This window comes from Roseateles hydrophilus (assembly GCF_026712245.1).
Taxonomy (GTDB): Bacteria; Pseudomonadota; Gammaproteobacteria; order Burkholderiales; family Burkholderiaceae_C; genus Pelomonas; species Pelomonas hydrophilus.
Genome location: NZ_JAPPUY010000006.1, coordinates 1 through 110244 on the forward strand (window position 1 = coordinate 1; position 110244 = coordinate 110244).

111 protein-coding genes, 2 tRNA genes, 1 rRNA gene and 1 pseudogene (1 of these 115 only partly in view) are annotated in these 110244 nt (G+C 68.4%); 74 read left to right on the plus strand and 41 right to left on the minus strand.

The features are described from left to right. Positions 1-92: ribosomal RNA gene (gene rrf / locus NYO99_RS21420) — 5S ribosomal RNA — on the plus strand; the annotation flags it as partial. 241 nt (positions 93-333) lie between these two features. Here rrf and NYO99_RS19595 read toward each other — a convergent pair. From NYO99_RS19595 to NYO99_RS19605, 3 genes are all read right to left on the minus strand, one after another. Further along, positions 334-1463 (minus strand): IS3 family transposase gene (locus NYO99_RS19595; protein ID WP_268168987.1). Its coding sequence is split into 2 segments (ribosomal slippage): positions 334-1202 and positions 1202-1463, totalling 1131 coding nucleotides; the frame shifts between segments, so codons are not numbered across the junction. A 100-nt stretch (positions 1464-1563) separates the two neighbouring features. Continuing rightward, positions 1564-2355, minus strand: a complete 792-nt coding sequence (locus NYO99_RS19600; protein WP_268168988.1) for a PEP-CTERM/exosortase system-associated acyltransferase — start codon at positions 2353-2355, stop codon at positions 1564-1566. 50 nt (positions 2356-2405) lie between these two features. Then, positions 2406-3320 carry a YicC/YloC family endoribonuclease gene (locus tag NYO99_RS19605; RefSeq protein WP_268168989.1) on the minus strand — a complete coding sequence of 305 codons (915 nt, stop codon included), beginning with the start codon at positions 3318-3320 and terminating at the stop codon, positions 2406-2408. 32 nt (positions 3321-3352) lie between these two features. Between NYO99_RS19605 and NYO99_RS19610 the strand changes: the two genes are divergently transcribed. From NYO99_RS19610 to hemW, 5 genes are read left to right on the plus strand one after another with little or no spacing between them, the layout of a single operon-like run. After that, the gene (locus NYO99_RS19610) at positions 3353-4321 is read left to right on the plus strand and encodes a serine/threonine protein kinase (protein WP_268168990.1); all 969 of its coding nucleotides are present in this window, start codon (positions 3353-3355) and stop codon (positions 4319-4321) included. Then, a complete protein-coding gene (locus NYO99_RS19615; RefSeq protein WP_268168991.1) occupies positions 4318-5226 on the plus strand; it encodes a PP2C family protein-serine/threonine phosphatase in 909 nt (302 codons plus the stop codon). Before NYO99_RS19610 ends, NYO99_RS19615 begins: the two co-directional genes overlap by 4 nt. A 16-nt stretch (positions 5227-5242) precedes the next feature. Then, on the plus strand, positions 5243-5965 hold the full coding sequence (gene rph / locus NYO99_RS19620) for a ribonuclease PH (protein ID WP_268168992.1): 723 nt from the start codon (positions 5243-5245) through the stop codon (positions 5963-5965). Further along, positions 5962-6567 carry a non-canonical purine NTP pyrophosphatase gene (locus NYO99_RS19625; RefSeq protein ID WP_268168993.1) on the plus strand — a complete coding sequence of 202 codons (606 nt, stop codon included), beginning with the start codon at positions 5962-5964 and terminating at the stop codon, positions 6565-6567. Before rph ends, NYO99_RS19625 begins: the two co-directional genes overlap by 4 nt. Before the next feature lie 4 nt (positions 6568-6571). Next, positions 6572-7756, plus strand: coding sequence for a radical SAM family heme chaperone HemW (gene hemW / locus NYO99_RS19630; RefSeq protein WP_268168994.1), 1185 nt, complete (start codon positions 6572-6574; stop codon positions 7754-7756). A gap of 27 nt (positions 7757-7783) precedes the next feature. On the opposite strand, the gene NYO99_RS19635 is transcribed toward hemW, so the two are convergent. From NYO99_RS19635 to NYO99_RS19650, 4 genes are all read right to left on the minus strand, one after another. Next, positions 7784-8446 carry a VPLPA-CTERM sorting domain-containing protein gene (locus NYO99_RS19635; protein ID WP_268168995.1) on the minus strand — a complete coding sequence of 221 codons (663 nt, stop codon included), beginning with the start codon at positions 8444-8446 and terminating at the stop codon, positions 7784-7786. Between the two features lie 70 nt (positions 8447-8516). Further along, entirely contained in the window at positions 8517-9605 is a 1089-nt protein-coding gene (locus NYO99_RS19640; protein ID WP_268168996.1) for a protein-glutamate methylesterase/protein-glutamine glutaminase, read from the minus strand. A gap of 12 nt (positions 9606-9617) precedes the next feature. Then, positions 9618-10277, minus strand: coding sequence for a chemoreceptor glutamine deamidase CheD (cheD, locus tag NYO99_RS19645; RefSeq protein ID WP_268168997.1), 660 nt, complete (start codon positions 10275-10277; stop codon positions 9618-9620). A gap of 3 nt (positions 10278-10280) precedes the next feature. Beyond that, complete coding sequence (locus NYO99_RS19650) at positions 10281-11117, minus strand: CheR family methyltransferase (protein WP_268168998.1); 837 nt, start codon at positions 11115-11117, stop codon at positions 10281-10283. A gap of 101 nt (positions 11118-11218) precedes the next feature. Between NYO99_RS19650 and NYO99_RS19655 the strand changes: the two genes are divergently transcribed. Genes NYO99_RS19655 through NYO99_RS19665 form a run of 3 tightly spaced genes read left to right on the plus strand, consistent with a single transcriptional unit; the run spans position 11219 to position 13246 of the window. Further along, positions 11219-12064 (plus strand): GGDEF domain-containing protein, encoded by an 846-nt coding sequence (locus NYO99_RS19655; protein ID WP_268168999.1) that lies wholly within the window; start codon positions 11219-11221, stop codon positions 12062-12064. Next, positions 12061-12858, plus strand: coding sequence for a MinD/ParA family protein (locus NYO99_RS19660; RefSeq protein ID WP_268169000.1), 798 nt, complete (start codon positions 12061-12063; stop codon positions 12856-12858). Before NYO99_RS19655 ends, NYO99_RS19660 begins: the two co-directional genes overlap by 4 nt. After that, positions 12851-13246, plus strand: coding sequence for a group II truncated hemoglobin (locus tag NYO99_RS19665; protein WP_268169001.1), 396 nt, complete (start codon positions 12851-12853; stop codon positions 13244-13246). The genes NYO99_RS19660 and NYO99_RS19665 overlap by 8 nt, the downstream gene beginning before the upstream one ends. Positions 13247-13285: 39 nt before the next feature. On the opposite strand, the gene NYO99_RS19670 is transcribed toward NYO99_RS19665, so the two are convergent. The 3 genes from NYO99_RS19670 to radC all read right to left on the minus strand — a co-directional run bounded on the left by NYO99_RS19670 (position 13286) and on the right by radC (position 15408). Next, positions 13286-13942 carry a hypothetical protein gene (locus NYO99_RS19670; protein ID WP_268169002.1) on the minus strand — a complete coding sequence of 219 codons (657 nt, stop codon included), beginning with the start codon at positions 13940-13942 and terminating at the stop codon, positions 13286-13288. 150 nt (positions 13943-14092) lie between these two features. Continuing rightward, complete coding sequence (locus NYO99_RS19675) at positions 14093-14737, minus strand: Smr/MutS family protein (protein ID WP_268169003.1); 645 nt, start codon at positions 14735-14737, stop codon at positions 14093-14095. Continuing rightward, positions 14734-15408, minus strand: a complete 675-nt coding sequence (gene radC, locus NYO99_RS19680; protein ID WP_268169004.1) for a RadC family protein — start codon at positions 15406-15408, stop codon at positions 14734-14736. Before radC ends, NYO99_RS19675 begins: the two co-directional genes overlap by 4 nt. Positions 15409-15447: 39 nt before the next feature. On the opposite strand from radC, the gene NYO99_RS19685 reads away from it, so the two are divergent. The 4 genes from NYO99_RS19685 (at position 15448) to NYO99_RS19700 (ending at position 18386) form a co-directional block, all read left to right on the plus strand. After that, positions 15448-15891 (plus strand): FKBP-type peptidyl-prolyl cis-trans isomerase, encoded by a 444-nt coding sequence (locus NYO99_RS19685; protein WP_268169005.1) that lies wholly within the window; start codon positions 15448-15450, stop codon positions 15889-15891. After that, on the plus strand, positions 15891-16868 hold the full coding sequence (ispH, locus tag NYO99_RS19690) for a 4-hydroxy-3-methylbut-2-enyl diphosphate reductase (RefSeq protein WP_268169006.1): 978 nt from the start codon (positions 15891-15893) through the stop codon (positions 16866-16868). Before NYO99_RS19685 ends, ispH begins: the two co-directional genes overlap by 1 nt. Before the next feature lie 71 nt (positions 16869-16939). Beyond that, positions 16940-18235: a serine--tRNA ligase gene (gene serS / locus NYO99_RS19695; protein ID WP_268169007.1), complete on the plus strand. Its 1296-nt coding sequence runs from the start codon at positions 16940-16942 to the stop codon at positions 18233-18235. A gap of 62 nt (positions 18236-18297) precedes the next feature. Continuing rightward, positions 18298-18386: transfer RNA gene (locus NYO99_RS19700), tRNA-Ser, on the plus strand. A 47-nt stretch (positions 18387-18433) separates the two neighbouring features. Here NYO99_RS19700 and NYO99_RS19705 read toward each other — a convergent pair. The 8 genes from NYO99_RS19705 to NYO99_RS19740 all read right to left on the minus strand — a co-directional run bounded on the left by NYO99_RS19705 (position 18434) and on the right by NYO99_RS19740 (position 23963). After that, a complete protein-coding gene (locus tag NYO99_RS19705) occupies positions 18434-18805 on the minus strand; it encodes a hypothetical protein (protein WP_268169008.1) in 372 nt (123 codons plus the stop codon). A 5-nt stretch (positions 18806-18810) separates the two neighbouring features. Next, entirely contained in the window at positions 18811-19134 is a 324-nt protein-coding gene (locus NYO99_RS19710) for a copper-binding protein (RefSeq protein WP_268169009.1), read from the minus strand. Between the two features lie 20 nt (positions 19135-19154). Continuing rightward, complete coding sequence (locus tag NYO99_RS19715) at positions 19155-19637, minus strand: cupredoxin domain-containing protein (protein ID WP_268169010.1); 483 nt, start codon at positions 19635-19637, stop codon at positions 19155-19157. A 7-nt stretch (positions 19638-19644) separates the two neighbouring features. Continuing rightward, positions 19645-21018, minus strand: a complete 1374-nt coding sequence (locus NYO99_RS19720; protein WP_268169011.1) for a multicopper oxidase family protein — start codon at positions 21016-21018, stop codon at positions 19645-19647. A 16-nt stretch (positions 21019-21034) separates the two neighbouring features. Then, positions 21035-22408, minus strand: coding sequence for a TolC family protein (locus NYO99_RS19725; RefSeq protein WP_268169012.1), 1374 nt, complete (start codon positions 22406-22408; stop codon positions 21035-21037). After that, a complete protein-coding gene (locus tag NYO99_RS19730) occupies positions 22405-22662 on the minus strand; it encodes a hypothetical protein (RefSeq protein WP_268169013.1) in 258 nt (85 codons plus the stop codon). Before NYO99_RS19730 ends, NYO99_RS19725 begins: the two co-directional genes overlap by 4 nt. A gap of 76 nt (positions 22663-22738) precedes the next feature. Further along, on the minus strand, positions 22739-23086 hold the full coding sequence (locus NYO99_RS19735) for a hypothetical protein (RefSeq protein WP_268169014.1): 348 nt from the start codon (positions 23084-23086) through the stop codon (positions 22739-22741). Between the two features lie 10 nt (positions 23087-23096). Then, the gene (locus tag NYO99_RS19740; RefSeq protein WP_422395522.1) at positions 23097-23963 is read right to left on the minus strand and encodes an AraC family transcriptional regulator; all 867 of its coding nucleotides are present in this window, start codon (positions 23961-23963) and stop codon (positions 23097-23099) included. Between the two features lie 94 nt (positions 23964-24057). Between NYO99_RS19740 and NYO99_RS19745 the strand changes: the two genes are divergently transcribed. After that, the gene (locus NYO99_RS19745) at positions 24058-24612 is read left to right on the plus strand and encodes a carboxymuconolactone decarboxylase family protein (protein ID WP_268169016.1); all 555 of its coding nucleotides are present in this window, start codon (positions 24058-24060) and stop codon (positions 24610-24612) included. A 69-nt stretch (positions 24613-24681) separates the two neighbouring features. On the opposite strand, the gene NYO99_RS19750 is transcribed toward NYO99_RS19745, so the two are convergent. Both NYO99_RS19750 and NYO99_RS19755 read right to left on the minus strand, forming a co-directional pair. Then, positions 24682-25428, minus strand: coding sequence for a LuxR C-terminal-related transcriptional regulator (locus NYO99_RS19750; protein ID WP_268169017.1), 747 nt, complete (start codon positions 25426-25428; stop codon positions 24682-24684). Between the two features lie 100 nt (positions 25429-25528). Continuing rightward, a complete protein-coding gene (locus NYO99_RS19755) occupies positions 25529-26506 on the minus strand; it encodes an NADPH:quinone oxidoreductase family protein (protein WP_268169018.1) in 978 nt (325 codons plus the stop codon). Positions 26507-26599: 93 nt separating this feature from the next. Between NYO99_RS19755 and surE the strand changes: the two genes are divergently transcribed. The 6 genes from surE (at position 26600) to NYO99_RS19785 (ending at position 33241) form a co-directional block, all read left to right on the plus strand. Continuing rightward, the gene (gene surE, locus NYO99_RS19760) at positions 26600-27343 is read left to right on the plus strand and encodes a 5'/3'-nucleotidase SurE (protein WP_268169019.1); all 744 of its coding nucleotides are present in this window, start codon (positions 26600-26602) and stop codon (positions 27341-27343) included. Between the two features lie 4 nt (positions 27344-27347). Further along, entirely contained in the window at positions 27348-28151 is an 804-nt protein-coding gene (locus NYO99_RS19765; protein ID WP_268169020.1) for a protein-L-isoaspartate O-methyltransferase family protein, read from the plus strand. Between the two features lie 58 nt (positions 28152-28209). Continuing rightward, entirely contained in the window at positions 28210-29106 is an 897-nt protein-coding gene (locus tag NYO99_RS19770) for a peptidoglycan DD-metalloendopeptidase family protein (protein WP_268169021.1), read from the plus strand. 44 nt (positions 29107-29150) lie between these two features. Further along, a complete protein-coding gene (rpoS, locus tag NYO99_RS19775) occupies positions 29151-30164 on the plus strand; it encodes an RNA polymerase sigma factor RpoS (protein ID WP_268169022.1) in 1014 nt (337 codons plus the stop codon). 34 nt (positions 30165-30198) lie between these two features. Further along, on the plus strand, positions 30199-31551 hold the full coding sequence (gene rlmD, locus NYO99_RS19780) for a 23S rRNA (uracil(1939)-C(5))-methyltransferase RlmD (protein ID WP_268169023.1): 1353 nt from the start codon (positions 30199-30201) through the stop codon (positions 31549-31551). A gap of 175 nt (positions 31552-31726) precedes the next feature. Then, entirely contained in the window at positions 31727-33241 is a 1515-nt protein-coding gene (locus tag NYO99_RS19785) for a glycoside hydrolase family 5 protein (RefSeq protein WP_268169024.1), read from the plus strand. Positions 33242-33348: 107 nt separating this feature from the next. Here NYO99_RS19785 and NYO99_RS19790 read toward each other — a convergent pair whose 3' ends face one another. Next, on the minus strand, positions 33349-34041 hold the full coding sequence (locus NYO99_RS19790) for a Bax inhibitor-1/YccA family protein (RefSeq protein ID WP_268169025.1): 693 nt from the start codon (positions 34039-34041) through the stop codon (positions 33349-33351). 92 nt (positions 34042-34133) lie between these two features. Between NYO99_RS19790 and NYO99_RS19795 the strand changes: the two genes are divergently transcribed. The 6 genes from NYO99_RS19795 (at position 34134) to NYO99_RS19820 (ending at position 40837) form a co-directional block, all read left to right on the plus strand. After that, the gene (locus NYO99_RS19795; RefSeq protein WP_268169026.1) at positions 34134-34535 is read left to right on the plus strand and encodes a GlcG/HbpS family heme-binding protein; all 402 of its coding nucleotides are present in this window, start codon (positions 34134-34136) and stop codon (positions 34533-34535) included. Positions 34536-34715: 180 nt separating this feature from the next. After that, complete coding sequence (carA, locus tag NYO99_RS19800; RefSeq protein WP_268169027.1) at positions 34716-35876, plus strand: glutamine-hydrolyzing carbamoyl-phosphate synthase small subunit; 1161 nt, start codon at positions 34716-34718, stop codon at positions 35874-35876. A gap of 10 nt (positions 35877-35886) precedes the next feature. Then, the gene (leuE, locus tag NYO99_RS19805) at positions 35887-36528 is read left to right on the plus strand and encodes a leucine efflux protein LeuE (protein ID WP_268169028.1); all 642 of its coding nucleotides are present in this window, start codon (positions 35887-35889) and stop codon (positions 36526-36528) included. Between the two features lie 24 nt (positions 36529-36552). Continuing rightward, positions 36553-39828, plus strand: coding sequence for a carbamoyl-phosphate synthase large subunit (carB, locus tag NYO99_RS19810; protein WP_268169029.1), 3276 nt, complete (start codon positions 36553-36555; stop codon positions 39826-39828). A gap of 86 nt (positions 39829-39914) precedes the next feature. Further along, a complete protein-coding gene (gene greA, locus NYO99_RS19815; RefSeq protein WP_268169030.1) occupies positions 39915-40391 on the plus strand; it encodes a transcription elongation factor GreA in 477 nt (158 codons plus the stop codon). After that, positions 40391-40837, plus strand: coding sequence for a DUF4149 domain-containing protein (locus tag NYO99_RS19820; protein WP_268169031.1), 447 nt, complete (start codon positions 40391-40393; stop codon positions 40835-40837). Before greA ends, NYO99_RS19820 begins: the two co-directional genes overlap by 1 nt. Here the strand turns inward: NYO99_RS19820 and NYO99_RS19825 are convergent. Next, positions 40815-41288, minus strand: coding sequence for a YhbY family RNA-binding protein (locus tag NYO99_RS19825; protein WP_268169032.1), 474 nt, complete (start codon positions 41286-41288; stop codon positions 40815-40817). The two genes, NYO99_RS19820 and NYO99_RS19825, sit on opposite strands and share 23 nt — an antisense overlap. 20 nt (positions 41289-41308) lie before the next feature. On the opposite strand from NYO99_RS19825, the gene NYO99_RS19830 reads away from it, so the two are divergent. The 4 genes from NYO99_RS19830 (at position 41309) to glmM (ending at position 46217) form a co-directional block, all read left to right on the plus strand. Further along, entirely contained in the window at positions 41309-41983 is a 675-nt protein-coding gene (locus NYO99_RS19830) for an RlmE family RNA methyltransferase (protein WP_268169033.1), read from the plus strand. A gap of 85 nt (positions 41984-42068) precedes the next feature. Beyond that, positions 42069-43970, plus strand: a complete 1902-nt coding sequence (gene ftsH / locus NYO99_RS19835) for an ATP-dependent zinc metalloprotease FtsH (RefSeq protein WP_268169034.1) — start codon at positions 42069-42071, stop codon at positions 43968-43970. Between the two features lie 58 nt (positions 43971-44028). Then, positions 44029-44889 (plus strand): dihydropteroate synthase, encoded by an 861-nt coding sequence (gene folP, locus NYO99_RS19840; RefSeq protein WP_268169035.1) that lies wholly within the window; start codon positions 44029-44031, stop codon positions 44887-44889. Next, positions 44886-46217, plus strand: a complete 1332-nt coding sequence (glmM, locus tag NYO99_RS19845; RefSeq protein WP_268169036.1) for a phosphoglucosamine mutase — start codon at positions 44886-44888, stop codon at positions 46215-46217. Before folP ends, glmM begins: the two co-directional genes overlap by 4 nt. A 12-nt stretch (positions 46218-46229) precedes the next feature. On the opposite strand, the gene NYO99_RS19850 is transcribed toward glmM, so the two are convergent. Further along, positions 46230-47441 (minus strand): polyhydroxyalkanoate depolymerase, encoded by a 1212-nt coding sequence (locus NYO99_RS19850; protein ID WP_268169037.1) that lies wholly within the window; start codon positions 47439-47441, stop codon positions 46230-46232. A gap of 100 nt (positions 47442-47541) precedes the next feature. On the opposite strand from NYO99_RS19850, the gene NYO99_RS19855 reads away from it, so the two are divergent. Then, positions 47542-48264: a glutathione S-transferase family protein gene (locus tag NYO99_RS19855; RefSeq protein WP_268169038.1), complete on the plus strand. Its 723-nt coding sequence runs from the start codon at positions 47542-47544 to the stop codon at positions 48262-48264. Between the two features lie 15 nt (positions 48265-48279). On the opposite strand, the gene NYO99_RS19860 is transcribed toward NYO99_RS19855, so the two are convergent. Further along, positions 48280-48723: a cupin domain-containing protein gene (locus NYO99_RS19860; protein WP_268169039.1), complete on the minus strand. Its 444-nt coding sequence runs from the start codon at positions 48721-48723 to the stop codon at positions 48280-48282. Positions 48724-48851: 128 nt separating this feature from the next. On the opposite strand from NYO99_RS19860, the gene NYO99_RS19865 reads away from it, so the two are divergent. Genes NYO99_RS19865 through NYO99_RS19905 form a run of 9 tightly spaced genes read left to right on the plus strand, consistent with a single transcriptional unit; the run spans position 48852 to position 56405 of the window. Beyond that, positions 48852-51059: a heavy metal translocating P-type ATPase gene (locus NYO99_RS19865; RefSeq protein ID WP_268169040.1), complete on the plus strand. Its 2208-nt coding sequence runs from the start codon at positions 48852-48854 to the stop codon at positions 51057-51059. 1 nt (position 51060) lies between these two features. Further along, positions 51061-51210, plus strand: a complete 150-nt coding sequence (ccoS, locus tag NYO99_RS19870; protein WP_268169041.1) for a cbb3-type cytochrome oxidase assembly protein CcoS — start codon at positions 51061-51063, stop codon at positions 51208-51210. Between the two features lie 46 nt (positions 51211-51256). Then, on the plus strand, positions 51257-52705 hold the full coding sequence (gene ccoN, locus NYO99_RS19875) for a cytochrome-c oxidase, cbb3-type subunit I (RefSeq protein WP_268169042.1): 1449 nt from the start codon (positions 51257-51259) through the stop codon (positions 52703-52705). A gap of 10 nt (positions 52706-52715) precedes the next feature. After that, complete coding sequence (gene ccoO / locus NYO99_RS19880) at positions 52716-53339, plus strand: cytochrome-c oxidase, cbb3-type subunit II (RefSeq protein WP_268169043.1); 624 nt, start codon at positions 52716-52718, stop codon at positions 53337-53339. A gap of 12 nt (positions 53340-53351) precedes the next feature. Further along, complete coding sequence (locus tag NYO99_RS19885) at positions 53352-53483, plus strand: cbb3-type cytochrome oxidase subunit 3 (protein ID WP_268169044.1); 132 nt, start codon at positions 53352-53354, stop codon at positions 53481-53483. Next, on the plus strand, positions 53480-54397 hold the full coding sequence (gene ccoP, locus NYO99_RS19890; RefSeq protein WP_268169045.1) for a cytochrome-c oxidase, cbb3-type subunit III: 918 nt from the start codon (positions 53480-53482) through the stop codon (positions 54395-54397). Before NYO99_RS19885 ends, ccoP begins: the two co-directional genes overlap by 4 nt. Positions 54398-54401: 4 nt before the next feature. Beyond that, positions 54402-55832 carry a cytochrome c oxidase accessory protein CcoG gene (ccoG, locus tag NYO99_RS19895; RefSeq protein ID WP_268169046.1) on the plus strand — a complete coding sequence of 477 codons (1431 nt, stop codon included), beginning with the start codon at positions 54402-54404 and terminating at the stop codon, positions 55830-55832. Positions 55833-55848: 16 nt separating this feature from the next. Then, on the plus strand, positions 55849-56115 hold the full coding sequence (locus NYO99_RS19900) for a hypothetical protein (protein ID WP_268169047.1): 267 nt from the start codon (positions 55849-55851) through the stop codon (positions 56113-56115). Next, on the plus strand, positions 56112-56405 hold the full coding sequence (locus NYO99_RS19905) for a hypothetical protein (protein WP_268169048.1): 294 nt from the start codon (positions 56112-56114) through the stop codon (positions 56403-56405). The genes NYO99_RS19900 and NYO99_RS19905 overlap by 4 nt, the downstream gene beginning before the upstream one ends. On the opposite strand, the gene NYO99_RS19910 is transcribed toward NYO99_RS19905, so the two are convergent. Together NYO99_RS19910 and fnr are read right to left on the minus strand one after the other, a co-directional pair. Beyond that, the gene (locus NYO99_RS19910) at positions 56347-57711 is read right to left on the minus strand and encodes an NAD(P)/FAD-dependent oxidoreductase (protein WP_268169049.1); all 1365 of its coding nucleotides are present in this window, start codon (positions 57709-57711) and stop codon (positions 56347-56349) included. The genes NYO99_RS19905 and NYO99_RS19910 overlap by 59 nt on opposite strands. Before the next feature lie 76 nt (positions 57712-57787). Beyond that, entirely contained in the window at positions 57788-58549 is a 762-nt protein-coding gene (gene fnr / locus NYO99_RS19915) for a fumarate/nitrate reduction transcriptional regulator Fnr (RefSeq protein ID WP_268169213.1), read from the minus strand. Positions 58550-58656: 107 nt separating this feature from the next. On the opposite strand from fnr, the gene hemN reads away from it, so the two are divergent. The 3 genes from hemN (at position 58657) to icd (ending at position 61997) form a co-directional block, all read left to right on the plus strand. Then, positions 58657-60048, plus strand: coding sequence for an oxygen-independent coproporphyrinogen III oxidase (gene hemN, locus NYO99_RS19920; protein WP_268169050.1), 1392 nt, complete (start codon positions 58657-58659; stop codon positions 60046-60048). 9 nt (positions 60049-60057) lie between these two features. Beyond that, positions 60058-60678: a sulfite exporter TauE/SafE family protein gene (locus NYO99_RS19925; protein WP_268169051.1), complete on the plus strand. Its 621-nt coding sequence runs from the start codon at positions 60058-60060 to the stop codon at positions 60676-60678. Positions 60679-60740: 62 nt separating this feature from the next. After that, a complete protein-coding gene (gene icd, locus NYO99_RS19930) occupies positions 60741-61997 on the plus strand; it encodes an NADP-dependent isocitrate dehydrogenase (RefSeq protein WP_268169052.1) in 1257 nt (418 codons plus the stop codon). 104 nt (positions 61998-62101) lie between these two features. Here the strand turns inward: icd and NYO99_RS19935 are convergent, their stop codons facing one another. Beyond that, positions 62102-63121, minus strand: a complete 1020-nt coding sequence (locus tag NYO99_RS19935; RefSeq protein WP_268169053.1) for a TerC family protein — start codon at positions 63119-63121, stop codon at positions 62102-62104. A gap of 254 nt (positions 63122-63375) precedes the next feature. On the opposite strand from NYO99_RS19935, the gene NYO99_RS19940 reads away from it, so the two are divergent. After that, entirely contained in the window at positions 63376-63744 is a 369-nt protein-coding gene (locus tag NYO99_RS19940; protein WP_268169054.1) for a carboxymuconolactone decarboxylase family protein, read from the plus strand. Between the two features lie 119 nt (positions 63745-63863). Then, on the plus strand, positions 63864-65066 hold the full coding sequence (locus tag NYO99_RS19945; protein ID WP_268169055.1) for an NAD(P)H-dependent flavin oxidoreductase: 1203 nt from the start codon (positions 63864-63866) through the stop codon (positions 65064-65066). 24 nt (positions 65067-65090) lie between these two features. Here NYO99_RS19945 and NYO99_RS19950 read toward each other — a convergent pair whose 3' ends face one another. Next, complete coding sequence (locus tag NYO99_RS19950) at positions 65091-65981, minus strand: hypothetical protein (RefSeq protein WP_268169056.1); 891 nt, start codon at positions 65979-65981, stop codon at positions 65091-65093. Between the two features lie 123 nt (positions 65982-66104). On the opposite strand from NYO99_RS19950, the gene NYO99_RS19955 reads away from it, so the two are divergent. Then, positions 66105-66626: a hemerythrin domain-containing protein gene (locus NYO99_RS19955; RefSeq protein ID WP_268169057.1), complete on the plus strand. Its 522-nt coding sequence runs from the start codon at positions 66105-66107 to the stop codon at positions 66624-66626. A 96-nt stretch (positions 66627-66722) separates the two neighbouring features. Here NYO99_RS19955 and NYO99_RS19960 read toward each other — a convergent pair whose 3' ends face one another. Further along, positions 66723-68960, minus strand: coding sequence for an NADP-dependent isocitrate dehydrogenase (locus NYO99_RS19960; RefSeq protein WP_268169058.1), 2238 nt, complete (start codon positions 68958-68960; stop codon positions 66723-66725). Positions 68961-69156: 196 nt separating this feature from the next. Beyond that, positions 69157-69399 (minus strand): cold shock domain-containing protein, encoded by a 243-nt coding sequence (locus NYO99_RS19965; protein ID WP_268169059.1) that lies wholly within the window; start codon positions 69397-69399, stop codon positions 69157-69159. 182 nt (positions 69400-69581) lie between these two features. Here NYO99_RS19965 and clpS point away from each other — a divergent pair, with 182 nt between their 5' ends. Continuing rightward, positions 69582-69962, plus strand: a complete 381-nt coding sequence (clpS, locus tag NYO99_RS19970; RefSeq protein WP_268169060.1) for an ATP-dependent Clp protease adapter ClpS — start codon at positions 69582-69584, stop codon at positions 69960-69962. Continuing rightward, positions 69959-72283 (plus strand): ATP-dependent Clp protease ATP-binding subunit ClpA, encoded by a 2325-nt coding sequence (clpA, locus tag NYO99_RS19975; RefSeq protein WP_268169061.1) that lies wholly within the window; start codon positions 69959-69961, stop codon positions 72281-72283. Before clpS ends, clpA begins: the two co-directional genes overlap by 4 nt. Positions 72284-72331: 48 nt before the next feature. On the opposite strand, the gene NYO99_RS19980 is transcribed toward clpA, so the two are convergent. The 5 genes from NYO99_RS19980 to NYO99_RS20000 are packed head-to-tail and all read right to left on the minus strand — an operon-like array spanning position 72332 to position 75426. Beyond that, positions 72332-73105 carry a M90 family metallopeptidase gene (locus NYO99_RS19980; protein WP_422395523.1) on the minus strand — a complete coding sequence of 258 codons (774 nt, stop codon included), beginning with the start codon at positions 73103-73105 and terminating at the stop codon, positions 72332-72334. Next, positions 73105-73851, minus strand: a complete 747-nt coding sequence (locus tag NYO99_RS19985; protein WP_326494845.1) for a UDP-2,3-diacylglucosamine diphosphatase — start codon at positions 73849-73851, stop codon at positions 73105-73107. Before NYO99_RS19985 ends, NYO99_RS19980 begins: the two co-directional genes overlap by 1 nt. After that, positions 73848-74345, minus strand: coding sequence for a peptidylprolyl isomerase (locus NYO99_RS19990; protein ID WP_268169063.1), 498 nt, complete (start codon positions 74343-74345; stop codon positions 73848-73850). The genes NYO99_RS19985 and NYO99_RS19990 overlap by 4 nt, the downstream gene beginning before the upstream one ends. Next, positions 74342-74902 carry a peptidylprolyl isomerase gene (locus NYO99_RS19995; RefSeq protein WP_268169064.1) on the minus strand — a complete coding sequence of 187 codons (561 nt, stop codon included), beginning with the start codon at positions 74900-74902 and terminating at the stop codon, positions 74342-74344. Before NYO99_RS19995 ends, NYO99_RS19990 begins: the two co-directional genes overlap by 4 nt. 8 nt (positions 74903-74910) lie before the next feature. Further along, the gene (locus tag NYO99_RS20000) at positions 74911-75426 is read right to left on the minus strand and encodes a tetratricopeptide repeat protein (RefSeq protein WP_268169065.1); all 516 of its coding nucleotides are present in this window, start codon (positions 75424-75426) and stop codon (positions 74911-74913) included. 133 nt (positions 75427-75559) lie between these two features. Between NYO99_RS20000 and cysS the strand changes: the two genes are divergently transcribed. The 7 genes and pseudogenes from cysS (at position 75560) to NYO99_RS20035 (ending at position 81292) form a co-directional block, all read left to right on the plus strand. Next, complete coding sequence (gene cysS, locus NYO99_RS20005; RefSeq protein WP_268169066.1) at positions 75560-76933, plus strand: cysteine--tRNA ligase; 1374 nt, start codon at positions 75560-75562, stop codon at positions 76931-76933. After that, complete coding sequence (locus NYO99_RS20010) at positions 76933-77574, plus strand: DNA-3-methyladenine glycosylase family protein (protein ID WP_268169067.1); 642 nt, start codon at positions 76933-76935, stop codon at positions 77572-77574. The genes cysS and NYO99_RS20010 overlap by 1 nt, the downstream gene beginning before the upstream one ends. After that, a complete protein-coding gene (locus NYO99_RS20015; protein ID WP_268169068.1) occupies positions 77574-78545 on the plus strand; it encodes an acetyl-CoA carboxylase carboxyltransferase subunit alpha in 972 nt (323 codons plus the stop codon). Before NYO99_RS20010 ends, NYO99_RS20015 begins: the two co-directional genes overlap by 1 nt. Further along, a pseudogene (gene tilS / locus NYO99_RS20020) lies at positions 78514-79035 on the plus strand (tRNA lysidine(34) synthetase TilS); the annotation flags it as partial. The gene NYO99_RS20015 and the pseudogene tilS, both read left to right, overlap by 32 nt. A 123-nt stretch (positions 79036-79158) precedes the next feature. Next, a complete protein-coding gene (locus NYO99_RS20025) occupies positions 79159-79815 on the plus strand; it encodes a tRNA(Ile)-lysidine synthetase (RefSeq protein ID WP_268169215.1) in 657 nt (218 codons plus the stop codon). A 59-nt stretch (positions 79816-79874) separates the two neighbouring features. Further along, on the plus strand, positions 79875-81149 hold the full coding sequence (locus NYO99_RS20030; protein ID WP_268169069.1) for an aspartate kinase: 1275 nt from the start codon (positions 79875-79877) through the stop codon (positions 81147-81149). Positions 81150-81199: 50 nt separating this feature from the next. After that, positions 81200-81292: transfer RNA gene (locus NYO99_RS20035), tRNA-Ser, on the plus strand. Positions 81293-81355: 63 nt separating this feature from the next. Here the strand turns inward: NYO99_RS20035 and fdhD are convergent. Next, the gene (fdhD, locus tag NYO99_RS20040; protein ID WP_268169070.1) at positions 81356-82117 is read right to left on the minus strand and encodes a formate dehydrogenase accessory sulfurtransferase FdhD; all 762 of its coding nucleotides are present in this window, start codon (positions 82115-82117) and stop codon (positions 81356-81358) included. A 69-nt stretch (positions 82118-82186) separates the two neighbouring features. Here fdhD and NYO99_RS20045 point away from each other — a divergent pair, with 69 nt between their 5' ends. Both NYO99_RS20045 and NYO99_RS20050 read left to right on the plus strand, forming a co-directional pair. Beyond that, the gene (locus tag NYO99_RS20045; RefSeq protein ID WP_268169071.1) at positions 82187-82804 is read left to right on the plus strand and encodes an FMN-binding negative transcriptional regulator; all 618 of its coding nucleotides are present in this window, start codon (positions 82187-82189) and stop codon (positions 82802-82804) included. A 114-nt stretch (positions 82805-82918) separates the two neighbouring features. Beyond that, a complete protein-coding gene (locus NYO99_RS20050; RefSeq protein WP_268169072.1) occupies positions 82919-85798 on the plus strand; it encodes a M16 family metallopeptidase in 2880 nt (959 codons plus the stop codon). Between the two features lie 69 nt (positions 85799-85867). Here NYO99_RS20050 and NYO99_RS20055 read toward each other — a convergent pair whose 3' ends face one another. Beyond that, positions 85868-87544, minus strand: coding sequence for an electron transfer flavoprotein-ubiquinone oxidoreductase (locus NYO99_RS20055; RefSeq protein WP_268169073.1), 1677 nt, complete (start codon positions 87542-87544; stop codon positions 85868-85870). A 129-nt stretch (positions 87545-87673) separates the two neighbouring features. Between NYO99_RS20055 and NYO99_RS20060 the strand changes: the two genes are divergently transcribed. From NYO99_RS20060 to NYO99_RS20075, 4 genes are read left to right on the plus strand one after another with little or no spacing between them, the layout of a single operon-like run. Further along, a complete protein-coding gene (locus NYO99_RS20060) occupies positions 87674-88456 on the plus strand; it encodes an SDR family oxidoreductase (protein WP_268169074.1) in 783 nt (260 codons plus the stop codon). Beyond that, a complete protein-coding gene (locus NYO99_RS20065; protein WP_268169075.1) occupies positions 88456-89100 on the plus strand; it encodes a YceH family protein in 645 nt (214 codons plus the stop codon). The genes NYO99_RS20060 and NYO99_RS20065 overlap by 1 nt, the downstream gene beginning before the upstream one ends. Next, entirely contained in the window at positions 89097-89516 is a 420-nt protein-coding gene (locus tag NYO99_RS20070; protein WP_268169076.1) for an acyl-CoA thioesterase, read from the plus strand. Before NYO99_RS20065 ends, NYO99_RS20070 begins: the two co-directional genes overlap by 4 nt. Positions 89517-89523: 7 nt before the next feature. Continuing rightward, complete coding sequence (locus tag NYO99_RS20075) at positions 89524-90426, plus strand: LysR substrate-binding domain-containing protein (RefSeq protein ID WP_268169077.1); 903 nt, start codon at positions 89524-89526, stop codon at positions 90424-90426. Here NYO99_RS20075 and NYO99_RS20080 read toward each other — a convergent pair. The 3 genes from NYO99_RS20080 to NYO99_RS20090 all read right to left on the minus strand — a co-directional run bounded on the left by NYO99_RS20080 (position 90401) and on the right by NYO99_RS20090 (position 94846). Then, the gene (locus NYO99_RS20080; RefSeq protein ID WP_268169078.1) at positions 90401-91342 is read right to left on the minus strand and encodes a pyridoxamine 5'-phosphate oxidase family protein; all 942 of its coding nucleotides are present in this window, start codon (positions 91340-91342) and stop codon (positions 90401-90403) included. The two genes, NYO99_RS20075 and NYO99_RS20080, sit on opposite strands and share 26 nt — an antisense overlap. Positions 91343-91345: 3 nt before the next feature. Next, positions 91346-91963, minus strand: a complete 618-nt coding sequence (locus tag NYO99_RS20085) for a glutathione S-transferase family protein (protein ID WP_268169216.1) — start codon at positions 91961-91963, stop codon at positions 91346-91348. Between the two features lie 129 nt (positions 91964-92092). Next, complete coding sequence (locus NYO99_RS20090) at positions 92093-94846, minus strand: TonB-dependent receptor (protein WP_268169079.1); 2754 nt, start codon at positions 94844-94846, stop codon at positions 92093-92095. Between the two features lie 214 nt (positions 94847-95060). On the opposite strand from NYO99_RS20090, the gene NYO99_RS20095 reads away from it, so the two are divergent. From NYO99_RS20095 to NYO99_RS20155, 13 genes are all read left to right on the plus strand, one after another. Continuing rightward, positions 95061-96485, plus strand: coding sequence for a cyanophycinase (locus NYO99_RS20095; protein WP_268169080.1), 1425 nt, complete (start codon positions 95061-95063; stop codon positions 96483-96485). A gap of 123 nt (positions 96486-96608) precedes the next feature. Next, complete coding sequence (locus tag NYO99_RS20100; protein WP_268169081.1) at positions 96609-97838, plus strand: cyanophycinase; 1230 nt, start codon at positions 96609-96611, stop codon at positions 97836-97838. 17 nt (positions 97839-97855) lie between these two features. Then, entirely contained in the window at positions 97856-98269 is a 414-nt protein-coding gene (locus NYO99_RS20105; protein ID WP_268169082.1) for a hypothetical protein, read from the plus strand. Between the two features lie 19 nt (positions 98270-98288). Next, on the plus strand, positions 98289-98792 hold the full coding sequence (locus tag NYO99_RS20110; protein ID WP_268169083.1) for a YbaK/EbsC family protein: 504 nt from the start codon (positions 98289-98291) through the stop codon (positions 98790-98792). Beyond that, positions 98789-99016, plus strand: a complete 228-nt coding sequence (locus NYO99_RS20115; RefSeq protein ID WP_268169084.1) for a DUF1289 domain-containing protein — start codon at positions 98789-98791, stop codon at positions 99014-99016. Before NYO99_RS20110 ends, NYO99_RS20115 begins: the two co-directional genes overlap by 4 nt. Next, the gene (locus NYO99_RS20120; RefSeq protein ID WP_268169085.1) at positions 99013-99672 is read left to right on the plus strand and encodes a 2-hydroxychromene-2-carboxylate isomerase; all 660 of its coding nucleotides are present in this window, start codon (positions 99013-99015) and stop codon (positions 99670-99672) included. The genes NYO99_RS20115 and NYO99_RS20120 overlap by 4 nt, the downstream gene beginning before the upstream one ends. Before the next feature lie 184 nt (positions 99673-99856). Then, positions 99857-101530 carry an MFS transporter gene (locus NYO99_RS20125; RefSeq protein WP_268169086.1) on the plus strand — a complete coding sequence of 558 codons (1674 nt, stop codon included), beginning with the start codon at positions 99857-99859 and terminating at the stop codon, positions 101528-101530. 128 nt (positions 101531-101658) lie between these two features. After that, positions 101659-102717, plus strand: a complete 1059-nt coding sequence (locus NYO99_RS20130) for a LacI family DNA-binding transcriptional regulator (RefSeq protein WP_268169087.1) — start codon at positions 101659-101661, stop codon at positions 102715-102717. A 240-nt stretch (positions 102718-102957) separates the two neighbouring features. Further along, the gene (locus tag NYO99_RS20135) at positions 102958-105282 is read left to right on the plus strand and encodes a TonB-dependent receptor (RefSeq protein WP_268169088.1); all 2325 of its coding nucleotides are present in this window, start codon (positions 102958-102960) and stop codon (positions 105280-105282) included. Between the two features lie 5 nt (positions 105283-105287). Continuing rightward, entirely contained in the window at positions 105288-106178 is an 891-nt protein-coding gene (locus tag NYO99_RS20140) for a PfkB family carbohydrate kinase (protein ID WP_268169089.1), read from the plus strand. Between the two features lie 2 nt (positions 106179-106180). Next, on the plus strand, positions 106181-107485 hold the full coding sequence (locus NYO99_RS20145) for an MFS transporter (RefSeq protein ID WP_268169090.1): 1305 nt from the start codon (positions 106181-106183) through the stop codon (positions 107483-107485). Beyond that, a complete protein-coding gene (gtfA, locus tag NYO99_RS20150) occupies positions 107482-108978 on the plus strand; it encodes a sucrose phosphorylase (RefSeq protein ID WP_268169091.1) in 1497 nt (498 codons plus the stop codon). The genes NYO99_RS20145 and gtfA overlap by 4 nt, the downstream gene beginning before the upstream one ends. Before the next feature lie 56 nt (positions 108979-109034). Beyond that, the gene (locus NYO99_RS20155; protein ID WP_268169092.1) at positions 109035-109247 is read left to right on the plus strand and encodes a hypothetical protein; all 213 of its coding nucleotides are present in this window, start codon (positions 109035-109037) and stop codon (positions 109245-109247) included. Here NYO99_RS20155 and NYO99_RS20160 read toward each other — a convergent pair. Continuing rightward, a protein-coding gene (locus tag NYO99_RS20160) for a sensor histidine kinase (RefSeq protein WP_268169093.1) crosses the window boundary here: on the minus strand, positions 109241-110244 show its 3' portion. 634 nt of this gene lie beyond the right edge of the window; the window shows 1004 of its 1638 coding nt (coding positions 635-1638); its start codon lies beyond the right edge, outside the window; the stop codon is at positions 109241-109243. The genes NYO99_RS20155 and NYO99_RS20160 overlap by 7 nt on opposite strands.

Here is a 110244-nt window from a genome sequence, read left to right on the forward strand (position 1 = left end):
GTCCCACTCCTTCCCATCCCGAACAGGACAGTGAAACGAGTCAGCGCCGATGATAGTGCGGATTCCCGTGTGAAAGTAGGTCATCGTCAGGCTATTATTCAAAGCCAACCCCCATCAGTGAAAGCTGGTGGGGGTTTCGCTTTTGGGGAGCAAAGCAGCAAACGCAGCAGACGCAGCAAAGGGCTGTAAATGCCAAATGCTGCGGAACTCGTTCTGGCTGTGAGCATGTTCTCGGCGTACGTGCAAGCCGCTTGTCGGGGCGTATCGCTCTCCGGTCTGACCTGCCCCCACAACCCGTGCCAGTCGATTTGAGGAATCCGCTGTTAAAGGAGATTACTCCTGGGTTTGCTGCGGCGCCGGCACGGCGCCGCCGGTTGTTTGACGATGCTGGGCCGCGAACTTCGCCGGCGGCATCCGCCCGCAGCTGCTGTGCGGTCGCACCTCGTTGTAGTCGGTCCGCCAGCGCGCGATCTCGACACGCGCCTGCTTCAGGCTCTGGAACCAGTGTTCGTTGAGGCACTCGTCGCGGAACTTGCCGTTGAAGCTCTCGATGTAGGCGTTCTGTGTGGGCTTGCCCGGCTGGTTGAGGATGTGGCGCACGCCCTTGGCCTGCGCCCAGGCCATGAAGGCGCGGCTGGTGAACTCCGGCCCCTGGTCGGTTCTCACGGCCTGCGGGTAGCCCCGGAACCGCGCCACCTGGTCCAGCACGCGCACGACGTACTCGCCACCAATGCCGTGATCGACGGCGATGTCCACGCACTCGTGGCTGAAGTCGTCGGTCACGGTCAGGCACTTGATACGCCGCCCGCTGGCCAGGCTGTCGCTGACGAAGTCCATGCTCCACACCTCGTTGATCGTCTGGCACTCGTGCAGCGGTACGCGCTCGAGCTTTAAGCGCTGCTTGCCGCGGCGCTTGCGCACTGACAGATCAGCCAGTTTGTAGAGCCGGTACACGCGTTTGTCGTTGATCTTCGTGCCTGCCGCGCGCAGCAAATCGCCGATGCGCCGATAGCCGAAGCGCCGCCGCTCGTGAGCCAGCTCGACGATGCGCTGGCTCGTCGCCTGGTCCTGCTGCACACGCTGAGGCGGATGCCGCCAGCTGTCGCGAGACAAGCCCACCAACGCGCAGGCGCGCCGTTCACTGATCGAGGTCGATTCCAACATCATGCCCACCGCGCGTCGCTTCGCCGGTGGGCTCAGCGCTTTACGCCGAAGGCCACCTTCAGCGCCTCGTTGTCCAGCACGGCCTCGGCCAGCAGCTTCTTGAGTCGGTTGTTCTCGGCTTCCAGGTCGCGCAGCCGCTTGGCGTCGCTGGCCTCCATGCCGCCGAACTTGGCACGCCACTTGTAGAAGGTTGCCGAGCTGAAGCCCTCTCGGCGGCACAGGTCCGCCACGCTCATGCCGGCATCGGCCTGCTTGATGAACCCGATGACTTGCTCGTCTGTGAATCTGCTCTTGCGCATCGCGCTTCCTCTCGGTTGCGCGGATTCTTCTCTATTGGCGTCGTACGGGTGGCGGGTTGCAGGTCAGCGTTGACTTGCCCCTCTCCGCAAGCAGTGCGATTCACGTTTCCCGGGGCCAGCCCTCGCGCTTGAGCCCATCCACGACCGTGGGATGTTTGGCGAAGCTCGCTTCGACAGACTGTTGGACGATGTCGTACAACGGTCGGATCATGGGACGAAGGTTCTCGACGACCTTGCTTGAGCTCAGCAGCGACGGTACGCGTATGCCGCGGTGCTCGATCTCACCGCCAACGGTACGTATGTCAAAGCCGATGCGCGAGAAATGACTGGCCAGCCTGGGTTCCGTCAGCACGAAGACATGCTCCACTTGCAGGTGTCTCGCTACGGCTGCTGCTGCGAGGTAGAGGCTCACAGGGATGAAAGGGAAGCGGGGCAGCGGCTGGTCTAGTGCGAAGTTCGCTTCAGACGCCGAGGTCATCGCCATGTTTTGTTCGCCCTTGCGCTGGCGAAACGCGCTGACCACAGCGAGCCGCGACACTTCCCCAATGGTGTCGCGCGGGAGTTGGCTCGGATCTACCAAGCTGCGATCCAAAACGTGTCGGCAACTGTCCTCAAAGGGCAACTCTTCCTGCCCCTTCGCGAGGATCAGTCGAGTACAGCCCACAGGTTCGCCGGTGCCTTGCTTGCGCAACAGGCAATGCACCGAGTGCCTGTCTGCTGCGTCAGTCTCCATGCCGTCAGCGCGGATGGGTTCCCAGCCAAGGTCGCGGCAGTAGACGTCATGGCGGATCCGATAAACTTCGTTGCGATCTTCGGCGGTAAGTGCCGGCGCGATGGTGAAGTACTTCTGAAAAGCTCCGGCCAGATCCCTGGTTTCCTGCGGATCAGTCATGAAGTGCCCCCTTGATTGTTGCTGCATGGTAGCAAGCCATGCTGGTGCATTCACTCGATGTTCTGCACCTGTTCGCGCATTTGTTCGATGGCGACTTTCATCTCGACGGACACGTTGGTCAGTTCGAGCGCTGCGGATTTCGAACCCAAGGTGTTGGCTTCGCGATGAAGCTCCTGAATCAGGAAGTCCAGTCGCTTCCCGAGCTCGCCGCCTTTTTTCAACAGGCGGCTGAGTTCATCGAGATGGGCGCGTAGCCGTCCCAGTTCTTCGGCGACGTCGATGCGGATGGCAAACGCTGCAGCCTCGTTCAGCGCCCGCTCTTGCAGTGCCTCTTGCGGTACGGTGCCGGCAGCGCTTGTGGCTGCCAGGGCCTCCTGCCAGCGTTCGAGGAAGCGTTGTTGCTGGCGGGCGACGACGGCCGGCAGCAGGGGCTCGGCTTCGTCAGCCAGCTCGCGCAGGCGCTTTATTCGCTCAGTCAGGATGAGCACGAGCTTTTCACCCTCGCGCTTGCGCGATTCGGCAAGGCCTTCGACGCAGGCCTTGGCGGCCTCCAGCGTCGGGCCGTCGAGTTGGGCTGTCGTGCTGCCGCCAGCCTTGCACCAGTTCAAGGCTTCGTGAACTGAAAGCGGCGCCGCTTGCGGAAGCCAGGTGCGTACCTTGGACTCCAGATTGGCCAGGCGATTCAGCTGCTCGGGGTGAGGCTGCGGCCAGCTGCCGTCTGCCTCGCGCTGCGTGTTGATCCGCAGTTCGATCTTGCCGCGTTTGAATCGTGAGGCGATGAGCTCGCGCAGTTGCGGTTCCAGCCCGCGCAACTCTTCCGGCATGCGCAGGGACAAGTCGAGGAAGCGGCCGTTCACCGAGCGCAACTCAACGCTCACGCTCGCTTGTGAAAGTGTGGTGCCGTCGTCGGCCTTAGGGGGCTGTGCCGTGGAATTGGCGTACCCGGTCATGCTGTAGACTGGCATTTCGCACTCGCATAAACAGACAAAACGCGATTATGTCCAAGCCGAAGCCGGCGCCATTGCCAGCAGGCACGGTGGTAGGGGGCTACCAGATCATCAAGCGGCTGGCGGCTGGCGGTTTCGGCGTGGTTTATCTGGCCGAAGACCCGGATCACCACCTTGTCGCGCTGAAGGAATATCTGCCCTCGTCGCTGGCCGAGCGTTCCCCTGGGGAGTTGACGCCGCGCGTCAAGCCCGAGAAGCAGCCGTTGTACCGCTTGGGGCTCAAGAGCTTCTTCGAAGAGGGGCGCTCGCTCGCGCAGATCTCGCACCCCAGCGTTGTCTCGGTACTGAATTTCCTACGCGAGAACGAGACCGTCTACATGGTCATGAACTACCTGCAGGGCGACACGCTGCAGGACTTCATCGTGACCGCGCGCGACATGAAGCGGGACAAGGTCTTCCGCGAGTCCACCATCCGCAGCCTGTTCGACGAGATCCTGCGCGGCCTGCGCATCGTGCACCAGCACAAGATGCTGCACCTGGACATCAAGCCGGCCAACATCTTCATCACCAACGACAACAAGGCCGTGCTGTTGGACTTCGGCGCCGCGCGTGAGGTGCTGAGCAAAGAGGGCAACTTCATCCGTCCGATGTACACGCCCGGCTTTGCGGCACCCGAGATGTACCGGCGCGACGGCTCGTTAGGGCCGTGGACTGACATCTATGCGATCGGCGCTTGCATCTACGCCTGCATGCAGGGCTATCCGCCCAACGATGCGCCGCAGCGCCTGGAGAAGGATCGCCTCAACCTGAGTCTGTCGCGTCTGCGCAATGTCTACTCCGACAACCTGCTCGAAGTGACCGAGTGGTGCATGTCGCTGGATCCGCTGTCGCGCCCGCAGAGTGTGTTCGCGTTGCAGAAGGAGCTCGCTCGTGAGACCGAGCGGCGCTACACCAAGCTCAGTTTCAGCGAGCGCCTGAAACTCCAACTGGAAAACTTGAAGTCCGGGGCAAAAGCTTGAGATTCAGCGTCTTCCAAGTCAGTCGTCGCGGTGGCCGCGAGACCAACGAAGACCGCATGGGCTACTGCTTCACGCGGGAGGCCGGCTTGTTCGCGCTGGCTGACGGCATGGGCGGACATCCGGAAGGCGAGGTCGCCGCGCAGATTGCGCTGCAGACGTTGGCTGCGCTGTTCCAGCAGGACGCGCGCCCGGTGCTCGACGATCCGCAGCGCTTCCTGCAGGAAACCATCGTCATCGCCCATCACCAGTTGCTCCGCTACGCGGAGAGCAAGGGGCTGACCGATACGCCGCGCACCACCGTCGTTGCCTGCATCCTGCAGGGCAATCAGGCTTGGTGGGCGCATTGCGGCGACTCGCGGCTATACCTCGTGCGCAGTGGCAAGTTGATCGCGCGCACCCGCGACCACTCGTACTCCGAATTGCAGGAGGCGCTGGGGCGTGTGGGCCGTGGCACCGAGGCGTTCAACCGCAACGTGCTGTTCACCTGCCTGGGCAGCCCGGGCAAGCCCATGGTCGACTGCCAGGGGCCGCTGATCATGGAGCCGGGCGACCGCATTCTGTTGTGCTCCGACGGCCTGTGGGGCAGCGTCGCAGACCACGAGATCGTTCGCCAGATGGCCGACCTGGCCATTTCGGAATCCGTTCCGGAGTTGGTGGAGCAGGCGTTGCGCCGTGGTGGCGAGCGCAGTGACAACGTGACCGTGCTGTCCGTGGAGTGGGAGGGCGAGGGCGATCCCGCCGGTGACACCACGCAGAACCTCGGCAACTCCGGCTTCGCGTCCACCATCCAAGGCGCGCTCGATGCCGACCTCGTCGCCGGCATGGATGACGAGGAGATCGAGCGCTCGGTGCGCGAGATCAACGAGGCCATCCGCCAGTCCGGTCGCGGCCGGCATCGGCGCTAACTCTTTTCTTCCCGTCATGACCAAGACCTTCACGCGCAGCGCTGGCCGCGCCGCCAATCAATTGCGCCCGGTGCGCATCACCCGCGGTTTCACCGTGCATGCCGAGGGCTCCGTGCTCATCGAGTTCGGCTCGACACGCGTGCTCTGCACCGCCTCGGTGGAAGAGCGCGTGCCGCCGCACAAGCGCGGCTCGGGCGAGGGCTGGGTGACGGCCGAGTACGGCATGCTGCCGCGCGCCACGCACACCCGCAGCGACCGCGAGGCCGCCAAGGGCAAGCAGAGCGGGCGCACGCAGGAGATCCAGCGCCTCATCGGCCGCTCACTGCGCGCTGTGTTCGACCTGGCCGCGCTCGGTGAGCGCACCATCACGCTGGACTGTGACGTGCTGCAGGCCGACGGCGGCACACGCACGGCGGCCATCACCGGCGCCTTCGTGGCCGCGACGGATGCCGTCAACAAGCTGATCGCGGAAAGCAAGCTGTCGCGCTCGCCGATCAAGGACTCGGTGGCGGCCATCTCGGTCGGCATCGTCGACGGCTTGCCGCTGCTGGATCTGGAGTACACCGAGGACTCGGCCTGCGACACGGACATGAATGTCGTCATGACCGGCTCCGGCGGCTTCGTCGAACTGCAGGGCACGGCCGAAGGCGTTGTGTTCACGCGCGATGAGATGAACGCCCTGCTCGACCTGGCGGACAAGGGCATCCGTGAGCTGATCGCTTTGCAGAAGTCGGCATGAAGCTCGTCCTGGCCTCCAACAACGCCAAGAAGCTCGTCGAGCTGCAGGCCTTGTTCGCACCGCTTGGCATCGAGCTGGTGAACCAGGGCAGCTTGGGCATTCCGGAGGCAGAGGAGCCCTTCGACACCTTTGCCGAAAACGCCTTGGCCAAGGCCCGCCATGCGGCCAGGCTCAGCGGCCTGCCGGCGCTGGCCGACGACTCTGGCATCAGCGTCGACGCGCTGGGCGGCGCACCGGGCGTGCGCTCGGCCCGCTATGCGCTGGATGCGGGCGGCGAGAAGAGCGATGCCGCCAACAACGAGCGCTTGCTGCGCGAGCTGAGCGGTATCGGCGACCGGCGCGCACGCTTCGTTTGTGCGCTGGTGGCGGTGCGCAGCGCCGACGACCCCGAGCCGTTGATCGCGATGGGCCGATGGATGGGAGAAATCCTGACCACGCCGAGCGGCGAGGGCGGTTTCGGCTACGACCCGTTGATGCACATTCCGGCCCTCGGGCAGACCGTGGCCAGCCTGGGCGCCGCCGTCAAAAACCAGCACAGCCATCGCGCGCTGGCCGCGGTGCAGCTCATCCAGCAGTTCCGCGAGGTCTGGTACCTCGGCTGACGACATGGCCGACCTCCAGCACCTCATGCGTCCGGGCACGCTGCAGCTGCCCGCGCTGCCGCCCTTGGCGCTCTACGTGCACCTGCCGTGGTGTCTGCGCAAGTGTCCGTACTGCGACTTCAACTCGCATGAGGTGAAGAACGGCGGGCTGACCATCGACACGGCCGAGGCTTACCTCGCAGCACTGCGCGCCGATCTCGAAGCGGCGTTGCCGCTGATCTGGGGCCGCCCCATCGTCAGCATCTTCATCGGCGGCGGCACACCGAGCCTGTTCAACCCCGAGCAGATCGCGCAGCTGATCTCCGACCTGCGCGCCCGCCTGCCGCTGGAGCCGGGCTGCGAGATCACGCTGGAGGCCAACCCTGGCACCTTTGAGCGCGAGCGCTTTGCGGGCTTTCGCCAGGCGGGCGTCACGCGCCTGTCGGTGGGTGTGCAGAGCTTCGACGACGCGCAGCTGAAGACCTTGGGCCGTGTGCACAGTGCCACGCAGGCGCGCGAGGCGCTGGCCGAGGCGGCCGGCGCGTTCGACACCTGGAACCTCGACCTGATGTATGCGCTCCCGGGCCAGACGCTGGACGAGCTGGCTCGCGAGTTGGACACGGCGCTGAGCTTCAAGCCGCCGCACCTGTCCATCTATCACCTGACCATCGAGCCCAACACGGTGTTCGCGACGCGCACGCCCGAGCACCTGCCCGATCCGGACCTGGCCAGCGACATGCTGGACCTCATCACCGCAAAGACCGGTGCGCAGGGGCTGTCGCGCTACGAGGTCTCGGCCTACGCACGCGACGGCCACCGCTGCGCGCACAACCTGAACTACTGGCAGTTCGGCGACTACCTCGGCATCGGCGCCGGGGCGCACAGCAAGCTGAGCTTCCCGAACCGCGTGCTGCGCCAGGTGCGCTGGCGTGAGCCGGCGGCCTTCATGGCCCAAGACAACAAGGTCAGCAACGAGCACGAGGTGGCCCGCAAGGACCTGCCGTTCGAGTTCATGCTGAACGCGCTGCGGCTCAAGGAGGGCGTGACCGTGACGCAGTTCCTGGAGCGCACCGGGCTGCCGCCGTCCAGCATTGGCAAGGCACTGGAGACGGCCCGTGGGCGTGGCCTGCTGGCGGCTGACCCCGCGCGCATCCAGCCCACCGAGCGCGGCTTCGATTTCCTCAGCGACCTGCAGCAGCTGTTTCTCTGAGCGGGCGCCGCCGCGCCGCTGTCGCGATCAGCGCGCGCGGCGCGACCGGGCGGCGATGCCTGCCACGCCCAGGCCGGCCAGCATCAGCCAGGCGGCGGCAGGCTCTGGCACCACGCTCACGTAGACCTTGTCCAGCCCGTAGGCCTCGTCCAGTCCGGTCACCGTCAGTGTGACCTGCGTGAACGCGACGTCCTGTGTGAAGCCGAAGAACAGCCGCTGACCTTCGCCCACCAGCGGCGGGAACTGCGCGACCAGCGCGCCGCCTGAAAAAGCCCCGGCGTTGGTTTGCAGGCGCACCTCGCCCGCCACCTCGCCGAGATCAGTCAGGTACAGGCCGAAGCTGGTGCTCGGTGTGGCCAGCGTGAAGCTGAGACTGCCTGGCGCAGCATCCGCCAAGTAGACAGAGAGGTACTGGCTGCCATCGACCGCCGCTGAGCCATAGCCGGGTGATGGCGCGTTGGCGGCCGTCTGCACGCCGATGGGGGCATTTCCCGTGCTGACGGTGAAGTGGGGGGTGACCACGGGGGCCATCGTGCGGCCGCGGCCGGCCAGCGTTTCGAAGCTCTCGATCACCGTCGCGCCGGCTGCTGCGACAAAGGCCTGCTCGGTGTTGAAGGACGTGTCGGCCGCGTGCGCGCTGAAGGCGCTGAGCAAGGCGAGCGCGGTGAAGGTGGAAAGGGGCAGCTTCATGAACGGGTCTCCGTGGCGAAGCGCGCACCCTAACCGAGCCCGCGCCCCGCGGACGCCGTTGAACTAGGGATCAGACGCGGTTCAGCGACATGCCCGACGTAGCCCGCAGTCGCTCCAGCACTTTGCCGGCGATCTGGTTGAGCGGCAGCACCTCGTCGGCCGCGCCGGCCGCGATGGCCTCGCGCGGCATGCCGAAGACGACGCAACTGGCCTCGTCCTGGCAGTAGTTGTAAGAGCCAGCGTCCTTCATCACCTTCATGGCGCGGGCGCCATCGGCGCCCATGCCGGTGAGCATGATGCCGATGGCGTTCTGGCCCACCACGCGCGCGGCGGACAGGAACAGCGCCTCGACCGATGGCTTGTGGCGGTTGATGGGGTCGCCATCCTGCACGCGGGCGATGTAGTTCGCGCCGCTGCGTTCCACCGTCAGGTGCAGGCCCCCGGGCGCGATGTAGCCGTGGCCGGGCAGGATGCGCTCGCCGTCCTGGGCTTCCTTCACGCGGATCTTGCACAGGCCGTCCAGCCGCGCCGCGTAGCTCTTGGTGAAGCCGGGCGGCATGTGCTGCGTGATGACGACGGCCGGGCTGTCGGCCGGCAGGTTGACCAGCACGTCCTTGGTGGCCTCGGTGCCGCCGGTGGAGGCGCCGATGAAGATGAGCTTCTCGGTGGACGCGCGGCCCAGGCTCGCCATCGTCACCGGCTTGGCTGCTGCAGGCGCCGCTGCTCCGGCCGCCGGTGGCGGCGGTGCGCGGCGGATGTGGGCCTTGGCGGCGATGCGGATCTTGTCGGTGATGTCCTGCGCCAGCAATCGGATGCCGTCTGCCACGCCGATTTTGGGCTTGGCGACGAAGTCCACCGCACCGAGTTCCAGGGCCTTCAGCGTGACCTCGGCGCCGCGCTCGGTCAACGTGGACACCATCACCACCGGCATGGGGCGCAGCCGCATCAGGCGCGACAGGAAGTCCAGCCCGTCCATGCGTGGCATTTCTACGTCCAGCGTGATGACGTCCGGGTTCAGGTTGCGGATCATCTCGCGCGCCAGCAGGGGGTCGGCGGCCGCGCCGATGCATTCCATGTCGGTCTGGCGGTTGATGATTTCGGTGAGGATGGAGCGCACCAGCGCCGAGTCGTCCACCACCACGACCTTGGTCTTGGCCATGGTTGTCTCTCCTTAGAACAGGTCGATGGAGCCGCCGCTGCTGGCGACCGGCTGTACCTTCTGAATGGCCGCCTTGTCCTGTTGGACCAGTGCGTCCGTGTTGGTCGGGGCCAGGCGCTTCACCATGGCCTTGCCGCTGGCCGGCAGGAAGCAGACCTTGCGCGGGTAAACATCCATCACGTCCTTGGACACGATGGGGATGCGTTCGAGCTTCAGGAAGTCGATGACGAAGTTGGTGTTGCGCTCGCCGACATTCAGCGAGTTCATGCCCGAGATCACGGCGCCACCGCCGAAGATCTTGGCCTCCATGCGTGACTTGACGGCGCCGCGCTTCATCATCTCGTTGATCAGCAGTTCCATCGCGAACGAGCCATAGCGGCCCGAGTCGCCGTTGCCCTCGGGCAGCATGAAGTGGTTCATGCCCCCCACCTTGGCGACGCGATCCCACAGACAGGCGGCGATGCAGGAGCCCAGCGTCGTCATAACCAGCAGGTCCTCCTGGTCGACGAAGTACTCGCCGGGCAGGATCTTCACGGCTGCGTTCTTGAAGTGCGCGTCGTAGAAGAAGAACGAGGCCTCGCCCTGCTTGCGCGGCTGGGTCTTGAGTTGGTTGACCTTGGCGAGTGCGGCTGGGTTGCCGAGGGTCGATGCGGTGGCGAGAGGCGTGCTCATGGATCAGACCCGTTCGTAAATCGTCTTGCCGCGCAGCTTGAACAGGTCGCGCGATTCGGTGAAGTTCTCGGAATGGCCCACAAAGAGCAGGCCGCCAGGCCGCATGACGCGGTGGATGCGCTCCAGCACCTTTCGCTGGGTGGGCGCATCGAAATAGATCATGACGTTGCGGCAGAACACCATGTGAAAGGGGTCGCCGAGCTGCCACTGCGTGTCCATCAGGTTCAGCGGCCGGAAATCCACCCAGCGCTGCAACTCGGGCTTGACGCGGATCTTGCCGGCGTTGGCACCCGTGCCGCGCATGAAGAAGTTCTTCAGCCGCGTGGCGTCCAGGCCGCGCGCGTCGGCGTTGTAGACGCCGCGCCGCGCGGTGGCCAGCACATTGGTATCGATGTCGCTGGCGACGAGCTGCACAGAGGCGCCGGCCCCCAGAGCCTCGCTGCACGTCATCAGGATGGAATAGGGCTCTTCACCGGTCGACGCCGCGCAGCACCAGATGCGCACTTGCTTGCCGACGTAGGGCTGGAGGTCATCTTTCAACGCGTGGAAGTGATGATCCTCGCGGAAGAAGGAGGTCAGGTTGGTGGTCAGGCAGTTGACGAACTCCTGCCATTCCGCCGCCGAGTTGGAGGCCTCCAGCCACTGCAGGTAGCTGGCAAAGCTGCGGTGTCCCGTCTCGCGCAGGCGCCGTGACAGTCGGCTGTAGACCATCGCATGCTTGCCGTCGTGCAGGCTGATACCGGCGTGCTTGTAGATCAGCTCGCGCACACGGTCAAAGTCGGCCTTGCTGAAGCTGAACTCGTGGTCTTCGTTGCCTTGGGCGAGGTCGGGTGCGGGCATGTCGTGGAGGAGTACTTGTGGGCGCTCGCAGCAGATGTGGCGGGTCAGGCCCATTCTGCACCGCAGCCCCGTCATCCTCGGGGTGGGTTCGGCCCAGCATAGTGCAAACAGTCCGAGGGAACGTGCCTGTTTCACGACCTGCTGATGCCAGGGCCGCTGCTAGACTGACCGAAAGCGCATCCGCGCTGTTCCTGACCGCCCGCAACGCCTTGGAAAACCGCTCGCCCGCTCCTGCATTGATCGACGCCTGTGCGCTTGATCTGGGCCTGGCCCTGCAACTGCTCCAGCAGGCCGGGGCAATGCTGCCGGATGAGGCGCCGGGCAGCGTTGCCTGGTTGCAGGCCATCGTGGACGCCCTGTGTGATCTGTCGAGCAAGGACGCGCTGAGCGGCCTCGTGAACCGCCGCAGCTTTGAGATGGCCCTGGCGCGGGAGGCGGATCGCGTGGCGCGTGCCGGCGAGCCGGCGCTGTTGCTGATGCTGGACATCGACCACTTCAAGGCGGTCAACGACAACCATGGCCACCAGGCCGGTGATCAGGTGATCCGCGCCGTCGCGCAGGCCGTCGTGCAGGCCGTGCGTCCTATGGATCTCGTGGCGCGCGTGGGCGGCGAGGAGTTCGCCATCATCCTGCCCAACTGCGCCACACATGTGGGCGTGCTCGTCGCCGAGCGGGTGCGCGAGCGGGTGTCCCAGTTGGCCATCGAGGTCAGCCCAGGCCAGGTGCTGGGCGTCACGGTCAGCCTGGGAGGGGCTTTCGCACCGCCCTGGGTGCGCTCATCCCCGCTGCTGTGGACGGAGCGGGCCGACCGCCAGCTCTACCGAGCCAAGGCTGAGGGCCGCAACCGCGCCTGCCTTGAACCCCAGGTCGATTCTCTGGTCAGTGCCGAAGAAAAGGGCATGTTGTTCGCCTCCCCCATTCTTGAAATGCAACAGGACCTGCCATGAGCACGAACACCGATCCTGCTGCTGTACGCCCGCCGCGCGCCGGCGCCCGTACGCTGGCTGTGACCAGCGGCAAGGGAGGCGTGGGCAAGACCTTCGTCACCGCCAACCTGGCGGCGGCGCTGGCCGCGCGCGGCCAGAAGGTGCTGGTGCTGGATGCCGACCTCGGCCTGGCCAACCTCGACGTGGTGCTGAACCTGCACCCCAAGCTGACGCTGCATGACGTCTTCACCGAGAAGGCCACGCTGGAGCAGGCCATCCTGCCCGCGCCTGGCGGCTTCAGTGTGTTGCTGGCCGGCTCGGGCATGGTGGAGTACTCGCGCCTCACGCCCGAGGTGCGCGACAAACTGCTGCACATCATCGACCTCGTGAAGCCGCGCTTTGACTGGGTGCTGCTCGACACCGGTGCAGGCATCTCCGATGTGGTGCTGTTCGCGATCTCGCTCGCGGCGGACGTCCTCGTGGTCGCCACGCCCGAGCCCACGTCCCTGACGGACGCATACGCCACCATCAAGGTGCTTGCCACCCAGCAGGAGCGCCGCCATGTGGGCCTGCTGGTTAACCAGGCCAACCGCGTGGGCGAGGGCAAGCTGATCTGCGGCCAGTTGCAGCAGGTGCTGCAGCGCTTTGTCGGGCCGGCGCCCGGGCAGGGGTTCAAGCTGGAATTGCTGGGCGAGGTGCGGGCCGATCCAGCCGTGCGCCAAGCAGTGCTCAAGCGCCAGCTGATGCTCGAGAACTACCCGGGCTGCGACGCTGCGCAGGCCATCAAGGCCCTGGCCACCAAGCTCCTTGGCTGACGCGCAACCGACCACGGCGTTCGAGTGGCTGGGCGGCGAGGGCCGCGTGCGCGAACTCGTCGACCGCTTCTACGATCTGATGGACCTCGAGCCTGCCTACGCGCGCTTGCGTGCGGCGCATGGCGATTCGCTGGACACAGCGCGCGACAAGCTGTTCTGGTTCCTGTGCGGCTGGCTGGGTGGGCCCGATCACTACATCAGCCGTTTTGGCCACCCGCGGCTGCGGGCCCGTCACCTGCCGTTTCGCATCGGCATTGCCGAGCGCGATGAATGGGTCGCCTGCATGAGCCAGGCCATGCAGGAGATCGACGTGGACCCGGCCTTGCGTGAGCGCTTGGCGGAGTCCTTCGCCGGCACGGCCGACTGGATGCGCAACGTCGGCGGCTGACGCGCTGGAGTGCACCGGCCGCCAACGGCTTGCGCTTGATCAGTCGACGCGGAACGCGAAGTCCTGCTGGAACATCGCGTCGCCCTGGCACGCATAGCCGGCCAGCGCTGACTCCACCGAGCGCTGCAACGCGCGCCGCGTCTTGCCGTCGAGCACGCCTTGCGTGACGCGCACATCGGCGCCGACGACGCGGCCGCCGCGAACGGTGGCGACGACCTGCAGCACCGCCTCGCCAGTCCAGCTGATCGCTGGCACCTCCGGCCTGGGCATCACGGAGCACACCGCCCCGGGCGCCTGCACCTGGGGCCGGGCAACGGCCGGCTGGGCCGGGGGCAGGCCTTGCGCAGGCATGGGGCGTGCAGGTGTCGGGGTGGCCTCGGCAGGCGCCACGACGGCGCTGGGCGCGGCCGACTCCTGCGGCGCGACGATGTCGACCACCGGCGGTTGCAGCTGGATCACGGGCACGTCGCGCAGCAGCGGCTGGTCGGCGCGCAGCGGCTCGGGCCTGGGCAGTTCGGGCGCTGCCTCGGGCGGCAGTGGCTTGAGCACGATGTTGCCGGGCGGCTTGGGCTCTGGGCGTACGAGGCCTGCGCTCAGCGCATAGATGCCGGCCAGGTGCAGCGCCAGCACCAGCCCGATGCCCAGGTAACTCCTGGGCTGCGGCGCACGGTGGGTTAGGGCGTGGGACGGGCTCATGGACTCTCCTCTCGACGGTGGGGAAACCAGTGGTCGCGCGTGGCGCCTCGTGCCCAGGCTACTGCGGCCTAACGGCGCGGGTCAATGGCGTCGCGCCCCGTGTCGGCCGCGCAACGTGAGGTGGCGGCGGGCCCGGGCGTCAGTGCTGTGTCAGGCGCTGCCCGACAGCAGCACGATGAGGGCGCCCGCGCCGCCATCGCAGGCGCGCGCCTGAACGAAGGCCAGTACCTCGTTCTTCTGCACCAGCCAGCGCCGCACGCGGCCCTTGAGCACCGGCTCGCGCCCAGGCGAGCCGTGGCCCTTGCCATGCACGACACGCACGCAGCGCAGGCCGCGACGCGCCGCGTCATGGATGAAGAGACTCAGCGCCTCGCGCGCGCCGTCGCGCCGCAGGCCGTGCAGGTCCAGCTGCGCCTGCAGCGCCCAGTGGCCGCGGCGCAGCTTGCGCACCACCTCCAGGCTGATGCCCTCGCGGCGGAAGGACAGCGTTTCGTCGGTTTCCAGCAGGCTCTCGATGTCGATCTCGTCCGACAGTGCCTGCAGCAGCACGGCGCGCTCGTCGGCTTCGCGCTGGCGCGGCTCGGGCGCGGGTTGCGCCACATCGTGCAGCACGCGGTCGACGCGGCGCAGGGGCGTTACCGGCCCGACGCTGAGTTCGAAGACGCGGCGCTCCTGCTCGGCCAGCCGCAAGGCCGCCGCCACGCGCTCGCGCTCGGCTTCCGCGGCCAGGCGCGCGGCGGCCAGTTCGCGGGCCAGCGGTTTCAGGTCGGCCAGGCTGCGGGCGACGCGGCTCACAGCAGACCCCGCTCGGCGAACGACAGTACCTCGCCCGCGCCGACGATGAAGTGGTCGACCACCCGCACATCCACCAGCGCGAGCGCCTGCGCGAGGTGGCGCGTCAGCGACTCGTCGGCGCGCGAGGGCTCCGCCACGCCGCTGGGGTGGTTGTGCGCCAGCACGACGGCGGCAGCGCCCAGCGCCAGCGCGCGCTTGACGACCTCGCGTGGATGCACCGTCGTGGCCGTCAGCGTGCCGTGGAACAGCGTCTCCATCGCAATGAGGCGCAGTTGCGCATCCAGGAACAGCACGGCGAACACCTCCTGCCCCAGGCCGCCCAGGTGCAGACGCAGGTAGGTCTTCACGGTGTCGACGTCGTTCATTGCCGGCTTCTCGGCCAGGCGCTGGTTCAGCGACCGCCGCGCAATTTCCAGCACGGCGGCGATCTCTGCCCGCTTGGCGGGCCCCAGGCCCTTGACCTTGCCCAGGTCCTGGACGCTGGCCGCCAACAGCCCCGCCCAGCCGCCGAAACGGTCCAGCAGGCTCTGCGCCAGCTGCAGCACGGGCATGCCCTTGAGCCCCGTGCGCAGCAGCAGCGCCAGCAGTTCGGCGTCTGCCAGCGCAGCCGGGCCGCGAGCGAGCAGCTTCTCGCGCGGACGGGCATCAGGGGGCAGGTGGGTCAGCGACATAAAATCGGCCGCAGTCTAGCCAAGCGTCCCTTCTCTCGCATGAACCCCATCCAGGCCGGGTCCTTTCTGACCCTGCATTACCGGCTCACGGGCCCGGACGGTGCCGACATCGTCAACACCTTTGACGACAAGCCCGCCACCTTGTCGCTCGGCGCCGGCCAGCTGGCGCCTGCCATCGAGGCGCGCCTGATCGGCCTGCCGGAGGGCGCGCACGAAACCTTCCAGCTTGCGGCTGGCGAAGCCTTCGGCGAGCGCAACCCCGAGCTGTTGCAGCGCGTGAAGCTCACGCTGCTGCGCCAGCTGGGCGACCCGGACGAGATTTACAACGTCGGCGACGTCGTGCAGTTCCCCGGCCCGGACGGGCAGGGCGGCTATGCCGGCGTCGTGCGCGAACTGGGCGACGAGTCGCTGCTGTTCGACTTCAACCATCCTCTCGCCGGTCAGTCGGTGAGCTTCGAAGTGCAAGTGATCGGCGTGCTGTGATGAACCCTGCTGTGCAACCCCAGGAAGTGCTGCTGGCCGAGCCGCGGGGCTTCTGCGCCGGCGTGGATCGGGCCATCGAGATCGTCGAGCGGGCGCTGGTCAAGTTCGGCGCGCCCATCTACGTGCGCCACGAGATCGTGCACAACACCTATGTCGTCAACGACCTGAAGTCGCGCGGCGCGATCTTCATCGAGGACCTGGCCGAGGTGCCGGCGGGCGCCACGCTGGTGTTCAGCGCGCACGGCGTCAGCCAGGAGGTGCGCCGCGAGGCCACCGCGCGCGGGTTCCAGATTTTTGACGCGACCTGTCCCTTGGTGACCAAGGTCCATGTCGAGGTGGCCAAGCTGCACCGCGAGGGCTACGAGTTCATCATGATCGGCCACAAGGGGCACCCCGAGGTCGAGGGCACGATGGGGCAACTGTCCGACGGCATCTTCCTGGTGGAAGAGGTCGAGGACGTCGCCAAGGTCGTCGTCAAGGACCAGAGCAAGCTGGCGGTGGTCACGCAAACCACGCTCAGCGTGGACGATGCGGCCGACATCCTGGCGGAGGTCAAGCGCGTGTTCCCGCAGGTGCGCGAGCCCAAGCAGCAGGACATCTGCTATGCCACGCAGAACCGCCAGGATGCCGTCAAGGTGCTGGCACCGCAGGTGGATGTGGTCATCGTGGTGGGCAGCCCGACAAGCTCCAACAGCAACCGGCTGCGTGAGTTGGCTGAACGGCTGGGCACGCCGGGCTACATGGTCGATGCCGCCGAAGACCTGCAGCCCGAATGGCTGGCGGGCCGCGCGCGCGTCGGGCTGACCGCTGGCGCCTCGGCGCCGGATGTGTTGGTGCAGGCCGTCATCGACCGCCTGCGTGCCTTGGGCGCGACAACCGTTCGCAGCCTGCCCGGTGTGGAGGAGCATGTGCGCTTCCCGCTGCCCATGGGCCTGGGCGACAAATCCATGGCCGAGGTCAGCGCGTCTCGATCTTGAAGCCGGTGCCTCACTGCATCCGGCGGCGCCTGACATCGGCGCCGCTTTCGTATTCGATTTGAAGGACACCCATGCTTGACATCACCCAACTGCGCAAGGAACTCGACACCGTCATCGAGCGCCTGAATGCGCGCAAGAACCCGCAGCCCTACCTGGATGTGGCGCGCTTCACGGCGCTGGAAGCGGAGCGCAAGGGCGTGCAGACCCGCACCGAGGAGCTGCAGGCCCGCCGCAACGCGCTGTCCAAGCAGATCGGCATGGCCAAGGGCAAGGGCGAGGATGCCTCGGCGCTGATGGCCGAGGTCGGCGGCATCGCCGACGAGCTGAAGGCCGGTGCTGAGCGGCTGGAGGCCATCCAGGTCGAGCTGAACACGCTGCTGATGAGCGTGCCCAACCTGCCCGACGCCTCGGTGCCCACCGGCGCCGACGAGACGGGCAACGTCGAAGTGCGCCGTTGGGGCACGCCGCGCACGTTCGATTTCGACGTCAAGGACCATGTCGACCTGGGCGCCCCGCTGGGCCTGGACTTCGAGACCGGCGCCAAGCTGTCGGGCTCGCGCTTCACTTTCCTGAAGGGCCCGGTGGCGCGCCTGCACCGCGCGCTCGCGCAGTTCATGCTGGACGTGCAGACCACCGAGCACGGCTACACCGAGTGCTACACGCCCTACATCGTGAACCGCGAGATCCTCGAAGGCACGGGCCAGCTGCCCAAGTTCAAGGAAGACATGTTCTGGGTGCTGCGCGGCGGTGACGACGAGCAGACCGAGCAGTACCTGATCTCCACATCGGAGATCTCGCTGACCAACACCGTGCGCGAGAGTGTGCTGAAGGCTGAGGAACTGCCGGTCAAGCTGACGGCGCACAGCCCCTGCTTCCGCTCGGAAGCCGGCTCCGCCGGCCGCGACACGCGCGGCCTGATCCGCCAGCACCAGTTCGACAAGGTGGAGATGGTGCGCATCGAGCAGCCCGAGCACAGCATGGCCGCGCTGGAGGAGATGACGCAGCATGCCGAGGCCATCCTGCAGAAGCTGGGCCTGCCGTACCGCACCATGCTGCTGTGCACCGGGGACATGGGCTTCGGCTCGACCAAGACCTACGACCTGGAGGTCTGGGTGCCGGCGCAGCAGACCTACCGCGAGATCAGCTCCTGCTCGAACATGGGCGCCTTCCAAGCCCGCCGCATGCAGGCGCGCTTCAAGAACGCGCAGGGCAAGAACGAGTTCGTGCACACGCTCAACGGCTCCGGCCTGGCCGTGGGCCGCACGCTCGTCGCGGTCCTCGAGAACTACCAGAACGCCGACGGCAGCATCACCGTGCCTGAGGCGCTGCGCTCCTACATGGGCGGCGTGGAGGTGTTGCGCGGCTGATTTGCAGCAAGGGCGAAAAAGCTGGCTATAATGGTCGGCTTCGCACCAAGCGCACCGAATCAGGAGAGGTGGCAGAGTGGTCGAATGTACCTGACTCGAAATCAGGCGTACGGTTTCCGTACCGAGGGTTCGAATCCCTCCCTCTCCGCCAAGAACAGCCCGCCGGCAAACCCGGCGGGCTTTTTCTTTTCCGGGCGTTCAGCGACGGTGCTGTTGCAGGTCGACGTCGATCTTCACCGGCTTGGTGTCGGTGTTGGTCCACATCCAGCAGTGCGCGGGCTCGGCGTCAAAGACTTGCACGCCCTGCGCCCTGGCGGCCCGCTCCAGCCTTGCCGGATACACCACGTCCTTGCCCTGGTGGACATGGATGTTGAACGGCAGCGGCGCGCCGGCCTCGAAAGTCCAGGCCACGTGGGCACCCCGCGGCAGCTTGCCGCACACCTCCAGTAATTCCCGTGGCGCCAGCGTCGCCGTGTGCGTGAAACGGCCCTCGGCCGTCCAGGCGATGTCGACGACCTGGGCGGCCGCTGCCGCGGTGCCGCAGGTGGCCAGGCACAGCAGGGCGAGCACCGCCCTCACTTGGCTGCCTCGATGGCTGTGACGATGAACTGGCCACCTTCATGCGCAGCCTTGAAGCGCACCTTGTCGCCGACCTTGAGGCCATCCAACAGCCGCTTGTCGCGGGCCTGGAACACCATCGTCATGGCGGGCATGTCCAGTGACCGGATCTCGGCGTGGCGCAGCGTGAGCTTGGCCGCGGCCAGGTCGATCTTGCGGACCTCGGCATCGGTCATCGCGTCGGCGGCGGAGGCAGGTGTCGCCGGCAAGGCGGGAGGCGGGGTCGCCTGCGACAGCAGGGGGAGCGCCAGCAGCGCGGCGCAGAGCAATAGCTTGTTCATGGCAGTTCCTTGATGGGGGTTCAGCGCGCGCGGACGATGATCTTGCCGCGCATGCCGGCCTGGAAGTGGCCGGCGATGAGGCAGGCGAAGTCGAACTCGCCCGCACGGTTGAAGGTCCAGACGATCTCGCCCTTCTGGCCCGGTTTCACATGGGCCATGTAGGGCTCGTCGTGCTCCATGCCGGGGAACTTGAGCATCAGCGCTGCGTGCGCTTGCAGTTCCTGTGGCGTGCCGATGACGAGTTCGTGCAGCACGGCGCCGGTGTTGCGCAGCACTAGCCGCACGGTCTCGCCCTGGCGCACGTCGATGCGCGACGGTGTGAAGCGCATGTCGTCGTTCATGCGGATCTCGACAGTGCGCTGCGCCTCGCGGCGGTCTCCAGCGATGCCCCAGGCTTTCTGTTCCTTCTTGACCGCAGTCGGCGCGCTGGCGGCATGGTCGCCATGCGCCTGTGCTGCCACGGCGGCGAGGGCCAGAGTGACGGTAGTGAGGAGCGTCTTCATGCAGGCCTCAGTGGTTGTGGTGGCCATGCGGCTTGCGCACCTGAACCTCGACGTCCGACGCGCTCGCAGCCGGTGTCGGCGCGCTGGTCGCGGGCGGTGCGTCGCCCACCTCGCGCGCCACGGTGCCGGGCGGATGCTGGAACCAGCCAGGGTCCGTGTAGTCGCCGCGCTTGAGCCCGCGCCGCACCTTCAGCATGCTGAACATGCCGCCCATCGCCACCGGCCCGAACGGGCCTTCGCCCGCCATCATGGGCGCCGTGTTGTCGGGCAGCGGCATGCTCATCTCGGTCATGTCGTGCATGCCGCGCTCGCCCATGACCATGTAGTCCGGCACCAGCTTGCGGATCTTGGCAGCCAGGCCGCTGTGGTCCACGCCGATCATCGTTGGCACGTTGTGGCCCATCGCGTTCATCGTGTGGTGCGCCTTGTGGCAATGGAAGGCCCAGTCGCCCTCCTCGTCGGCGATGAACTCGAGTTGCCGCATCTGGCCCACGGCGATGTCCGTCGTCACTTCGGGCCAGCGCGCGGTCTTGGGCACCGGGCCGCCGTCCGTGCCGGTCACCTCGAACTCGTGGCCGTGGAGGTGGATGGGGTGGTTGGTCATCGTCAGGTTGCCGACGCGGATGCGCACGCGGTCGCCCTGGCGGGCCACCAGCGGCGCGATGCCCGGGAACACCCGGCTGTTCCAGCTCCACAGGTTGAAGTCCAGCATCGTCATGACCTTGGGCGTCGCGCTGCCGGGCTCGATGTCGTAGGCGTTCAACAGGAAGGCGTAGTCGCGGTCGACGTCGGCGATGTGCGGATGCTTCGCCTTGGGATGCGTGATCCACAGGCCCATCATGCCCATGGCCATCTGCACCATCTCGTCGGCATGCGGGTGGTACATGAAGGTGCCGGGGCGGCGCGCGACGAACTCGTAGACCCAGGTCTTGCCCGGCGGGATGGGCGGCTGCGTCAGGCCGCTGACGCCGTCCATGCCGTTGGGCAGGCGCTGGCCGTGCCAGTGCATGCTGGTCACCTCGGGCAGCCGGTTGGTCACGTAGATGCGCACGCGGTCGCCCTCGACGACCTCGATCGTGGGCCCAGGGCTCTGGCCGTTGTAGCCCCACAGGTGGGCCTTGAAGCCGGGTGCCATCTCGCGCACGACGGGCTCGGCGACGAGGTGGAACTCCTTGACACCGTCCTTCATGTGCCAGGGCGCCGTCCAGCCGTTCAGCGTGACGACGGGGTTGTAGGGCCGCCCGTTGGGTGGAGCGAGCGGGGCTTGCGTGTCGGGCGAGGTCTGGATGACGGGCTCGGGCAGGGCGGCCATCGCCGCCTTGGAGACGGCGGCCAGCGAGGCCAGCGTCGACCCCGCCAGCAGGGAACGTCGGTTGAACATGGGGTGTCCTCGGGGTTCAGTGGGGCGCCGCAGCGGCGGCAGCCGGCGCGGCGCCGGCGGAGGGCAGGGTGGGCGCAGCGCGGCCAAGCAGGGCCTGGTCCAGGTCGGCCTGGGCCAGCCAGAAATCGCGCAGCGCGTCCTGTGCGGCGGCCACGGCGGCTACTTGTGCGCGGGCATCGGCCAGCAGCTCGAACACGCCAATCAGCATGCCGTTGTAGCGCAGCAATTGCTCGTCGGAGATGCGCTGGGCCAGCGGCAGCAACTCGTCGCGATGCTGGCGGGCGATGTCCCACGCGCCGCGGTACAGGCCGTAGGCCTCGCGCACTTCGGAGCGCGCGCGGATGGCCGTGTCGGCCGCATCGTGCGCCGCCTCGCGGGCCAGCGCCTGCGCGCGCGGCAGCGGGCCGGGGCCGAACAGCGGCAGCTCCAGCGTGACCTCCCAGCCGCGCTGCACCGGCGCCTCGTTGGACGTGTTGCGCACGACGCCCAGCTCCAGCATGGACACGAAGAGGTTGATGCGGCCGGCGTCCACCTGGCGCGCCGCCTGCTCCAGCCGCAGCCGTGCGGCCTGCACGTCCAGGCGCTGCGCGAGTGCCAGCGTCTCGATGTCGGGCTGCTCGCGGGCGGTCGTCGGCAGTGCGGGCAGCCGGTCGGGCACACGCAGCGCGGCAGCGTCGTCGCCCCACAGGCCCAGCAGGCGCACGAGGCGCTCGCGGCTCGCGAGGCGTTGGGCTTCGGCGCGGGCCAGCGCCAGCCGTGCCTCGGCCGCAAAGCCTTGCTCACGTGCACGGGCTAGCGCGTTGAAGTTGCCGACGGCCTGCATGCGCCGCGCCAGTTCGGCGCCAGCATCGGCGGCCTCCAGCACCTGGCGGCGGTAGGTCAGCGTTTCCTCGGCGGCCACGGCGGCTACCCACGCGCGGCGCGTGTCCGCGGCCAGCGCCAGCACGTCGGCGGCGGCCTGCTGCTGCTCGGCCTGCAGGCGGCGCTGCTCGGCCTGGCGCACCAGCGGCAGCGTCAGCAACCGGGCCAGGTTGACGTGCCAGCCGCGCTCCAGCTCCACCTCGTCGCCGCGCGTGAGGCGGCTGAAGCTGAAGCCGGGGTTGGGCAGCCGGCCGGCTTCATCCACCTCGGCCGCCGTCACGCCCAGGCGGGCCAGGCGGGCCTGCAGCGCGCGGCTGTTCTGCAGCGCCAGCTGTACGGCGGCGTCAGCGCTCAGCGGCTCGCGCAGGCGGGCGGCCAACGTATTGGGCGGCAGCGGCTCGGCAGCCAGCGACTGGCCCGTGTGGTGTTGGGTCAGCCGGTTGACGTCGGCGACCTCGTCGCCGGGCTTCAGGCTGGCGCAGCCGGCGAGTGCCAGCGCCAGCGTCGTCAGGGACAGCGTGCGCTTCATAGCGGTTTCTCCGACGGCAGCGTCTCGCGGGCGTACGTGCGCCAGCCGCCCACGCGTTCGACGCGGGCATTGGCGGCGCGCCAGTCGGCGGGCGGTGGATCATCGGCGGCCTGCGGTGGCGGAGCCTGGCGGGGCGCGACGCGCGGCACCTGGGCGCGCGGATCGGCGGGGTCGGGGCGGGGCGTCTGGGCAGTGGCGCTCAGCGCCAGGCCAGCGGCGAGCAGCGCCGCGACGCGGGGGAACAACAAGGGCATGACAGCCTCTCGGAACGGGTGGTCGACCCACCAGGCGCAACCAAGCGCGCGGCGGGAGGGCAGCGTTGGGAGGGGTTCAGGCCCGAGGCGGCGGGTCGGGCAGCGGCGGCACGACGCCCGTCCAGCGCTCGGCCGGCACCTGCGCTGCGCGCTGGGCCGGTGCACTCGTCACGGTCAGCGCCAACGCTGGTGGTGGCGCGGCGGCCAGGCAGCAGGGGGCGCACAGCTTGCACGCCTGGTTGTGGTGGGCGTCGGCCGGGTCATCTGCGTCCTGGTGGTCGTGATGCGCGTGCTCCGCATCGGTCATCACGACCGGCGTCGGCTGCGCCGGCCCGCAGTCCAGCTGCGTGGCCGCCAGCAGGCTGCGCAGCGGCAGCAGCACTAGCAGCAGGCAAAGGACGAGGAAGCGGCCGGGGCAACGCATGACCGGCACTTTAACCGCCTTGCTGTCGCCAGGCCCGCGCCGACAGCCCGCCGTGCCGCTGCGTGAACAGCCGGCTCAGCGTTGACGCGTTGGCGTAGCCCAGTTCGGCGGCCAGCGTCTTCAGCGACTTGCCCGCCCGCAGTTCGGCCCGGGCGATGGCCAGGCGCCAGTCGGCCACGTAGTCGGCAGGCGTCGTGCCGACGGCGTTGCGGAAGGCCTCGGCAAAGCGGCTGCGCGACATGCCGGCCTCGGCGGCCAGCCGCTCCAGCGTCCAGGCCTCGCCGGGGCGGGCATGCACGGCGGTCAGCGCGCGGGCCAGGCGAGCGTCGGCCAGGCCGTTCAGCAGGCCCACCGGCAGCGGGTTGTCGCGCTGGTCCAGCATCCAGCGCAGCAGTTGCAGCAGCAGCACCTCGAACAGCCGGTCCGCCAGCAGCCGCTGGCCACAGCGCACGCGCTCGGCCTCGCCGAACAGCAGCGTCAGCGTTTCGTTGAGGCCGTCCACGCGGGCCAGCGGCAGCACCACCAGCGGCGGCAGCGCGCGCACCAGCGGGTGGGCGTCGCCCTGGTCGAAGTCCAGCGTCGCGCAGACGAAGTCCGCGCCCTCGGTGGGCGCGTTGTGGAAGTCGTGCGCCAGCGGGCGCGGGTAGAACACCAGGCTGGGTTCGCTCACCACCAACCGCGCCACCAGCCCGCTGCCGGCCGCGTGGCGCACGGCCATCTCGCCGTTGCGCATCACGTGCAGGAAGCCCCGTCCGGGCTGCGCGTCGAAATGCGTCACGCCGCACAGCGGCCCGGCGTGGAACAGGCTGGCGCGCACGCGAAAGCGCTCCAGCAGCGGGCTGAGGCGGTCCAGCGGCAGGGCGTCGGGCACTGGGATGAATGGATATGTTGTACGGACGGAATGATACCTATCGGCCTGAGCGGGCGCGCACAGTGGAGGCCTTCCTGTACTGCAACCGAAAGGTGATTCCATGACCTCCCGCATTCCCCTCGTCTCCGCCGCCGATGCCCCCGCCGCCAGCCGTCCGCTGCTGGATGCCGTGCACAAGGCTTTCGGCGCCACGCCCGCGATGTTCCGCGCCGTTGCCAACTCGCCCGCCGCGCTGCAGGCGATGTGGGGCTTCTTCGGCGCGCTTTCGGATCAAGGCGGCGGCAGCATCCCGGCCAAGCTGGGCGAGCAGATCGCCGTCGCCGTGGCCGACCGCAACGCCTGCGAGTACTGCCTGGCCGCGCACACGGCGCTGGGCCGCAAGGCCGGCGCGTCGGCAGCAGAGATGAGCGCCGCCCAGGCCGGCGAATCGGCCGACCCGGCGACGGCCGCTGCGCTGCGTTTTGCGCTGAAGCTCGTCGAGCAGCGCGGCCAGGTCGGCGATGCCGATGTCGCGGCGCTGCGCGCGGCGGGCTTCGGCGACGGCCAGATCGTCGAGATCCTGGCGCACGTGGCGCTGAACCTGTTCACGAACTACGTGAACATCGCGTTCGCCGTGCCGGTGGACTTCCCCGGTGTGAAGCTGCGCTCGGCCTGACGCCAACAACAAGGCCTCGGGCATGCCGAGGCCTTGTGGGTGGAGATCAGCGGGCCTGTCGCAGGCGGGTCAGACCAAGCCTTGCTTGGATGCCAGCACGGCCGCTTCGGCGCGGCTGCTGACGTTGAGCTTCTTGTAGATGGACTTGATGTGGTCGTTGACCGTGAACCACTTGATGCCCATCAGGTTCGCGATCTCCTTGATCGTGAAGCCCTTGCTCAGGTAGGTCAGCACCTCGCTCTCGCGCGGCGTCAGGCGCTCCCACTCGGGCGGCGGGTCCAGCGCGACGCTGCGGCTGTTGCTGAACGGCGCATGCGACGACGAGAGCGCGCCAAAGCCGGAGTTCAGCGGCATGGTGCCGCTGTCGCCGGATGACGACGGGCGGAAGTGCGACAGCAGCCGGCGCGCGATGGCCGGCGACAGCGGTGGCTGGCCGCGCACGATGCGCTGCAACTCTTCCACCAGGACCTCAAAGCGGTCTTCCTTGAGCAGGTAGCCGTCGGCGCCGCACTGAAGCGCGGGGAAGAGGTGGTCGTCGTCGGAATACAGCGTCGTGACGATCTTCAGTGCCGGCGACCCGGAGAGCTCCGTCAGGAACTCCATGCCGTTGCCGTCAGGCAGTTCCAGGTCGACCAGGATGAGCTTGAAGCCGGCATCGGGCGAAGTTCCGGCGAGCTTGGCGACCTGGCGGCGCGCGTTCTCCAGATCGCCGACTTCGGTGATTTCCATCGCATCGCTGAAGCTCTCGCGCACCACGCGGCACAGGAAGCTGCGGGCAACGGGGTTGTCTTCGATGATGAGGACTTTGACGGTCATGGCGGAGCAACAGCGGCTGTCGTGTCGACTGGGCAATGTAGCGCAGCCCTCTGGTCACAACGGGCCGAGACTGCGGGGGGCAACGCCCCCGGTTCAGGCTTCAAGCGTGGGTAAGAACCAACTTGCCGACCACCTCGCGCGCCGCCATGCGCGCGAAGGCGGCGGGCAGTTGCTCCAGCGGCATCACGCGGTCCAGCACGGGCTTGATCTTGCCGGTTGCATACCAGGCTGCCAGCTCACCCAGCATCTTGGCGTTGCGGCCCGGCTCGCGCTTGGCGAACTCGCCCCAGAACACACCGACCAACGATGCGCCCTTGAGCAGCGCGAGGTTCAGCGGCAGGGCCGGAATGGCGCCCTGCGCAAAGCCGATGACGAGGTAGCGTCCCCGCCAACCGATGGAGCGGAAGGCAGCCTCGGCCATGTCTCCGCCGACCGGGTCGTAGATGACGTCCGGGCCCTTGCCCTCGGTGAGCGCCTTGAGCTCGTCGCGCAGGTTCTGCGTGCTGTAGTTGATGGTGGCGTCGGCGCCCAATGCCTGGCAGGCGGCGCACTTGGCATCGCTGCTGGCGGCGGCGATGACCCGGGCGCCTGCAGCCTTGGCGATCTGGATGGCCGCTGTGCCGACGCCGCCCGCCGCGCCGAGGACGAGCACGGTCTCGCCGGCCTGCAGCGTGCCGCGGTCCAGCAGCGCATGGTGGCTGGTGCCGTAGGTGCAGATGAAGGCGGCGGCGTCCTCGAAGCTGAACGCGTCGGGCAGCGGCATGGCCAGCATGGCCGGGATGCAGACCTCGGTCGCAAAGCCGCCCAGCCCGCCGAACGCAGCCACGCGCTGGCCCACGGCGAAGCCCTTGACGCCGTCGCCCACCTCGGTGACGACGCCCGAGAACTCCGTGCCCGGCACGAAGGGCAGCGGTGGCTTCATCTGGTACTTGTTCTGCACGATGAGCAGGTCGGGGAAGTTCAGGCTGGCGGCGCGCACGCTCACCCGCAGCTGGCCCGCCGCCAGCGCCGGGGCAGGCAATTCGCGCCACTGCAGCGCCTCGACGCCCACCGGGTTCTCGCAGACCCATGCCTTCATCTTCTGTCTCCTCGTGGAATGGAGCGGCCATGATAGGAATCAAGGGGGTTACACCCGGTCTCGCAGGTGACGCGCTCCCTACAATCGCAGCCCATGCGAATCCTGATTTCCAACGACGACGGCTACCTTGCTCCGGGCCTGGCGGCGCTCGTCAAGGCGTGCGAAGGGCTGGGCGAGATTGATGTCATCGCGCCCGAGCAGAACGCCAGCGGCACGTCCAACTCGCTGACGCTGAACCGCCCGCTGAATGTCTACCGTGCCACCAACGGCTTCCGCTACGTCAGCGGCACACCGTCGGACGGCGTGCACCTCGCGCTGAGTGGCTTGTTGGGCTACCGGCCCGACCTGGTGCTGTCGGGCATCAACAACGGCGCCAACATGGGCGACGACACGCTCTACTCCGGCACCGTGGCCGCCGCCACCGAGGGCTATCTGTTCGGCATCCCGTCCATCGCGTTCTCGCAGGCCGAGAAGGGCTGGGTGGAGCTCGATGCCGCCGCGCGCGCGGCGCGCAGCATCGTCGAGCAGGTGATTGCCGGCGGCCTGGGTCAGAGCTTCCTGCTCAACGTCAACATCCCCAACCGCCCCGATGCCGACAGCCTGCCGCGCAAGATCACGCGGCTGGGGCGCCGCCATTCGGCCGAGGCCATCATCGAACAGGTCAACCCGCGCGGCGAGACGATCTACTGGATCGGCCCGGCCGGTGACGCGAAAGATGCCGCCGAGGGCACCGACTTCCACGCCACGGCCAACGGCCAGGTGTCCATCACGCCCCTGCAGGTGGACCTGACCGAGCATGCGTCGCTGGGCGCCTGGGCGCAGCGCCTGGGTCTCTGACCCGATGTCCACGCCCAAGCGTTTCCCGGCCAGTCTGAAGCCGGCGGCCGCGCCCCAGCGGGAGCTGCTGATGCCGCAGCGCCACCTGCACCAGGCCACGCGCGACGCGGCCCGGTTGGCGCGGCCCAGTGGCACTGGCCTGGACGGCGGTGCCGTGCGGCGGCGCATGGTGGAGCGGCTGCGCGCCGAGGGCCAGTTCGATGAGCGCGTGCTGGCCGCGATGGCCGCCGTGCCGCGCCACGAATTCGTCGACAGCGCACTGGCCGCGCAGGCCTACGAAGACACGGCCCTGCCCATCGGCCATGGCCAGACCATCTCCAAGCCCTCCGTCGTGGCCCACATGCTGGGCCTGCTGATGGCCGGCCCTTCGGCGCGTGAGCGCGGCTCGCTGGGGCGGGCGATGGAGATCGGCACCGGCTGCGGCTACCAGGCTGCCGTCATCGCGATGCTGGCGCGGCAGCTGACCTCCATCGAGCGCCTGCAGGGGCTGCACGACAAGGCCAGGCTCAACCTGCAGCGCATTGCGCTGCCGCGGGCGCCGCGGCTGGTCTGGGGTGACGGGCGGGTGGGCCATGCGCCCAGCGGGCCGTTTGACAGCATCATCGCGGCGGCTGGCGGTGAAGACATCCCGCCCGCCTGGACCGAGCAGCTCGCGCCCGGCGGCCGGCTCATCGCGCCGACCTCGTCGGGTGGGCGCGGGCAGGTGCTGGTGGTGTTGGACCATGTGGTGGATGGGGGCGTCAGCCGCTGGCTGCGCAGCGAGCACGAGGCGGTGCTGTTCGTCCCCCTAAAATCCGGCGTCGTCTGACGGGGCCGCTGGCGCACCGCGCCACACAATCCGGGTGGCCCCCAACGTGCCACTCACGATGTCCCAACGCCTGCGCCTCCTGTCTGTCCTCGCCTCCTCGCTGCTGCTCAGCGCCTGCGTCTCGTCGCCCAAGAAGCCGGCTCCCGTCGAGGATCGCAACCCGCAGCCGGCACGCACGGCCGCGCCCGCATCCGCTCCGGTGCCGCCAGCACCGACGGCCCCTGAACCCAAGCCAGCCCCCGGCGCCGAGAATGCCGGCAAGCCGGGCTACTACACGGTCAAGCCGGGTGATGCGCTGATCCGCATCGCGCTGGACAACGGCCAGAGCTGGCGCGACGTCGCCAAGTGGAACAACCTGGAGAACCCCAACCGCATCGAGGTGGGCCAGGTGTTGCGTGTGGTGCCGCCTGGCGTGGATGCAGCCGCAGTCGCCGCCCGTCCGATCGCCAGCGCGCCTCGGGCCGAGGCCCGGCCGCTGGACGCCAAGCCCGCCGCAGCATCGGCCAGCGCGGCATCGAGCGCGGCGGTCACGGCGGCGAAGGAGCCGGCGGTCAAGGACAAGGACAAGGACAGTGCTGCGGACGATGACACGCTCGCCTGGGGGTGGCCGGTGGCCAATCCCGTCACCGCAGGCTTTGACGAACAGCGCAACAAGGGCCTGGACTTCGCTGGCAAGCCCGGTGATGCGGTGCTGGCGGTGGCCGACGGGCGCGTGGTTTACGCGGGTTCGGGCTTGCGTGGCTACGGCAACTTGGTCATCATCAAACACAACAACACCTACCTGACAGCGTATGCCCACAACCGGGCGATGCTGGTCGAGCAGGACCAAGTGGTTCGCAAGGGCCAAAGGATTGCCGAGATGGGTTCCACCGAGAGCGATACCGTCAAGCTGCACTTCGAAGTGCGCAAGCTCGGCAAGCCTGTCGATCCGGCCAAGCTGTTGCCGGCGCGCTGAGTCGACCGCTCAGCATCCCAGCACTCCGGGCCAGCGATCACGTCATGAAACGCGCTGCGCCCACCCTGCCGAACGGCCGCGATGGCCATGCCGGTGCGGTGCACGAGCCCGCCGTGATGCTCGCCATGAATGGCGACACCGAGTCCGGCGCCGAGGCTCCCGACGAGGACGCGCAGGCGCTGCGCAACGGGAGCAACCATGAGGTCGAGCTGGGTAACGCGCTGCAGGCCTACCTGCGCGACATCCGTCGCACGCCACTGTTGACCCCGCAGGAGGAGTTCGAGACGGCCACGGCTGCGCGTGCCGGTGATTTCCAGGCGCGCCAGGCCATGATCGAGCACAACCTGCGGCTCGTCGTCAGCATCGCCAAGAACTACCTGGGCCGTGGCCTGCCGATGAGTGACCTCATCGAGGAAGGCAACCTCGGCCTGATGCACGCCATCGGCAAGTTCGAGCCGGAGCGGGGCTTCCGCTTCTCCACTTATTCCAGCTGGTGGATTCGCCAGAGCATCGAGCGTGCGCTGATGCACCAGGCCCGTCTTGTGCGGCTGCCCGTGCACATCGTGCGCGAGCTCAACCAGGTGCTGAAGGCGCGCCGCGCGCTGGAGGCGCTGCAGAGCGCGCAGGGGGCAGAAGGGCGCGTGCGCGCCGAGGACGTGGCGCAGGCGCTGGGCCGGCCTGTCGATGAGGTGGCCGAGTTGCTGGCGTATGCCGAGCAGCCCAGCTCACTGGATTCGCCGGTGGACCGCAACGGCGAGGGGGGCGAGTCCATGGTCGACCTCGTCGCCGACGATCAAGCGGTTGACCCGATGGGGCTGCGGCTGTCGCATGAGGTTGAGGAATTGCTGCAGCACGGCCTGGCCAGCCTGAGCGACCGCGAGCGCGAGGTGCTGGCTGGGCGCTACGGTTTGTCCGACCGCGAGCCCGAGACGCTGGACGTGCTGGCCATCCGCCTGAAGCTGACGCGGGAGCGCATCCGCCAGATCCAGATCGAGGCGCTGGCCAAGCTCAAGCGCAACATGATGCGGCACGGCGTCGACCGCGACAGCATCTTCTAGCGCCATCGAGCTCAGCCGGGATAATCCCGGCCCTATGACTCAGACAACGGAATGGCTCAAGGTCGAAAGCATCGAGCTTGAAGCGCAGGGCGTGGCGCACAACGCCGAAGGCAAGGTGGTGTTCATCGACGGCGCCTTGCCGGGCGAGATCGTCAAGGCGCAGATTGCCCGCCGCAAGAACAACTGGGAGCAGGGCCAGCTCACCGAGATCAAGAAGGAAAGCCCGCTGCGCGTGACGCCGGGCTGCCCGCATTTCGGCCTGCACGCGGGTGCCTGCGGCGGCTGCAAGATGCAGCACCTGCAGGCCGGCGCGCAGGTGGCCGTGAAGCAGCGTGTCGTGGAAGACCAGCTGTGGCATTTGGGCAAGGTGAGACCCGAGGTGCTGCTGCGGCCCATCGAAGGCCCGACCTGGGGCTACCGCTACCGCGCGCGCTTCTCGGTGCGCTACGTGCAGAAGAAGGGCGTCGTGCTGATCGGCTTCCACGAGCGCAAGAGCCGCTACGTGGCCGACATGCAGGTCTGCAAGGTCGTGCCCAAGGTGGTCAGCGACCTGCTGATGCCGCTGCGCGAGCTGATTGCCAGCATGGCCGAGCGCGATCGGCTGCCGCAGATCGAGCTGGCGATGGGCGATGAGGTCATCGCGCTGGTGCTGCGCCACCTGAACCCGCTGCCAGACGGCGACATCGCGCTGCTGCGCGCGTTCGCCGCCGAGCATGGCGTGCAGTGGTGGTTGCAACCCAAGGGACCGGACACCGTCAAGCTGCTGGATGAAGGCGGCGCGCAACTGGCCTACCGCCTACCCGAGTTCGGCGTGACCATGCCGTTCAAGCCGACCGACTTCACGCAGGTGAACCCGCACATCAACGCGGCGCTGGTGGGCCGCGCGCTTCGGTTGCTGGCAGTGCAGAAGGACGACCGTGTCATCGACTGGTTCTGCGGCCTGGGCAACTTCACGCTGCCGCTGGCCACGCAGGCGCGTGAGGTGCTGGGCATCGAAGGCAGCGAGACGCTGGTGCAGCGCTCGCGCGAGAACGCCGCGGCCAACGGCCTGGCGCACAAGACCAGCTTCGTCGCGCGCAACCTGTTCGACATGACGCCCGAGCTGCTGGCGCTGGACGGCACGGCCGACCGCTGGCTCATCGATCCGCCGCGTGAGGGCGCGTTCGCGCTGGCCAAGGCGGTGGCCGACATTGCCCAGGACCCGTCGCTCGCGCCCGGCTGGGTGGCGCCCAAGCGCATCGTCTACGTCAGCTGCAACCCAGCCACGCTGGCGCGCGATGCTGGCCTGCTGGTCAACGTGGCGGGCTATCGCTGCACGGCGGCCAGTGCGGTCAACATGTTTCCGCACACGGCTCACGTGGAGAGCATTGCGGTCTTTGACCGTTGACGGTTTAGTAAACATGGCTGCGTGACGCTCGCGCCCCGGGTCAACCCGGGGAGTCGGGCGTTCGGTTGTGCGGAAGAATGAATAAACAGGTGAATTTTGTTTAGTTCATTCTGCCGAGTGTTGGTGCCACGCAAGCGCCGCACCGGCGCCATCCCACGGAGACAAGAGGCTGGCCATGTTGCAAACCCACCTTCCGCGCCTGCTCGGCGCTGCCTGCCTGGCGCTCAGCCTGGCTTCCACCGCGCTGGCGCAGGGTGCGGCCCTGCCGGCGCAGGCGCTCAAACGCGGCGTCAATGTGCTGGGCTATGACCCGATCTGGAAGGAGCCGGCCAAGGCGCGCTTCCAGATGCGGCACTTGCAGGCCATCCGCGACGGCGGCTTTGACCATGTGCGGGTGAACCTGCATGCCTTCGAGCACATGGATGCCTCCGGCCAGTTGCCGGCAAGCTGGTTCAAGCAGCTCGACGAGGTGCTGGCCGCATCGCTGAATGCAGGCCTGCAGGTCATCATCGACCAGCACAACTTCATGGACTGCGCCAAGGCCATTGACACCTGCCGCAGCAGGCTCAAGGCCTTCTGGCGCCAGGTGGCGCCGCGCTACAAGGACGCGCCGGACGGCGTGCTTTTCGAGATCCTGAACGAGCCCAATGGTGCCGCCGACCCGCTGTGGAACGACATCCTGGCGGAGAACCTGCAGATCATCCGCGAGACCAATCCGAAGCGTCGCGTCGTCGTCGGGCCTAAGTTCTGGAACTCGATGGATCACCTTGACAGCCTCAAGCTGCCCGAGGCCGATCGCAACCTGGTCGTGACCTTCCACTACTACTCGCCGTTTCCGTTCACGCATCAGGGCGCGAGCTGGGTGGAGGAGTTCAAGAACACCTCTGGCATCACCTGGGGCAGTGCTGCCGAGCGCGAGCAGATTGGCAAGGACTTCGACAAGGTCAAGGCCTGGGCACAGAAGCATGGCCGGCCCATTCTGCTGGGTGAGTTCGGCGCGCTGGAGACCGGCGCGCTCGCGCACCGCGTGGCGTGGACGTCGACCGTCGCCCGCGCGGCCGAGGCGCGCGGCTTTGGTTGGAGCTACTGGCAGTTTGATTCGGATTTCATCGTCTGGGACATGAAGGCGGATGGCTGGTTCAAGCCCATCCTGAATGCGCTCATTCCGTCGCCGGGCGCGCCGGCTCCGGCGGCCACGGCTGCCCGCAGCAGCGATCCGGCCTTGGACCACCTCATCAACGTGAACAAGGTGACTGCCTGGTCGGTGTACGGTGACGGCCAGTCCACCCAGCAGGTGGCCTGCGAGGCGGCCGGCAAGGCATGCCTGCGCGTTGCGCTGCAGGGCAAGCGGGCCAATGCCTGGGACATCGGCGCCATCGCTCCTGTCACTGGCGACATCCGCAAGGGTGACAAGCTGCAGGTGCTGATGTGGGCGCGGCTGGATACCGACGACGCCAAGGCTCAGGTGCAGGTGCCGGTGGCGTTGCAACTTGGCGCGCCGCCCTATACAGCCGTGCTGTCAGGGCAGGCTGTGTTGACGAGCAAGCTGGAGCCGGTGGTGTTCAGTGGCACCGCGCAAGTCGATCAGCCGGCTGGCACGGTGAGCCTGTCGGTGCAGATCGGCCAGGTTGGTCAGCCGCTGATGCTGAGTGCGCCATTCGTGCTGCGCAACTACACGCCGGGCAAGTGATGCGCGTGGCCAGTGCGCCTGCTGCTGCATCGTCAGCGTGGGCGGCGCGCTGCATACAAAAAAAAGGCGGCCACTGGCCGCCTTTTGTCCTTCGGTCGTGGTGTCGATCAATCGCGTTCGCCGCCGAAGATGCCCAGCAGCGACAGCAGGCTCTGGAATACGTTGTAGATGTCCAGGTAGATGGCCAGTGTGGCGCTGATGTAGTTGGTCTCGCCGCCGTCCAGCACGCGCTTGATGTCATACAGCATGAAGGCCGAGAAGATCGCCATGGACATCACCAGCAGCGTCAGCAGCAGGGCCGAGGACTGCAGGAAGATGTTGGCGATGCCCGCCACCATCAGGATGATCGCGCCGACGAACAGGAACTTGCCCATGCTCGACAGGTCGCGCTTGATGACGGTGGCCAGCGTGGCCATCGCGAAGAAGATGGCGCCGGTGCCGCCGAACGCGGTCATGATCAGGCTGGCGCCGTTGCGATAGCCCAGGATCTGGGCAATCAGGCGTGACAGCATCAGGCCCATGAAGAACGTGAAGCCCAGCAGTGACACCACGCCCATGGCGCTGTTCTTGGTTTTCTCGACCAGGAACATCAGGCCGAAGGCGCCGACGAAAAACACGAGGGTGCTGATGCCGAAGCCCAGGCTGGCCATGAAGCCGGTGCTGACGCCGATCCAGGCGCCCAGCACGGTCGGGACCATGGACAGGGCCAGCAGCCAGTACGTGTTGCGCAGTACGCGCTGACGGTCGACGGCAAGGCCCGGGGCGGCGTAGCCGTAGTGGGTTTGCATGCTTTCGTTCATGAGAGACCTCCGAGGGGCGAATGGGAAACCGCGCGGATTTTAGGGCGCTGCTGGCGGGCTACATTGGGGGCCGACCCTTTGAAAGCAAGGCCATGAAACAGCAAGCCCAACTCGAACTCTCCGACGTCAAGCGCATCGCCGCCGCCGCCGAAGCCCATGCCCTGTCCAAGGGCTGGGCCGTGTCCATCGCCATCGTCGACGCGGGCGGCCATCTGCTGTGGCTGCAGCGCCTGGATGGCGCCTCGCCCAGTTCTGCCATGTTCGCGCCGGCCAAGGCGCACACGTCGGCGCTGGGGCGCCGCGAGTCCAAGGTCTACGAGGACATGATCAACGGCGGCCGCGTGTCCTTCCTGAGCGTGCCCGGCATGTACGGCACGCTGGAAGGCGGTGTGCCCATCCTCGTCGATGGGCAGGTCGTCGGTGCGGTGGGCGTCAGCGGCGTCAAGTCCAGCGAGGACGCGGAGATCGCCAAGGCCGGTATCGCGGCACTTTGAGGCGTCACGAAGCCGTCGCAGAGTGGACACGAAGCCTCCGTACTAACCCGGGTCGGCTATACTCGATGGGTTTACCTGAACCCTACGCTGCCCGGCGCCAAAACCCTTCGGTTTCAACAAGTTGACCCGTCGTTCTGACGGGTTGATGCTGGGCACGCGATCCACTTGCGGAGACCCTTTGTGCTGACCGACCTGCTCCATCCCCCTCAAGCAATCCTGGCTCTGGCGGATGGGACGGTGTTCCGAGGTCAGTCCATCGGCGCGACCGGCCAGACGGTCGGCGAAGTGGTGTTCAACACCTCGCTGACCGGCTACCAGGAAATCCTGACCGACCCCAGCTACTGCCGTCAGATCGTCACGCTGACGTATCCGCACATCGGCAGCTACGGCGTGAGCCCGGAGGACGTCGAGTCGTCCAAGGTGTATGCCGCGGGTCTGGTGGTCAAAGACCTGCCCGTCCGTGCTTCCAATTTCCGCGCGAACCAGACGCTGGACGCGTACCTGCGTGAGCAGGGCACGGTGGCCATCGCGGGCCTGGACACGCGTCGCCTGACCCGCATCCTGCGCACGACCGGCGCCCAAAACGGCTGCATCCTGGCCCTGGCGGCGGGCGAAGCGGTCACGCAGGCGCACGTCGACGCCGCAGTGGCCGCAGCCAAGGCTGCGCCGTCGATGGCGGGCCTGGACCTGGCCAAGGTCGTCAGCCGCAGCGAGCGCGAGGTCTGGACCCAGAGCGAATGGAAGCTGGGCAGCGGCTACGGCGCGCAAACCGCGCCGAAGTTCCACGTCGTGGCCTACGACTTCGGCGTCAAGCACAACATCCTGCGCATGCTGGCCGAGCGCGGCTGCAAGGTCACGGTGGTGCCGGCTCAAACGCCGGCGGCCGACGTGCTCGCGCTGAACCCGGATGGCATCTTCCTGTCCAACGGCCCTGGCGACCCGGAGCCGTGCGACTACGCCATCCAGGCCACCGCCACCCTGATCGAGTCCGGCATTCCGGTGTTTGGCATCTGCCTGGGTCACCAGATCCTGGCGCTGGCCTCCGGCGCCAAGACCTTCAAGATGAAGTTCGGCCACCACGGTGCCAACCACCCGGTGAAGGACCTGGACAGCGGCCGCGTGGGCATCACCAGCCAGAACCACGGCTTCGCGGTGGACCCCGACACGCTGCCGGCCCACCTGCGCGCCACGCACATCAGCCTGTTTGACGGCACGCTACAGGGCATCGCGCGCACCGACAAGCCGGCCTTCAGCTTCCAGGGTCACCCGGAGGCCAGCCCCGGCCCGCACGACATTGCCTACCTGTTCGACCGCTTCATCGGCCTGATGTCCAAGGCCTGAGGGCGCGCAGATGTTCGGCATCACCGACCTCGGCACCTACCTCGCAGCGGCGATCTTCATCATCCTGCTGCCGGGGCCCAATTCGCTGTACGTGCTGTCCGTGGCCGCGCAGCGCGGTGTGCGCGCCGGCTACACGGCTGCGTGCGGCGTGTTCGTCGGCGACACGGTGCTGATGACGGCGGCCGCGGCCGGCGGGGCCTCGCTGCTGATGGCCAGCCCGCAGATCTTCTTCGTCGTGAAGATGGTCGGCGCGGCCTACCTGGCCTGGCTGGGCGTGCAGCTGCTGCGCGGTGGTGTGAAGAGCTGGCGCGGTGAACCGCAGGCCGCGGACGCGCCGCGCGTGGTGGGCGCTGCGCAGCCCTTCAAGAAAGCGCTGGTCGTCAGCCTGTTGAACCCCAAGGCCATCGCCTTCCTGTTGTCGTTCTTCATTCAGTTCGTCGATTCGGCCTACCCGCATCCCGCGCTGACCTTCCTGATCCTGGGTTCCATCATCCAGGTGCTGAGCTTTGTCTATCTCTCGACGCTGATCTTTGCCGGCGCCCGCCTTGCGGCGGCCTTCCGTGCGCGGCGTCGACTCTCGGGCGCCGCCAATGCCGGCGTCGGAGCCCTTTTCGTTGGATTCGGGGCCAAGCTGGCCACGGCCACCCTCTAAAAAGTTCCAAGAGCGCAGACCGCCATGCCGAAACGTACAGACCTCAAGAGCATCCTCATCATCGGCGCCGGCCCGATCATCATCGGCCAGGCCTGCGAGTTCGACTACTCCGGCGCCCAGGCCTGCAAGGCACTGCGCGAGGAGGGCTACAAGGTCATCCTGGTGAACAGCAACCCGGCGACGATCATGACGGACCCGGACACGGCGGACGTCACCTACATCGAGCCCATCACCTGGCAGGTGGTCGAGAAGATCATCGCCAAGGAGCGCCCGGACGCGGTGCTGCCCACCATGGGCGGCCAGACCGCGCTGAATTGCGCGCTGGACCTGCACAAGCACGGCGTGCTGGCCAAGTATGGCGTCGAGATGATCGGTGCGAACGAGGTCGCCATCGAGAAGGCCGAGGACCGCCTGAAGTTCAAGGACGCGATGACCAAGATCGGTCTCGGGTCGGCCAAGTCGGGCATCGCGCACTCGCTGGAAGAAGCGTGGGCGGTGCAGAAGCAGATCCACGCCGAGATCGGCGGCAGCGGCTTCCCGATGGTCATCCGCCCCAGCTTCACGCTGGGCGGCACGGGCGGCGGCATTGCCTACAACCCGGAAGAGTTCGAGACCATCTGCAAGCGCGGTCTGGACCTCTCGCCCACCAACGAACTGCTCATCGAAGAGAGCCTGATCGGCTGGAAGGAATACGAGATGGAGGTCGTCCGTGACAAGGCGGACAACTGCATCATCGTCTGCTCCATCGAGAACCTGGACCCCATGGGCATCCACACCGGTGACTCCATCACCGTGGCCCCCAGCCAGACGCTGTCCGACAAGGAATACCAGCTGCTGCGCAACGCCTCGCTGGCCGTGCTGCGCGAGATCGGCGTGGACACCGGCGGCTCCAACGTGCAGTTCTCCATCAACCCGAAGGACGGCCGCATGGTCGTCATCGAGATGAACCCGCGCGTGTCGCGTTCCTCCGCGCTGGCCTCCAAGGCCACCGGCTTCCCCATCGCCAAGGTCGCGGCCAAGCTGGCCGTGGGCTACACGCTGGACGAGCTGAAGAACGACATCACCGGCGGCGCGACGCCGGCCTCGTTCGAGCCGAGCATCGACTACGTCGTGACGAAGATCCCGCGCTTCGCCTTCGAGAAATTCCCGATGGCCGACTCGCGCCTGACGACGCAGATGAAGTCGGTGGGTGAGGTGATGGCCATGGGTCGCACCTTCCAGGAGTCGTTCCAGAAGGCGCTGCGCGGCCTGGAGACGGGCATCGACGGCCTGACCGAGCGCTCGACCGACCGTGAAGAGATCGTGCAAGAGATCGGCGAAGCCGGCCCCGAGCGCATCCTGTTCCTGGCCGACGCCTTCCGCGTGGGCATGTCGCTGGACGAGATCTACGAAGAAACTGCGGTGGACCCGTGGTTCCTGGCGCAGATCGAGCAGCTGGTGCAGATCGAAGGCGCGCTGAAGGGCCGCACGGTGGAGTCCCTCACCGAAGCCGAGCTGCGCCTGCTGAAGACCAAGGGCTTCTCGGACAAGCGTCTGGCCAAGCTGCTAGGCACGAACCAGCACGCGGTGCGTGAGCGCCGCCATGCGCTGGCCGTGCGTCCGGTCTACAAGCGGGTGGACACCTGCGCGGCGGAGTTCTCCACGCAGACGGCGTACATGTATTCCTCGTACGAAGGTGCGGACGCCGAGTGCGAGGCGCAGCCCACCGACAAAAAGAAGATCATGGTGCTGGGCGGTGGCCCGAACCGCATCGGTCAGGGCATCGAGTTCGACTACTGCTGCGTGCACGCGGCCCTCGCGATGCGCGAGGACGGGTACGAGACCATCATGGTCAACTGCAACCCGGAGACCGTGTCGACCGACTACGACACCTCCGACCGCCTCTACTTCGAGCCGGTCACGCTGGAAGACGTGCTCGAGATCGTCGACAAGGAAAAGCCGGCCGGCGTCATCGTGCAGTACGGCGGCCAGACGCCGCTCAAGCTCGCGCTGGACCTGGAGCGCGCCGGCGTGCCCATCATCGGCACGACGCCCGACAGCATCGACATCGCCGAGGACCGTGAGCGCTTCCAAAAGCTGCTGCACGAGCTGGGCCTGAAGCAGCCGCCGAACCGCACCGCCCGCACCGAAGAGCAGGCCGTGACGCTGGCCAACGAGATCGGCTACCCGCTGGTCGTGCGCCCGAGCTACGTGCTGGGCGGCCGCGCGATGGAGATCGTGCACGGCGACAAGGACCTGGAGCGCTACATGCGCGAAGCCGTGCGGGTCAGCGAGAAGTCGCCCGTGCTGCTGGACCACTTCCTGCAGGACGCCGTCGAGGTGGACGTCGACTGCATTTCCGACGGCACCGACGTGATGATCGGCGGCATCATGGAGCACATCGAGGCGGCCGGCATCCACTCCGGTGACTCGGCCTGCTCGCTGCCCCCGTACACGCTGGCCGCCGACGTGCAGGACGAACTGCGCCGTCAAACGGCCGCGATGGCCCGCGCGCTGAAGGTGGTCGGCCTGATGAACGTGCAGTTCGCCATCCAGGGCGACGTCGCCAAGGGGCTGGCCCACTGCACGATCTACGTGCTGGAAGTGAACCCGCGCGCCTCGCGCACGGTGCCGTACGTGTCCAAGGCCACCGGCCAGCAACTCGCCAAGATTGCCGCGCGTTGCATGGCCGGCCAAAAGCTGGCTGACCAGCGCGACCGCAAGGGCCGTGTGCCGCAAGAGGTGGTGCCGCCGTACTACAGCGTCAAGGAAGCCGTCTTCCCGTTCAACAAGTTCCCGGGTGTGGACCCCATCCTCAGCCCCGAGATGCGTTCGACCGGCGAAGTGATGGGCGCGGCCAAGACCTTCGGCGAAGCCATGCTGAAGAGCCAGATCGGCGCTGGTTCGCGCCTGCCGCGCTCGGGCAATGTGCTGATCACCGTGAAGAACAGCGACAAGGCCCGTGCGGTTGCCATCGCCAAGGACCTGCATGCGCTGGGCTTCGGCATCGTGGCCACCAAGGGCACGGCCGCGGCCATCGCGGAAGCCGGGGTTCCGGTCAAGCTGATCAACAAGATCAAGGACGGCCGCCCGCACATCGTCGACGCGCTCAAGGGTGGCGACATCCAGCTCGTCTTCACGACCGTGGACGAAACCCGCACGGCGATTGCCGACAGCCGCTACATCCGCCAGGCCGCCTTGGCCAACCGCGTCACCTACTACACGACGATGGCTGGCTGCGAAGCCGCCGTCGAAGGCATGAAGCACCAGGACGGCCTGCTCGTGCAATCCCTGCAAGAGCTGCACGCCGAACTCGCCTAAACTCCGCGACCACTGATTCCGCCGCCGCCGTCCGGGCTCTCCGGATCGCAGCGGCGGTCTCTTTTTTGCCTGACCCTGATAGAGCTATGAGCACCATTCCCCTGACCAAGCGCGGCGCCGAGGCGCTGAAGGAAGAGCTGCACCGCCTGAAGACGGTGGAGCGTCCGGCCGTCATCCTGGCCATCGCTGAAGCGCGCGCCCAGGGCGACCTGAGCGAGAACGCCGAGTACGACGCGGCCAAGGACAAGCAAGGCTTCATCGAAGGCCGCATCCTGGAAGTCGAAGGCAAGCTGTCCGTCGCGCAGATCATCGACCCGTCGACGCTGGACGCCGGAGGCCGCGTGGTGTTCGGTGCCACCGTGGATCTGGAAGACGAGGACAGCGGCAACGCCGTGACCTACCAGATCACCGGCGACGACGAGGCCGACATCAAGCTGGGCCGCATCTCCATCAGCTCGCCCATCGCCCGCGCGCTGATCGGCAAGGAAGCCGGCGACACGGCCGAGGTGCAGGCCCCGGGCGGCGTGCGCCGCTACGAGATCATCAACGTCCGCTACGAGTGATGTTCGCCCGCTTGCAGGCGCTGCTGGCCGCCCTTTGGGGCGGCTTTTTGCTGTGTGTAGCCCTCGCCGCGGCGCCGAGTGCCTTCGCGGTGCTGCCGCGGGCTGATGCCGGTTTGTTTGTCGGCCGGCTGTTCGCCGTGGAGGCGCAGGCGAGCCTGGTCGCTGCGGTGATCCTGATGTTGCTCGAGCGCCGACTCGCCCGTGACGCGGCGGAGGCTGCGGGCGCAACGGTCGATGTGTTCTCAGCGCGGCTGCTGCTGCCGGCCATGGCGCTGTTCTGCACCATTGCCGGCTACTACGGCCTACAGCCGCTGATGGCGGACGCGAAGGCCGGCGTCGGCGTGGCGTCCTTCGGCGCGCTGCATGGCGCTTCGCTGGCGCTGTTCGGCGTCAAGGGCCTGGCGGTGCTGGCCCTCGCGTGGATCAGTCAGCGACGTTCTTCTTGACGCTGGTCATGCGCCGCTTGGCGCGCTTGATCTCGCCGCCCTGCGCGACGCGCTCGTTGCCCAGCACCTTGAGCTTGGCGACCTGGGGGCGGCCATTGCCGTTCTTGGAGAACTTGACGATCTTCACGATGCGCGGGCCCGGCTTGGCGTCCGCGCGCTCGGCGACCGCTTTCTCCGGCATCGGGCGCCACAGCACCAGCAGTTTGCCGATGTGCTGAATGGGGGCGGCGTTCAGTTCGTCGCAGAGCTTGGCGAACATGTCCTCGCGAGCCGCGCGGTCGTCGCCGAGCACCCGCACCTTGATCAGGCCATGGGCCTTGAGCGCGGCGTCGGTTTCCTTCACGACGGCAGGGGTGAGGCCGTCGCCGCCGATCATCACGACCGGGTCGAGATGGTGGGCGTCGGCGCGCTTGTCCTTGCGCTGGGCGGGTGTCAGATTGATTTGAGGCATCACCGTATTATCCCGTAGGCATGAAAACGCAGACAAAAAGCAAGAAGCTCAACAAGGCGTGGTTGAACAACCATGTCACCGATCCCTACGTCCAGCAGGCGCAGAAGGACGGTTACCGATCGCGCGCGGCCTACAAGCTCAAGGAGATCGACGAGGAGCTCAAGTTGATCCGCCCGGGCCAGGTCGTCGTCGACCTGGGTGCGACGCCCGGCGCCTGGAGCCAGTACCTGCGGCGCAAGTTCGCGCCCAAGGAGGCTGGGCAGGGCGGGGCAGCGGTGGGTCAACTCAACGGCACCATCATTGCGCTGGACCTGCTGGACTTCGAGCCCATCGAGGGCGTGCAGTTCATCCAAGGCGACTTCCAGGAGGATGCTGTGCTGGCGCAACTGGAGGCTGCGCTGGCGGGGCGGCCGGTGGATGTGGTCGTGTCGGACATGGCGCCCAACCTGTCGGGCATCGCGTCCACGGACGGTGCGCGCATCGCCAACCTCATCGAGCTGGCTGTGGATTTCGCCGGCCAGCATCTCAAGCCGGAGGGGGCGTTGGTGGCCAAGGTGTTCCATGGCAGCGGCTACGACCAACTGGTGCAGTTGTTCCGCGCGCAGTTCAAGACCGTCAAGGTTGTGAAGCCCAAAGCCTCGCGTGAACGCTCGTCCGAGACATTCTTGGTCGGCATCGGGGTGAAAAACCGTTGACGGCAGGGGTTGCCCCCTTGTCGCCCGTAAAATCGTCCCCACTGTCCTGAAACCCGCGCTGGGCCATCAGGGCCAAGGAGTCGCAGTGAACAATCAATGGTTTTCTAAGTTCGCCGTCTGGATCGTGATCGCGCTGGTGCTGTTCACGGTCGTCAAGCAGTTCGGCGGCACCACGGCACCGGGCAAGCAGGTGACGTACTCGGAGTTCCTGGACCTCGTCCAGGCGCGCCGCATCAAGTCCGTGACGCTGCCCGACGGCATCACCGGCGACATCTACGCTGAGGACACCGAAGGCAACAAGTTGCGCACGCTGGCCACCTATCAAGACCGTGGTCTGGTGGGTGACCTGCGCAACAACGGCGTCAAGTTCGACATCAAGCCCCGCGAAGAGCAGAGCTTCCTCGTCAGCATGCTCATCAACTGGGCGCCCATGCTGCTGCTGATCGGCGTGTGGGTGTACTTCATGCGGCAGATGCAGGGCGGCGGCAAGGGCGGGGCGTTCAGCTTCGGCAAGTCCAAGGCCCGCATGCTGGACGAGAACAACAACACCATCACCTTCGCTGACGTTGCCGGTTGCGACGAGGCCAAGGAAGAGGTGAAGGAACTCGTCGACTTCCTGAAAGACCCGCAGAAGTTCCAGAAGCTCGGTGGCCGCATCCCGCGTGGCGTGCTGATGGTCGGCCCCCCGGGCACGGGTAAGACGTTGCTGGCCAAGTCCATCGCCGGCGAAGCCAAGGTGCCGTTCTTCACGATCTCGGGCTCCGACTTCGTTGAGATGTTCGTCGGCGTGGGTGCGGCCCGCGTGCGCGACATGTTCGAGCAGGCCAAGAAGAGCGCGCCCTGCATCATCTTCATCGACGAAATCGACGCCGTCGGCCGCCACCGTGGCGCCGGTCTCGGCGGCGGTAACGATGAGCGCGAGCAGACGCTGAACCAGATGCTGGTCGAGATGGACGGTTTCGACACCAACCTCGGCGTCATCGTGATCGCGGCCACCAACCGCCCGGACATTCTGGATCCCGCCCTGCTGCGCCCCGGCCGCTTCGACCGCCAGGTCTACGTGACGCTGCCCGACATCCGCGGCCGCGAGCAGATCCTGAACGTGCACATGCGCAAGGTGCCCATCGGCCAGGACGTCAACGCGTCCATCCTGGCCCGCGGCACGCCGGGCATGAGCGGCGCCGATCTGGCCAACCTGGTCAACGAGGCTGCGCTGTTCGCGGCGCGCCGCGGCGGCCGTCTCGTGGAAATGATCGACTTCGAGCGCGCCAAGGACAAGCTCTACATGGGCCCCGAGCGCAAGAGCATGGTCATGACCGAAGACGAGAAGCGTGCCACGGCGTACCACGAGTCGGGCCACGCCATCGTCGCCGAGTGCCTGCCGGGCACCGACCCGGTTCACAAGGTCACCATCATGCCGCGCGGCCGTGCGCTGGGCGTGACCTGGCAGCTGCCCGAGCGTGACCAGCACAGCCTGTACTTCAAGCAGATGCTCAACAGCATCAGCATCCTGTTCGGTGGCCGCATTGCCGAGGACCTGTTCGTTCACGACATCTCCACCGGCGCGTCCAACGACTACGAGCGCGCCACCCGCATGGCTCGCGACATGGTCACGCGCTACGGCATGAGCGAAGCGCTGGGCCCCATGGTCTACGCCGAGAACGAGGGTGAGGTCTTCCTCGGCCGCAGCATGACCAAGACGGCCAACATCAGCGAAAGCACACAGCAGAAGGTGGACGGCGAGATCCGTCGCATCCTCGACGAGCAGTACGCCGTGGCCCAGAAGATCCTGGAAGACAACCGCGACAAGGTGGAGGCGATGACCGCCGCACTGATGAAGTGGGAAACCATCGATCGCGACCAGATCCTGGACATCATGGCCGGTCGCCCGCCCCGCGAGCCGGGTGCCGGTACGTCGGCGCCCAGCAGCGGCCCCTCCGGTGGCACGCCGCCGGTCAGCACCGATGGCGCTCCGGCAGCGGCCTGAGTCAGCATCCCCACATGAAGGGCCCCGCGAGGGCCCGTTTTCAATTTCGCAAACGACCATGCACTGGCAGACCCGCCGTTTCCGCCTCGACCTGAGCCGCCCCCTGGTCATGGGCATCGTCAATGTGACGCCGGACTCTTTCTCTGACGGCGGCCGGCACGATGACCGCCGTGCGGCGATTGCGCACTGCGAGCGGCTGCTGGCCGAAGGCGCTGACATCCTGGACATCGGCGGCGAGTCCACGCGGCCAGGCGCGCCCAAGGTGGATGCCGAGGGCGAGTGGGCCCGCATCGCCGAGGTGCTGACCGCTGCCGTGACGATGGGCGTTCCGGTGTCGGTGGACACCTACAAACCCGAGGTCATGCGCCGCGCGCTGGACGCGGGGGCCGATGTCATCAATGACGTGCAGGCGCTGCAGTTGCCCGGCGCGTTGGCGGCCGTGGTCGGCAGCGGTGCGGGCGTGTGCCTGATGCACATGCGTGGCGAGCCGGCATCCATGATGGACCTGGCGGTCTACGACGATGTCGTGGCCGAGGTCCAAGGCTTCCTGGCCCAGCGCGCGCAGGCGGCGCAGGCTGCGGGCCTGCCGGCCGAATGCATCGCGCTGGACCCCGGCTACGGCTTCGCCAAGACAGCCGAACACAACCTGCGCCTGTTGGCTGGTCAGCAGCAGTTGAAGGCGCTGGGGTACCCGCTGCTGGTGGGCTGGTCGCGCAAGCGCACGTTGGGCGACATCACGGGCCGGCCGGTGGGCGAGCGCCTGCCGGCCAGCCTAGCGGCGGCGCTCCGGGCCGTCAGCGCCGGTGCGAATGTGGTTCGTGTGCACGATGTCGCTGCGACGGTGGACGCACTCAAGGTCTGGGCGGCCGTCGATGCGGCGAAAATGCCGCCCTCCGCACAAGAAGGAAGCGCTCGATGAGCCGCAAGTATTTCGGCACCGACGGTATGCGTGGCACCGTTGGCCAAAGCCCCATCACCCCTGACTTCATGCTGCGCTTGGGCCACGCCGTGGGGCGTGTGCTGCGCAGGACCAACCCGCGCCCCACCGTGCTGATTGGCAAGGACACGCGCATCTCCGGCTACATGATCGAGTCGGCGCTGGAGGCGGGCTTTGCGTCCGCCGGCGTCAACGTGTTGCTGACGGGGCCGCTGCCCACGCCGGGCGTGGCGTACCTGACGCGCGCGTTGCGCCAGGATCTGGGCGTGGTCATCAGCGCCTCACACAACCCGTTCCAGGACAACGGCATCAAGTTCTTCTCCGCCAAGGGTGAGAAGCTGCCCGACGCCTGGGAGCTGGACGTTGAGGCCGCGCTGGACGAGGCACCGCAATGGGTGGACTCGGCCAGCCTGGGCCGGGCCAAGCGCCTGGAGGATGCGCGCGGCCGCTACATCGAGTTCTGCAAGAACAGCTTCGGTTCGGATCTCACGCTCAAGGGCCTGAAGATCGTCGTCGACGCCGCCCATGGTGCGGCTTATCACGTCGCGCCCGACGTCTTCCACGAACTGGGGGCCGAGGTCATCTCCATCGGCTGCAAGCCCGACGGCTTCAACATCAACGCCGGCTTCGGCGCGACCGCACCGGGCGCGCTGGTCGAGGCTGTCAAGTCTCATGGTGCGCACTACGGCGTGGCGCTGGACGGCGACGCCGACCGCCTGCAGCTGGTGGATGGCAGCGGCCGGCTCTACAACGGCGACGAGCTGCTGTACGCGATGGTCACGGACCGCCTGGCGCAGGGGCAGCGTGTGCCCGGCGCGGTTGGCACGCTGATGACCAACATGGCGGTGGAGCTGGCGCTGCGTGCGCGCGATGTCGAGTTCGTGCGCGCCAAGGTGGGCGACCGCTATGTGATGGAGGCGCTGGTCGAGCGCGGCTGGCAGCTGGGCGGCGAAGGCTCGGGCCACTTGCTGGCGCTGGACAAGCACACGACAGGCGACGGCATCGTCAGCGCGCTGCTGGTGCTGCAGTCCGTCAGCCGAAGTGGCCGCACGTTGGCTGAGCAACTGGCCGGCGTCGACCTGTTCCCGCAGACGCTGATCAACGTGCGCCTGCAGGCCGGTCAAGACTGGAAGAGCAGCCCGCGACTGGCCGAGGAGCAGTCTGCTGTGACCGCCGAGCTGGGTGACCGGGGCCGCATCCTGATCCGCGCATCGGGCACCGAGCCGCTGCTGCGCATCATGGTGGAAGCCTCGGATGCCGGCCTGGCGCAGCGCTGTGCGCAGCGCCTCGTCGACGCCGTGGCAGTCTGATCCCGGCGGGCTCTACTGCGACACCTGGATGACGTGTCGCACCAGCGGGTAGACCTGGTGCTGCCAGCGCCGCCCGCTGAACACACCGTAGTGGCCCACATTGGGCTGGATGTAGTGTGTGCGCATGTAGAGCTTCAGGCTGCTCGCCAGGTCCTGCGCGGCCAGCGTCTGGCCCACTGAGCAGATGTCGTCGCGCTCGCCCTCAATGGTGAGCAGTGCCGTGCGGCGGATGGCCGCTGGGTTGACCCGGCGGCCCTTGAAGCGCATCTCGCCGCGCGGCAGGTCGAAGGTCTGGAAGACGCGCTCGACCGTCTCCAGGTAGAAGTCCGCCGACAGGTCGGCCACCGCCATGTACTCCTCGTAGAAGTTGCGCGTGATCCGCGCCTTGTCGAACTCGCCGGCGACCAGGTGCTTGTAGTGCTCCTTGAACGCATTGGCGTGCCGGTCCTTGTTCATGCTCATGAAGGCTGACAGCTGCACGAAGCCCGGGTAGACGCGTCGTCCGGCGCCGGCGTGCTGCCACGGCACGACGCTGATGAGGTTCTTCCTGAACCAGGCTATGGGCTTGCTCGTGGCCAGTGCGTTCACGGCCGTGGGGCTTACGCGGCAGTCGATGGGGCCGGCCATCAGCGTCAGGCTGGCCGGCGTGGCGGGGTGCTCGTCCTCGGCCATCAGCGCGACGGCACACAGCGCGCTGACGCAGGGCTGGCAGACGGCGACGACGTTCGAGTTCGGGCCCAGGTGGGCCAGAAAGTCGATCAAGTGCTGGGTGTACTCGTCCAGCCCGAAACGGCCGGCGGCCAGCGGCACATCGCGCACGTTGAGCCAGTCGGTGATGTAGACGTCGTGGTCCTGCAGCAGCGTGCGCACCGTCTCGCGCAGCAGCGTCGCGAAGTGGCCGGACATCGGTGCGACCACCAGCACCTTGGGTTGGGCTGGCGCGCCGGTCTTGGCGAAGCGCCGCAGCGTCGCGAACGGCGTCGTCAGCGCCACCTCCTCGACCACCGGCCAGCGCTCGCCGCCGCTGGTGATCTCGTCGATGCGCCAGTCCGGCCGGACATGCGTGACCTGCGCCAGCTCGAACACCTGGCCTGCGGCGGCCGCCGGCCTGGCCCACCAGTGGTGGGCGACGACATGCGGGTCCTGCAGCAGCGGCAGCGACAGCCGTGTGGCCTCGCGCAGCGGCCACAGCAGGTCGGTTTGGGCTTGGTAGGCGGTGTACATGGCGCGCTCCGTGGGGTCTCCTGCGTGGTCAACGCAAGGAGCGCGCCAACATGGCACGGCGCTTGCGTCGAACGGGTGCATGACCGACAGGAGACGCCCCATGCCCGTTGCCACGCCGACCCGCAAGCCGGCCAAGACCCCGGCACGCACAAGCGCCCGGCCTGCGCCCGCCACTGCCACGCTCACGCTGAGCAGCAAGAACTACTCGTCCTGGTCGCTGCGCGGCTGGCTGCTGACACGCTTTGCCGGGCTGGCCTTCGAGGAGGTCATGGTCTCGCCCGACGACGAGGATGCGCGCAAGGAACTGCTGTTGCTGGCACCGTCCATCCGCGTGCCCTGCCTGCGCCATGACGGCGTCACGGTGTGGAACAACATGGCCATCGCTGAGTACCTGAACGAGAGCTTCCCCAAGGCCGGCCTGTGGCCCGCGGATCGCGTCGCGCGGGCGCATGCGCGGGCCATCTGCGGCGAGATGAACTCCGGCTTTGCCAACCTGCGCTCGGCACTGCCGATGAACCTGAAGGGGCACTTCCCCAAGCACAAGATCTGGGCCGGCGCCAAGCCGGACATCGAGCGCATCGTCGACATCTGGAGCGATTGCCTGTCCACCTACGGCGGGCCCTATCTGTTTGGCGCCAAGCGCGGCGCGGCCGATGCGTTCTTCGCGCCGGTGGCCACCCGCTTCATGACCTACGACGTGCCGCTGCCGCCTGCCTGCGCAGCCTATTGCGACACGGTCCTGGCGATGCCGGAGATGCAGGCCTGGACGGCTGATGCCAAGCTGGAGCCCGAGGAGATCGAGCTGCTGGACATGGACTTCTAGCGGCCCGATCGGCGTCTAGGCCCAGGGCGTGGGCGGCGGCACGTGCTCGGTAGCTGCCGGCGCGTCCACCGTGCCGAAGGCGGCGGGCGACACGATCTCCAGGTACTCCATGTCCGGTGAGTAATCGAATAGGTAGTGCACGATGCCCGGCCGCTGGTGCACGCAGTCGCCGGCTTCCACCAACGTGACCTGGTCCTCGTACATGAACTTGGCCCAGCCCTTGGTCATCAGCACGATCTGGAAATCCGCCTCATGGCGGTGCCAGCCCGTGCCCTTTTCCGGGGCCTGGTTCGCCTTCACCAGGTGCGCGATGACGCGGCCGTGGGTGGCCGCGGCGACGCCCAGGTCACGGTAGAGGAAGAAGTCCCTCAGTCCGTCGCTGCGCCAGGGCGTGTCGCCTGGCTTCACATGGGAGAACTGCGTGGCCGCAGCGCCGATGGGGTCTGACAGGTCCGACATGGCATGCCTCCTGGGCGGATGAAGGAGAGCCTGCGTCATGCAAGACGCATTCCCACCTTGCGCGGAGATTGCGCCGGGCTTGACGCAAATCATGGCCTGTACCGCGCGGTGCGGCGAGCATCTGCAGCGTGAGCGTGCCCCCCCCAGGCCTGCAGGCGGCGCAAGCCGACGCGCAAGCCCTTGCCCCCTTCACCACCTGGCCCGACGGCGCCGGTGGCGCAGCGCTGTCGCAGTTCCAGGTGGCCGGCATGCACTGTGCGGCCTGCTCGGGGCTGATCGAGGCGGCGTTGCTGAAGCTGCCGGGTGTTGCGCAGGCCAGCGTCAACCCCGCCTCGGCCCGGCTGGCGCTGCGCTGGCGGCCGGCCCAGCTGGCGCTGGCCGACGTGCTGGCGGCGCTGCGCGCCATCGGCTACGAGGTCACGCCCGACGTCGCCGCCCCGGCACGCGAGTTGCGGCGCCGCGAGCGGCGCCAGGCCCTGTGGCGGCTGTTCGTCGCCGGCTTCCTGATGATGCAGGTCATGATGCTGGCCACGCCGGCCTATGTGGCTGAGGCGGGCGAGCTGTCCGCCGACCTGGACCGCCTGCTGCGCTGGGGCAGCTGGGTGTTGACGCTGCCAGTGATGGCGTTTGCCGCCGGGCCGTTTTTCCGTGGTGCCTGGCAGCAGCTGCGGGCGCGCCGCCTGGGCATGGACGTGCCGGTGGCGCTCGGCATCGCGGTCACCTTCGTTGCCAGCACCGGCGCGCTGTTCGACCCGGCCGGCCTGCTCGGCCACGAGGTCTACTTCGATTCGCTGACCATGTTCGTCGCGCTGCTGCTGCTGGCGCGCTGGTTCGAGCTCGGCGCCCGGCACCGGGCCGCTGAGGCGCTGGAGGCTGTGGCGGGCGCGCTGCCCGGTGCGGCCGAGCGCCTGCTGGACGATGGCCGCAGTGAGCGCGTGCCGCCCGAGGCGCTGCGCGTGGGCGACCGCATCCGCGTCGCGGCGGGCGAGGCCTTCGCGGCGGACGGCCAGGTGCTGGCCGGTCAGGGCCTGGTCAACGAGGCGCTGCTCACTGGCGAGTCGGCCCCCGTGCCCAAGGCGCCGGGCGATGCGGTGGTGGCCGGCAGCATCAACCTGGACGGGTCGCTGGTGGTGGCCGTGCAGCGCGTGGGCGCCGACACGACGGCCCAGGGCATCGTGCGGCTCATGCAGCAGGCCCAGAGCCAGCGCCCGCTGGCCGGTGGCGTGCTCGACCGCGTGGCGGCCGGCTTCACCGCCGTGGTGCTGCTGCTGGCGCTGGGGGCCGGTCTGGCGTGGTGGTGGATAGAGCCCTCGCGGGCCGTCGCGGTGGCGGTGGCGGTGCTCATCGTCACCTGCCCCTGCGCACTGACGCTGGCTGCGCCGGCGGCGTGGCTGACGGCCAGCGGCGCGCTGGCGCGGCGTGGCCTGCTGTTGGCCGACCTGTCGGCACTGGAGCGGCTGTGCGAGGTCGGCACCGTCGTGTTCGACAAGACCGGCACGCTCAGCGAGGACCGCCTGCTGTTGCGTCGCCACTGGGCGCGTGGCGCCGATGCCGATGCGCTGCTGCCGGTGGCGCGCAGCTTGGCCGCGCTGTCGCGCCATCCGCACGCGCAGGCCATTGCTGACGGCGCGTCGGCGGGTAGCTGGCACGACGTGCGCGAGGTGGCTGGCCGTGGCGTGGAGGCGCGCGACGCAACCGGGCGGCTGTGGCGGCTGGGCGCGCCGGGCTGGGTCAGCGCAAGCCCTGACCCCGAGGCCCGCCTCGCGTTCGGCCCCGACGGCGAGGCCTGCCTGCTGTGGCTGGACCTGGCCGAGGTGACACGCGCCGATGCCGCCGAGGCCGTGGCGGCCTTGCAGGCCCAGGGCCAGCGGGTGCGGCTGCTGTCTGGCGATCAGCCGGCCGCGGTCGCGCGCATGGCCGACGCGCTGGGTATCGCCGACTGGGCGGCCGGCGCGACGCCCGCGTCCAAGCTGGCCGCGGTGCGTGGCTGGCAGGCCGATGGCGAGCGCGTGCTGATGGTGGGCGACGGCATCAACGACGCGCCGGTGCTGGCCGCGGCCGACGTGCGCATCGCGATGGGGCAGGGCGCCATGCTCGCGCGCAGCGCGGCGGACGCGCTGCTGGTGTCCAACCGCCTCGCGGCGCTGCCGCAGGCACTGGCGCTGGCACGGCGCACGCGCCGCGTGCTGCGCCAGAACCTGGCCTGGTCGGCCCTCTACAACCTGGCCTGTGTGCCACTGGCGCTCGCCGGCCTGCTGCCGCCGCTGGCGGCCGGCATCGGCATGGCGGCCAGTTCCCTGCTGGTCGTGCTCAACGCGCAACGGCTGGCCCGCTGACATGGACATCCTCTACCTGCTCATCCCCTTCTCGGTCGTGCTGGTGCTGCTCATCGTGGCTGTGTTCGGCTGGGCTGTGCACAGCGGGCAACTCGACGGCTTCGAACACGAGGCCGAACGCATCCTGCTTGATGAGGATCAAGGCACCTAGCCGGCCGTCCGCGAAGAATGGTTCGCATCAGACTGAAGGAGTCGCGATGGCGAACGACAAGGTCCCGGCAGCACCCGGGACGACATATGAGGACGGTCCGGTACGCGCGTTTGCGCTGGCGGCCGTGCTGTGGGGCGTGGTGGGCATGGCGGTCGGCGTGTTCATCGCCGCGCAGCTGGCCTGGCCGGAGTTGAACTTCGGCATTCCGTGGCTGAGCTACGGGCGGCTGCGGCCGCTGCACACCAATGCAGTGATCTTCGCGTTCGGCGGCTGCACGCTGTTCGCCACGTCTTACCACGTGGTTCAGCGCACCGGCCAGGTGGCGCTGTTCCTGCCCAAGCTGGCTTGGTTCACGTTCTGGGCCTGGCAGCTCGTCATCCTGCTGGCAGCCATCTCGCTGCCGCTGGGCTTCACCAGTGGCAAGGAGTACGCCGAGCTGGAGTGGCCCATCGACCTGCTGATCGCCGTCACCTGGGTGGCCTACGCGGTCGTCTTCTTCGGCACGGTCGGCACCCGCAAGATTCGCCACATCTACGTGGCCAACTGGTTCTTCGGCGCCTTCATCCTGGCCGTGGCGCTGCTGCACATCGTCAACAGCGCTGCCATCCCGGTGAGCCTGACCAAGAGCTACTCGGCCTACGCCGGTGTGCAGGACGCGATGGTGCAGTGGTGGTACGGCCATAACGCGGTCGGCTTCTTCCTGACCGCCGGCTTCCTGGGGATGATGTATTACTACATCCCCAAGCAGGCCGAGCGCCCGGTCTACAGCTACCGGCTGTCCATCGTCCACTTCTGGGCGCTGATCTTCACCTACATGTGGGCAGGCCCGCACCACCTGCACTACACCGCGCTGCCCGACTGGGCGCAGAGCGTGGGCATGATCTTCAGCCTGGTGCTGCTGGCGCCCAGCTGGGGCGGCATGATCAACGGCGTCATGACGCTGTCGGGCGCCTGGCACAAGCTGCGTGACGACCCCATCCTGAAGTTCCTCATCGTGGCGCTGTCGTTCTACGGCATGTCCACCTTCGAGGGCCCGATGATGTCCATCAAGACGGTCAATGCGCTGTCGCACTACACCGACTGGACGGTGGGCCACGTGCACAGCGGTGCGCTGGGCTGGGTGGGCCTGATCTCCATGGGCTGCCTGTACCACCTGATCCCGCGCATGTACGGCCGCACGCAGATGTACTCCAAGAGCGCCATCGAGCTGCACTTCTGGATCGCGACGCTGGGCATCGTGCTCTACATCGCCGCGATGTGGATTGCCGGCGTCATGCAGGGCCTGATGTGGCGCGCGGTCAACCCCGACGGCACGCTGGTCTACACCTTCGTCGAGAGCGTCAAGGCCACCTGGCCGTTCTACGTGATCCGCCTTGTCGGCGGGCTGATGTACCTCGCGGGCATGGTGTTGATGGGCTGGAACGTCATCAAGACCGCGCAGGCCGGTCGTCCGCAGCCGGTGCGCATCCCCAGCGTCCAACTGGCCCACGCCTGAAGGAATCCCTATGAGCAATCACCCACAAGCTGTCACCGGCCACCAGCGCATCGAAACCAGCAACCTGCTGATGATCGTGCTGGTGCTGCTGACCGTGCTGGTCGGCGGCGTCGTCGAGATCGTGCCGCTGTTCTTCCAGCGTTCCACCACCCAGCCGGCCGAGGGCCTCAAGCCCTACACGGCGCTGCAGCTGGCCGGGCGCGACGTCTATCTGCGCGAGGGCTGCTACAACTGCCACTCGCAGATGATCCGCCCGCTCGCCGCCGAAACGCTGCGTTATGGCCATTACTCCACCGCGGGCGAGTTCGTCTGGGATCACCCCTTCCAGTGGGGCAGCAAGCGCACCGGCCCCGACCTGCATCGCGTGGGCGGCAAGTACAGCGACGACTGGCACCGCATCCACCTGATCAACCCGCGTGACCTGGTGCCCGAGTCCAACATGCCCGCCTACCCGTGGCTGGCCACGGCCCCGGTGGATGCCGCCGGCATGCCGGCGCGCCTGTCGGCGATGAAGCTGCTGGGCGTGCCTTACACCGATGCCGAGGTGCAGGCCTCGTCACAGGACGTGACCGGCAAGACCGAACTGGACGCGCTGGTGGCCTATCTGCAGGTGCTCGGCACCGCCAAGAAGTGAAGGAGCCCGACCATGGGCATCAACGAACTCCGCGTGGCCGTGACCCTGGTGTCGCTGGCCGTCTTCATCGGCATCGTGGTCTGGGCCTGGCGCGGCCGCTTCGATGCTGCATCCCGTCTGCCGTTTGAAGGAGGGGAGCAATGAGCGATTTCTTCAGCAGCGGCTGGTCGATCTTCATCGCCGCCGCCACCGTGGGCGGCCTGATCGCCTGCGTGGTGCTGCTCATCATCGCCAGCCGCCGGCAGGTGATGGCGTCCGACAACACCACCGGCCACGTGTGGGATGAGGACCTGCGCGAACTGAACAACCCGCTGCCCATGTGGTGGATGGGCCTGTTCGTGCTGACCATCATCTTCGCCGGCATCTACCTGGCGCTCTACCCGGGCCTGGGCAGCGAAGCCGGCAAGCTGGGCTGGACCAGCCTGGGCGAGCATGCCGCCGACACGGCCCAGTCGCGCGCCACGATGGCGCCGGTCTACGCCGCGTTTGCCGACAAGACGCCCGAGCAGCTGGCCAAGGACCCGCAGGCCCACGGCATCGGCGAGCGCCTGTTTGCCAACAACTGCGCGCAGTGCCACGGCGCCGACGCCAAGGGCAGCAAGGGCTTCCCCAACCTGACCGACCGCGACTGGCTGTGGGGCGGCGAGTTCGACGCCATCACCCAGACCATCGCGCAAGGCCGCAACGGCATGATGCCGCCCATGGCCGCCGCGGTGGGCACCAGCGAAGACGTGCGCAACGTCGCGCACTACGTAATGTCGCTGTCCGGCAGCGCCCACAACCCGCTGTATGCGCAGCTGGGCAAGCCCAAGTTCACGGCCTGCGCGGCCTGCCACGGCGTGGGCGGCAAGGGCAACCCGGCGCTGGGCGCACCCAACCTGTCCGACAAGGTGTGGCTGCATGGCTGGGGTGAGGCCGCCATCGTTGCGATGGTCAACAGTGGCAAGCACAACGTCATGCCCGCCCACGGCGAGCGCCTGACGCCGGAGCAGATCCGCGTGCTGGCGGCCTACGTCTGGAGCCTGTCGCAGTCGCAGGACGTTGCTGCCGCCCGCTGATCCCATGAGCTCTCCCGCCGCGCCCGGCCCGGGCGACGCCACCCAGGTCATCCGGCTCTACCGGTCGGAGGACAAGATCCAGCCGCGTTCGGTGGATGGCTTCTACGCGCGCTGGCGCTGGGCCATCGTCGCGCTGACGCAGCTGGTCTTCTACGGTCTGCCCTGGCTGGGCTGGGGTGACCGGCCCGCGGTGCTCTTCGACCTGGAGGCGCGGCGTTTCTACGTCTTCGCGCTGGTGCTCTATCCGCAGGACTTCGTGTACCTCACGGCCCTGCTGATGATCTCGGCCTACGCGCTGTTCCTGTTCACCGCGGTGGCCGGCCGGCTGTGGTGCGGCTACGCCTGCCCGCAGACCGTCTACACCGAGATCTTCATGAAGGTGGAGCGTTGGTTCGAGGGCGACCGCAACGCGCGGCTCAAGCTCGACAAGGCGCCGTGGTCCCTGAACAAACTCTGGCGCAAGAGCGGCAAGCAGGCCGTGTGGATCGCCATCGGCCTGTGGACCGGCTTCACCTTCGTCGGCTACTTCACGCCCATCCGCACGCTGGGCGCCGAGGTGCTGGCGCTGGGCCTGGGCCCGTGGGAGACCTTCTGGGTGCTGTTCTACGGCTTTGCCACCTACGGCAATGCCGGCTACATGCGCGAGCAGGTCTGCAAGTACATGTGCCCGTATGCGCGCTTCCAGAGCGCGATGTTCGACCGCGACACGCTCATCGTCAGCTACGACCCCGTGCGCGGCGAGCCGCGCGGCAACAACGCCAAACGCAAGAAGGGCGACGAGCGCACGGCCGCGCTGGGCGACTGCATCGACTGCGGCCTGTGCGTGCAGGTCTGCCCCACCGGCATCGACATCCGCGACGGCCTGCAGTACGAATGCATCGGCTGCGCCGCCTGCGTGGATGTCTGCAACGGTGTGATGGACAAGATGGGCACGCCGCGCGGCCTGGTGCGCTACGACACCGAGAACGGCCTGGAGCAGCGGCTGGAAGGCGCGCAGCGCTGGCGCCGCGTGCTGCGCCCACGCGTGCTGATCTATGGCGGCGTGTTGCTGCTGATCTGCACCGCGCTGCTGTGGAGCCTGTTGTCGCGTCACAGCTTCCGGGTCGACATCGTCCGCGACCGCGCCTCGCTGGCGCGGCTGGTGGAGGACGGCTGGGTCGAGAACGTCTACCGCCTGCAGATCATGAACGCCACCGAGGCGCCGCAGCGCTACCGCCTGGAGGCCGACGGCCTGCCAGGGCTGGTGCTGAGCCAGGCCACCACGGTTGACATCGGCCCGGCCGAGGCGCGGTGGGTGGCGGTCGGCCTGCGCCTGCCGCCCGAGATCGCCCAGGGCCTGAAGTCCGGCGCGCACCCGGTGCACTGGCGTGTCGTTCGCCTCGGCGACGCGGCCGAGGCCGTGAACGAGAAATCCACTTTCGTCGTGCCGCGTTGACGGCAGGGAGACCCCGATGTCTGCATCCAACTCCGCATCCGCCTGGCGCCAGCCCATGGTCTGGCTGGTGGCCGGCGGTCCGGCCGCGGTGGTCGTGGCCAGCTTCATCACGCTGGCGCTGGCCATCCGCCACCCCGACCCGCCGCTGCAACTGCACGTCAGCGCCCCGGCCGCCGCCGAGGGCGGCGACGCTGCCGACCCGCGCGCCAACGCCGGTGACCCCGTGCCCGCGATGATGGGCCGCAACCACGCCGCCACCGGCGCCCCCGGAGCCCGGCGGTGACGGGCGCCCCCGGGCCGTCGCGTGTCGCGCGGTTCGCGATGGCCGTGGCCTGGGCGTCGTTTCTGGCGGCCGGGGTGATGGAGGCGCTGGTGTTCTCCGTCGTCGACCCGCAGGATCTGCGCTGGTTTGGCGGGGCGCCGGTGGATCTGTCGCCCCAGGCCGTCTACACGCTGAGCTTCCTGATCTTCTGGGGCGTCATCGCCGTCGGCGCCAGCCTCGCGCTACTGCTGGTCACGCTGCCGGAGGACGGTCGCCGCCCGCCACGTCACGCGCCGGGCTGGCCGCGCTGAGCGCAGCCGGCATGCCGCCGGGCACGACGCGCGCGCCGCGGTCATAGGTCCAGTAGGCCCAGGCCCAGTCGAGCAGCACGACGAAGCGGTTGCGGAAGCCGATCAGGAAGTACACGTGGGCGAACAGCCAGAACAGCCACGCGAAGTAGCCTGAGAAGCGCAACGCGCCGGCCGGCGTGCCCAGGTCCACCACGGCGCTGTGGCGGCCGATGGTGGCGAGGTTGCCGTAGTCCGCGTAGCGGAAGGCCTGCGTGGCTTCGCCGCGCAGCTGCCGACGGATGTTGGCGGCCGCACAGCGGCCCATCTGCTTGGCGCCGGGCGACACCCCCGGCACCGGCCGCGGCTCGCGCCCCGGCACATGGCTGTGCGCGGCGGCCAGGTCGCCGATGACCTGGATGCGCGGGTGGCCCGGCAGGCTCAGGTCGGGCGCGACGACGACGCGCCCGGCGCGGTCCAGCGCGCAGTCGGCGGTCTCGGCCAGCACCCGGCCCAGCGGCGACGCCGCCACACCGGCCGCCCACAGCACGCAGCGGCTGGGCAGGCGCTGCGGCCCGTCGGCCGTGCCCAGGTCCAGCCCCTGCGCATCGATGCCGGTCACGCGGGTGTTCAGCCGCACCTCCACGCCCAGCGCCGCCAGCTGCTCGCGGGCGCGCTCGCTGAGGCGCTCGGGCATGCTGGCCAGCACGCGCGGGCCGCCTTCCACGAGCAGGATGCGGGCCTGGCGCGGGTCGATGCGGCGGAACTCGCCGGGCAGCGTGTGGCGGGCGATCTCGGCCAGCGTGCCGGCCAGCTCCACGCCCGTGGGCCCGGCGCCGACGACGACGAACTGCAGCCAGGCCGCGCGCCGCGCCGGGTCGTCCTCGCGCTCGGCCGCCTCGAAGGCCCCTAGCACGCGACGGCGGATCTCGAACGCATCGTCCAGCGTCTTCAGGCCCGGCGCAAAGGCGGCCCATTCGTCGCGCCCGAAGTAGCTGTGCGTGGCGCCGGCAGCGACGATGAGGTGGTCCCAGCGCAGCCGGGCGCCGTCCTTCAGCGTCGCGATGCGCGCCTGCGCGTCGATGGCGATGACTTCGCCCAGCAGCGTCGTCACGTTGCGCTGGCGCCGGAACAGCTGGCGGATGGGCGCTGCGATCGACGGCGCGGACAGCCCGGCCGTCGCCACCTGGTAGAGCAGGGGCTGGAAGAGGTGGTGATTGGTCTTGTCGACGACGGTGATGTCGACATCGGCACCGCGGGAGCCGCAAAGGGCGCGGGCCGCCTCCAGGCCGCCGAAGCCGCAGCCGACGATGAGCACGTGAGGACGCATGCCGTCATCCTAGGCCGTCCGCCGCGTGGCGCGGCGCCGGCGCGCGATGGCCCAGCGAGGCGCTGGGGCGCTGCGCTCAGCAGGGGCTGTTGTTCACCAGGGCCTGCAGACCGGCGAGGTCGAGGATGCGCAGCTGGCGCTGCTTGACCTCCATCAGCCCCTCGTCCTGGAAGCGCGAGAAGGTGCGGCTCACCGTCTCCAGCTTCAGGCCCAGGTAGCTGCCGATCTCTTCGCGCGTCATGCGCAGCACCAGGCTGGAGCTGGAGAAGCCGCGGGCGTGCAGCCGCTGCGTCAGGTTCAGCAGAAAGGCGGCCAGCCGCTCCTCGGCGCGCATATTGCCCAGCAGCAGCATCACGCCGTGGTCGCGCACGATCTCGCGGCTCATGATCTTGTGGAACTGGTGCTGCAGCACACTGAACTCGCGTGACAGCCCTTCCAGCTGCGCGTAGGGGATCACGCAGACGGACGAGTCCTCCAGCGCCACGGCGTCGCAGCTGTGGCGGTCGCTGCTGATCCCGTCCAGCCCCAGCAGCTCGCCGGCCATCTGGAAGCCGGTCACCTGGTCGCGCCCGTCCTCGCTGCCCACGCAGGTCTTGAAGAAGCCGGTGCGCACCGCGTACAGCGCCTCGAAGCGCTCGCCGTTGTGGAACAGGTGCTCGCCGCGCGGCACCGTGCGGCGCTGGGCCACCAGGCCGTCGAGCTTCTGCAACTCGCCCGAGTTCAGGCCCACCGGCAGGCACAGCTCGCGCAGGTTGCAGCTGGCGCAGGCGACCTTGAGGGGTTCGAGCGAGGCGTTGGCGGCGGGGGCCGACGGCGCGGCGTTGAGGTTCACGCTCATCGGGTGGGGCAGGGTCGTCAACATGACAGGCATTCTTTGCCACGCCACCGGCGTAGGCCTTGACATGCATCAAGGCCTGGGCAACGCGGCATCGGCACAGTGTCGGCATGGCTGCTGTGACCGAATGCCCTCCCCAACTCGAGCTTGCCGACCTGCTGCGCCGCCACGACGTCTCAGGCCCGCGCTACACGTCCTACCCGACCGCCGACCGCTTTGTTGAGGCCTACCAGGGGCCGCAGCACCTGCAGGCGCTGCGGCAGCGCGGCACGGCCCAGCCGCTGTCGGTGTACGTGCACATCCCGTTCTGCGAGCAGCTCTGCTACTACTGCGCCTGCAACAAGATCATCACCAAGCACCACGAGCGTGCCGCGCCCTACCTGGACACGCTGACGCGCGAGATGGATCTCGTCGCCGGTGCGCTGGGCGGCCCGGCGCCGGTGTCGCAGCTGCACCTGGGCGGTGGCTCGCCGACCTTCCTGTCCGATGCCGAACTGGGTGAGCTGATGGCGCGGCTGCGCCAGCGCTTCAAGCTGCTGCCGGGCGCCGAGCTGTCCATCGAGGTGGATCCGCGCACGGTCGACCTGACCCGGCTGACCCACCTGCGCGGGCTGGGCTTCAACCGCCTGTCCTTCGGCGTGCAGGACTTCGACACCGCCGTGCAGAAGGCCGTGCATCGCGTGCAGCCGCTGGCGCAGGTGGCCGCGCTGATGCAACACGCCCGCGAGCTGGGCTTCTCGTCCACCAACGTGGACCTGATCTACGGCTTGCCGCTGCAGACGCCGGCCAGCTTCGCCCGCACCATCGCGCAGGTGGCCGAGCTGCGGCCGGACCGCATCGCGATGTACGCCTACGCCCACCTGCCGCAGCGCTTCAAGCCGCAGCGCCGCATCGCGGCCGAGCTGCTGCCGCCGGCCGGCGACAAGCTGGCCATGCTGTCGGGCGCCATCAGCGCACTGCTGGGCGAGGGCTACGACTACATCGGCATGGACCACTTCGCGCTGCCCGACGACCCGCTGGCCGTCGCCAAGCGGCAGGGCCTGCTGCACCGCGGCTTTCAGGGCTACTCCACGCAGCCGGACTGCGACCTCGTGGGCCTGGGCGTGTCGTCCATCAGCCGCGTGGGCGCGACCTATGCGCAGAACGCCAAGACGCTGGAGGAGTACGAGGACGCGCTGAACCAGCAGCAGCTGCCCGTGCAGCGTGGCCTGGCGCTGAACCGCGACGACCTGCTGCGCCGCGCCGTCATCATGGCGCTGATGTGCCAGGGGCGCGTGGAGTTCGAGTCCATCGCGGCGTCCTACCTCGTCGACGTGCCGAGCTACTTCGCGTCCGAGCTGACGCGCCTCGCGCCGATGGCCGCACAGGGCCTGGTGTCGCTGGAGCCGGGGGCCATCCAGGTCACGCCGCTGGGCTGGTACTTCGTGCGCGCCGTGGCGGCCGTGTTCGACCGCCACCTGCAGGCCGACGCGAGCCGCGAGCGCTTCTCCAAGATCATCTGAGCCACGCCCGTGGACACCGCCCTCATCCTGTCCGTCGCGCTGCTCGGGCTGGCGGGCATGCCGCATTGCGCCGCCATGTGCAGCGCGCCGTGCGCGCTGGCGGGCGGGCGCCGCCCGTTCAAGCTGCTGGCCGGGCGCGTGCTGGGCTATGCGGCCGGCGGCGCGGCGGCGGCGGCCTCGGCCCAGTTGCTGGCCCAGGCCACGCAAGGCATCACGCTGCTGCAGCCGGCCTGGGCGCTGCTGCAGGCGGCGCTGCTGCTGTTCGGGCTGCTGCTGCTGGTGCGAGGCCGCATGCCGGCCTGGCTGGGCAGCATCCGCTGGCGGCCGCAGCCGCGCCATGCGCTCGTGACCGGTGTGGCCTGGGTGCTGATGCCCTGTGGGCTGCTGCAGGGCGCGCTGCTGATGGCCAGCCTCACCGGCTCGGCGCTGAGCGGCGGCGTCGCGATGGCCGGCTTCGCACTGGCCAGCACGCCGGGCCTGCTGCTGGGGCCGCTGTGGCGCGCCCGGCTGCTCAAGCGCGGCGCTGACGGCGATGTGCTGGCGCTGCGCCTGGCCGGGTTGACGCTGGCCATCGGCGCCGGCTGGGGGCTGGCGCATGGCGTGTGGCAGCGCGTCATGCTGGCCTGCTGACGCCAGCCATAAACTCGCGCGGTTTCGTTTTTCCGACGCGCCTTGCTGCGCCCGTCCACGCCATGTCCACACACATCCAGCAGCCCGCCGGCGGGCAAAAGATCACCGCCAACGCCGACGGTACGCTGAACGTCCCCGACCAGCCCATCATTCCCTTCATCGAGGGCGACGGCGTTGGCGTGGACGTCACGCCGGTCATGCTCAAGGTGGTGGATGCCGCCGTCGCCAAGGCCTATAGCGGCGCGCGCCAGATCCACTGGATGGAGCTCTACGCCGGCGAGAAGAGTACGCGGTTGTACGGCGCCGACACCTGGCTGCCGGCCGAGACCGTGGCGGCCCTCAAGGACTGCCTGGTGGCCATCAAGGGCCCGCTGACCACGCCGGTGGGCGGCGGCATCCGCTCGCTCAACGTCACGCTGCGCCAGGAGCTGGACCTCTACGTCTGCCTGCGCCCGGTGCGCTACTTCAAGGGCGTGCCCAGCCCGGTGAAGGAGCCGCACAAGGTCAACATGGCCATCTTCCGGGAGAACTCGGAGGACATCTACGCCGGCATCGAGTACGAGGCCGGCAGCGACGCCGCCAAGAAGCTGATCGCCTTCCTGCGCGACGAACTGGGCGCCAAGAAGCTGCGCTTCCCCGAGACCTCGGCGCTGGGCCTCAAGCCGGTGTCGCGCGAGGGCACGGAGCGCCTGGTGCGCAAGGCCATCCAGTACGCCATCGACCACGACAAGCCCTCGGTCACGCTGGTGCACAAGGGCAACATCATGAAGTTCACGGAAGGCGCCTTCCGCGACTGGGGCTATGCGCTGGCGCAGCAGGAGTTCGGCGCCCAGCCCATCGACGGCGGCCCGTGGTGCCGGCTCACCAACCCGCGCACGGGCAAGACCATCACGGTCAAGGACGTCATTGCCGACGCCTTCCTGCAGCAGATCATCCTGCGCCCGGCCGAGTACAGCGTCATCGCCACGCTCAACCTCAATGGCGACTACATCTCCGACGCGCTGGCCGCGCAGGTGGGCGGCATCGGCATTGCGCCGGGCGCCAACATGAGCGACTCCATCGCGGTGTTCGAGGCCACGCACGGCACGGCGCCCAAGTACGCCGGCAAGGACTACGTGAACCCCGGCTCGTCCATCCTGTCGGCCGAGATGATGCTGCGCCACATGGGCTGGACCGAGGCGGCTGACCTCATCATCAGCGCGATGGAGCTGGCCATCCAGAGCAAGAAGGTCACCTACGACTTCGCGCGGCTGATGGACGGCGCGACGCAGGTGTCGTGCTCGGGCTTCGGGCAGGTGATGATCGACCACATGGCCTGAGCCTGTCGGGCAACAGCAGCGCGTGCGCGCCGCTGTTGCCGCCTTCAGCGTCACGGCGGCTCACGCCGGGCGATGCGATCGCGCGATCGGCGTGCGCACGCAGATCACGGGTGGCGCGCCGGCTGATCCGGCTTCTTGCTGGCGAACGGGAAGGCACTGCCGCCAGCGCCCTTGGGCGGAATGCGCAGGGACAGCACCATCGTGACGGCCAGCGTGACGGCGGTGAAGCCGAGCGAGAACGCCACCGGGATCTTGTAGACGTCGATCAGCAGCATCTTGGCGCCAATGAACACGAGCACGATGGCCAGGCCGTAGCTGAGCAGGTGGAAGCGCTCGTGCATGTTGGCCAGCAGGAAGTACATCGCACGCAGGCCGAGGATCGCGAACACGTTGGACGTGAGCACGATGAAGGGGTCGGTCGTGATGGCGAAGATGGCCGGGATGGAGTCGACTGCAAACACGATGTCGACGATGCCGATCAGCAGGATCACCACGAGCAGCGGCGTGGCCATCTTGACGCCGTTGTTGACGGTGAAGAACTTCTCACCGTCGTAGTTCGGCGAGATCTTGAAGCGGCTGCGGATCCACTTCAGCGCCGGGTTGTTGTCCAGGTCGGGTTCCTGGCCGGCGGCCCACCACATCTTGATGCCGGTGAAGAGCAGGAATGCGCCGAACACGTAGAGGATCCAGTGGAACTGCGCGATCAGCCAGGCCCCCACCAGAATCATCGCCGCCCGCAGCACCAGCGCCCCGAGGATGCCGATCATCAGCACGCGCTTCTGGAACTCTGCCGGCACCGCGAAGTAGGTGAACAGCATCAGGAACACGAAGATGTTGTCGACCGCCAGCGCCTTCTCGATCAGGTAGCCGGTCAGGAACTCGAGAGACTTGGCGTTCGCGACGGCGCGCGCAGCCTCGTCGGTGCTGGTGCCGCCGAGGTGCCACCAGATCCAGCCCATGAACACGAAGGACACGCCGACCCAGACGACCGACCAGATGGCCGCCTCGCGCGTGCTGACGCGATGGGCGCCCTGTTTGCTCATCGCAAAGAAGTCAACCAGCAGGGCCACCAGCACGAAGGCGGCGAACAAGGACCACATGAGTGGTGAGCCGATGGATTGCATGTGGGGTCTTCAGGTGAGTTGATCGAAGGCGGCGGGTGACCAGTGACGCGCCCGGCACGTCGCCGCCGAAAACACCGCACTGTCGCTGCGGCCCTCGCTCGGAGAAATCAGCTTTTCGAGAACGTGAACATCGCAAAAAGCTGTGCTTTGCCGGGCATGTTGCCGCTGTCGTGGGGGCAGGGCAGCCGGCGCGAGCGCACCGGGGCTTGCGGCACCGCGTCGCTATGCTGCACGGCACCACTGAAGGAGCCGCCATGGATCTCGACAGCCCAGGCCTTGCCACCCGGCGCGCCGTGTTGGGTGATGCCTATGTTGACGCCGCACTCGCCAAGGTCACGCCGTTCACTGAGCCGCTGCAGGAACTGGTGACCCGCCACGCCTGGGGCAATACCTGGCAACGCCCGGGCCTGGACCTGCGCACGCGCAGCATCGTCACCGTGTCCATGCTGGTGGCGCTGGGCCGCATGCACGAGCTCAAGACCCATGTGCGCGGGGCGCTGAACAACGGCGTCACGCCGCAGGAGCTGCAGGAGATCTTCCTGCACGCCAGCGTCTACTGCGGCTTCCCGGCGGCCGTGGACGCGTTCCGGGCCGCCGCCGAGGTGGTGGACGGCAAGGCCTGACCCCGGCGGCGCCGGCCGGCTGGCCGCGCGCCGCCATCTCGCCCGACCTTGCACCAGGTCAAGGACAGCGGCGGGATGCAGCCTGAGCATGCCCGGTTTCTCACTGCACCCAGGCTGCCATGACCTCTTCCTCCTTGTTCGACCGCGTGGCCGTCGCCGGCCTGCGCCCGCTGCGACTGGCCGGTCGCTCGCTGCTGCCCATCGTGCAGGGCGGCATGGGCGTGGGCATCTCGGCCCACCGGCTGGCGGGCAACGTCGCGGCGCAGGGCGCGTGGGGCACCATCGCCTCGGTGGACCTGCGGCGCCACCACCCTGACCTGATGGCGCGCAGCGAGGGCCTGACTGACGCCGACGCCAAGAAAGCCGCCATTCAGCAGGCCAACCAGGAGGCGCTGGCCCGCGAGATCCAGGCCGCGCGGCAGATCGCGGGCGGGCAGGGCCTGCTGGCGGTCAACGTGATGCGCGCCGTCAGCGACTACGCGGCCTCGGTGCGCACGGCGCTGGCCCAGGGCGTGGACGCCTTGGTGGTGGGCGCCGGCCTGCCGCTGGACCTGCCCGAGCTGGCGCAGGACCACCCGCAGACCGCACTGGTGCCCATCCTGTCCGACGCGCGCGGCGTCGCGCTGCTGTGGAAGAAGTGGGAGCGCAAGGGCCGCCTGCCCAGCGCCATCGTCATCGAGCACCCGGCCCACGCGGCTGGCCACCTTGGCGCGGCCCGCGTGGCCGACGTCAACGACGAGCGCTTCTCGTTCGAGACGGTGCTGCCGGCCGTGCGCCAGCTCATCCGTGACGCCGGGGTTGAGGGCCAGGTGCCGCTGGTCGCGGCCGGCGGCGTGCGCCGCTGCGAGGACATCCAGCACCTGCAGTCGCTGGGCGCCGATGCGGCCCAGCTGGGCACGGCGTTTGCGGCCACCACCGAGTGCGACGCCCACCCCGACTTCAAGCAGGTGCTGGCCGGTGCGCGCGACGACGAGTTGATCGAGTTCACCAGCGTTGCCGGCCTGCCGGCCCGCGCGGTGCGCACGCCCTGGCTGGAGCGCTACCTGAAGGCCGAGCCGCGCCTGCAGGCCGTCGCCCAGCTCAAGCAGCACTGCACCATGGCCTTCGACTGCCTGGCGCAATGCGGGCTGCGCGACGGGCTCAAGGGCTGGGGCCAGTTCTGCATCGACCAGCGCCTGGCCGCCGCGCTGCGCGGCGACATGGCCAAGGGCCTGTTCTTCCGCGGCCGCGGTGCTTTGCCGTTCGGCGGCCAGATCGCCAGCGTGCGCCAGCTGCTGGAGCGGCTGCTCACGCCTGGCGTGCCGCTGGGCACGCCCGCTTGAGGCGGTGCGCGGCTGGCTGACCCCTCAGCCCGGCGGCGTGAACAGCTGGGCCTGCGCCCGCGGCTCGCTGATCTGCACGCGAACGTGGCAGCCGCCGGGCGCCAGCCCCTGCGGCGGCGCCATGCCGTGGCTCACTGCCATCAGCGCCCAAGGCCATGGCGTGGTGGCGGGGCCGGTGCGGGCCCGTACCAATTCGGTAGACACGGGCCAGCCCGGCTCGTGCGCCACCGGTGGCTCGCACCAGTGCGTGACCCAGCCGGGCCGCGGCTGACGCGGCGGCGGCGGCGCCAGCACCAGGCCGTGGAGCTCTTGCCGCTGTTGCCAGCGCTGCAAGCTGGCCAGCAGGCTGCGCTCGCTGCGGCCGAGTTGCCGTGCGCAGTGTGCGAACGGATGAGCGCTCAGGGCCAGCCCTGCTTCCAGCGCGGCAGCCAGGGCAGGGTCACCGCGCGGCCCTTCGCTCGGCGTGTCACCGGGTTGGGCCGGCTGCACGCACAGCTGCGCGCTGGGGGCGGCCGTCAGGCGTTTGAGCTGGGCCGACAGGCCGTTCGCGTCCAGGGCTTCCAGCTCCGCCCATAAGCCATGCGCGGCGCGGGCGTCTGCGGCCGGCACGACCTGTTCGATGCGCACGCAGCCGGGCAGCGCGGCAAGCGCATTCAGCAGCGTCGTGTCCGCAGCGTCGAAGAAGACCCGCCAGCGCTCGGTGACCAGGCCCGGGCCCCAGCGTGCGTGGATGGGCTGCAGCGCGCCGCTGGCCAGCAGCCCGGCGCAGGTGCGGATCAACTCCAGCGGCGTGCTGCCGCTGCGGCTGGCGAGTTGGCGGAAGGGGGCGGGCGTGAGCGGCAGGCCGTCGCGCCAGCCCTGGGTCAGGGTGGGGCGCAGTCCCGCACAGCAGCTGGAGGGCGTGGGCCTGGGCATGATCGCCATGCTGCGACGGGGCAACGTCGCGAACCTTGATCTGCTGCAAGACTCGTCGTGTTGCTGCCCGGCCCATGCCCTGCAGGCGACCGTGGCCGGATGTTTCAGGCATGCTGGTCGCCCATGGACACCGCCTCCCGCCCCTTGCACAGCCCGCCAGCCGTCGGCTTTGACGCGCCGTTCGAGATGCTGCACGCCTGCCATGAGCGCGTGCTGCGCACCTTGGATCTGCTGCTGCGCCTGCAGGCCCATCTGGCTGCCCACGGTGCCGATGTCCAGGCGCGCGACGCCGCGCGGGACATCCTGCGCTACTTCGATCTCGCCGCGCCTGAGCATCATGCGGACGAGGAGCGCCATGTGCTGCCTCGGCTGCGGGCGCTGCAGCAGCATGCGCTGGCCGATCGGGTGCAGGCCGAGCACCGTGACATGGACGCCCGCTACGCCGCGATCCGCCCGGGTCTGTGGGCGCTGGCGCAAGACGGGCGGGTGCCGGCAACGGGCCTGTGGTCGGCATTCGCGGCGCTCTACCGTGCCCATGTGGCGCTGGAAGAGTCGCTGGCCTATCCACCCGCGGCGGCGGGCCTGGACGGGCCGGCCCTTGCCGCCATGGGCGCTGAGATGGCCGCGCGGCGCCGCGCGCCCTGACCGCGGCCGAGGGCGGGCGCCAAAAAGCAGATGGCCTCCGAGGAGGCCATCATGCGTTGGGCAGGGCCGGCGTTGCCGGCCCGCGCATCAGGCGGATCAGGCCGACAGCTTGTCCAGTGCGGCGTTGAACGTGGCGCTGGGGCGCATCACCACGTCGAGCTTGGCGGCGTCCGGCAGGAAGTAGCCGCCGATGTCCACCGGCTTGCCCTGCACGGCCTTCAGCTCGTCGGCGATCTTGGCTTCGTTGGCCGTCAGCGCCTCGGCCACCGGCTTGAAGCGCGCGGCCAGGTCAGCGTCTTCCGTCTGCGCGGCCAGTTCCTGGGCCCAGTACAGGGTCAGGTAGAAGTGGCTGCCGCGGTTGTCCAGTTCGCCGGTCTTGGGGCTCGGGCCCTTGCCGTTGTCCAGCAGCTTGCCGGTGGCGGCATCCAGCGTCTTGGCCAGCACGGTGGCCTTGGCGTTCTTGTTCTTCAGGCCCAGGTCTTCCAGGCTGACGGCCAGGGCCAGGAATTCACCCAGCGAGTCCCAGCGCAGGTGGTTCTCTTCCACCAGCTGCTGCACGTGCTTAGGGGCCGAGCCGCCCGCGCCCGTCTCGTACATGCCGCCACCGGCCATCAGCGGCACGATAGACAGCATCTTGGCCGACGTGCCCAGCTCCATGATGGGGAACAGGTCGGTCAGGTAGTCGCGCAGGATGTTGCCCGTGGCGCTGATGGTGTCCAGGCCGCGGATCACGCGCTCCAGCGTGTAACGCATGGCGCGGACCTGGCTCATGATCTGGATGTCCAGGCCCGTGGTGTCGTGCTCGTGCAGGTACATCTTGACCTTGCGGATCAGCTGCGCCTCGTGCGGGCGGTAGCTGTCCAGCCAGAAGACCACCGGCATGCCGGAGTTGCGGGCGCGGTTGACGGCCAGCTTCACCCAGTCGCGGATCGCGGCGTCCTTGCACTGGCACATGCGCCAGATGTCGCCCTGCTCGACCTCCTGGCTCAGCAGCACCTCACCCGTTTCCAGGTCGGTGATGTTGGCCACGCCGTCTTCCGAGATCTCGAAGGTCTTGTCGTGCGAGCCGTATTCCTCGGCCTGCTGGGCCATCAGGCCGACGTTGGGCACCGTGCCCATGGTCTTGGGGTCGAAGGCGCCGTGCCACTTGCAGAAGTTGATCATCTCCTGATAGATGCGGGCGAAGGTCGACTCGGGCATCACGGCCTTCACGTCCTTCAGGCGGCCATCGGCGCCGTACATCTTGCCGCCGCTGCGGATCATGGCCGGCATGGAGGCGTCCACGATGATGTCGTTGGGCGAGTGGAAGTTGGTGATGCCCTTGGCCGAGTCCACCATCGCCAACTCGGGGCGGTGCTCGTGGCAGGCATGCAGGTCACGCTTGATCTCTTCCTGCTTGGAGGCGGGCAGGGTGGCGATCTTGGTGTAAAGGTCCACCATGCCGTTGTTGACGTTCACGCCCAGCTCGTCGAACAGCTTGGCGTGCTTCTCGAAGGCTTCCTTGTAGAAGATCTTCACGCAGTGGCCGAACACGATGGGGTGGCTCACCTTCATCATGGTGGCCTTCACGTGCAGCGAGAACATCACGCCGGTCTTGCGCGCGTCTTCGATCTCACGCTCGTAGAACGCCAGCAGGGCCTTCTTGCTCATGAACATGGAGTCGATGACTTCGCGGTCCAGCAGGTCGACCTTGGGCTTCAGGACGATGGTCTTGCCGCTCTTGGTGATCAGCTCCATCTTGACGCTGCGGGCGCGGTCCAGCGTCAGCGACTTTTCACCGTGATAGAAGTCGCCGTCGTGCATGTGCGAGACGTGCGAACGCGAGGCCTGGCTCCAGGCGTCCATGCGGTGCGGGTTCTTGCGGGCGTATTCCTTGACGGCCTTGGGCGCGCGGCGGTCGGAGTTGCCTTCACGCAGCACCGGGTTCACGGCCGAGCCGATGCACTTGTTGTAGCGCGCGCGGATGTCCTTCTCTTCGTCCGTCTCGGGCTTCTCGGGGAAGTTGGGGATCGCGTAGCCCTTGTCCTGCAGTTCCTTGATGGCGGCCTTGAGCTGGGCCACCGAGGCGCTGATGTTGGGCAGCTTGATGATGTTGGCTTCGGGCTTGAGCGTCAGCTTGCCCAGGGCAGCCAGGTTGTCGGGCGCGCGCTGCGCCTCGGTCAGCAGTTCCGGGAACTGGCCCAGGATGCGGCCGGCCACCGAGATGTCGCTGGTGACGACCTCGATGCCCGCCTGAGCGGCAAAGCGCTGGACGACCGGCAGCAGCGAGGCGGTGGCCAGGCGGGGGGCTTCATCGGTCAGGGTGTAGACGATCTTGGGCGTTTCGGCGGTCATGAGGGTGTTCCGGTGAATGTCGAATCTCGGCAGCGCGGCGGCCACGCGGCAGCGCGCAAGCCCCGAACTCTAGCAAGCCGTCTCGCGTCGACGCGCAAGCAGCCTTCGCCGAGCCGCCGCGCGCAGGGCCGCAACGCAAAAGCCCCGCGGGCTTGCGGGCCGCGGGGCTTGCCGTCGGGGGCGTTTGGCGCCGGGCTCAGGAGGCCTGCAGCTGCTCCGCGCCGTTGCGGGCTGCTTCCATCGGCGTGATGTTCTGTGCCAGCTGGCCCTTGGGGCCCTGGACCAGGTCGAACTGCACCTGGCTGCCCTGCTTCAGTGTGCGAAAGCCTTCCATCTGGATGGCCGAGAAATGGGCGAACACGTCATCGCCGCCGGCCTCCGGCTCGATGAACCCAAAGCCCTTGGCGTCGTTGAACCATTTGACTTTGCCCAGCGCCATCATCTTGTCTCCGTTCTTTGAGGCACCTCCCAGGGAGGCGGACGTGGATTCTGGTAGCGCGACAAATGGCGTCAATTCGGGACCTTCCCGGCCGGGTTCACCCCAGGACGCTTGCATTCCCGGGGGATGGCGCCAACTGCCAGCCATCCTCGGGGAAATACCCCCGTCGATAGAATCGCCGCATGCCTGTGCTCCCCGTTTTCTCACCGCTGAACCAGTCGGCCCCGCCGCCGCCCGCGCCCCCGATACGGCCGGGCAAGGATGAGGGTGATGGGGCCGTTGTTGTCGAGCGCCAGACGCAGAAGACCGAGCCGCCCCGGCTCTATCAGGTGCTGCTGCTGAACGACGACTTCACCCCGATGGAGTTTGTAGTCATGGTTCTGCAGGAATTTTTCCGGCATGACCTGGATACGGCGACGCAGATCATGCTCAAAATCCACCACGAGGGTCGCGGGGTCTGCGGTGTGTTCACCAAGGATGTTGCAGCCACCAAGGTGGAGCTGGTGCTGGCCGCCTCCCGGCGTGCCGGCCATCCCCTGCAGTGCACTATGGAGGCCGCATGATTGCGCAAGAGCTTGAAGTCAGTTTGCACATGGCGTTCGTCGAGGCACGCCAGCAGCGGCACGAATTCATCACCGTCGAGCACCTGCTGCTCGCGCTGCTGGACAACCCCAGCGCCGCCGAGGTGCTGCGTGCGTGCGCTGCCAACCTTGACGACCTGCGCAAGAGCCTGACGCAGTTCATCAAGGAAAACACGCCCATGGTGGGCGGCACCGACGAGGTGGACACCCAGCCCACGCTCGGCTTCCAGCGCGTCATCCAGCGCGCCATCATGCATGTGCAGAGCACGGGCAGCGGCAAGAAGGAAGTGACCGGTGCCAACGTGCTTGTCGCCATCTTCGGCGAGAAGGACTCGCACGCCGTCTATTACCTGCACCAGCAGGGCGTGACACGGCTGGACGTCGTCAACTTCATCGCCCACGGCATCAAGAAGACCGACCCCGAGCCGCCCAAGGCGCCGGAAGGCCAGCAGCAGGGCCAAGAAGGCGAGCGTGAAGAAGGCGAGGGCGGCAGTGCCAAGGCATCGCCGCTGGAGCAGTTCACGCAGAACCTCAACCAGCAGGCCAAGGACGGCAAGATCGACCCGCTGATCGGCCGCGAGAGCGAGGTCGAGCGCGTCGTGCAGGTGCTGTGCCGTCGCCGCAAGAACAATCCGCTGCTGGTCGGCGAGGCCGGCGTGGGCAAGACCGCCATCGCCGAGGGCCTGGCTTGGCGCATCACCGAAGGCGAGGTGCCGGAGGTGCTGGCCGACGCCATCGTCTACTCGCTGGACATGGGCGCGCTGCTGGCGGGCACCAAGTACCGCGGTGACTTCGAGCAGCGCCTGAAGGCCGTGCTCAAGGCGCTGAAGGAGCAGCCGCACGCCGTGCTGTTCATCGACGAGATCCACACGCTGATCGGCGCCGGTGCGGCGTCGGGCGGCACGCTGGACGCCAGCAACCTGCTGAAGCCGGCGCTGTCGTCGGGCCAGATGAAGTGCATCGGCGCGACGACCTTCACCGAGTACCGCGGCATCTTCGAGAAGGACGCGGCGCTCAGCCGCCGCTTCCAGAAGGTCGACGTGGCCGAGCCGTCGGTGGAGCAGACGGTCGAGATCCTGAAGGGCCTGAAGAGCCGCTTCGAGGAACACCACTCGGTCAAGTACGCGCTGGGTGCACTGCAGGCGGCGGCTGAGTTGTCGGCCAAGTACATCAACGACCGCCACCTGCCGGACAAGGCCATCGACGTCATCGACGAGGCCGGGGCCGCGCAGCGCATCCTGCCCAAGAGCAAGCAGAAGAAGACCATCACGCGCGCCGAGGTGGAAGACATCGTCGCCAAGATCGCGCGCATCCCGCCTGCGTCCGTCAACAGCGACGACCGCAGCAAGCTCAAGACCCTGGACCGCGACCTGAAGAGCGTCGTGTTCGGTCAGGACCCGGCCGTCGACGCGCTGGCCGCCGCCATCAAGATGGCGCGCTCGGGCCTGGGACGGCCCGACAAGCCGGTGGGCAGCTTCCTGTTCAGCGGCCCGACGGGTGTGGGCAAGACCGAAGTCGCCAAGCAGCTGGCCTACATCCTGGGCATCGAGCTGATCCGCTTCGACATGTCCGAGTACATGGAGCGTCACGCCGTCAGCCGCCTGATCGGCGCGCCTCCGGGCTATGTTGGCTTCGACCAGGGTGGCCTGCTGACCGAGGCCGTCACGAAGAAGCCCCATGCCGTGCTGCTGCTCGACGAGATCGAGAAGGCCCACCCGGACGTCTTCAACGTGCTGCTGCAGGTCATGGACCACGGCACGCTGACCGACAACAACGGGCGCAAGGCCGACTTCCGCAACGTCATCATCATCATGACGACGAACGCGGGCGCCGAGATCATGAACAAGGCCACCATCGGCTTCACCACCCAGCGCCAGCAGGGCGATGAAATGGCCGACATCAAGCGCCTGTTCACGCCCGAGTTCCGCAACCGGCTGGATGCCATCGTGTCCTTCCGTCCGCTGGACGAGGAGATCATCCTGCGCGTGGTCGACAAGTTCCTGCTGCAGCTGGAAAGCCAGCTGCAGGAGAAGAAGGTCGAGGTCAGCTTCTCCGACGCGCTGCGCAAGCAGCTCGCCAAGAAGGGCTTCGACCCGCTGATGGGCGCGCGGCCGATGCAGCGCCTCATCCAGGACACCATCCGCCGGGCGCTGGCCGACGAGCTGCTGTTCGGCAAGCTGGTGGACGGCGGCCGCCTCAGCGTGGACGTGAACGAGCAGGGCGAGACGGTGCTGGACATCCAGCCCACGCCGCCCAAGCCCAGCAAGGACGGCAAGCCCAAGGCCGAGCCGGCCACGGCCTGAAGCCAGGTCTGAAGACATGAAAGGACGCCGCGGCGTCCTTTTTTGTGGTCAGGCGGCTGGGTCTTGCCTGAAGAAGTCCGCCAGCAGGCGGTACATCGCGGGCTCCTCGGTGCGCATCACGGCCGGAGCGACGAAGAAGGCCTCAACGGCCACAGCGAAGAACTCCTCGACCGCTTCGCCGCCGTAGGTGTCGATGAGCGTCTCCGCGCCGGCATCGAGGCGGGCGCAGAACTTCTCCCACTCGGCGTCGATGACGGTGATCCAGCGCTCGCGCGCTGCCGTGTCCAGCGGCGGCACGCCGTCGGCCACGCCGTCGCGCATGTCGATGACGTGGGCGAACTCGTGGATGACGACATTGAAGACCGCGTCCGCGCCGAACTGCGCGGGGTCATCGCTGACGGCGATGGCCTGCCAGGCGAGCATCAGCGGCCCGCCTTCCATGGCCTCGCCGGCCAGTTCCTCGTCGTACTCGTGGACGACGCCATCCTCATCCTGGAAGCTGCGCTGCGCGACCACCTCGCCAGCATGCATGACGATGCCGACGAAGCCGTCGTACCAGGAGAGCCCCAGCCGCAGCACCGGCAGGCAGGCCTGCGCCGCGACGGCCACGGCCACTTCGTCGGTGACCTCGAAGCCGTCGACGCCGTGGAACTCCTTGGTCGCCAGGAACAGGCTGCACAGCCGACGCAACTCGGTGAGGTCACCCTCACTGCGCTGGGCCAGGAAGGGGTAGCGCAGCAGCGTCAGTTGCCACAGCGCGTCGGGGATGGCGTGGCGCTGGACGGCACGTTGCTCGCGCCAGTTCTTGATGGCCCGGAGGATCACAGCGGCAGCCGTTGCAGGCCGGCTGCGGACAGGCGGATCGCGTCGCCGCGCGGCGGTGTGGTCTCGAAGTCCCAGTCCGACAGCACGACCCGTCGCAGGCCGTCACCCAGGTCATGCTCGGCCGGGCGATGCGTGTGGCCGTGGATCAGCGTCGTCGCGCCGGCCTCGCGCAGCAGCGCGCGGCAGGCGTCGGCATCGAGGTCGGTGGCCATCAGCTGGGCGGTCTGCGAGGCGCGGCTCTGTTCGCGCGCCTGGCGGCCGAAGGCCTGGCGCTCGGCCAGCGGTTTGGCGAGAAAGCCCGCTTGCCAGGCGGTGGAGCGGCTCGTCGCACGCCAGGCCTGGTAGCCGGTGTCGGCCAGGCACTGCGCATCGCCATGCGCCAGCAACCAGCGCTGGCCGAAGGCGTCCAGCACCGTCGGGTCGGGCAGGGCGGTCATGCCGGCGTCGGCCAGCAACTCGTGGCCGACGAGAAAGTCGCGGTTGCCGGCCATGAAGAACAGGTCCAGCCGCTGCGAGGCCTTGCGCAGCATTGCGACGGCGCCGGCCTCGAAGGGTTCGTGGCGGGCGTCATCGCCCACCCAGACCTCGAAGATGTCGCCCAGCAGCAGTACGGCATCGGCCGTGGTGCGGGCGAGGTGCGCTTCAAGCCGAGCCAGCGTGCCCGGCGTGTCCGGCCCCAGGTGCAGGTCAGACAGCAGGTCCACCTGCTGCCATTGCGCCGGCGCCATCAGCGTGTGGGTCAAACCTCGACGGCCTTCTCGATGACCACGGCCTCGACCGGCACGTCGTCATGGAAGCCGGAGCGGCTGGTCTTGACCTTCTCGATCTTGTCGACGACATCCTGGCCCTCGACGACCTTGCCGAACACGGCATAGCCCCAGCCCGACGGGCTCTCGGACTTGAAGTCCAGGAAGCCGTTGTTCGTCGTGTTGATGAAGAACTGCGCCGTGGCCGAGTGCGGCGCGTTGGTGCGCGCCATGGCCAGCGTGTAGTGGGCGTTCTTCAGGCCGTTGTTGGCCTCGTTCTGGATGGGTGCCTCGGTGGGCTTTTGCTTCATGCCGGGCTCGAAGCCGCCGCCCTGGATCATGAAGCCCTTGATGACGCGGTGGAACACCGTGCCGTCATAGTGGCCGGCGCGCACGTACTGCAGGAAGTTGGCGACGGACAGCGGCGCCTTCTCGGCGTCCAGCTCGATGAGGATGTCGCCGTGGTTGGTGGTGAGTTTGACTTGGCTCATTTTTTGGCAGGCTCGACGAGAGCCTTGGTGATGAAGATGGGCTTGAGGGGCAGATTTTCGTGGATGCCGCGCGGGGCCGTCTCGGCCGCGCGGATCTTGTCGACAACGTCCATGCCCTCGACCACCTGGCCGAACACCGCGTAGCCGCTGCGCGGATTGGCCGGATCGGCGTCGAGGTAGGGGTTGTCGACGACGTTGATGAAGAACTGCGACGTTGCGGAGTTGGGGTCACCCGTGCGGGCCATGGCGATGCTGCCGCGCAGGTTGGACAGGCCGTTGCCCGCTTCCAGCGGGATGGGCGGCTTGGTCGGGCGCTGGTTCAGCTTGGCGTCGTAGCCGCCGGTCTGCACCATGAAATTCGGGATGACGCGGTGGAAGATGACGCCGTTGTAGTGGCCGGCCTTCACGTATTGCAGGAAGTTGGCGACCGACTTGGGTGCCTTTTCGGCGTTGAGCTCGATGCGGATGTCGCCTTCGCTGGTCTGCAGCTTGACGGTCTGGGCCGAGGCGCTGGCGGCAGCCAGCAGCGCGGCAACGAGGAGGGCGGTCTTGGTCATGCGGGAGTTCAGCGGGTCTTGTGGGAGGTGGTCAGCGCCAGCGTGGCGCTGATCTTGCCGGTCAGCGCATCGCTGGGCGCGACAGCGAGCTTCTGCGCGCGCTGATAGGCACGTAGCGCCAGACGCATCAGCACGTCGCCCAGATTCTCCTGCGCCTGCGCATGGTCGGGCTGCAGGCGCAGTGCCTGCTCCAGCGCGGCCTGGGCCTGGTCCAGTTCGCCGGCCGCCGCATGCAGCACGGCCAAGTTGTTGTAGGGGTCGGCGAGGTCGGGGAAGTCCTGCGTCAGCCGCGTGAAGAGCGTCTTGGCTTTGGCGTTGTCGCCCAGTTCCATGCGCATGACGCCGAGCGCGAAGCGCAATTGGAGGTCGTCCGGCGTCCGCGTCAGGGCTTGCTCGATCTGCTCGATGGCCTGGGTCTTCTGGCCGGCCAGCCACAGGCGCTGGGCGGCGGCCACGTCGTTGGCTTGCGCGGGCGCTGCGGCCAGGGCGGCGAGCAGCACCAGGGAGTGGAGGGTCAGGCGCATGAGGGTTGTGGCGGAGGCGCCAAAAGGGGTGGCCGGTATACTGAAAGGATTCTATGAGCCCCGCCTGGTCGGCCCCGGTGCGGGGCTTCTTGTTGGTGGCTTGCTCCTGAGGTCGCCCCTCGTTTCCCGTCTCATGTCCCTGCGCGTCCACAACTCCCTCAGCCGCACTCTCGAAGACTTCAAGCCGCTCGTGCCTGGCCAGGTGCGCATGTACGTGTGTGGCATCACGGTCTACGACATGTGCCACATGGGGCACCTGCGCATGAACATGGCGTTCGACGTCATCTACCGCTGGCTGCGCGCCAGCGGCTACGCGGTCACCTATGTGCGCAACGTGACGGACATCGATGACAAGATCATCAAGCGCGCGGTCGAGCGCGGCATCACCATCCGCCAGCTCACCGAGGAGATGACGGCCGCGATGCACGAGGACTTTGCCGCCGTCGGTCTGCTGCGTCCCGACCATGAGCCGCGCGCGACAGAGTACGTGCCGCAGATGCTGTCGCTGATCGAGCGTCTGGAGCAGCGCGGTCTGGCCTACCGCGCCGAAGGCGGCGACGTGAACTACGCCGTGCGCAAGTTCGACGGCTACGGCAAGCTGAGTGGCAAGAGCATCGACGACCTGCGTGCCGGCGAGCGTGTGGCCGTGGACGACGGCAAGCTCGACCCGCTGGACTTCGTGCTCTGGAAGGCCGCCAAGGCCGAGGAACCGGCCGACGCCAAGTGGGCCGCCCCGTTCGGCGAAGGCCGCCCGGGCTGGCACATCGAGTGCTCGGCCATGAGCTGCGCGCTGCTGGGCGAGAGCTTCGACATCCATGGCGGTGGCGCCGACCTGCAGTTCCCGCACCACGAGAACGAGATCGCGCAGAGCGAGGGCGCAGGCTACGGCTTTGCGACCTACTGGTTGCACAACGGCTTCCTGAATGTCGATGGCGAGAAGATGTCCAAGAGCCTGGGCAACTTCTTCACCATCCGCGACGTGCTGCAGAAGTTCGACGGCGAGACGCTGCGCTTCTTCATGCTGCGGACCCACTACCGTCGGCCATTCAACTTCAGTGACGCGCACCTGGAAGATGCCCGCACCGCGCTGACGCGCCTGTACACGGCGCTGGATGCCGTGCCGCCGGCCGACGTCACGATTGACTGGGCGGAGCCCCACGCCGCCGCGTTCAGAACAGCGATGGACGAGGACTTCGGCACGCCCGGCGCAGTCGCCGTGTTGTTCGACCTCGTCAACGAGGTCAACCGTGACCGCTCGCCGCAGAAGGCGGGCCTGTTGAAGGCGCTGGCCGGTGTGTTGGGTGTGTTGCAGCAGGCGCCGCGCGCCTACCTGCAAGGCGGTTCTGGCAGCGATGACGCGGCGTGGATTGAAGAGCGCATCGCCGCACGTGCCGCAGCCAAGGCCGCCAAGGACTTCGCTGGCGCCGATGCCATCCGCGCCGAACTGTCGGCCAAGGGCATCACGCTGAAGGACGCTGCCGGCGGCACGACCTGGGTCAAGAGCTGATGGCCACCAAGACCCCCGCCGAGGTCACGCCCGACTACTGGGACGAGGCCTGCAAACACCTGGTCAAGCGTGACCGGGTCATGAAGAAGCTCATCCCGCAGTTTGGTGAGGCTCGGCTGCAAAGCCGGCGCGACGCCTTCGCGACGCTGGCGCGCTCCATCGTCGGCCAGCAGATCTCCGTCAAGTCGGCGCAGTCGGTCTGGCATCGCTGGTCGGCCCTGATGCCCAAGCTGCAGCCGGCCGCCGTGCTGGCCCTGGACGTGGAGGCACAGCGTGGTGCCGGCCTGTCCGCGCGCAAGGTCGACTATCTGCGCGACCTGGCGGAGCACTTCAACTCCGGCCAAGTTCATGTGCGCCAGTGGGCGCAGATGGACGATGAGGCCATCATCGAGGAGCTCATCGCCATCCGTGGCATCGGCCGCTGGACGGCCGAGATGTTCCTCATCTTTCACCTGATGCGCCCCAACGTGATGCCGCTTGACGACGTCGGCCTGCTGAAGGGCATCAGCGAAAATTACTTCTCCGGAGAGCCTGTCTCCCGGGCCGAGGCACGTGAGGTCGGTGACGCCTGGGCGCCCTACCGCTCTGTCGCCGTTTGGTACATTTGGCGCAGCCTCGATCCGCTACCTGTGGACTACTGATGAGCAAAAAACACTTCCTGGAATTTGAGCAGCCGATCGCTGAACTCGAGACCAAGATCGAAGAACTGCGCTACGTGCAGAGCGAGTCGGCCGTCGACATCTCCGAGGAGATCGACCGCCTCTCCAAGAAAAGCCAGCAGCTGACCAAGGAGGTTTACTCCAACGTCGCGCCCTGGCAGGTCTACCAGATCGCCCGCCACCCGCAGCGCCCGCAGACGCTGGACTATTGCGCGGAAGTCTTCACCGAGTTCCAGGAGTTGCACGGTGACCGCCATTTCGCGGACGACGCGGCGATCGTCGGCGGCTTGGCGCGCTTCAACGGCCAGGCGTGCATGGTCATCGGCCACCAGCGCGGCAGCGACGCCAAGGAGCGCACGCTGCGCAACTTCGGCATGCCGCGCCCCGAGGGTTACCGCAAGGCACTGCGCCTGATGAAGCTGGCCGAGAAGTTCGGCCTGCCCGTGTTCACCTTCATCGACACCATGGGCGCTTACCCTGGCATCGGTGCCGAAGAGCGCGGCCAGTCCGAGGCCATCGGCCGCAACATCCTGGAGATGGCGCAGCTGGAAGTGCCCATCATCGCCACCGTCATCGGCGAAGGCGGCTCTGGCGGCGCGCTGGCCATCGGCGTGGCCGACCAGGTGCTGATGCTGCAGTTTTCGGCTTACTCGGTGATCTCGCCCGAAGGCTGCGCCTCCATCCTCTGGAAGAGCAGCGAGCGCGCCTCCGACGCTGCCGAGGCCCTGGGCATCACGGCCCACCGCCTGAAGGCCATGGGCCTGATCGACAAGATCATCAGCGAGCCCGTGGGCGGCGCCCACCGCGACCCGCGTCAGATGGCGTCCAACCTGAAGCGCGCGCTCAGCGATGCGCTGCGCCAGGTCAGCGACCTGAAGACCCGCGAGCTGCTGGATCGCCGTTACGAGCGCGTCCAGGCCTATGGCCGCTTCAGCGATACCAAGAATCGCTGACAACGACCTCGTCGCGGTCGCCTTCAGTGGCGGCCTCGACTCCACGGCACTGCTGCACGCCGCCACCCGCTCGGGTGCGCGTGTCTTGGCGCTGCATGTTCACCACGGCCTGCAGGCGCAGGCGGATCACTGGGTTGGGCACTGCGAGCAGGTCGCGCGTGAGCTTGGCGCCGCCTTCGCCTGCACGCGACTGACCGGCGCGCCAGCAGACGGCGACAGCATCGAGGCCTGGGCCCGCGACGGGCGACACCGCGCACTGCATGAGATGACCGTCGAGGCCGGCGGTGACCTGCTGCTGCTCGCCCACCATCGCCAGGACCAGGCCGAGACCTTTCTGCTGCAGGCCATGCGGGGGGCAGGTCTTGCCGGCCTCGCGGGCATGCCCCGGGCGCAGTGGCGTGATGGTCTGTGCTGGGCGCGGCCGTGGCTGAACCAGCCGCGCGCGCTGATCCATGCGTATGCCGTCCAGCATGGGCTGCGCTGGATCGAGGATCCCAGCAACGACGACGCCCGTTTCGCGCGCAACCGACTGCGCCAGGCGCTGTGGCCGGCGTTTCCGGCTGCGCAGGCGGGTCTGGCCCAGGCGGCGCGCTGGGCGCAGCAGGCTGGCGCCTTGGCGGCCGAGGTCGCCGCCGAGGATCTGGCGCACTTGGCCAGTGCCGACAGGCTGGATCTGGCGGCACTCGCGCAACGGTCACCTGCGCGCGCCAGCAATGCGTTGCGGGCTTGGCTTGCGACGCACATGGCGGCACCTGCGAGCCTGGTCGAGCGCCTGTTGGCCGAATGGCAGCCGGGGGCGACGCAGACGTGGCCCGCGCCGGGCGGGGCGCTGCATGCCTACCGCGATGGCCTTTATTGGGCGCCCGCGGCTGCGCAGGCGCCGGCGCCGGCGGCGGTGGACCTGAGCCGCCCGGGGCTGCACCCGCAGCCTGGTTGGGGCGGGGCTTGGTGGGTGCAGGCCGGCAAGCCGGGCATCGCGCCCGCGCGGCTCGCGCGCTTGACTCAGCGTGCGCGCGGCGGTGCTGAGCAGTTTCAGCGGGCGCCTGGTGCTGTGCCACGCAGCCTGAAGAAGGCGAGCCAGGCCGCGGGCCTGCCGCCCTGGCGGCGCGCCGGGCCGCTGCTGTTCGACGGCGAGCAACTGGTCGCGATGGCCGGGCTTGGCATGGACGCTCGTGCCTTCGCCAGCCAAGATGAGCCGGCGCTTTCTTTACGTTGGCTGGACGACTCCGCCTTGCCTCAGCGCGAAGGCAAGGCCGAATCAGCCGCATAAAATCGGGGGTTTGCGAGTGTGCCGTCCCGGCCGCTCCGTCTTCAGCCTTCGCGAAAAACATGGCTCTGATCGTCCATAAGTACGGCGGCACCTCGATGGGGTCCACCGATCGCATCCGCAACGTCGCCAAGCGCGTCGCCAAATGGGTGCGTGCAGGCCACCAGATGGTGGTTGTGCCCTCGGCCATGAGCGGCGAGACCAACCGCCTGCTGGGCCTGGCCAAGGAGTTGTCGCCCGCGAGCAGCAGCGCCGAAGTCAACCGTGAGTTGGACATGATCGCTGCCACCGGCGAGCAGGTCTCGGTGGGGCTGCTGGCCATTGCGTTGCAGGCTGAGGGCGTGCAGGCCGTCAGCTACACGGGCTGGCAGGTGCCGGTGGCGACGGACTCGTCCTACACCAAGGCCCGCATCGAAAGCATCGACGACCAGCGCGTGCGCGCCGACCTGGCGGCAGGCAAGGTGGTCGTCATCGCGGGCTTCCAGGGCATCGACGCCGACAACAACATCACCACGCTGGGCCGCGGCGGCTCCGACACCTCGGCCGTGGCGATCGCCGCCGCCATGAAGGCCGATGAGTGCCTGATCTACACCGACGTGGACGGCGTCTACACGACCGACCCGCGTATCGTCCCTGAGGCGCGCCGCCTGCACACCATCAGCTTCGAAGAGATGCTGGAAATGGCGTCGCTGGGCTCCAAGATCCTGCAGATCCGCTCGGTGGAATTCGCCGGCAAGTACCGCGTTCCGCTGCGCGTGCTGTCCAGCTTCACGCCGTGGGACATCGACATCAACGAGGAAGCCAAGTCCGGCACCCTGATCAGTTTTGAAGAGGACGAAAAAATGGAACAAGCCGTCGTGTCGGGCATCGCCTTCAACCGTGATGAGGCCAAGGTGACGCTGCTGGGCGTGCCGGACAAGCCCGGTATCGCCTTCCAGATCCTGGGCCCCGTGGCCGAGGCCAACATCGACATCGACGTCATCATCCAGAACGTCTCCCACGACGGCAAGACCGACTTCTCCTTCACCGTGCACCGCAACGACTACGCGCGCACGATGGAACTGCTGCAAGGCACCGTGGGCCCCGCCACCAACGCGGCCAAGGTCGTTGGCGACCCCAAGATCTGCAAGGTCTCCATCGTCGGCATTGGCATGCGTTCGCACGTGGGCGTGGCCAGCAAGATGTTCCGCGCGCTGAGCGAAGAGGGCATCAACATCCAGATGATCTCCACCAGCGAGATCAAGACCAGCGTCGTCATCGACGAGAAGTACATGGAGCTCGCCGTGCGCGCGCTGCACAAGGCCTTCGATCTGGACCAGGACAGCGCCGAGGCCTGACTTTTTTCAAGGCGAGCCCGCAATCCTGATATAGAATGCAGGGCTTCGCTGGAGTCGTGACCGAGTGGCCGAAGGTGCTCCCCTGCTAAGGGAGTATGTGGGCAAAACCTGCATCGAGGGTTCGAATCCCTCCGACTCCGCCAAAACTTCAAAGCCCGTCCTCGCGACGGGCTTTGTCTTTTCCGGGCGGCGTTTTCTGTCTGGCCTCAGGCGTAGCGCGTCGCGCGGTCGCCGCGCACAAAGGCCCACAGCTGCAGGCCCAGATGCTGCGCGGTCGCGATGGCGAGGCTGCTCGGGGCCGATGTGCACGCCAGCAGCCCGATGCCCGACATCGCGGCCTTATGTACCAGCTCGAGGCTGGCGCGACTGGACATCAGCACGAAGCCGTTTTGCGCGCGTTCGCCGCGCCGGGCCAGGGCGCCGCACAGCTTGTCCAGCGCGTTGTGCCGGCCGACGTCCTCGCGGGCCAACACCAGTTCGCCGTCTGGCCGGCACCACGCGGCCGCATGCAGGCCGCCGCAGCGCGCGTTCAGGGGTTGAGCCGCCGGCAGGGCGGTCGCGGCGCGTGCGAGGGCGTCGCTGGCCAGTTCGGGTGGGGTGACCGGCCCGGGGTGCACGGCAGTCAGCTGCGCCAGGCTCTCGATGCCGCACAGCCCACAGCCGGTGCGGCCCGCCAGGGTGCGGCGGCGCTGTTTCAGGCGCTGCTCGCACGCGCCTGTCACGGTCATCGCCAGCTCGAGGCCCTCCGGGTGGGCGCTGACCTCCACGTCCAGCAACTCATGGCGCGACGCGAACCAGCCCTCGGCAATGCCGAAGCCCAGCGCGAAGTCCTCGAGGTCGGCCGGTGTGGCGAGCATGATGGCCTGCGAGATGCCGTTGATCGTCAGCGCCACCGGCATTTCCACCGCCACCTCTTCGTCGGCCGCAGCGCCGGCAGGGCGCAGGCGAAGCAGGGCGGGGGTGTGCATGGCTGCCATGATAGGAGGCCGGCTGCGCTGCGATGATGGCTGCGCCCATCGCTCTGACTGCCCCATACCGTGTACCTGCCCCAGCACTTCGCCTCGGCCGATCTCGATCACGCGCTGCGCCTCGTCGCGGAGCACCCGCTGGCGCTCATCGTCGGCCCGGATGCGGCGGGCGAGAGCTTTGGCAGCCATGTGCCGCTGGTGGCCGTGCCTGCCGGCGACGGCCTGGTGCTGGAGGGCCACATGGCGCGTGCCAACCCGCACTGGGGCTGGCTGTCGCAGCAGCGCTCGCTGCTCGCCGTGTTCAGCGGCCCGAGCGCCTATGGGAGCCCGAGCCACTACGACAGCCTGCAGAACGTGCCGACCTGGAACTACGCGGCGCTGCATGCTTACGGCGACATCGAGCTGATCGACGGCGCCGCCGCCAAGGACGCGCTGCTGAAGCGGCTGATCGCCCGCTTCGAGCCTGACTACGCCGAGCAGTGGCGGGGCCTGCCCGAGGCCTACCAGCACAAGCTGCTGGGGGCCATCGTGGGCTTTCGTGTTCGCGTGACGCGCTGGGAGCTGAAGCTGAAGATGAGCCAGAACCGTGCGGCCACGGAGCGTGCGCGCATCCGCGACGCGCTGGGCGCGTCGGCGTCGGCGGACGACCGGCGGGTCGCCGAGTGGATGGCGCGGCTGGCGGGCTGATCCGGCGGCTGCCGGGGGAATAGTGCCTGGCAATCGCTCAAGCGCGTGATCAGGTCCCGCGGCGTCCGCGCGCTACCGTGCGTTGGCCATCCGGCCGCACGAACGAGAACGCGAATGAACGAGACCAACCGTCCGCAGCCTCTGCGCTGCCGCACTCTGGCGCTGGCCGCCGCGCTGATGCTGGCGCTGCCGGCGCCGCAGGCCCTGACCGATGCAGTGACCGCCGTGCCGACGACCAGGCTGGCGGACAACGGCCCGCGCTGGGGCTTCGAGCTGGCGAAGCGCACGCCCGACCCGGCCGTGCGCTTCGGGCGCCTGCCCAACGGGCTGCGCTACGCCATCCAGCACAACGAGACGCCCAAGGACGGTGTGGCCATGCGCATGCGCATCGGCTCCGGCTCGCTGCAGGAGCGCGACGAGGAGCGCGGCCTGTCCCACTTCCTGGAGCACATGGCCTTCCGAGGCAGTGCCAACGTGCCTGACGGTGAGGTCGTGCGCCGGCTGGAGCGCCAGGGTCTGCGCTTCGGGGCGGACACGAATGCCTCCACGGGGCTGGACCAGACCCTCTACCACTTCAACTTCCCCAAGGCGGATGCCGCTGCGCTGGACACGGGGCTGATGCTGTTCCGCGAGATCGGTGACCGGCTGACGCTGGCCCCGCAGCTCATCGAGCAGGAGAAGGGCGTCATCCTGTCCGAGGAGCGCTTGCGCGACGGGGCGACGCAGCGCGCCGGCATCGCGCAATTGCAGCAGCAGCTGGCAGGCACGCGGGTGTTGCAGCGCCTGCCCATCGGCCTGACCGAAACCATCCAGGCCGCCACGGCCGAGCGGCTGCGTCGCTACTACCGTGCCAATTACCGGCCCGACAACACCACGCTCATCGTCGTCGGCAACATCGATGTCGACGCCGTGGAGCGCCAGATCCGCGAGCGCTTTGCCGACTGGCGCAACGACACACCAGCCGATGCGCCCGACCTGGGCGTGGCCCGACCGACGCAGCCCGTCGTCGAGTACATCGCGCCGGATGCGCCGAGTGTGCTCACGCTGGCCTGGTTGCAGCCGGTGGACCTGCGGCCGCACACGCCGTCGGTGTCGCGCGAGTTCCTTGTCCAGGACCTCGCCGTCAGCGCGCTCAACCAGCGACTGGGGGATCGCGCGCAGCAGCCGGGCAGCCCCTTGCTTGGCGCTTTGGCCGGCGTGCGGGCATCCGTCTACGGCGTGGCCGGGCTGGCCCAGCTGGTGGTGCAGGCGCAGCCGGGGCGCTGGACCGATGCACTGGATGCAGTGGTGGCCGAACTGCGGCAACTGCTGGTGCATGGCGTGACCCAGGATGACCTGCAGCGCCTGCTGCCGGGCATGCGCAGCAAGATGCAGCGCCGGCTGACCCAGGAGTCCACGCGGCCGCATGCGGAGATTGCGGACCGGTTGGTCAACGCTGTGCACCCGCATGCGCCCCACCTGAACGCACAGCAGGCACTGACCGAAGCCGAGCCCTTGCTGGCCGCGGTGCAGCCCGAGGAACTGACCGCTGTGCTGCGCCGCCGCTTCGGCGACAGCCGGCCGCTGCTGTTCCGCAGCGACAAGTCCGGTGCCTTCGGTGTGGAGAAGGTGACTCAGGAACTGGTGCATGCGATGACCCGGCCGCTCGCCGAGCGGGTGGCCGTGGCTGCCGCCGACTGGCCCTACACGGACTTCGGTGCGCCCAGCGCCATCGTGAGCCGCACGCAGGACGCCGAGCTCGGCACGACGCACGTCCAGTTCGCCAACGGCACGCGGCTGGTCGTCAAGCCCACCTCGATGCAGAAGGACCAGGTGAATGTGCGGGTGCTGCTGGGGCAGGGGCGTGCCGGCATCGCATCCGGTGATGCGCATGCCATCTGGGCGCTGGGGCTGGCCATCGCGCAGGGTGGGACCGTGCAGCGTTCTGCCGCCGAGATTGCGCAGTGGCGGCAGCGCAGTGGCAAGCGCTTCAGTGTCGGCGCCGGGACGGACTTGCATGCGTTCACGCTGTCGGGCACGACCCGCCCGGCTGATCTGCTCGACCAACTGCAAGTGCTGGCAGCCCATGCCCGCGATCCCGGCTTCCGCCCCGAGTTCGGCGAGAAGCTTGCTGCGCAGGGCGGCTCGCAGGTGGCGGCGCTGGAGCGGCAGCCCACCGCCGTTCATGCGCATGAGGTCGAGCGCGTCATGGAGCGTCGCGACGCGCGCCTGCGGCTTCGGCCCAGCGCCGACGACGTGAGCGCCACGCGGGCTGCCGATCTGCCCGCGCTGCTGAAGCCGGCGCTGGCCGGCGCGGCGGACGTCGTCATCGTCGGTGATGTGACGGCGGAAGCCGCCATCGCTGCGGTACAGGCCACCTTCGGGGCGGGCGACGAGCGGCCGCGGCCGCCGCGTGCCGTGTTGAAGGTCGAGCCGGTGCTGGGGGGCGGTGCGCCGCATGTGGTGCACCACCGTGGCCGCGCGGACCAGGCCGTGCTGGGCTGGTCCTGGGCCATGCCTGATCATTGGGAAGACCCTGCATTGGCCTACACAGGGCGCGTTGCCAGTTCGCTGCTGCGGGCCCGTCTGGATGAGACCGTGCGTGCTCAGATGGGCCTCACCTACTCGCCGCTCACCACGGCACTCGCATCCCAGGACGTGCAGGGCTTGGGTCGGTTCACCATCAGCATCGAGACGCCGCCGGAAAAGTTCGACGCCGTTCGCGCCTTGTTGCACGCGCAGCTGCGCGCGCTGGCCGACCAGCCCGTCAGCGCGGACGAACTGCAACGCGCGCTGCAGCCCCGTCTGGAGAGCGCGCTGAAAGAGCCCGAGAACCCGTTCTACTGGGTCAGCTGGCTGTCGCGCATCCAGGCGGATCCGCGCATGAAGGCCGCGATGCGGGACGACGTGGCCGGCCTGCGCGCCGTCACGGCGGCCGGCGTGCAGGCCTACTTCCGCGATCACATTGCCGCGCGTGCGCCGGTCGAGGTGGTGGCCCGCGCCAAGGAGCCCTGAGGTCGCGGCGCTGACCCGTCACGCCCGACAGGCGCCGCCGCCGGCCCGGCTGCGGCGCCTTTGCGATGCTTACATCCCCGCGTAGTTCGGCCCGCCGCCGCCCTCGGGCGTGACCCAGACGATGTTCTGCGTCGGGTCCTTGATGTCGCAGGTCTTGCAGTGCACGCAGTTCTGCGCGTTGATCTGCAGGCGCTCGCCGCTGCCGCCTTCGTTGGGCACGTACTCGTACACGCCGGCGGGGCAGTAGCGGCTCTCCGGGCCGGCGAACTTCGCGAGGTTGATCTGCACTGGCACCGTCGCGCTCTTCAGCGTCAGGTGGGCGGGCTGGTTTTCCTCGTGGTTGGTGTTGGAGATGAACACCGACGACAGGCGGTCGAAGCTCAGCTTGCCGTCCGGCTTGGGATAGGCAATGGGCTGGCACTCGGCAGCGGGGCGCAGCGCCTGGTGGTCGGCCTTGTGGTTGTGCAGTGTCCACGGCGGCGTGGCGACGCCCAGCTTGGGCAGCAGCCACTGCTCGATGCCGGTCATCAGCTTGCCCACCGTCTGGCCCTTCTTGAACCAGAGCTTGAAGTTGCGGGTCTGCTGCAGCTCCTCGTTCAACCAGCTCTTCTCGAAGGCCTCGGGGTAGGCCGTCAGCTCGTCCTGCGCGCGGCCCGCGTCCAGCGCGGGGGCGATGGCTTCGGCGGCCAGCATGCCGCTCTTGATGGCCGCGTGGCTGCCCTTGATGCGGGCGGCGTTCAGGTAGCCGGCATCGCAGCCGACCAGGCAGCCGCCGGGGAACACGGTCTTGGGCAGGGCCTGCGGCGTGCCGTTGTTGATGGCGCGGGCGCCGTAGCCGATGCGCTTGCCGCCTTCGATGTGGGCGCGGATGGCCGGGTGGGTCTTCCAGCGCTGCATCTCCTCGAAGGGGCTCAGGTAGGGGTTGTCGTAGTCCAGGCCGATGACGAAGCCCAGCGTGACCTTGTTGTCGGCCAGGTGGTACAGGAAGCCGCCGCCGAAGGTGTCGCCCTCCATCGGCCAGCCGGCCGTGTGCACGACCTTGCCGGGCTGCGCCTTGGTCGAAGGGATCTCCCACAGCTCCTTGATGCCGATGGCGAAGGTCTGCGTGTCCTTGCCGGCGGTCAAGTCGTACTTGGCCAGCAGCTGCTTGCCCAGGTGGCCGCGCGCGCCTTCGGCGAAGACGGTGTACTTGCCCAACAGTTCCATGCCGAGCTGGAAGTTGTCGCCGGGCTCACCTTCCTTGGTGATGCCCATGTTGCCCGTGGCCACACCCTTCACGCGGCCCTGCTCGTCGTAGACCACCTCGGCCGCAGCGAAGCCGGGGAAGATCTCGATACCCAGGCTTTCCGCCTGCTGGGCCAGCCACTTGACGACGTCCGACAGGCTGATCACGTAGCAGCCGTCGTTGTGGAAGTTGCGCGGCACCAGGGCGTCGGGCGTGCGGGTGCTGCCGGTCTCGCTGAGGAACAGCACGTCGTCGCCTGTCACGGCCTGGTGCAGCGGGGCGCCGAGTTCCTGCCAGTTCGGGAACAGCTCGGTGATGGCGCGCGGGTCCATCACGGCGCCGGACAGGATGTGGGCGCCGGGCTCCGAGCCCTTTTCCAGCACGACGATGTTGGCGTCGGGCTTGATCTGCTTGAGGCGGATGGCGGTGGCCAGGCCGGCCGGGCCGCCACCGACGACGACAACGTCGTACTCCATGGACTCGCGCGGGCCGAACTGGGCGAGGATTTCTTCTGAGGTCATGCCGAGTCTCCGGACTTTGAATTGGGCGCGATTCTAAGGAGGTGGAATTGAAAATAGAACGATCGTGCTTTTCTAGTGGCCAATCTCTAGACCGGTAGGATGGCCGCAGCTCACTCACAAGGCAGTCTCATGAGTTACTCCATCAACCTCGAAGGCCGCGTGGCCCTCGTCACCGGGGCGTCCAGCGGGCTGGGCGCGCAGTTCGCGCGCACGCTGTCGCAGGCGGGCGCCTGCGTCGTGCTGGCCGGCCGCCGCATCGAACGGCTGAAGGACCTGCGCGCCGAGATCGAAGGCAACGGCGGCGACGCCCACGTCGTGCAGCTGGACGTCACCGACGTCGCCAGCATCAAGGCCGCCGTGGCGCATGCCGAGACTGAGGTGGGCACGCTGGACATCCTCATCAACAACTCCGGCGTCAGCACCACGCAGCGCCTGACCGACGTCACCGAGAACGACTACGACTACGTGATGGACACCAACACGCGCGGCGCGTTCTTCGTCGCGCAGGAGGTGGGCAAGCGCATGTTGGCGCGCGCACGCGGCGCGGCGCCGGGCTCGTTCGTCGGCGGGCGCATCGTCAACGTGGCATCCATGGCGGGGCTGCGCGTGCTGGGCCAGATCGGCGTCTACGCGATGAGCAAGGCCGCGGTCATCCACATGACCCGCGCCATGGCGCTGGAGTGGGGCAAGTACGGCATCAACGTGAATGCGATCTGCCCCGGCTACATCGACACCGAGATCAACCACCACCACTGGAGCACCGAGCAGGGCAGGAAGCTCATCGACCTGCTGCCGCGCAAGCGCGTGGGCCAGCCGCAGGACCTGGACACGGCACTGCTGATGCTGTGCGCCAACGAGAGCCATTTCATCAATGGCGCGGTCATCCAGGCTGACGACGGATTTGGTGTCTGATGCTCAAGCGAGACCTGACCCCACTCGAAGCCCGCGTCCTCGCCGTCCTTGTCGAGAAGGAATCCACCGTGCCGGACAGCTACCCGCTGTCGGCCAACGCGCTGACCGCGGGTTGCAACCAGAAGACGGCACGCGACCCGGTCATGGATGTGTCCGAGGCCGAGGTGCTGGCCACCGTCGAAGAACTGAAGTCGCTGAGCCTGGTCAACGCGGTCAGCGGCAGCCGCGTCGTGCGCTACGAGCACAACTTCGCGCGTGGCGTCGGCGTGCCCGGCGCCGCGATGGCGCTGCTGACGCAGCTGATGCTGCGCGGCCCGCAGACGGCGGCCGAGCTGCGCCAGAACACCGAGCGGCTGCACCGCTTTGCCGACGTGTCGTCGGTGGAAGGCTTCCTGGAAGAGCTGGCCGAACGCGAGCCGCCGCTCGCCATCAAGCTGCCGAAGGCACCGGGCGCGCGCGAGGCGCGCTGGGCGCAGCTGCTGTGCGGGCCGGTCGCGTCCGTCGAGCAGGCTGTTGCCGCGGCCATGCCGCGCGACGAGGAAGTGGCGCTGCAGAAGGTGGAGATCGCCGCGCTGCGCGCCGAGGTCGCGTCGCTGCGCCAGCTCGTCCACCGCATGGCCGCCGAACTCGGCATCGAACCATGAGATACACCGTCCCGGCGGCCAAGAAGCTGACCTTCGAGTTGCGCATCCAGATGCGCTGGGGCGACATGGACGCGATGGGCCATGTCAACAACACGGTGTACTTTCGCTATCTGGAGATGGCGCGCGTGGACTGGCTGACCAGCATCGGCACGCCGCCCAACCCGGGCGGGCAGGGGCCGGTCATCGTCAACGCGTTCTGCAACTTCTACCGGCAGCTCAAGTGCCCGGGCGAGGTGCTGGCGAAGCACTACGTCAGCGACCCGGGTCGCACCAGCTTCGAGACCTGGATCACGCTGGAGCGCGTTGACGAGCCCGGTGTCATCTATGCCGAGGGCGGGGCGACGACGCTCTGGTTCGACGCGCAGACCGACAAGGCCATCGCGCTGCCGGACCGGGTGCGCGAACTCGTCAGCTGAGCGGCGTGTGGACCGGCTGCAGGCCATGGGCATCTTCGTCGCCGTGGTGGACCACGGCGGCTTCGCCAGCGCGGCGCGCCAGCTGGCGCTGTCGCCGCCCGTCGTCACGCGCGCCGTGGCCGACCTGGAGCAGCACCTCGGCCAGCGGCTGCTGACGCGCACCACCCGCGTCGTGCGCGTGACCGAGGCGGGCGAGCGCTACGCCGCCGAGTGCCGGCGCATCCTGGCCGACATCGCCCGCGCCGAGGCCGAGGCCGGCGCGCAGAACCTGCAGCCGCGCGGCACGCTGAGCCTGACGGCGCCCGTGCTGTTCGGCCAGTACTACGTGACGCCGGTGCTGGTGGACTACCTGAAGCGCCACCCGGCGGTGGACGCGCAGTGCGTGTTCGTCGACCGCATCGTCAACCTCGTCGAGGAGGGGCTGGATGTGGCCGTGCGCATCGGCGAGTTGCCCGATTCGTCGCTGCAGGCGCGACGCGTGGGCCAGGTGCGGCGCGTCGTCGTCGCATCGCCGGCCTATCTGCAGGCGCATGGCGAACCGGCCACGCCGGCCGAACTGGATGGGCACCGGCTGATCGCCTCCACCGGCGCCAACCCGGCGCCGGAATGGCGCTTTGCCGGTCCGCGCGGCAAGCCGGTGGTGCAGCGCATTGCGGCGCGGCTGCGCACGACGACCGTGGGCGCCGCCATCACCGCGGCCGAGGCGGGCCTGGGGCTGACGCGGCTGCTGAGCTACCAGGCTGCGCCGCTGCTGCGCGACGGCCGGCTGGTGCGCGTGTTGCAGGGCTTCGAGCCCGCGCCGCTGCCCATCCACCTCGTGCACCACGAGGGCCGGCACGCGACGCCCAAGTTGCGCGCGTTCATCGAGCTGGCGGCGGAACGCTTCAGCGCTGATCCGGAGCTGCGGTAGACCACGAGCCGGTGGCCAGGCTGCGCGGCGACCAGCTCTTGAAGTCGAACCCCAGCGGCAGCGCGTCGCGCAGCCACAGCCCCTCGTCCAGCTCGAAACGCCAGGCGCGCTCGGCGCCGTCCAGCCGCTCGACGTCGGGGCCGTCGAACACCAGTTCGACGCGGCCGGTCAGGCTCAGCAGGTCGCCGCGCTCGAAGTCGATGAACAGCAGGCCGGCGCGCGGGTGGCTGACGAAGTTGCCCAGCGTCATGAAGAACAGGTTGCCGCTGAAGTCGGGCACCAGCAGCCGGCCCGGGCCGTCCACGCGCACGAAGCCGGCGCGGCCGCCGCGGTGCGACACGTCGCTGCGGCCATGCGCATGGCTGGCGACGAACAAGGTGTCGGCCCCCGTGATCAGCGCCTGCGCCTCGGCGTCCAGCGCCGTCAGCGGCTGCACGGCGCGGGGCTGCTGGTCGGCCGGGTCGCGGCGCCAGCGCAGCTCGCGCTGCTGGATGTACTGCGGGCAGTTGCCGGTCGTCTCTTCCACGTCCAGCAGCCAGCCGCTGGCGTCGACACGGGCCACATGGCCGTTGACGCGGTTGCGCCGGCGCGTCGGCAGCTCGATGCCCAGCAGGCCCAGTGCCGCGCCGGGCGCGAGGTGGCGGGCCAGCGGGTCGCCGGGCATGGGCAGGGCCGTGCTGGCGAGGTGCCGCGCGTCCGGCGAGCCGAGGAAGCCCGGCTCGCCCACCAGCAGCGAGGCCCAGGGGCGCAGCGCGGCGTCCACCGAGCCGACGAGCACGAAGGGCAGCTGCGCGTAGAACTGGCGGTGCTGGTCGGGCATGTGGTCGCGGATGACGCGCGAGCCGATCTCGCCCATGCGCTGGCCAATGCCCAGCCGCTCGTGCATGGCCCGCTCGCCGGCGTGGAAGCCCGGCATGGCTCAGGCCGCCCTCAGGCCCACGGGGCTCTGCGCAAAGGGCACGAAGCCGGGCAGCGCCTCGATGCGGGCCAGCCAGCCGCGCAGCGCTGGATAGCCGGCCAGGTCGACATTGCCTTCCGGCGCGTTGGCGATGTAGCTGTAGGCCGCCACGTCGGCGAAGCTGGGGCGCTCGCCGATGAGGAAGGGGCGGCGCTGCAGTTCGCTCTCGACGACGGCCAGCAGCGCATGGGCGCGCGGGATGACCTCGTCCGGGTTGAAGCGGGCGGCCACGACGTGGATGAGCCGCGCCGCCGACACGCCGTAGGCAATGGGGCCGGCCGCGGCCGACAGCCAGGCCTGCACGCGGGCGCGGCCCACGGCGTCGCGCGGAATCCAGTGGCCGTCGGTGTCGTAGCGCTCGGCCAGGTAGACCAGGATGGCGCCGCTGTCCGGCACGATGACCCCGTCGTCGTCCAGCACGGGGATCTGGCCGAACGGGTTCATCGCGATGAACGCGGGTGTCTTGTGCGCGCGGCTGGCGAGGTCGACGTGGATCAGCTCGTGCGGCAGGCCCAGCAGGCTCAGTGCCAGCTGGGCGCGGTGGGCGTGGCCGGAGATGGGGTGGTGATACAGCTTGATCGGGCGGCGCGTTGTCATTGCGGGGCAGGGCCGTGAAGTGAGGCCTTCACTGTGCCCAGCCTGCCCCGGCGCGTGAATCCGCGCCGGCCGAAAGTCAGTCTTTCGGCGGCTGCAACAACGCCGCTGCGATCAGCGGAACGTGTACTTCGCGCTCACGTAGCCGTAGCGGCCGCGCGGGTCGGTGTAGCTCGGGTCGTAGCCGCTCAGGAAGAACCAGGCCTGCTGCGAGAACGGCGGCGCCTTGTCGAAGAGGTTCTGCACGCCGGCGCGCACGGTCAGCGACTTGGTGGCCTCCCAGGCGGCCGACAGGTTCCACAGCGAATAGGCGCCGACCTTGCGGTCGGGCTTGCCGATGATGTGGTGGTCGTCGTAGCCCGACAGGAAGTTGTTGGACATCGAGGCCGAGAACGGGCCGTGCGCCCAGTCCACGCTGACCGTGTGGCGCCAGCGCTGCACGACGCCATCGTTGACGAAGCGGCCGAGGTTGCTGACGTACGGGTCGCCGTTGCCGGTCTGCTGCTGCGACTTCAGCGTCAGCGTGCCGTTGAGCTTGAGGCCGAACTCACCGAAGCCGGTCTTCAGGCCGCTGAGGCTGATGCCCAGATCCAGCCCGGAGATGCGCTGCTTGCCCCGGTTCTCCTTGATGAGGTCGATGGCGCAGATGCTGTAGTCATCGGGGTCGTAGCCGTCGACGCAGTCGGCCGGCAGGTTGGCGGTGTCGTAGTAGCGGTGCACCAGCGCGCCGTACTTCGTGGGGTTGGACAGGATGACGTCCACCCCCAGTGTGCTGATCAGGTTGCTCTTCTGGATGTACCAGTAGTCCGCGTTCAGCGTGACCCCGCGGCTGGGCTCGAACACGACGCCGGCCGAGAACTGGTTGGACTTCTCGGGCTTGAGCTTGGGGTTGCTGTAGTGCAGCGTGGTCCAGAGGTCGGCGCAGTCGGTGACGGTGTTGTCCGGGTCGTCGGCCAGGCACAGCGGGTCGGTCACGGTGGCGGACTCGCCTTGCGTCAGCGGCCGGTACAGGTCGGTCAGGCTGGGCGCGCGGAAGCCCTTGCCCACGGAGGCGCGCAGCAGCAGCAGCGGGCTGGGCACGTACTTCAGCCCGAGCTTGGGGCTGGCTGCGCCGCCGCTGACTTGGTAGTGCTCGTAGCGCAGCGCCGCCTGCAGCTCCAGCTGCTTGGTGATGGGCGCGCTGACCTCGGCGAAGGCAGCGCTGACTTTGCGCGAGCGGCTGAAGTCGGTGTCCGGGCCTTGCGAGGATTCGCCCAGGATCTCGTCGTTCTTCAGCGCGTCGGACTGGCGGTAGTTCTGCTTCTCACGGCGCAGTTCGCCGCCGAGGGCCAGCGCCAGTTCGCCGCCGGGCAACTGGGCCAGGCCACGGGACATGCGGAAGTCCAGGCTGTCCATCGTGCCGGTGGCGCGGCGCACCTCGCCGCGGATCTGCGCCTCCTCGTACAGCTTGAGCCCGGCTGCCGACGAAGGGCCGAAGGCGTTCAGCGTGCCGGCCGCAAAGCCGTCCATGATCTTCTGCTCGTCGAGGTAGCCCTGGTGGTCACGATCGGAGACCTTGCTGGTGCTGCGGTTCAGCGCCCATTCGTAGTCCCAGCCCGCCAGCAGGCCGTTGGCGCCCAGCACATAGCGGTTGGTCGACGACACGAGCTCGCTGGTGCGCAGGCCGGCCTCCTGCAGTCGGGTGCGGACGACGATGATGCGGCGCTCGTCGTTGGCGGGGAAAGCGGCGATGCCGGTGCCTTTGAGGGCCGGCACCAGCGACACGTCCATCTCGGCGTTGACGCGGTTGGGCGTGCCGGTGTAGTAGGTGCGGGAGCGGGCCAGCGAGGCCTCAACAAACAGCTGGTGGCCGCCACCCAGGTTGAACGAGCCGCGGCCGAACAGGCTGCTCTTGTTGGACTTCGGGTACAGCTCGATGTCGCGCATGTAGTCGAAGGTGCAGCCGTCCACACCGCCGATGCCGGCTGGCAGGTACAGCGTGGCCGGCGGGTTGCAGCCGGTGGCTGCAGCGGGGTTGATCGTGTACTCGCTGATCACGTCCTTGCCGTTCGCCTTGAAGCCCTCGGCGATCAGCAGGTCGCGCTGCTCGGAGCCTGGCAGGTTCTGGTCGAGCAGGATGTTGCCGGGGAAGCCGGCGCTGGAGAGCAGGTCGGGCAGCCGTCCGGGGATGTCCAGCTCCTTGATGAACTTGCGTTGCGAGGCGTTCAGGCTGCTGGTGCGCTGCACGTCCAGCACGCCCATGATGTTGAAGCCGTCGCGGCCGTAGTCGCCAAAGCCCCCGGCCAGCGTCGCCGAGCGCTTGCCACCGCCGCCTTCCGAGGTCTTGCCGGCCAGCACATTGATGTCGACGCCAGCGAAGTCCTTGCGCGTGATGAAGTTGATGACGCCGCCGATGGCGTCCGAGCCGTAGAGCGACGAGGCGCCGTCCAGCAGCACCTCGACGCGCTGGATGGCCGCGGCGGGGATGCTGTTCAGGTCCACGCCGGCGGCGTCACCGGGCGACGCGAAGTTGGCCATGCGCCGGCCGTTCAGCAGCACCAGCGTGGACGACACGCCCAGGCCGCGCAGGTTGGCGGCGTTCAGGCCCATCTGGTCGCGGAAGCCGCCGAAGGCGACGCTGCCGCCGTCGGTCAGGTTGTTCGCACCGGCGCTCAGCCGCGCAATGATCTCGGCCGCCGTCGTCACGCCGGCCTTGTCGATCTCGTCCCGCGTGATGACCTGCACCGGCAGTGCCGTCTCGCCCTCAATGCGCTTGATGGCGGTGCCGGTGACCTCGACGCGCTGCAGCTGCGATTGAGACTGCGCCATCTGGGACAGAACCAGCAGCGCCACGGCGGCGGCGAGGCGGGAAGGGCGGGGTGCGTTCATCGGGTGGACTCCTCGGCAAGGTGTTTGTCCAGTCTATGCACGGTGCCGGCAGTGCCAGCCTCCCCAGGATGCCAAACGTCTCTTGCACGCCACGGCCGCGTTGGCGTTTTGGGGGACAGGAGCTGCCACAAGGCTCTGTCATGATCCGCGTCCTGGACCAAGGAGGGTTGCGCGCATGAGGGCATGGATAGCGGCGGGTTGGGCAATGGTGGTGATGACGGCCGCAAGCGCGCAGACGGCCGTGCAGGCAGCGGCCGAGGCGCCCGCTGCGGTGACGGTGGCCCAGGCGGCGCGCACGCAGCGCGCCACGGCGGCGCCGCCGCGCGCGGCGCAGCCGGCCCGGGCGACGCCGGCGTCCGCTCCCGCGCCTTCGTCCGCCCTGGCGCCGCTGCCGGCGCCGGTCGACACCGAACCTCCCATCCGTGGCTACGCGGTGCCCATCGGCGGCGCGCTGAAGGCCGACAACGACGAGGTCTGGCAGCGCATCGTGCAGCTGGCCGGTGGCAAGGGGGCGCGCTTCGTCGTGTTCGGCACGGCCAGCGAGGACCCCGAGGCCAGCGCCAAGCAGGTGGTGGATCTGCTGCAGCGCCGCGGTGCCGTGGCCGAGGCGCTGCCGGTGGCGCCCAAGTTCCTGTGGGTGGACCTGAACAAGGTGGTGCGTGACCCCGCGCTGATCGCCAAGGTCAAGGCCGCCAAGGGCATCTTCTTCACCGGCGGCGTGCAGGAGCGCATCGTCGACGTGCTGCAGCCCGGCGGCCAGAGCACGCCCATGCTGGAGGCCATCTGGGACGTCTACCGCAAGGGCGGCGTCGTGGCCGGCACCTCGGCCGGCGCGGCCATCATGAGCACCATCATGTTCCGCGACGCGCCCAGCGTGATGAATGTGCTGAAGGGCCGCTTTGCCGATGGCAAGCAGGTGGACCGCGGCCTGGGCTTCGTCGGACCGCACCTGTTCGTGGACCAGCACTTCCTGAAGCGCGGCCGCTTCGGCCGCATGATCCCGCTGATGATGGCCAAGGGCTACAAGCTGGGCCTGGGCGTGGACGAGAACACGGCGGCCATCATCCGCGGCGACGAGATCGAGGTCATCGGCGACCGGGGCTGCCTCATCGTGGACCTGACCGAGGCTGGCAGCGATCCCAGCCTGGGCGCCTTCAACGTGCAGGGCGCGCGGCTGTCCTACCTGGAGCACGGTGACCGGTACCACATGCGCGCGCGCTCGACGACGCCCTCGGCCCCCAAGCTGCGCGGCGAGCAGCACGATGCCGAGTCGCCCAGCTTCAAGCCCTATTACACGGACGACGTGTTCCACCTGGACATGCTGGGCGACTCCACCATCTCCAACGCGATGAGCCGCCTCATCGACAGCGTGCGCAAGGAGGTCAAGGGCCTGGCCTTCGATGTGCTGCCGCGCACCAACGACCCGCTGGCGGAGCTGGGTTTCCTGTTCCGCATCTACAAGGGCTCGGACTCGCTGGGCTGGAGCACCGAGGAGTTCGGCGGCGAGCAGTTCACGGTGACCAATCTCTACCTGGACATCAGCCCCGTGCGCCTGCCCATGCCGCTGTACGGTGGGTGGAGCGGGCCGGCCAAGGCCGCAGCGCCAGCCTCGGCGCCGGCGGGCGGGCCACCTCAGTAGCACGCGTTCGCGACGCCACCGCTGCGGGCTTGACCCATTGCCGGCGCGGGCCGGGCCCTGCCACCATGTCGTTTTGATGAATCTGTGCCCGCACGGCTGACGTGCCGGGCCCGCTTGCTGATCTTGCACACCTCTTCCCAAGCCGGCACGGTCGTCGTCATCGGCGGCGCGCTGCGCGCCGGCAGCGACGCTGTCTGGCAGCGCCTCGTCGACGAGGCGGGCGGCCCTGGCGCGCCCATCGCCGTGTTTCCGACGGCTGCCTACGAGCCCGAGCGCATCGCCGAGCAAATCGTCGCGGCGTTGGCCCGTTGCGGTGCGCGGCCCGAGGTCATTCCGGTCGCGCCCCACCTGGCGGGCGTGGACTTGCAGGCGCGCCTGCACGACCCCGCGCTGATCGCCCGCGTGGCCGCCAGCCGCGCGGTGTTCTTCTCCGGCGGCGCGCAGGAGTACATCGTCGACACCCTGCAGCCGCAGGGCCAGGCCACGCCCATGCTGCAGGCGGTGCAGGCGGTGTTCGCCGCCGGCGGCGTGGTGGCCGGCACCAGCGCGGGCGCGGCGGTGATGAGCCAGTGGATGTTCCGCGACGCCATGGACAACCTCGCCGTACTGCGGGGGCGTTGGCGTGCCGGTCAGGAGTACGACCGCGGCCTGGGCCTGCTGCCGCCCGGGCTGCTGGTGGACCAGCACTTCCTGAAGCGCGGCCGTATTGGGCGCATGTTGCCGGCGCTGCAGGCGCTGGGCTGCCGGCTCGGGCTGGGCGTGGACGAGGATGCGGCCGTGGTGGTTCGCGGCTCGGTGCTGGAGGTGATCGGCGGCAGCGGCGCGGTGCTGGTGGACATGGGCGAGGCCACGTGTGACGCCACGTTGCCGGCGTTCAACCTGCGGGGTGCGCGGCTGTCCTACCTGGGGGCCGGGGACTGCCACGATCTGACCAGCGGCGTCACCACGCCGGCCTCGCGCAAGCGCTGCCAGCCACGCATCGCGCCGCAGGAGTCGCACTTCGCGCCGCGCCTGGGCAGCGGGCGCTATTTCCTCGACTTCCTTGGCGATGGTTGCCTGCGCGAGGCGCTGGTGCAACTGCTGGACGGCCCGGCGGCGCGCGTCGGCGGGCTGGCGTTCCGCGCCGACGCGCGGCCCGACGAGCCGCAGGCCGACATCGGCTTCGAGTTCTGGCTTCACCGCGCGCCGGGCCTGGTCGGCTGGCGCGATGGCGGTGCCGGTGGGGACGACTACACCGTGCTGAACGCCCGGCTGGATGTGATGCCGGTGCGCGTGGCCAGTCCGCTGTTCCAGCCGCTGGGACCCGGCGCTGCGCCCGTGGTGCAATCGGCCGGACCCTCAACACCCCCCTGAGGCAAGGAGACAAGCCCATGAAGATCGCCATCTTGGCCACGGCCAGCCTGATGATGGCCGCGAGCGCGGCGCAGGCCACCGACATCGGCGTGTCGGTGCAGATCGGCCAGCCCGGGTTCTACGGCCGCATCGACATCGGCAGCGCCAGCCCGCCGCCGGTGGTGGTGCGCGAGCCCGTCTGGGTGCAGCGCCGGCCCATCCATGTGGAGCCCGTCTACATGCGCATCCCGCCGGGCCACCAGAAGAACTGGGCCAAGCACTGCGCCCGCTACAACGCCTGCGGCACGCCGGTCTATTTCGTGCGTGAGGACTGGTACCAGGAGCGCTACGAGCGTCCGCAGCACGAGCGTGGTGCAGGCGACGGCCATGACAAGGGCAAGCACGGCAAGGGCCATGGCAACGGCCACGGCAAAGGCAAGGATCGCGATTGAGCGCGGCCACAATCGTGGCATGAGCGATCACGATCCCCGCCCCGAAGGTTTCCAGCGTGTCGGCGCCGCGCTGGCAGCGCTGCAGCACCCGCACTCGCCGCTGTGGCTGGACGTCGCCGCGCGCACGGCGCAGGAGGCGGCTGACGCGCTTGGCGTGACGCTGGGGCAGATTGCCAAGTCCGTGGTGTTCCGGCGCAAGTCGGACGACGGCGCGGTGCTCGTCGTCACCTCGGGCGACAAGCGCGTGGACGAGGCCAAGCTGAAGTCGCACACCGGCGCACTGGGGCGGGCCGATGCCGAGTTCGTCAAGGCGCGCACGGGCTTCTCCATCGGCGGGGTCTCGCCGGCGGGTTTCGCGCCGGTCGACGGCGGTGCGCCGCCGCAGCTATTCATCGACCGCGAGTTGTTCCGCTTCGATATCGTCTGGGCGGCTGCCGGCCACCCGAACGGCGTGTTCAAGCTGACGCCGGACGAGCTGGCGCGCATCACCGGCGCGCCGGTGATCGACGTTGTTCAGGCGTGACGCCGCTGCCCGCTTCGCCCTGCGTGCGCCTGTGCCGCATGGATGAGGCCAGCGGCTGGTGCCGCGGCTGCGCGCGCCGCCTCGACGAGATCGCCGGCTGGGGCAGCGCACCGGCGCAGCGCCAGCGCGAGGTGCTGGCGCTGCTGCCAGCGCGCCGCGCGGCCTTGCAGCGCGACGGCCTGTGGCTGGGCCCTGAAACCCTCACCGAGGAGCACCTCCCATGAAGCGGCTCACGTTCTATTTCGACCCTCTCTCGCCCTACGCGGCGCTGGGCTTCGAGGCCTTGCCCGAGGCATTGGCCGGGCACAGCGTGGAGGTGGTGTACCGGCCCATCCTGCTGGCGGCGCTGCTGCATGCGCTGGGCCAAAAGGGGCCGGCCGAGATCGAGGCCAAGCGGCGCTGGACCTTCCGCCAGGTGGCCTGGCTGGCGCACCGCCAGGGCGTGGTGCTGGACGCGCCCGCCCAGCACCCGTTCAACCCGCTGCCGCTGCTGCGCCTGGCCTGGGCCTGCGCCGCGCCTGCGGGCCAGCCGGGCGACACGCCGGGGCGCTGGGTGGTGGAGCAGCTGTTCCACCATGTCTGGCGTGGCGGCGGTGCCGATGCGAACGAGCCGGCGCGGTTGGCCGCCTTGACGCAACACCTGGCCCCGGGCCAGGACCCCGGCAGCGAGGCCGTCAAGCAGCGGTTGCGCAGCGAGACCGAGGCGGCGCTGGCGCTGGGGGTGTTCGGCGTGCCCACCATCGAGCTGGACGGGCGGCTGTTCTGGGGCCAGGACGCGCTGCCCATGTTGCGTGCCGCGCTGGACGACGACCCGTGGTTTCGCAGCGGGGCCTGGGAGTCGGCCGCGCAGCCCCGCCCGGGCCTCACGCGGCGTCATTGAGCGGCTCGGGATTTACCCGCGAGGCCCTGCTGATCCCGCATTGAGAAATGTTTCATCCGGGTTGCTGCGGGGTTTGTCAGCCTCGATTCAGACTGGCGTCAGAACACGGTCAGAGGCAGCCTGAATAGTCCGGCCGCAAGGGAAGCTCCGTTGTGGAGCGCCCCGACAACAGACGGAGACTTTCATGGCAACTGCAGCAGCCGCGGCGCCGATGACCAAAGAGGAGAAGAAGGTCATCTTCGCGTCCTCCCTCGGTACGGTGTTCGAGTGGTACGACTTCTATCTCTACGGTTCGCTCGCGGCCATCATCGCGAAGCAGTTCTTCGCGGGCCTGGATCCGAGCGCGGCGTTCATCGCCTCGCTGATGGCGTTCGCTGCCGGCTTCATCGTGCGTCCGTTCGGCGCGCTGGTGTTCGGCCGGCTGGGCGACATGATCGGCCGCAAGTACACCTTCCTGGTCACCATCCTGATCATGGGCCTGTCGACCTTCATCGTCGGCGTGCTGCCCACCTACGCCACCATCGGTGCTGCGGCGCCGGTGATCCTGATCATCCTGCGTCTGCTGCAAGGCCTGGCGCTGGGCGGTGAGTACGGCGGCGCGGCCACCTACGTGGCCGAGCACGCACCGCACGGCAAGCGCGGCGCCTACACCTCGTGGATCCAGACCACGGCGACCCTGGGCCTGTTCCTGTCGCTGATGGTGATCCTGGGCGTGCGCACCACGCTGGGCGAAAAGGACTTCGCTGATTGGGGCTGGCGCATTCCCTTCATCGTCTCCATCCTGCTGCTGGCCATCAGCGTCTGGATCCGCCTGGCGATGAATGAGTCCCCCGCCTTCCAGAAGATGAAGGCCGAGGGCAAGACCTCCAAGGCACCGCTGTCCGAGTCCTTCGGCCAGTGGAAGAACCTGAAGATCGTGCTGCTGGCGCTGTTCGGCCTGGTTGCCGGTCAGGGCGTGGTCTGGTACACGGGCCAGTTCTACGCGCTGTTCTTCCTGACGTCGGTGCTGAAGGTGGACGCGTCCAACGCCAACATCTGGATCGCGATCTCGCTGATCCTGGGCACGCCGTTCTTCGTCCTCTTCGGCACGCTGTCGGACAAGATCGGCCGCAAGCCCATCATCATGGCTGGCTTGCTGCTGGCGGCTGTCACCTACTTCCCGCTGTTCAACGCGCTGACCAAGGCCGCCAACCCGGACCTGGCCAAGGCCCAGGAGACCCAGAAGGTCATCCTGACGACGAACATGGCCAGCTGCTCCTTCCAGGGCAGCCCGCTGGCACGCCCGGTGGACTTCACCAGCGCTTGCGACATCGCCAAGCGTGCACTGGCCCAATCGTCGGCCAGCTCCGAAACCGTTGAAGCCGCCCCTGGCGCGCCGACCACGGTCAAGGTGGGTGACAAGGAAATCGCCGTCCCGACCGCGACGCGCCTGACCGAGCACAAGTTCGACGAAGCCAGCACCAAGGCCATCGCCGCGTTCACGAAGGAACTCGGCGACGCGATGAAGGCCGCCGGCTACCCGGCCAAGGCTGACCTGTCCAAGGCCAACGTGCCGATGGTCATTGCCATCCTGTTCGTGCTGGTGGTCTACGTGACCATGGTGTACGGCCCCATCGCCGCCATGCTGGTGGAGATGTTCCCGACCCGCATCCGCTACACCTCGATGAGCCTGCCGTACCACATCGGCAACGGCTGGTTCGGCGGTCTGCTGCCGTCCATCACGTTCGCGATGGTGGCGCAGAACGGCAACATCTACCACGGCCTGTGGTACCCGATCGTCATCGCGCTGATGAGCCTGGTGATCGGTCTGCTGTTCGTGCGCGAGACCAAGGACGTGGACATCTACGCCAAGGACTGATGCCCGACGCGCTGTGACGCTGCCGCTGTGCAGCGTTGCACACGTTGATCGAAGGCCGGCACCCGCCGGCCTTTTTCATTGGGTTGCTCCGGTTGTCGATTGCCGGCGGCCCTGCGACGATTCTAGGGATGACCAAGTCCAAAGAAACGTCGGAGCCTGCGGGCGGCGAGCAGCGTCGCCTGCAGATGGTGGACATTGCGCGCCTGGCGGGCGTGTCCGTGTCGACGGTGTCGCGTGCGTTGAACGGCAGCGAGCTCGTCAACGCCGAGACCCGCCAGCGGGTGGCTGAGCTCGCCCGCTCGCTGAACTACTCCATCAATTTCGGCGCGCGCAATCTGCGCTTGCAGGAGAACAAGACGGTGGCTGTGGTGGTGCCGTACGACGCCCGCTCGCGCCAGCACATCTCGGACCCGTTCTTCCTGTCCATCGTCGGCGCCATCGCCGATGCGCTGACCGACCGCGGCTACGACATGCTGCTGTCCCGCGTCGATGCCGAGCGGCTGGATCAGGCGGCGCACTGGGTGGATTCCGGCAAGGCCATCGGCGTCATCCTGATCGGCCAGTGGCGCCAGCATGACCAGCTCAACGACATGGCGGCCCGCAAGCTGCCGCTGGTGGTCTGGGGCGGGGAGATGCCCCAGCAGCTGTATGCCAGCGTGGGCGGTGACAACGTGCTGGGCGGCACACTGGCGACGCGGCATCTATTGCAGCTGGGCCGTCGGCGCATCGCGTTCTTTGGCGATGCCAAGCTGCCGGAGGTGTGGCTGCGCCGGCAGGGCTACGCGCAGGCCTTGCGCGAGGCAGGGGTGGAGGTGGACGCAGCGCTGGAGCTGGCAGCGCCGTTCGAGCCTGGCGTGGCCACGGAGATCGTGCGCCAGTTCTGCCAGGTGCGGCGCGACTTTGACGCGGTGTTCTGCTGCAGTGACGTGCTGGCCCTGCTGGCCACGCAGGCCTTGCGGGCGGTCGGGCGCAGCGTGCCCGCCGATGTGGCCGTCGTGGGCTACGACGACATGCCGCTGGCCGCCTACTGCGACCCGCCGCTGACCACCGTGCACCAGCCAGTGGCGGAAGCGGGTGTGGCTTTGGTGGAGGCGCTGCTGGCGCAGCTTGCCGGCGAGCGGCCCGCGCTGCGCACCATGCCGGTCTACCTGATGCGGCGCGCGAGCGCGCCCGACGCTGCCGCCTGAGCGACTCCGCCCGTTGGGCTGGTGATGTGCCTCGGTGCGGCGCACTTGGCAACAAACGTTTGTAGTTCGTCGGATTGCAAATTTCAATGCTTCCTTGAATAGTGGTTTCCACCATGATGCAATCGTTTGCAAAGCGATTGTGTCGAGCGCAGAATCTCGGCACGGATTGACCGTGCCGCGCTGTGCGCGGTCCGCCGCGCCCCGCAGAGGGCGATCCAATGCCGACAACCAGGAGACAACATGCCCAGCATCCGACCCAACGCCCTGCGTTCCCCCCGCAACCCGTCCGTGCAGCCGCTCGCTGCCGCGGTGGCACTCGCGCTGGCCAGCGCAGGCGTGCACGCTCAGCAGGCCGCCCAGGCCGCCACGGAAACGGCTGACGGCCTCAAGCTCAACGCGGTCGTCGTGACGGGTTCGTCGTCGGCCAAGTCCAAGATGAAGTCCAGCGTCGCGGTCTCGACCATCGAGAGCGAAGGCGTGGCCGCTGTCACCGCAGCCAGCTCCACCGACCTGCTGCGCGGCGTGCCTGGCATCCGTGCCGAGGCCAGCGGCGGCGAATCCAATGCCAACGTCGCCGTGCGCGGCATTCCCGTGTCGGCCGGCGGCGCCCGCTACATCCAGTTCCAGGAAGACGGCCTGCCCGTGCTGCAGTTCGGCGACATCGCGTTCGCGACGCCCGACACCTGGATGCGCGCCGACGCCGGCTTCGAGCGTCTGGAAGTGGTGCGCGGCGGCTCGGCCGCGCTGTTGGCCACGGGCGCGCCCGGCGGCATCATCAACTTCATCAGCAAGACCGGCCAGGAGCCGGGCGGCATGGTGCAGCTCACCAAGGGCGTGGACTACGACCAGACCCGCATCGACTTTGGCTACGGCGGCCGCCTGGCGCCCAAGACGCGCTTCTACGTGGGCGGCTTCTACCGCGTGGGCGATGGCGGCCGCAGCGGCGCTGACGGCACCGAGAACGGCGGCCAGGTGCGCGGCAACGTGACCTTCGAGCTGGAAGGCAAGAGCTACGTGCGCTTCAGCGTCAAGCACCTGGACGACCGCAGCCCCACCTTCATGCCTACGCCGGTCAAGTACGTGAACGGCAGCATCCAGGAACTGCCGGGGCTGGACCCGCGCCGCGCGGCCTTCTATGACGTCGCCTGGCCGCTGGACAACACGCTGACCAAGACCAACAGCCGCGCCGCCAGCAACATCCGCGACGGCCTGTCCGCGCGCAGCGATGCCTTCGGGGTGGACCTCGACCTCGACGCCGGCGCGGGCTTCCGCCTGCAGAACAAGTTCTCGTGGAGTCGCAACTCGGGCCGCTTCATCGGCATCTTCCCGGGCGACGACGTGTCTGCCGCCCCGGCCGGCACCACGCTGGCGACCGGGCCGGATGCCGGCGCGGCCTACACCGGCAACAAGTTCACGGCGGTGGTCTTCAACACCCGCGTGGACAAGGCCGGCCTGATGGCCAACGACCTGAAGTTCTCGCGCGACTTCGTGCTGGGCGGCGGTGCCCGCGTCAGCGCCGTGGCGGGCCTCTACACCTCGGTGCAGGAGCTGGACCTGACGTGGAACTTCAATCAGTACTCGCTGTCGGCCAGCGGTGAGGGCGCACGAGTGCTGAACGTGCCCGGCGTCGTCAACGGCTCGCCCGGCTTCGGCGGCTGCTGCAGCAACACGCAGGACAGCAAGTACACGACCAACGCACCCTACGTCGTGCTGAACTACGAGGCCGGCCCGCTGTCGGCGGACATCGGCGTGCGCCGCGACAACCAGAAGGCCAGCGGCGCGTACTACCAGTCCAACGCCGGCGTCAGCTACGACCTCAGCAAGCCCAACGCGATCGACTACGAGTTCGGCCGCACGTCCTACTCGCTGGGCGCCAACTACGCGCTGAACCAGGACCTGTCCGTCTTCGCCCGCTACTCCGACGGCGCCGCGTACAACGCCGACCGCATCACCTTCTTCAACAACCCCAACCTCGTCAACGGCAAGAGCCCGACCATCCCAACCAACAAGGTCAAGCAGACCGAAGCGGGCGTCAAGCTGCGCGGCAACGGCATGAGCCTGTTCGCCACGTTCTTCCACGCCAAGACCGACGAGGTCAACGTGGACGTGACGACCACGCCCATCGTGGCCAAAGCCAACAGCTACCGCAGCAAGGGCGTGGAGCTGGAAGGCTCGGCGCGCTTCGGCCTGGTGGGCCTGATCGGCGGGCTGACCTACACCGACGCCAAGCAGCCCGACGGCCGCGCGCCCAAGCGCCAGGCCAAGGTGGTCTACCAGCTGACCCCGACGCTAAACTTCAGCGACGAGCTGACCGCTGGCCTGGGCATCGTCGGCACCGGCAAGAGCCGTGACGACGGCCCGAGCGGCCCGCTGAGCATCACGCTGCCGGCCTACACGGTGGTGAACGCCTTCGTCACCTACAGCCTCACGCCCAAGGCCACCGTCACGCTGGCGGCGAACAACCTGTTCAACGAGATCGCCTACACCGAGAGCAACGACGGCCGCGGTGCAGCGCGGGCCTACACGGGCCGCACCGTCAAGGCCAGCCTGCGCTACAGCTTCTGAGCGCCATGGCCCAGGCCACGCCTCTTCTCGTGCTCGGCGAGGCCTTGGTGGACGAGTTCCACGATGGCCCCGTGGCCGGCGGTGCGCCCTTCAATGTGGCGCGTTCGCTGGCGGCGCTGGGCGCGCCGGTGCGCTTCGTCAGCCGCATCGGCGCGGACGACGCCGCCGGCCGCGTGGTGCTGGACAGTGCCGCCCGCTTCGGCCTCGCAGTCGACGACGTGCAGCGCGACCCGCAGCGCGCCACCGGCCGTGTCAGCGTGCACGAGACGGCTGGCGGCGGTCACCGTTTCGAGATCCATGCCGACGCGGCCTGGGACCACCTCGCGCCGCCCGCTGCCGTCGCGCCGGGGCTGGCTTACTTCGGCAGCCTCGCGCAGCGCCACGCCGTGTCGCGCGCGACCATGCGGGCGGTGCTCAAGGCCTTTGACGGGCCCCGCCTGCTGGACCTGAACCTGCGCCCCGGCACCGACACCCCGGCGCTGGCGGCCGAATCGCTGATGTTGGCCGACTGGGTCAAGATCAACGAGGACGAGCTGGACCGACTGCAAGCTTGGTTCGAGCCCACGCTGGGCGGGCTGATGGCGCGCTTTGCGCTGCACCGCCTGGTGTTGACGCGCGGTGACGCCGGCTACGCGCTGTACGGCGCGCACGGCCAGCTGCTGGCGAGCGGGGAGGGCGTGGCCCAGCCGGCGTTCGTCGACAGCGTCGGCGCCGGCGACAGCTTCACCGCCATGCTGCTGGCCGGCCTGTCGCTGGGCCGTGACCTGACGGCCACGCTGGCGTTGGCCAACCGCTATGCCGCCATGGTGTGCGGCGTGCGCGGCCCGCTGCCGGCCGACCCCACCGCACTGGCCCCCTGGCGCGCCGAGTTGCACGCCCTCGCTTCACAGGCCTGAACATGCACAAGCCTCACCTGTCGTTCACGCAGATCGTGAACATGAATGTCGGTTTCCTCGGCATCCAGTTCAGCTTCGGCCTGCAGCAGGCCAACATGAGCCCGATCTACCAGATGCTCGGCGCCGAGGGCAAGGACCTGCCGCTGCTGTGGCTGGCCGGGCCTGTCACCGGCCTGCTGGTGCAGCCCATCATCGGCGCGATGAGCGACCGCACCACCCACCGCTGGGGGCGGCGCACGCCGTACTTCCTGATCGGCGCGCTGTTGTGCTCGCTCGGCCTGCTGGCCATGCCCTTCAGCCCCGCGCTGTGGTTCGCGGCCGGCCTGCTGTGGATCCTGGACGCGGCCAACAACGTGACCATGGAGCCCTACCGCGCCTATGTCAGCGACCGGCTGCGCGAGGAGCAGCACGCCAGCGGCTTCCTGACGCAGGCTTCGTTCACCGGCCTGGCGCAGACGCTGGCCTACCTCACACCCAGCCTGCTCGTGTTCTTCGGCATGAACAAGGACGCGCTGGGGGCCAACGGCATCCCGGTGGTCACGACGCTGGCCTTCATCGTTGGCGCGCTGCTGTCGTTCACGACAGTGTGGTGGTCCATCCGCCGCGTGCCGGAGCTGCCGCTGCCGGCCGAGGAGCTTGCCCGGCTGCGTGCCCTGCCGCGCGGCATGGGGCCGGCGCTGGCGGAAATCTGGGACGCATTGCGCCACATGCCGAAGACCATGCGCCAGCTGTGGTGGATGGCGCTGTTCCAGTGGTACGGGTTGATGTGCTACTGGATCTACATCGTGCCCACGCTGGCCGCCACGGTCTTCGGCACCGATGACGCCAAGAGCGCGGGCTTCCGCGACGCGGCACTGCTGAACGGGCAGATCGGCGGTTTCTACAACGCCGTGGCCTTTGTTGCTGCGTTCGCGATGGTGCCCTTCACCCAGCGCTTGGGCGCGAAATGGGTGCATGCCTTCGCACTGGCCTGTGCGGCCGTCGGCATGTGGATGCTGCCCAGCATCCAGAGCCAGGGCTGGCTGCTGTTCCTGCCCATGGTGGGCATCGGCCTGGCCTGGGGCTCCGTCATGGGCAACCCCTACGTGCTGCTGGCCGGCAGCATCCCGCCGGAGCGGGCCGGGGTCTACATGGGCATCTTCAACATGTTCATCGTCATCCCCATGCTGATCCAGGCGGTCACGCTGCCGCTGATCTACGACAGCCTGCTGGGAGGCCGCCCCGAGAACGTCATCCGCCTGGCCGGCGTGCTGTTGGCGCTGGCCGCCGTGTGCGTGCTGCGCGTGCGTACCGAGAAAACATCATGAAGAACCAAGTCCAGCTCATCACCTACGTCGACCGCCTGGGCGGCTGCCGCGACGGCCGCGATCTGGCCCGCCTGAAGCGCCTGCTGAGCGAACCCGGCGCACCGCTGGCGGGCGTGTTCGGCGGCGTGCACCTGCTGCCGTTCTTCCACGCCATCGACGGCGCGGATGCCGGCTTCGACCCCATCGACCACACGCGCGTCGACCCGCGCCTGGGGCAGTGGGCCGACATCAAGGCGCTGACCGAGGAGCTGGATGTGATGGGCGACGTCATCGTCAACCACATGTCCAGCGAGTCGCCGCAATTCCTGGACTACTCCGAGAAAGGCGATGCGTCGGCCTATGCCGGGCTGTTCCTGACGCTGGACGCTGTCTTCCCGCAGGGCGCCAGCGAGCGCGAACTGCTGGCCGTGTACCGCCCGCGCCCGGGCCTGCCGCTCACCTACGCCACGCTGAAGAACGGCGAGCGCCGCATCCTCTGGACCACGTTCACGGCGGCGCAGATCGACATCGCCGTGCACCACCCGCAAGGCCGCGCCTACCTTGCCAGCATCCTGCGCACCTTCGCCGACAACGGCATACGCATGGTGCGGCTGGACGCCGTCGGCTACGCCATCAAGAAGGCCGGTGACAGCTGCTTCATGATGCCGGAGACCTTCGACTTCATCGGCGAGTTCGCCGCCGAGGCGCGCGCACTGGGCATCGAGGTGCTGGTGGAGATCCACTCCTACTTCCAGCGCCAGATCGAGATTGCGGCGCGTGTGGATTGGGTCTACGACTTCGCGCTGCCGCCGCTGGTGCTGCACGCATTCAACTTCCGCACGGCGGCGGCCCTCAAGCGCTGGATCGCCATCCGCCCGACCAATGCGCTGACGGTGCTCGACACCCACGACGGCATCGGCATCATCGACATCGGCGCCGACGCCAGCGACCGCGCCGCCCACCCCGGCCTGGTGCCGCCCGCCGAGCTGGACGAGCTGGTGGAGCGCATCCATGCCGCCAGCCAGGGGCAAAGCCGCAAGGCCACCGGCGCGGCCGCCAGCAACCTGGACCTGTACCAGATCAACTGCACTTTCTTCGATGCGATGGGGCGCGACGAGACGGCCTACCTGCTGGCGCGCGCCATCCAGTTCTTCCTGCCGGGCGTGCCCCAGGTCTACTACGTCGGCCTGCTGGCCGGCCACAACGACATGGAGTTGCTGGCCCGCAGCCAGGTCGGCCGCGACATCAATCGCCACTACTACGACGAGGCCGAGATCGCCCGCGAGTGCGCACGCCCCGTGGTGAGCCGCCTCATCGAGCTCATCAAGCTGCGCAACCGCCACCCGGCCTTCGGTGGCACGTTCCACGTCGAGCCCGGTGCTGACCACGAACTGCATCTGCGCTGGCAGCAGGGCACGGCCTGGGCAGCCTTGCGCATCGACTTCGTGACGCAGGCCCACGAGCTGAGCTACAGCGACGCGACCGGTGCGCCACAGGTGTTTGCCTTCAGTTGAGCGTCAGCCTCGGGGGCCAGAATCCGTCGGTTTACTAACCTTCGGAGATCCCGAGCATGTGGAAGTTGATCGTTGGCTTCATCGCCTTTGCCGCGCTGGCGCTGTTCATCCTGACCAAGAGCGGTGGCGACATCGACCTGACCGGCGAGAAGCACGACGTGGCAGCCGGTGGGCATGACACGGCCGCCTCGGCGCCAGCTTCCGCGCCGGTTGCCGCCTCGGCGGCCGTTGAGGCCGCGTCTGCGCCGGCCTCTGCCGCTTCTCAGTGAAGCTTTGAGTCGCTGCTGCCGGCACCGCTGCCGCGCAGCGGCGCCACGCGCGGCAGCCGCATCAGCATCTGCGTGCCCTGGCCGGGCGTCGACCTGACCTCGATCTGCCCGCCCAGCACATTGGTCACGATGCTGTGCACGATGTGCATGCCCAGGCCCGAGCCGCCCGTGCCCAGCTTGGTTGTGAAGAATGGGTCGAAGATGCGCCGCCGCACCGCCTCGTCCATGCCGCGGCCGTCATCGCTGACGATGAGCTCCGCCTCCGCATCGTTCAGGGCCGTGCAGCTCACCAACACCCGGCCCTGGTCTGCGCCCTCGAAGGCATGCAGCAGCGCGTTCATCAGCAGGTTGGTCAACACCTGGCCCAGCGCGCCGGGATAGCTGTTCATCTGCAGGCCGTGGCACAGCTGGGTCTCGATGACGAAGGGCGTGTGCTTGAAGCTGGGCTCCACCATCACCAGCACATCCTCCACCACCTTGCCCAGGTCGAAGTCGCGGCGCAGGTCGGCCGTCTGGTCGATGGCCACCTGCTTGAAGTCGCGCACCAGGTCGGCCGCCTTCTGCACATTGCGCTGCAGGATGTCCTGGCCGCGCCGCGTGTCGCGCGCCAGTTCTTCCAGCGTGCTGCGCCGCATCTGCACCGCGCCGGCCAGCATGGCCTCCAGTTGCTTGTAGCGGTCGTCCAGCGCCGACACCACCGTCAGCGCATTGCCCAGCGGCGTGTTCAGCTCATGTGCGACGCCGGCAACCAGCCGGCCAAGCGAGGCCAGCTTCTCCGACTCCACCAGCTCGCGTTGCGCGGTCTGCAGCGTCGCCAGCGCCTGTGACAGCTCGGCGTTGCTGCTGGTCAGCTCGGCCGTGCGCTGGGTCACCGTGGCCTCCAGGTTGAGGTTGTGCTGGCGCAGTGCCTCGAAGGCTGACAGCAGCGCCTGCCGCATGCGCTCCATGGCTGCGCCGACGCGAGCGATCTCGTCCGTGCCGCTGATCTGCAGCGGCT

Bases quoted from the DNA above. Each gene is read 5' to 3' on its own strand.
- NYO99_RS19600 (WP_268168988.1), bottom strand. From the start codon at position 2,355: ATGACTGATCCGCAGGAAACCAGGGATCTGGCCGGAGCTTTTCAGAAG.
- NYO99_RS19605 (WP_268168989.1), bottom strand. From the start codon at position 3,320: ATGCCAGTCTACAGCATGACCGGGTACGCCAATTCCACGGCACAGCCC.
- NYO99_RS19610 (WP_268168990.1), top strand. From the start codon at position 3,353: ATGTCCAAGCCGAAGCCGGCGCCATTGCCAGCAGGCACGGTGGTAGGG.
- rph (WP_268168992.1), top strand. From the start codon at position 5,243: ATGACCAAGACCTTCACGCGCAGCGCTGGCCGCGCCGCCAATCAATTG.
- NYO99_RS19625 (WP_268168993.1), top strand. From the start codon at position 5,962: ATGAAGCTCGTCCTGGCCTCCAACAACGCCAAGAAGCTCGTCGAGCTG.
- hemW (WP_268168994.1), top strand. From the start codon at position 6,572: ATGGCCGACCTCCAGCACCTCATGCGTCCGGGCACGCTGCAGCTGCCC.
- NYO99_RS19635 (WP_268168995.1), bottom strand. From the start codon at position 8,446: ATGAAGCTGCCCCTTTCCACCTTCACCGCGCTCGCCTTGCTCAGCGCC.
- NYO99_RS19640 (WP_268168996.1), bottom strand. From the start codon at position 9,605: ATGGCCAAGACCAAGGTCGTGGTGGTGGACGACTCGGCGCTGGTGCGC.
- cheD (WP_268168997.1), bottom strand. From the start codon at position 10,277: ATGAGCACGCCTCTCGCCACCGCATCGACCCTCGGCAACCCAGCCGCA.
- NYO99_RS19650 (WP_268168998.1), bottom strand. From the start codon at position 11,117: ATGCCCGCACCCGACCTCGCCCAAGGCAACGAAGACCACGAGTTCAGC.
- NYO99_RS19660 (WP_268169000.1), top strand. From the start codon at position 12,061: ATGAGCACGAACACCGATCCTGCTGCTGTACGCCCGCCGCGCGCCGGC.
- NYO99_RS19670 (WP_268169002.1), bottom strand. From the start codon at position 13,942: ATGAGCCCGTCCCACGCCCTAACCCACCGTGCGCCGCAGCCCAGGAGT.
- radC (WP_268169004.1), bottom strand. From the start codon at position 15,408: ATGTCGCTGACCCACCTGCCCCCTGATGCCCGTCCGCGCGAGAAGCTG.
- NYO99_RS19685 (WP_268169005.1), top strand. From the start codon at position 15,448: ATGAACCCCATCCAGGCCGGGTCCTTTCTGACCCTGCATTACCGGCTC.
- ispH (WP_268169006.1), top strand. From the start codon at position 15,891: ATGAACCCTGCTGTGCAACCCCAGGAAGTGCTGCTGGCCGAGCCGCGG.
- serS (WP_268169007.1), top strand. From the start codon at position 16,940: ATGCTTGACATCACCCAACTGCGCAAGGAACTCGACACCGTCATCGAG.
- NYO99_RS19710 (WP_268169009.1), bottom strand. From the start codon at position 19,134: ATGAACAAGCTATTGCTCTGCGCCGCGCTGCTGGCGCTCCCCCTGCTG.
- NYO99_RS19715 (WP_268169010.1), bottom strand. From the start codon at position 19,637: ATGAAGACGCTCCTCACTACCGTCACTCTGGCCCTCGCCGCCGTGGCA.
- NYO99_RS19720 (WP_268169011.1), bottom strand. From the start codon at position 21,018: ATGTTCAACCGACGTTCCCTGCTGGCGGGGTCGACGCTGGCCTCGCTG.
- NYO99_RS19725 (WP_268169012.1), bottom strand. From the start codon at position 22,408: ATGAAGCGCACGCTGTCCCTGACGACGCTGGCGCTGGCACTCGCCGGC.
- NYO99_RS19730 (WP_268169013.1), bottom strand. From the start codon at position 22,662: ATGCCCTTGTTGTTCCCCCGCGTCGCGGCGCTGCTCGCCGCTGGCCTG.
- NYO99_RS19735 (WP_268169014.1), bottom strand. From the start codon at position 23,086: ATGCGTTGCCCCGGCCGCTTCCTCGTCCTTTGCCTGCTGCTAGTGCTG.
- NYO99_RS19745 (WP_268169016.1), top strand. From the start codon at position 24,058: ATGACCTCCCGCATTCCCCTCGTCTCCGCCGCCGATGCCCCCGCCGCC.
- NYO99_RS19750 (WP_268169017.1), bottom strand. From the start codon at position 25,428: ATGACCGTCAAAGTCCTCATCATCGAAGACAACCCCGTTGCCCGCAGC.
- NYO99_RS19755 (WP_268169018.1), bottom strand. From the start codon at position 26,506: ATGAAGGCATGGGTCTGCGAGAACCCGGTGGGCGTCGAGGCGCTGCAG.
- surE (WP_268169019.1), top strand. From the start codon at position 26,600: ATGCGAATCCTGATTTCCAACGACGACGGCTACCTTGCTCCGGGCCTG.
- NYO99_RS19765 (WP_268169020.1), top strand. From the start codon at position 27,348: ATGTCCACGCCCAAGCGTTTCCCGGCCAGTCTGAAGCCGGCGGCCGCG.
- NYO99_RS19770 (WP_268169021.1), top strand. From the start codon at position 28,210: ATGTCCCAACGCCTGCGCCTCCTGTCTGTCCTCGCCTCCTCGCTGCTG.
- rpoS (WP_268169022.1), top strand. From the start codon at position 29,151: ATGAAACGCGCTGCGCCCACCCTGCCGAACGGCCGCGATGGCCATGCC.
- rlmD (WP_268169023.1), top strand. From the start codon at position 30,199: ATGACTCAGACAACGGAATGGCTCAAGGTCGAAAGCATCGAGCTTGAA.
- NYO99_RS19785 (WP_268169024.1), top strand. From the start codon at position 31,727: ATGTTGCAAACCCACCTTCCGCGCCTGCTCGGCGCTGCCTGCCTGGCG.
- NYO99_RS19790 (WP_268169025.1), bottom strand. From the start codon at position 34,041: ATGAACGAAAGCATGCAAACCCACTACGGCTACGCCGCCCCGGGCCTT.
- NYO99_RS19795 (WP_268169026.1), top strand. From the start codon at position 34,134: ATGAAACAGCAAGCCCAACTCGAACTCTCCGACGTCAAGCGCATCGCC.
- leuE (WP_268169028.1), top strand. From the start codon at position 35,887: ATGTTCGGCATCACCGACCTCGGCACCTACCTCGCAGCGGCGATCTTC.
- carB (WP_268169029.1), top strand. From the start codon at position 36,553: ATGCCGAAACGTACAGACCTCAAGAGCATCCTCATCATCGGCGCCGGC.
- greA (WP_268169030.1), top strand. From the start codon at position 39,915: ATGAGCACCATTCCCCTGACCAAGCGCGGCGCCGAGGCGCTGAAGGAA.
- NYO99_RS19820 (WP_268169031.1), top strand. From the start codon at position 40,391: ATGTTCGCCCGCTTGCAGGCGCTGCTGGCCGCCCTTTGGGGCGGCTTT.
- NYO99_RS19825 (WP_268169032.1), bottom strand. From the start codon at position 41,288: ATGCCTCAAATCAATCTGACACCCGCCCAGCGCAAGGACAAGCGCGCC.
- NYO99_RS19830 (WP_268169033.1), top strand. From the start codon at position 41,309: ATGAAAACGCAGACAAAAAGCAAGAAGCTCAACAAGGCGTGGTTGAAC.
- folP (WP_268169035.1), top strand. From the start codon at position 44,029: ATGCACTGGCAGACCCGCCGTTTCCGCCTCGACCTGAGCCGCCCCCTG.
- glmM (WP_268169036.1), top strand. From the start codon at position 44,886: ATGAGCCGCAAGTATTTCGGCACCGACGGTATGCGTGGCACCGTTGGC.
- NYO99_RS19850 (WP_268169037.1), bottom strand. From the start codon at position 47,441: ATGTACACCGCCTACCAAGCCCAAACCGACCTGCTGTGGCCGCTGCGC.
- NYO99_RS19855 (WP_268169038.1), top strand. From the start codon at position 47,542: ATGCCCGTTGCCACGCCGACCCGCAAGCCGGCCAAGACCCCGGCACGC.
- NYO99_RS19860 (WP_268169039.1), bottom strand. From the start codon at position 48,723: ATGTCGGACCTGTCAGACCCCATCGGCGCTGCGGCCACGCAGTTCTCC.
- ccoS (WP_268169041.1), top strand. From the start codon at position 51,061: ATGGACATCCTCTACCTGCTCATCCCCTTCTCGGTCGTGCTGGTGCTG.
- ccoN (WP_268169042.1), top strand. From the start codon at position 51,257: ATGGCGAACGACAAGGTCCCGGCAGCACCCGGGACGACATATGAGGAC.
- ccoO (WP_268169043.1), top strand. From the start codon at position 52,716: ATGAGCAATCACCCACAAGCTGTCACCGGCCACCAGCGCATCGAAACC.
- NYO99_RS19885 (WP_268169044.1), top strand. From the start codon at position 53,352: ATGGGCATCAACGAACTCCGCGTGGCCGTGACCCTGGTGTCGCTGGCC.
- ccoP (WP_268169045.1), top strand. From the start codon at position 53,480: ATGAGCGATTTCTTCAGCAGCGGCTGGTCGATCTTCATCGCCGCCGCC.
- ccoG (WP_268169046.1), top strand. From the start codon at position 54,402: ATGAGCTCTCCCGCCGCGCCCGGCCCGGGCGACGCCACCCAGGTCATC.
- NYO99_RS19900 (WP_268169047.1), top strand. From the start codon at position 55,849: ATGTCTGCATCCAACTCCGCATCCGCCTGGCGCCAGCCCATGGTCTGG.
- NYO99_RS19910 (WP_268169049.1), bottom strand. From the start codon at position 57,711: ATGCGTCCTCACGTGCTCATCGTCGGCTGCGGCTTCGGCGGCCTGGAG.
- fnr (WP_268169213.1), bottom strand. From the start codon at position 58,549: ATGAGCGTGAACCTCAACGCCGCGCCGTCGGCCCCCGCCGCCAACGCC.
- hemN (WP_268169050.1), top strand. From the start codon at position 58,657: ATGGCTGCTGTGACCGAATGCCCTCCCCAACTCGAGCTTGCCGACCTG.
- icd (WP_268169052.1), top strand. From the start codon at position 60,741: ATGTCCACACACATCCAGCAGCCCGCCGGCGGGCAAAAGATCACCGCC.
- NYO99_RS19935 (WP_268169053.1), bottom strand. From the start codon at position 63,121: ATGCAATCCATCGGCTCACCACTCATGTGGTCCTTGTTCGCCGCCTTC.
- NYO99_RS19940 (WP_268169054.1), top strand. From the start codon at position 63,376: ATGGATCTCGACAGCCCAGGCCTTGCCACCCGGCGCGCCGTGTTGGGT.
- NYO99_RS19945 (WP_268169055.1), top strand. From the start codon at position 63,864: ATGACCTCTTCCTCCTTGTTCGACCGCGTGGCCGTCGCCGGCCTGCGC.
- NYO99_RS19950 (WP_268169056.1), bottom strand. From the start codon at position 65,981: ATGCCCAGGCCCACGCCCTCCAGCTGCTGTGCGGGACTGCGCCCCACC.
- NYO99_RS19955 (WP_268169057.1), top strand. From the start codon at position 66,105: ATGGACACCGCCTCCCGCCCCTTGCACAGCCCGCCAGCCGTCGGCTTT.
- NYO99_RS19960 (WP_268169058.1), bottom strand. From the start codon at position 68,960: ATGACCGCCGAAACGCCCAAGATCGTCTACACCCTGACCGATGAAGCC.
- NYO99_RS19965 (WP_268169059.1), bottom strand. From the start codon at position 69,399: ATGGCGCTGGGCAAAGTCAAATGGTTCAACGACGCCAAGGGCTTTGGG.
- clpS (WP_268169060.1), top strand. From the start codon at position 69,582: ATGCCTGTGCTCCCCGTTTTCTCACCGCTGAACCAGTCGGCCCCGCCG.
- clpA (WP_268169061.1), top strand. From the start codon at position 69,959: ATGATTGCGCAAGAGCTTGAAGTCAGTTTGCACATGGCGTTCGTCGAG.
- NYO99_RS19990 (WP_268169063.1), bottom strand. From the start codon at position 74,345: ATGAGCCAAGTCAAACTCACCACCAACCACGGCGACATCCTCATCGAG.
- NYO99_RS19995 (WP_268169064.1), bottom strand. From the start codon at position 74,902: ATGACCAAGACCGCCCTCCTCGTTGCCGCGCTGCTGGCTGCCGCCAGC.
- NYO99_RS20000 (WP_268169065.1), bottom strand. From the start codon at position 75,426: ATGCGCCTGACCCTCCACTCCCTGGTGCTGCTCGCCGCCCTGGCCGCA.
- cysS (WP_268169066.1), top strand. From the start codon at position 75,560: ATGTCCCTGCGCGTCCACAACTCCCTCAGCCGCACTCTCGAAGACTTC.
- NYO99_RS20010 (WP_268169067.1), top strand. From the start codon at position 76,933: ATGGCCACCAAGACCCCCGCCGAGGTCACGCCCGACTACTGGGACGAG.
- NYO99_RS20015 (WP_268169068.1), top strand. From the start codon at position 77,574: ATGAGCAAAAAACACTTCCTGGAATTTGAGCAGCCGATCGCTGAACTC.
- NYO99_RS20030 (WP_268169069.1), top strand. From the start codon at position 79,875: ATGGCTCTGATCGTCCATAAGTACGGCGGCACCTCGATGGGGTCCACC.
- fdhD (WP_268169070.1), bottom strand. From the start codon at position 82,117: ATGCACACCCCCGCCCTGCTTCGCCTGCGCCCTGCCGGCGCTGCGGCC.
- NYO99_RS20050 (WP_268169072.1), top strand. From the start codon at position 82,919: ATGAACGAGACCAACCGTCCGCAGCCTCTGCGCTGCCGCACTCTGGCG.
- NYO99_RS20055 (WP_268169073.1), bottom strand. From the start codon at position 87,544: ATGACCTCAGAAGAAATCCTCGCCCAGTTCGGCCCGCGCGAGTCCATG.
- NYO99_RS20060 (WP_268169074.1), top strand. From the start codon at position 87,674: ATGAGTTACTCCATCAACCTCGAAGGCCGCGTGGCCCTCGTCACCGGG.
- NYO99_RS20065 (WP_268169075.1), top strand. From the start codon at position 88,456: ATGCTCAAGCGAGACCTGACCCCACTCGAAGCCCGCGTCCTCGCCGTC.
- NYO99_RS20070 (WP_268169076.1), top strand. From the start codon at position 89,097: ATGAGATACACCGTCCCGGCGGCCAAGAAGCTGACCTTCGAGTTGCGC.
- NYO99_RS20080 (WP_268169078.1), bottom strand. From the start codon at position 91,342: ATGCCGGGCTTCCACGCCGGCGAGCGGGCCATGCACGAGCGGCTGGGC.
- NYO99_RS20090 (WP_268169079.1), bottom strand. From the start codon at position 94,846: ATGAACGCACCCCGCCCTTCCCGCCTCGCCGCCGCCGTGGCGCTGCTG.
- NYO99_RS20095 (WP_268169080.1), top strand. From the start codon at position 95,061: ATGACGGCCGCAAGCGCGCAGACGGCCGTGCAGGCAGCGGCCGAGGCG.
- NYO99_RS20105 (WP_268169082.1), top strand. From the start codon at position 97,856: ATGAAGATCGCCATCTTGGCCACGGCCAGCCTGATGATGGCCGCGAGC.
- NYO99_RS20110 (WP_268169083.1), top strand. From the start codon at position 98,289: ATGAGCGATCACGATCCCCGCCCCGAAGGTTTCCAGCGTGTCGGCGCC.
- NYO99_RS20120 (WP_268169085.1), top strand. From the start codon at position 99,013: ATGAAGCGGCTCACGTTCTATTTCGACCCTCTCTCGCCCTACGCGGCG.
- NYO99_RS20125 (WP_268169086.1), top strand. From the start codon at position 99,857: ATGGCAACTGCAGCAGCCGCGGCGCCGATGACCAAAGAGGAGAAGAAG.
- NYO99_RS20130 (WP_268169087.1), top strand. From the start codon at position 101,659: ATGACCAAGTCCAAAGAAACGTCGGAGCCTGCGGGCGGCGAGCAGCGT.
- NYO99_RS20135 (WP_268169088.1), top strand. From the start codon at position 102,958: ATGCCCAGCATCCGACCCAACGCCCTGCGTTCCCCCCGCAACCCGTCC.
- NYO99_RS20140 (WP_268169089.1), top strand. From the start codon at position 105,288: ATGGCCCAGGCCACGCCTCTTCTCGTGCTCGGCGAGGCCTTGGTGGAC.
- NYO99_RS20145 (WP_268169090.1), top strand. From the start codon at position 106,181: ATGCACAAGCCTCACCTGTCGTTCACGCAGATCGTGAACATGAATGTC.
- gtfA (WP_268169091.1), top strand. From the start codon at position 107,482: ATGAAGAACCAAGTCCAGCTCATCACCTACGTCGACCGCCTGGGCGGC.
- NYO99_RS20155 (WP_268169092.1), top strand. From the start codon at position 109,035: ATGTGGAAGTTGATCGTTGGCTTCATCGCCTTTGCCGCGCTGGCGCTG.